Here is a 115343-nt window from a genome sequence, read left to right as displayed (position 1 = left end):
CCATAAGCCAAATTAAAAATTGGTTTAACCAGAAGGCTTAGTGGAACCCCCTTACTGTATTCATCAATTAAATAGTCAAGATAATGCATAAATATCTGACTGCGTTTTAATTTGGGGGATTCAGGATAAAGTACCTGATGAATCTCAGTGAGATAATAAGGATTATCACAAGCCAATCTCCCCAGCATGACTCCATCTACATAATCTAAATGAGTATTAATTTCTTTAATATTTAAGATATTACCATTAATAACTATTGGAATATGAGGCATTTCGCTTTTTAAGCGATACACAAAATCATAATTAACGGGTGGAATTGTTCTATTCTGCTTGGGATTTAAACCACTTAGCCAGGCTTTACGTGCATGAACAATCAATTTATCACATCCAGCATCCACTAATTGATGGGCAAAGAAGCTAAAAAATTCAAAGCTGTCTTGATTATCTATGCCAATTCTGGTTTTTGCCGTAACCGGAATAGTTACTGCTGTTTTAATCGCCTGGATGCATTGAACCACATGTTCTGGTTCCTTCATCAAACAAGCACCAAAACGTCCGGATTGAACTTTATCGCTAGGGCATCCAAGATTTAAGTTAATCTCATCATATCCTGCCTCTTCAGCGATAATCGCACACTTGGCTAAAGCTTCAGGATCAGAACCTCCCAATTGAATAGCCAATGGGTGTTCTACCTCGTTAAAATGTAACGCGCGTTTAGGATTATTATGTATGGCTCCCGTCGTTTGCATTTCGGTATACAAAAGAGCCTGAGGCGCAAGTAGGCGCATCAACACTCGAAAATGGCTATAGGTCCAATCTATCATTGGAGCAATTGATAATTTAGATAATTTAGATAATTCAGTATTCAAAACAATATATTTAAATCAGGATAAAGACAGCATTATATCCTGATGCCAAGGTTTTGTACAAAAATAACTGACACTCAGCCTGTTTGTCCTCTAATGAATGATGAAACAGAATATCTTAATCAATTGTTGGATATCACCGCAGATTTATTGGAGTAAACGAGAACACCTCTTTCATTTTTCTACTTCATTAAAGTCCATCTATTATTAATAGAGAGGTTATCACGATAAAAGTAGAGTGCCGCATCATGCTTACTACTATCCATGCTATTATTAATAGTACATTTTGTTCTTTTTGTTTTCAGCTTTAATAGGTGGTTCATACGACCCGAGGAATATCGGCAATGAATAATAGAATGACAGCCACTTTTATTATCTTCTTTTTTTTATCTGTGGTTGGCTTTGCCTACTCAAAAAATGCACATTACAACCAATTTGATGCTCAAAGAGCGGTTATAAAAATTGATGAGATTGGTCAGCAATTATCAGTAAGAACCTTTAGCTATGAAGAGTTATACGGTACAGTTAAATTAATAAAAAGTCTTCAAGAACAAGCAACTGAGTGCGTCAACAATGGCAAAATTCAATTACAAAACATTGATGATTTATTAAAAAATAATGCAATATCCTCGGAACTTACCAAAGATCAGGATATACGATACCAATATTTGATTAATAAACGAACTATTAACGCCAAAATAACTGCAGAATGTGTGTTCTTTAATTACAGGTCGCAGGAGATATTAAACGAGATTAATGCCAGGATGTCTCACACTCATTTATCAACCTTGTTGACAAGGACTGCTCCTATATGGAGTTTACTGGATCGACAATTGTTTTTCAGTGTTCATATCAATAAGGATATTTTTTATCGCTACAGTGGTATCGATAAATTGAGTAACGCCGACTTAATCATGTTAGCTCTTATATTAATAGCAGGCATCACGTGTACTTTTTTCCTTCACCGAAAACCGACTGCGAACAAGACTCCTAAAAATTCAGTTATTAAATATTCGATTATCAAGACGTTCAGTGAAGATCTTCCTTTCCTTGCTCCTATCTTTTTTGCCGCTCTTTATTTGCATTGGGTACTATTCAATGTAAATCCTACTCCCGGAATTACTTTATTGTTCGATGGATTATTAGCCTATTTGCTTATTATTACTCTAATAAGGCTCTGTCTCACCCTAATGACTCAGTATAGTCCGGCGCTCACCGAAAATTTAGCAAGAGACATCTTGAAACGCTTTACAGTCCTTTTGACTCTATTATTATTAGGTTATATAAGTGTAATCTTCTTAAAAGGTCAATGGCTTCCCCCACCACTGCTCCATTTTCGTTTTACAGTATTCATCACCATGCTTAATCTCGCTACATGGTGGCTAAGCTGGCTTATTTTTCAAATACCTTTTTTTAAAAGAAAGCACTCACTTCCTTTACTCACAATTTCAAAAATTTTATTAGCAGAAGTATTTATATTTACTATTATAATGGCCTGGTTTGGCTATAATGATTTTGCAATTTATTTTATCCCCAATATGCTTGCATCCGTCCTAGTTATAGCAATAGTAGTGAAAGGAACACATCTACTTAGTTCTATATATTACGTTTTAGATGATCCTAACAGTTCTTTTTCTAAAAAAATGCATGCCTGGATGGGACTAAGTTCCAGAAAAAAATTAATTGAGCTTTTAGCCATACGTTTCATTTTAAGTGCCGGCCTGATTGTTTTTTCAATGTTTATCCTTATGAAAATATGGGGTGTTTCGCAGTATTATATTGATCAGTGGAAAGGAGTGTATCTTAGCGGTTTTTCCATTTACGACTTTAATATCTGGCCTCAGCGAATTGTAAGAGGGATTCTTATATTTTGCCTTATTGTTATGATTGGTAGAGGCCTATCCACTTATGTAGGAAAAAGCAGATCTTTTAAAGGAGAAACATACAGGCAAGATACAATTGCAACTCTGGTCACTTATACGATATTCGCTTTTGCTGTCTTTATCGCTTTATTAATAGCAGGAATTGACTTTAGTAGTCTTGCATTAATTGCAGGGGCTTTATCTATAGGTATTGGTTTTGGTTTACAGCATCTCGCCAGTGATTTAGTCAGTGGAATTATTTTGTTAATACGTAAACCAGTAGCTCCAGGTGATCTGGTTGTTATTGATGATACAGAAGGATACATCAAAAAAATTCGCTTATTATCTACGCAAATAACCACTTTATCTCATGCTGACGTTATTATTCCTAATTCAAATTTGATTAATAAATCATTTACTAACTATACCTTTCATAATAATAAAATTTGTCGTATGGGGAGCCAAATTATTTTAGATAGCAACACCGATCTTGAGTTGGCCAAGCAGCTTTTAATCGATGTTGCGAATAATAATCCCCACATAATGAAAGAGCCGCCATATAATCCTACTGTAGGATTTAGTTTAACCCCTGCTCATAATAATTTATTTGTTCTTATTGATTTATGGTATTTTATTAAAAATGTGGATTTGAAAGAGACTATTTCAAGTGACATTAATTTTGCTATTATCACCGCTCTTAAAGAGCATGGCATGTGCCCAGGACAAAAATCAGAGCATGGTGAAAGTCTCTCACACCTCCCTGATAAATAACGATGTTTGGTTTTTGCCAACAAACTCGGGTTATCAGACGTCTAAAGCCTCCTGGCTGGTTACATTCATCGCCTGAATCAGTAATTGTAATCTGGTGCGCCCCTGAAAAAAATTAATATCTAATTTATAAGCTGCGTGAATGTATTTAGCCCGATGATTTGGCCATAACTTTAAATCTATATTAAAGGCAATCGCATCGACGGGCTCTCCTCCTTTCGAAGAAATTAATGTCATTTTTAAGTGATTTTGCCCAACCAGCCGTTGGTCCAGAATTTCAAAAACATTATCAAAAACGGGCTCGGCAAACTGTTGTCCCCAAGGTCCTGCCTGTTGAATAAGCTGCGCCGTTTCCAAATTAAACTCTTCTGGCTCTAAGGGACCATCTGTGAGTAACTCCCCTTCGCATTGAGATAACTCAAGATGTTTATCCACTTCAGCAACTAAAGCTTTACGAAACGTATCAAGAGAGTGGATGTTGATACTTAAACCGGCAGCCATGGCATGGCCACCGAATTTAGTAATTAACCCTGGATGATCTTTATCTACGGCCGCCAAAACATCCCTGATATTTAAATCGGGAACCGAACGTGCAGATCCTTTCAATTCGTGATCGTTAACCAAGGCAAAAGCAACTACGGGACGATGATATCGCTCTTTCATTCGCCCAGCTAAAATACCAATAACTCCTTGATGCCATGTTTTATCATAAAGACAGAGTGCTATTGGTAAATGATTCGTTTTATAATCGACATTAAGCGATAATTTATCTAAAGCAAGCATAGCCTGCTCCTTCATTTCCATTTCTATTTGTTTTCTTTCCTGGTTTAGCTCGTCTAATTGCTTGCAGTAGTTTCTTGCCTGTTCTCTGTCTACACTAATTAAACATTCAATACCTAAGGCCATATCATCCAATCTTCCGGCAGCATTTAACCTTGGTGCTATAGCAAATCCCAGATCAGACTCTCTTAAGCGAGAACACTCTCTACCGGCTATTTCAATAAGGGCTTTAATGCCTTCACGGCAAAGGCCCTGGCGTATTCGAGCCATTCCTTGATTCACCAGAATTCTATTATTTTGATCAAACCCCACTACATCAGCCACAGTTCCCAAGGCAACCAGATCCAAGAAACTCGCCATGTTAGGTTCAGCTATGTTCATTTCGCCAAACCAATTGGAATTGATAAGATGCCTGCGTAATGCAAGCATGACATAAAAAATCACCCCAACACCCGCTATAGACTTACTGGGGAAAGCACAACCCTGCTGATTAGGATTAATAATGGCACAAGCACTAGGGACTGTTTCAGCGGGTAAGTGATGGTCTGTTATTAATACATCAATACCTAATTGATTTGCAGTTTCTACCCCTTCAAAACTAGCGATCCCATTATCCACGGTAATAATTAAATGAGGCTGCCATTTACTGGCTACCTCAACAATAGCTGGAGTCAAACCATAGCCATATTCAAAACGGTTAGGAACTAAATACTCAACAAACTTTGCCCCCATCGCGCGCAAAGCCGTAATACCAACGGCCGTAGAGGTAGCGCCATCTGCATCAAAATCGCCAATAATAAGGATACGCTGCTGCTCCCGAAGCGCTGTTTCAAGACGAAGACAGGCTTTATCAATGTCTTTAAGCGTATTAAAAGGAAGCAATGTTTGTAATTGTTTATCCAGCTGAGCCCCGTCCGTTATGCCTCTGGCAGCATATATACGCTTTAATACATCCGGCACATCGGGCAAATTTATAGAATTTGTAATGAGCTGGCGTTGTTTAATGAGCATGAGTCAGATTTCTCCAAAGACGAGTAAGCCAGTTAAGATCTTTAAGGGCATAAGCGGAGTTATTCCAATACCAACAAACTGGCATTTTTTTCAATTCTTCTTGATGTTGTTTACTCAAAATATCCACATCACTTAACAATAAAATGGAATATTGTTTAAGCTGCACTGAGGGGTTATAAAGCGTAACATTCTCGGAACAAATTTGTGCAACGGAAAAAAACTGCTCATCAGCACATACAGGAATCTTTTTTTTATCCGCTAAAACCGCCCCACCCCATAGCCAGACCCCATTCAATAGCGATTTATTAGGGTGAGATGCAAAAAACATTTGACCTTCAGTAAAAAATTTTTGCCAATACATGCTCGAGTCCAGTTGGGCTAACTCAGGCATAAGTGAATGATTTATCAATTGATGTACCGGCTTGGCCTTTATAGGTGGTTTATTAATAGCATGCAATAACCATGTTTCTGCATCGTGGTAATAAAGACGGATATGCTCCTCAGCCAGATAGTCGGAATACAACTGAAACCAGTACTTTAATGTCCCTTCGTCAAGTTGAAGATCTTTATCAGCTGCCACTATCATGGCGTCATTATGCGTGGCCATCCAATTCATCGGACTTAAAATAAGCCATTCCCCATCAAGACCATGGACACGTCTTAATACATCTGCCAAAGGGGGATCAGCTGCACCATAGCCAAGACAGCTCAAAAAATTCAGTATCGGCTTCCCCTGTGAGACCAATGATTTGGAGTGTTCAGGAATGAAATCGCACGCCGAGTTAATAATAACATCCATGCTATACAGCCTTAAGCAATCCGTCTCGTTTGAATAGAGCTTTCAAATTTCTTAGCGCCTGTCTCATTCGGTCTTTATTTTCGATAAGCCCAAACCGTACATACCCATCGCCTTGTTGGCCAAAACCTATTCCAGGAGACACAGCAACCTGGGCTTCTTTTAATAAATACTTGCTAAACTCTAATGACCCCATGGGAAGATAATGTGGAGGAATAGGTGCCCAAACGAACATTGTGGCTTTAGGTTTCGTTACGTTCCAACCTATTTCATTTAATCCATCGCATAAGATATTACGCCGTTTCTCGTAAAGCTCTCTAATTTCTTTAACGCAGTCATCTGAACCTTCCAGTGCTGCAATTGCAGCAACCTGAATTGGAGTAAAGGTACCATAATCCAAATAGGATTTAATTCGGGTAAGAGCGGCTACTAATTCTTCATTACCACAAGCAAAGCCTACACGCCAACCGGGCATGTTGTAAGATTTAGACATAGAATAGGTTTCAATAGCAACATCTATAGCCCCGGGAACCTGTAATATGGAAGGCGCTTTATAACCATCAAAAACAATATCAGCATATGCCAGATCATGAATGATCCAGATTTTATGACGTTTAGCCAAAGCCACAACTTGTTCAAAAAAAGAAAGGTCAACACAATGAGTACTTGGATTCGCCGGGAAATTAATCACTAAGGCTTTGGGTTTTGGCCAGCTTTGGGTAATTGCGTCCTCAACAGCAGCTAAAAACTGAGTTTCGTCGATTAAAGGAACTTGCTTTACATTAGCACCAGCAATAATAAAACCATAAGTATGAATAGGATAAGCCGGATCAGGCACCAATACCGTATCACCAGGCCCACTTATTGCTAAAGCCAAATGAGCAAGCCCCTCTTTAGAACCGATAGTTGCCAGTATTTGTGTTTCACTGTTTAAATGAACATCATAGTTACGCTGATACCATGTGGCCATGGCACGGCGTAATCGAGGTATCCCTTTGGACATTGAGTATCGATGAGTATCAGGTCTTTGGGCCGCCTCTATAAGCTTATTGACTATATGTGGAGGCGTAGGCTGATCGGGATTCCCCATGCCAAAATCAATGATGTCTTCTCCACGCGCCCTCGCCTCTGTTTTAAGTTGGTTTAAGGTATTAAATACATAAGGGGGCAAGCGTTTGATGCGTGGAAATTGACTCATAATATTTACCTCTGTGATATACTGTTAGCCACTATAACTTAATGAAATTTCTAAAACCATGCATATCAATTTGGAAGCAGCAGAACAGCATGCGGTTCAGGCATACAGCGATAAGAAGATTCAGATTAATTCCATCATATACGAAAATAGTTTAATTGTTTCTAAAGAAGAAATCATTACTGATTTATCAATTAGTGATATTCAAAATATTGACGAGTCTTATCTTAACTTATTGCTAAAATTAAAACCAGAACTCGTTATCATTGGCCATGAAAATACAGGTAAATATCCTCCTATGGCTATTATTAGTCAATTATCTCAACAGCAAATAGGTATTGAATGCATGTCTATTGGCGCTGCGTGTAGAACTTATAACGTATTACTCGGTGAGCATCGAACAGTTATCGCTGGTTTTATTTTTAAAAAATAAAGAAAAACAACAAAATAAGAGTAGCATCCTTAACGTGTTTGATAAAAATCAACAGGGCTTTTGCAAAAATCGCTGCCATTGGGGGAAGAGCCCTCACTTTATTCTGGATGACGGTTGAATACGTCATCTCGAACAATGTGACAGTTCTCCTGACAAGAGCGCGGTACCAACATATGAAGCCCCCTCACTTCGTCGAGATAAGGTGGAAAGAGCTGGCTCTTTAAAGCTGCCTTCTAGCCTCTAATACATTGGGTATTTGCTCTAACTTTGCCAGTAACCGAGATAAACTATTTAATCCATCTATTTCAACGGTTAAATTGATGTATGTCATATTTTCATGCTTGTTACTATTAGTCTGTAACGCGTAAACATGTGCTTTTTCGTTAGACAGCAAGGAAGTAACATCTTTTAATAATTCCGCTCGATCAAAAGCCTTAATCAAGACGTCAACCACATAATTTTCCCGTGTAGAACTACCCCAGTTTACTTGTAAAAACCGTTGTTTCTGCTTTTCGCTGGCATGAAGAATATTGGGACAATCTTGTCTATGCACTGAAACCCCGCGCCCAATCGTAATATAGCCAATTACCTCGTCTCCTGGTACAGGTTGACAGCATCTGGCCATAAAAGTAAGTAAATTACCCACTCCTTCAATTTTTAAATCGCTACCGGTGACTTCAGGTTGTTTTTGCTGAGGTTTAACAAATTTCAGAATATTCTGCTCGGAGGTTTCCGGGGGAGCAAGACGATTAACCACCTGCCCCATTTTAATATCACCGCGCCCTAAACTTGCGTACAGATCATCTGTTTTTTTGAAATGCAACAAGATAGCAACATCATTTAATTTATCTGATTTTATTCCCAAAGATTTTAATTCTTTTTCTAGTAACTCACGACCATCTTGAACATTTTTGTCGTAATCCTGCATCTTAAACCAATGCAATACTTTAGCTTTGGCCCTGGCTGTTTTTAAATAATTCAAATGGGGATTAATCCAATCGCGAGAGGGTTTAATTTCTTTACCTGTCAGCACCTCGACTTTGTCGCCCGTTTTTAACTGATAAGTTAGGGGGACAATGGTTCCATTTATTTTAGCCCCACGACATCGATGCCCTAAATCACTATGAACATGATAAGCAAAATCCAGAGGAGTCACCCCTTGTTGCATATCGAGCACATCTCCATCTGGAGTAAAGACATAAACTCTATCTTCAAGAAACTCTGTAGCGATACTCTCGGCAACGCCCTTGTTAGCAGCCATTTCCTGATGCCAAGCCAATACGTCACGCAACCATTCAATTTTACGTTCATGACTTTCTTTTTGTTGGGCCGAGCCTTCTTTATATTTCCAGTGCGCGGCAACGCCCATTTCAGCCAAATCATGCATGTGGAACGTTCTGATTTGTACTTCAAACACACGTCCTTCCGGCCCTTCTACAGCCGTATGCAATGATTGATATCCATTGGGTTTTGGATTAAAGATGTAATCATCAAACTCTGCGGGGATTTGCTTCCATAAAGTATGAACCATTCCCAATACTTCATAGCATTGAATTTCAGTATCTACCAATACCCGCACCGCAGTTGCATCATAGATTTCATCAAGCGATACATTTTTACGCTGCATTTTTTTAGCAATGCTATGAATATGTTTTGATCGGCCATAAACAGCAAAATGGTGGGCACCGATGGTCTTAATTTGATTATTCAGTTGATCGACAATCTTATTAACAAAATTATCTCTATCCAATCGTTTAGCTTTAAGCCCCTTGGCTATGGCTTTGTACTCATCTGGATGTAAGTAACGAAAAGCCAGATCCTCCATTTCCCACTTAATAGCACCAATTCCTAACCTGTTAGCCAACGGGGCATAAATTTCCATGGCTTCTGTAGCCAGCTGTTTCCGTATCGTTTCAGGTAAATGACCTGCTGTTCTTAAAATACACAAACGCTCTGCTAATTTAATTAATACCACACGAACATCATCAACCATGGCCAAGAGCATTTTGCGAATATTATCAATTTGATGTTTATTTTGGGGGTATTTATTTAATACCTGAAAATTGTTCATGGCACTCATTTTTTCTATGCCTTTGACCAATTTGGCGATATTGTGTCCCAGCTGCTCTTCTACATCGTCAATAGATAGACCGGCATAATGAACATTTTCAAAGATGATTGAGGCGGCTATAGTTTCTTGATCCACTTCGAGATCAGCGAGCAAGTCAGCCATAGACAGACCTTGTTGTAAACAAGTTTGTCCCGTTTCTGTTGCATGCTCTTGTCCCGCTAATTGACTTAAGGTGCAGGCATTACGAATAAGCTCAAGATTTTCTAAGTATCCTTTTGAGCCAAGCTGGTGTAGCCACATCTCTAGATCAATACTGCCATCAGAAGACAATGGAGTGGTATCTTTTACTCTAACCATGAGTTTTATCCTTTTTCAAACAAGGCTATAGATTCAACATGCGCTGTATGGGGAAACATATCCATAACCCCAGCCTTTACCAAAACATAACCTTTTTGATTTACTAATATATCTGTATCTCTGGCTAATGTTACTGGATTACAAGATACATATACAATCCGTTCGGGATTAAGTGAATCAATCTGCTTTACAATTTCCAGAGCACCCGATCGGGGAGGGTCAATTAATACTTTATTAAAAGATTGTTGGACCAGATTATTAACTTCCGTGATGTCGTCTAAATTAGAAGCATAAAAATCTACATTCTCCAGATGATTCGCTTTTGCATTCATGTAAGCTCTTTCAACCATGGTTTTACTGCCTTCAACACCAACAACTTTAGAGCAAAATTGAGCCATGGGAAGTGAAAAATTACCTAACCCACAAAATAAGTCTAGCACTATATCTGAACTTTTTAAGTCCATAAGCTGTAAAGCCAGTTTTACCATAGAACGATTCAGCTCCGCATTCACCTGAGTAAAGTCAGTTGGGTGAAATTGAAAGGTAATTTTATAATCAGGTAAATTATAAGTTAAATACTCACCTGAGTTAGGTGGATAAAAACAATAAACACTATCGGGACCACTTGGCTGAAGAAATATTTTATATTGATATTGCTCAGCAAATTGTTGAATTTTCAATTCATCATTGGCAGTTAATGGCGTTAAATTACGAAAAATAAGTCCTATTTCATTATCGCCAGCGGCAACTTCTATCTGGGCAATACAATGCTTATCTTCCATTGCATCTATTAAATGCCTTAAAGGGATTATATCTGCGTCAAGTTTGGCATTCAAAACGGGACATTGAGTAATTTCGGTAATATATCGAGGATTATTTCGCTCTCGAAATCCAACCATGGCGGTTTGTTTTTTTTCTACAAAGCGAACGCTTAAACGTGCTTTGTTTCTGTAATGCCAATAAGTACTGGTTAACGGAGGTAAAACTTCCTGGGGTTCAGTATGACCAAAGCGAGATAACAAATCTAAAAGCTGATCTTGCTTAAAATGAATTTGTTTGTCTTCACTCATATGTTGCAGGGAGCACCCTCCACACATCTGATAATGAGGACATCGTGGCTCCACCCGCAATGAAGAAGGCTCAATAACGGATAATAATCGCCCCTCATCAAAATCTTTTTTTACACGAGTATATTGAAATTCAACGGTTTCCTCAGGCAAGGCTCCCTGGATAAAGGTTGCTTTTCCGTTGATGCGTGCCACCCCTTTCCCATCATGACTTAAATTAACAATTTGGCACTTTTGAGGAGCAGGATCTGGCCTTGATTTAACTCTTTTCATTGAAATATTCTCATAAAACTATCACATTATACAAATTTAACTCATTTTTACTTTGCTATCTGCATTCAAATGCATATAATGGAAAAAAAATCAACATTGTAATCAATGAGATGCAAATTGTTAAAGAATATCACATAAGCCTCACTTTTGTCATGACTAGTTGATTTTAAGCATAGATAAAGGTGGCTTTTTGATTAAATAAAGGTCATTTTTTATTTTAGAATAGGTACTAAATAGAGTGACTTTGAATTTGTGCAAACAAATACGCCATTAAGAACAAAAAAAATATAAATGCTGTATAATGTAGAGAAATAAATATAAAAAAGTGCATTCATTAATTTATGCGGCAGGATGCGTAATTTGACTAAATTGAACTCCCGTTACTATTGTTTATAAGGACGGTGCAGAAAAAAACCGGAATAATTATGAAACCAGGATCCTCCCCCAAATTACAAAAAAATAAAAAAACGAGTTGTTTTCTTATTGGTGAAGATTATTTACTCATAAAATGCGCTGAGATATTGATTCACAATCAATATACAATTATTGGAATAACTTCTCCTTTTTCAAAAGTCAGAGAATGGGCTGTTGAGAATAATATTCCTGCATTTAAATCTATGGACGAGGCAGAGTCCATTTTAAACGAAGAAGAAATTGACTATTTATTTAGTATTGTAAACAGTAAGATTATTCCGAATAAGTTAATAGATAAAGCAAAAAAATTAGCAATAAACTATCACCACAGCCCATTGCCTAAATATGCAGGAGTTAATGCTACAAGTTGGGCCATACTAAATGGCGAAAAGAGCCATGGAGTGACCTGGCATGTTATTAGCGAAGTAATCGATGGTGGTGATATATTAAAACAAACAGTCTTTGAAATTGATGAACATGAAACCGCGCTCACCTTAAATCATAAATGCTACCAACATGCTTTAACCTTATTTAACAAGTTAATTACAGATATCAATAACGATACCTTAAAAAGATCCAAACAAGATACCAGCCAACGTTCTTATTATGGTTTAAATTCCAAAACTATAGGCAACGGCTTAATTGACTGGAATAGACCTGCTGAGGATATTGAGCGGCAATTTCGCGCCCTGTATATGGGAGTCTACGACAATTCACTTGGGGTCCTAAAGATTAAATTACATGATTCCAATTATATTGTTTCTGAACTAAAAATATGCACTGAAACCTCAAAAAACGCTCCTGGCACGATTAATGAAATTAATCCATCGTTTTGGCGAGTAGCCACTACAACAAAAGATATTATTTTATTAAAAATCAATACATTGTATGGAGTTGAGTGCTCTTTTGAAGAGTTAATTAATACTCATCATATTAAAGCAGGAAGCTCCCTTCAATTTATGAATCCTTCGGACTTCGATCAATTCAAATCAATAAGTGAGGATGTGAGCAAAAATGAGCAATTTTGGATAAACAAGCTGACAAGTTTTGAACCTGCAGAAGTGCCTTTTATTAATCAATTCACGTCTCATGAGGCCGGCACTTACGAATTAGTTAGTACCTATTCTATTAATAATGACGAATCAGGAATCGGGACAGATGATTTTGAGAAAACATTACTGACCTTATGGTTAATATATCTTTATCGCCTTGGTAACAAAAAAAATTTAGGGGTGGCTTTAAGCTACTCAAACATGAATCATTTGAATAAATTTGGACATTTTTTTTCGGCTGAAGTGCCATTTTTTGTTCAATTTGAAGATGATTTTAGTTTCGCTCAAGCATTTACGCTGGTTTGCAAACAACTTGAAATAATTAAAAGTAAGAATACGTTTTTAAAAGATATTTTCTATAGATATCAATCTCTTGCTGGCCTTTCGCCCTTTATTCCAATCTCTATTATCATTGAAGAAAATACAAACACCAAAGCCGACGAGTTAATTTCTGATTCTATTTGCATCTTAAAAATATCATTGTCAAACCAACGATTGGAATGGTATGTAAAAAAATTTTCATCCCACTCCAATAATAATCTCTTGAACTTCATTGCTAATAGCGCCCAACATTTTGCTGTACTAATGAATGCTATTACCAAAGATAGAAATAGCCCGATAAAGGCCTTACCTCTGCTGCCCCCCCAGGAAAGACAGAAGTTACTAGTGGACTGGAACAATACAAAAATAACTTATCCCAAAGAAAAAAATATTGGCTTACTGTTGGATGAGTCCTCTTATCAATATGCCGATGAAGTCGCAATTCAATTCGAGCATTCCTGTTTAACATACAGTGAATTAAACGATAAAGTGAACAGTCTGGTTGATTATTTTTCTGAAATTAAGGTGAAACACCAAGAAGCGATCATCGTATTTATGCCACGAAGCCTAGAATGGATAATTTCTATGTTAGCCATTATTAAATATGGTGCGATATATGTACCGGTCGTGAGTAATACCCCAATAAAACGTCTAGAACTCATTATTAGCGATTCAAAAGCGAAAATTGTATTAAGTAATAAAAGCCTTATCGATAAATTTAAAGAGTCATCTCTTGCTCATGCCCAATTAACTAATGTTCGCCAGTTAATGAAAAAATTACCTCAGCGTGTGACAGGCAACCTAATCCCTAATTTTTCTTCCGCCGATATTGCATACATATTATACACATCGGGAACTACGGGCGTTCCTAAAGGCGTGATAATTAAACATTACAGCGTAATCAATTTAATTCATGAACAAATTAGAAAACTAAATATTAATTCTAAAAGTAATGTATTACAGTTCGCATCAATTGGATTTGATGCATCTATTTGGGAGGTATTTTCCACGTTGATAGTCGGCGGGAAATTATGCATTCCTTCTGAAAAAACAGTATTACTTGGAGAAAGTCTTGCCGAGACAATTAATGCATTTAATATTACTCTTGCCACTCTACCTCCATCTATTCTTCAAACAATTTCAGTCTCTAAAATAAATAAATTAGAAACCATAGTGACCGCGGGTGAGTCATGCTCAAGAGAATTAGCTGATTTATGGGTCAATCAAGTATGCTTAATCAATGCGTACGGTCCAACAGAAACCACCGTATGCGCCACAATGGGGATTGTTGATCAAACGGATGATATCAATATAGGAAGGCCCATTGCCAATACTCAAACCTATATTTTGGATGATAATCTGAACCTTGTTCCAGAAGGAGTTATAGGTGAACTCTATATAGGCGGCGATGCTTTAGCTGTTGGTTATCTAAATCAACCCAAATTAACGCATCAATACTTTATTGCAAATCCGTTTTCCGACAATGAAGAAGATAAGTTATATAGAACAAGAGATTTAGTGCGCTGGTTACCGGAAGGGACTATTGAGTATATTGGGCGCGTAGACAATCAGATAAAAATTCGTGGGCTTAGAATTGAACCAGAAGCAATTGAAGCACAAATTCTGCACCATGCAGATATCACTCAGTGTGTTGTTTCTCTACAACATAATGATAAATTAGAAAAATTTATTGTAGCTTACTTCGTATCGGAAAAGAAAATAGATCTGCACGAGTTAAGGGAGTCTCTGCGTGAACACTTGCCTCATTATATGATCCCTAATTTTTTTGTTAAGATGAACTCTTTACCACTGACAATTAATGGTAAAATTGACCGCAAATCTTTACCAGTTCCCGATTTAAAATGCAATATTCATGCCCATGATTATGTTCCTCCCAGAACGGCAATAGAGAAAAAGTTATGTCAACTATGGGCTGACTTACTTGGGGTAGAGAAAGTTGGTATCCATAATGATTTTTTCACTATTGGTGGAAACTCACTATTGCTTAGTCAACTGATCATCATGCTGCGCGATCATTTTAATTTTGAAATGCATTTTTCAGTGATTCTTAAAAATCCAACTATTGAAGCGATTGCCGAGCTGGTTTCTAAAAAATTTAACGATGTTATTGATGAGGATTATAATAATAGATTCTTAAATGATACTATTCTTATCAAAGAAATTAAGCCACTTAATAATAGGTCCATCAACAGAATATCTACAAGTGTATTACTAACCGGGGCTACCGGATTTCTGGGTTCTCACTTATTGAAGGAACTCTACCTTAATAAAAACTTACAAATATATTGCCTTATTAGAGCAAAATCAGATTTAGATGCAAAAGGACTGATTGATAAGACTATTGAACGATATGGTTTTGATTTTTCTGTAGATGAACGCATTATTCCATTAGCAGGAGATTTGTCCGCTCCTCAACTGGGTCTTAAAGAAGATGTATTTATTTCATTGGCAAAAGAGCTGGATGAAATTTATCACAATGGAGCATTTGTTCATCATTTATACACATATGAAATGCTGAAATCAACGAATGTGGAAAGTACTGTAGAATTATTAAAGCTTGCAGGCCAGTTCAAAAATAAAAAAATTCATTATATATCTACACTTTCAGCTTTAAGTCAATTTACCGATCCAACAGGTTATATTATTGAGAACTTTATTCCCTTTGAAGCACAGGATCCTCCAGGTAATGGCTATAACCAGACTAAATGGGTTTCAGAAAAATTGTTATCTGCGGCAACTCATAGAGGATATTCCGTTAATATTTATCGCCCGGGTTGGATATTAGGTAGTACCCTAGAAGGGAATATTTCCATTAATAACAATCACTTTTTGTCGCTCATTGAAGGATGCGTTCAAATGAATTGTGCGCCAAATTGGGATATTGAGTTCAACATTCTCCCTGTTGACTTCTTAAGCAGAATGATTGTGAAAATATCTTCCATAAGCGATTTTAATAACAAAGTATTCAATTTTTCTAATACAAATCGAGTGAGTTGGGTTAACATAATCAAATTCTTAAACTCTTCTGGACACAATATAAAATTAATTGATAAAGAAGACTGGCATCACTCATTACAAGAAATAGGACGAGACAATAGTCTTTTTAACCTATTACCTTTATATAGAGGATTAGGAAGTAATATGGAAGGAAGTTTTAATCAAAGTAAATTTTCATACGATGAAAACGTACGAGTTGCTCTTAATATTTTTAATGAGTCTTACCCCATAATTAATCAAGATACATTATCTAAATTTTTGTATTTTTTGAAAAAATAATTATATGACTCACGGAATATACATGAATAAAAGCTCGAGTAACGAACAAAACAGTATTGAAAATTTATTATTATCAGTTCTTCTTGAGCGGGGCTCTGATATTGTCATTATGACTAAAAAAAATAGAATCTTGGAATTTAATACCAATGCAGAGCTTTACTTTAAACAGCCCCGATCTAAGATTTTAAACAAAAGCTATTCGTTCTTATGCACAGAATCCGGCAAAGAAAATATCTTATCTTTGGCGTTAAAAGACAAATCAAAAATATATATCGGCTCAGATCACATCGAATGGAATATAATAAACATCAATAATTCACTTATGAATAGTGATGAATATATCGTTATAGGAAAAGGATTTAACAATAAAGGCATTCCTACTGACGATCATACGCTACAAGAATATTTAAATATTTGGTCTAATTACATTCCAGGAAACATCTATTGGAAAGGTATAGATGGCGTTTATCTAGGGTGTAACGATGTCTTTTTAAAATCATTTGGTTTTAATTCAAAAAACAGGCTTGTAGGTAAAACAGACTATGACTTATGGGGGGATAATGCTCGCAACCTAATTGAGCATGATAAGATTGTTGTTGAATCAAGACGCCCTCACTGCTTTGAAGAGACCATATCGTTACCATCTGGAATAAAACAATATTTTACCGTTCTAAAAGCTCCATTGATTAATGATACTGGGAATTTGATTGGAATTATCAACAATGCCTTATCAATCAATGAAATCAAAAATGCCTTGATTAAAATTACACTAGAAAAAGAAAAAATCGAAACAGAAAATAAAACGATTTCCCAATATTTACAAGATATTATTTCAGCTGTTCCAGGAAGCATTTACTGGAAAAATAAGGAAGGTATCTATCTTGGTTGTAATGATTTTATGGCTAAAACAGCTGGATTATCTACTAGCGATATCATTGGAAAATCTGACTACGAACTCTGGCCAAGCCAAGCCTCAAAATTATGTGAAAACGATAAACGGGTTATGGATTTAGGCCAATCCATCAGGATGGAAGAAGAAGTAACTCTTTCCAATGGAAAAAAGAGATTTTTTATCGTAGATAAAATGCCCCTACGTGATCCCAACGGAAAGTTAAACGGGATTATCGGTAATTCAATGGAGATTACCGATCTTAAAGAAATCCAGGCCGCATTGGAGTCTGCTAACAACGCAAAAACTGAATTTATTGCCAATATGAGCCATGATATTCGAACTCCTTTAACCGGCGTTGTGGGCATGTCTAAATTACTTGAAGATAAAGTAGAGGATCCAAATCAAAAGCAATATGCCCAATGGCTTGGAGAAAGTGGAGCTCAACTTCTTAATATGTTGAACGTGATATTAGATACTGTTTCAGCAGAAAACGTAAATGAGACTGATTTACATGAAGAACCTTTTAACTTGAATCAAGTCATATTGGATATTCTACAGCTAGAACGTCCATCCACATTAACAAAAGGAATTAATTTAAAAACTCATGTGGATGAGACCATCCCCCCTTGTTTGGTTAGCGATCATACTAAAATTCATCGCATTTTATTAAATTTACTGGGTAATGCGATTAAGTTTACTCAAGTGGGTCAAATTGAAATTGACGTAAAGCTCTTAAAAAAAAGCAAAACACACGTTTCGCTTCATTTTAGCGTTACTGATACCGGCATCGGTATTCCCTATGATCTTCAAGATAAAGTATTTGATAAATTTTTCCGGGTGACACCATCCTATAAAGGGGTCTATACAGGGCATGGTCTTGGTCTTCACATCGCCCAATCTTATGCCAATTTATTAGGCGGAAAAATCAAGTTAACCAGTACACCAGGAGCAGGAACGACCTTTTATTTTGACTTGTTACTAAAAATAGGCGATGGCTTACCCCATGAAGTGCCATCCAATGATAAGATGTTAGATGAGATTCAACCACCCTCTTCATCTACTGATCCCATCCCTACTGCAACTGAATTACCTGCCAATGCCCCCAGATTATTACTTGTTGAAGACAATCACATCGCTCTGCTGACACTTGAAAATATTGCAACTCAAGCTGGTTGCCGATTTAGCAGTGCTATTGATGGAGAAAGCGCTCTTAATTTAGCCAAAACAGAATCATTTGATTTAATTATTACGGATCTGGGGCTTCCTGGCATATCAGGTATTGATTTCACTCATCAATTACGCGAATTTGAAAAAGAGCAGCATAAAAAACCTATTCCTATTATTGGACTAACTGCTCACGCAGAGAATAAAATAAAAAAAGAATGTTTACAATCTGGAATGAATGCGGCATTTACCAAACCAATGAATCCAGAAATTTTGGAAAAAATTAAATTGACTTATCTTTCATCTATTAACTTTTCATCAATAAAAACTAAATCTGCTAAAACAGCTAATTCAAAAAAGCTTGGTGCAGATTTACCAGATTCTGAAGAAGAACTCTTTAAACTGGAAGCTTTTCCATTATTAAATGCTAAAAGCGCACTTGCTAATATGGGGAATAATGCAGTTTTGCTTAATAATATTTTAAAGTCCATGGTTGAACAAGAAATCCCTAATGATATTATGGAACTAGAAAATGCTCATCGTTCAAATGATTGGGAGACTATCGAAAAGCTCGCCCATCGCATGAAAGGGGGACTGGTTTATTGTGGCACGACTAAGCTGGTGCATGCCTGCCAATATCTCGAACGATATCGTAAAGCCGGACATGTCAAATTTCTTGAACCGCTCTACCAGCAGTTATGTGTCGTCATTGAAGAAACTAAAAATGCAATCAATGAATGGCTCACACGGTAATTCAGGCGCCCCATTTCATTAACTAAATCCGGGGTGCAGGATAAGTTCCCAGCACCCTCTGAGTTTAAATTAAAAACCAAGCTGAAGTTCATTTTCCCAAGATGAGTCGCAGGTGTCAGCTAACACAGCAAGAGGATAGGTCAAAAACATGCTGGCCGCAGCGAGTAACATCGCAATTGAAGCAAGTGCCAAAGTAAATGTTGTAATCACTGGTAAAACCGGGACCACAAAGGTCAAAATCCCGCATACTGCAGCTGCCGCAACAACATTTTCAAGACCTTCTGCCCCTCTGCCATTGCCTTCACGGGCTATTGCCATAAATGTATTGGTGTAGGGTGATACAGCAAATTTAGTGCATCCCCAAAAAAAAGAACCATATCCTCGACTTAATGATTGAGTTGCTGACATTAATTTCTCCTGATGATTATATTTGAAAAAACAGCTTAGTTTCCTGTGAGTCCCTAGATCAATGAATCCTATGATTGGAGTGATTCTCGGAGTGATTTTTCATATTAAAATAATTCCGCAGCAGTGTACTGCGTTATTATTAAGGGAATATTAAGGGAGCCCTTTACTATCGTGAGTAACATCCCTCCATTGAGGATAGGCTCCCAACTGCTCAAATTAGGTGCCAGCGGAGTATGGCTTTATGAATTCCATCGCTTATTAGCCCTGATATTTAAATAATTTAACTGCAAAACATGCGATCACTTCGTTCGTTATTTGTGTATAATAGGTTATGCCGTTTTATGAAACCAATATATTATGCAAAATAAAAACTGTTTTTTTCAACAACCACTGCAAAGCAGAGAAATCCCTAATCGGGCTAAAAATTCTACTGATTTAAGCCTCCAAAAGGCGAAACTAAATCATACTTTTGATGAAGATAAAGAAGATAAGTACAGCGATTTACTCTGTAGGGCGCTTTGGGGAGTTTCCTATCAACAGATTCATAAATCCCCCATATTAGGTTTTTCACTGCCTAGCCCGGAACCTATAAAGTACGTAATACCACGAACTTTTTATACCTTAAGTAGCGAACGGTGTTTAGACGCACCCGGATTATCTAATAACTATTATTATCAACCTATCAATTGGGCTACTGAAACACAGATTTACATTGGATTAGAATCAAAACTATATTCCTATAATGTCATTAAGCGCAAGGCACAGCAAATTGAAGTTGGTTCTATTGAGGACTCAACAATTACCGCTTTAGCTTATAACTCTTCACTATCAGTATTAGCAAGAGCGGGTTCAGATTCCAGCATTCAATTCATCGATCCTCTTATAAATACTCAAATCGGATTAAATCAGGAAACTTCTACGACTACCAATATAGTTTCTGATATGAGTAATGGTTTTTATATGATTGGACAAACCAGTGGTGCTCTTGTTCATTATGATTTACGCGATCATAAAAAAAAGGCTCCATTAGTGAACTTTCCCAACGCTATGCTTATCGGCCTGGCTTTTAATCATTATAACCTGGCGATTAGTACGGACACTTGCGTACAAATTTATGACTCACGTCGAATGAAAGCGCCTCGATTAAAATTTGAAGGGCATAATCCACCATCAAAGGCATTAGCCTTTTCACCCAATACAACTCACAGAATTGTGACTGGAGGTGGGGCAAAAGATAAAAACTTAATCGTATGGAATACGGATACAGGAAAAATTATTGCTCAAAAAAAGATAGATAATCAAATATGTGGTGTTCATTGGTTAGATCGTCAAGGTATTTTTGTAGCGGAAGGTTATAGCGGTAATCGTGTATCCTGTTGGTCGATTGAAGGCACTAAACTGTCTATAGATGACAGTAGTACCCTCCATACCGATAAAGTTCTATTTTCCGCTCAGCATCCGGTACAAAAAGAGCAGTTAATAACCGCTGCCAGTGGAAATGATGAAAAATTTCGTTTCTGGACGGTAAAAAACGTTAAGAAATCCGTCGAAGTATCTGATGAAATCTCAACTACTTACCTAACTATGCCAGTAATTCGTTAAAAAAGGGATATAAAGCTGTTTTATTACCAAAGGTCACATGAAATATAAGTAAGTGTGCACGAGGCATGCATATTTCGTCATTGCGAGACTTGGCGAAGCAATTGACTGATGCTTCGCTGAAAATCGGTGCTGGGCTGCTTCACTATATTCGCAATGACGACTTTTTTTATCTGACTATCAAAGAGAGAAAATGGTATTCCTATGGAGCAACGCGTAATCCACGCTACAATATTGAGCCATAGACTTATTACCTGAGTAAGCTGAACACTGCGAGTCCCTGGGTTTTAAACCACTCATTATCCCCTCCTAGTGCAAAGGGCTTTAGTCCTGGAATAGCTTGAATGTTTGGATAGCCTGTTGTGACAAAATAGCGTTGGCCAATAAAATGAAATTCTTTTGTATCGCGCGCGGGGCTAACCAAAATACGCCCATCAGGTACTAGTTTAATCAATTGTTTAATAAAATCGACAATATCAATTTCACTCTCAATGCCGTTTCGAACGCCTAACAGGTAAGGAACAAAAGCGGTATCGAAAATTTGTTTTTCCTTATGAGCTATCAGTTGATGCACCTCACCAGCATAAAACTTTATATTTTTATCCAATTCAAAATCCTCTTCTCCCTTGGATTGAATTGCATGACGAACTAGTGACAGCATGTAATAAATATAAGTGCGTCTCAATGATTTGGGTTTCAGAGCCCAACATAAAATATTCTTTAGCGCTCCGGAGGGTAAAGTAAGGAGTGGTGGATACCAACAGGTAAGTGCTGCCAATAATTCTCCAATTGAAGGATAAGATTGACCTTGAGAACCATACTCTCGATAATGATAATATTTCTTAAATGCTTTTATCCAGGCAATGGTGACGGGATCTTTATCATAGACCGTAACTGATTTTGCTCCTGCATGAGCAAACAGGAAAGCACTATTCCCATAACCAGGAATGACTAAAACGTTTTTTCCCTCTATATCAGCCTTGATATCATATCGCCCTTTCTTATCTCCAGATAAAACCAATGATAAATATCGTTCTGCACCCATTGGATAGATTAATACCTCCTGGTTATCAGAAACTCGGGTTACGCGTTGTTCTGATATCCATTTCGTTTCCTGCTTGCTTAATAAAGTATTACTAATAGCCATAACTGATTTACCCTAACATTCAACTCATCAGATATTAAACATCACCTCGCAACCTGGCAAGAAAAGTGAAATGGAGTTACATTAAAATAAAAAATTATCGTGCCAAAATATTGTATTGTTGTCCAACCTTATTGGGCTATTCCTTCCCTTTAACCCCATTCCAATCGTTAGCCTATATACTGATAAGTTATTTAAACTATATCCACATAGACACATAAACCAGTATAACCCCAAAAAATAACCCAATACGACAGATGACTTGTAATAAATAGTCTATAATTGCTCTTATAATGGACTTAATGATCAAAATAAGGAGCTTCCCTGGTATCAGATACTGAACTTAAGGAATCTCATAATGGGTGTTGTAGATAATAAAAATATCCAGACATTAACCGAACTTATTGAATTACGAGCGATAGACTCTTCTGATAAAACCGCTTTTACATTTATTGAGCCTCAGACAGACTCCATACAAACTTTGACTTATAAGGAACTAAGAGATAAGGCAATAGCAGTTGCAGCAGAATTGCAAAAACAGAAGATCACCCCGGGGGATCGAGTTTTACTTGTATATCCTCCAGGATTAGATTTAATTATTGCGATGTTTGGGTGTATGTTTGCAGGGGGAATATGCATATTAACCTATCCACCAGCAACTGATAAGATGGTACAAAAGATACAGCATATTATTACTGATGCCAAGCCAGATTGGGCATTATGTACTCGTAATTTTGCAAATCAATTCAGGCAATTAAAACGAGCCAAATCAGCATTTAAAATTCCCTTAATGAAACATCTTGGTAAACGAATACTGAAGCGAGCTTACACATTATCGCATTGGGATGTGGAACATTTAAAATGGATAACAACGGATCAATTACGTTCCAAAAACACTTATAAGCCTGAAAAAATCGAATCAAAACAGAACGTGTTATTTCAATACAGTTCTGGTTCAACAAGCAAGCCCAAAGGAATTGTATTAACCCATCAAAATTTAGTGCATAACATAGAAACAATTTATAAAGAAATGTGTGGTAATCGTTCGGACCATATCTGTTGTTTTTGGTTGCCACCTTACCACGATATGGGGCTAATTTGCGGAATCTTTACCCCTATTTTTGGAGGTATGCCTAGTATTCTGCTCTCTCCGATTGATTTTCTGAAAAGACCGTTAACCTGGCTAGAAATTATTACTAAATATCGGGTAACCATTACCGGTGGACCTAATTTTTCTTATGATTATTGTGTTAATAAAATTACTGAAGATCAGAAAAATTCATTGAACTTAAGTTCATTACAGATGGCATTTTGTGGAGCAGAACCAATACATACAGCAACGTTTGATCGTTTTTATAACTACTTTGTAGGGTGTGGTTTTAAACGGGAAAGCTTTGGTCCCTGTTATGGTTTGGCTGAGTCCTCTGTATTTGTTTGTGGTGCAGGAATTAATCATGATTATTCGATTGGTTCTTTTTCCAATACTTTATTAAAGCAAGGGAAGGTTAAAGAAGTTTCCGCTACTGAGCAAGACAGTAAATCATTAGTTAGCGTAGGCCTACCAGTTTTTAATGTAAAAATAGTAGACCCCGATGCCCGTCAGGTTTTGGCAGCGGACAAGATAGGGGAAATCTGGGTAGGATGGAATGAAAGTACAGCGCAAGGCTATTGGCATCAGCCCGAGTTAACCCATGATGTATTTCAGGCAAAGCTTGTAGATGATGATGCTGACGCCTATTACTTACGTACGGGAGATTTAGGATTTATCTATAATAATCAATTATTTATATGTGGTCGAATCAAGGATGTGATTATTATTCATGGCGTAAATTTTTATCCGCAGGATATTGAAGTAACCGTATCAGGTGCCCATCCTTCAATAAGGTATGGGTGTGTTGCTGCATTTAATATTGAGGTTGATGAAGAGGAAAAATTAGCTATCGTTTGCGAAGTAAATGAGGGTACAGATTATGATGCCGTTATTCATGCTATTAATTTAGCAATTGCCAAGGAGCATCAAATACCAGTGCATACGATCGCTTTGATCAAAGCCAAGTCATTACCGAAAACAACCAGTGGGAAAATCCAGCGAAGCTTAAGTCGGGAGTTGCTACTGAAACGAGAACTGTCGCTGGTTAAGCTATGGGATGTAACCCAGTTATTAACACCAAAGACTGATATTTCAGTAAATGGGGCTGCCCCGCTGCCAATTAATCTAAAAGATTTTCTTATTAATAAGGTAGCAGCTCAGACTCAATTAAAACCCGAAGCAATTGATGGGGATAGGCCATTAACCGAGTATGGGATTGACTCTATTGGTATTGTTGCATTGGTTGACGAAATGGAACAGTTACTGGGCAAAAAAATTGAAATAGGTTTATTCTGGGATTATCCAACGATCAATATGATAACTGAGTATTTTTCAAAAGAGCCGGGTGCATTGGTAACCGCTAAAGCGATTAATCCTTATGCTCATGGCGTAGGGAACAAGGGAATATTTAAAAAAGCAGGCAAAACAGGAATTTTATTAATACATGGATTTAGCGGCACACCCGGTGAAATGCTGGATTTTGGGAATTATTTATGGAAAGCAAATATTACTGTTGCCATACCTCAACTTTCTGGCCACTGTGCTTCAGAGAAAGACTTTAAATGCTCTAATCGCCATGATTGGTATCTTTCAGTACTAAACGCTTACAATTTGCTTCTGGAGCATTGTGATCAAATCTATGTTTCCGGCTTATCTGTGGGCGGTTTATTGGGCTTGCGGCTGGCAGCGGAACAACAGAAAAAATTAGCGGGCGTTATCTTGTTAAGCCCGCTATTTTTTTATGATGGATGGAATATGTCAAAACTCAAAGCCAATCTTTTAATGCCCATGGTTATTCATACACCCTTAAGATTTTTGGCTTCATTTAAAGAAAAATCACCTTATGGAATTAAGGATGAGCAAGCCAGGCAGGCAATCGAAGTGGTAATGCAGAGTCAATCTGGGGATTTTTCAGAACAAGTAGGAATTATGAAAATATCTGGAGTCAGCTTAAAAGAGGTTAATAGACTAATACGTGATACTACTCGGTTATTACCTAAAGTCCATTGTCCCGCCCTGATTATTCACTCCTTGGAGGATGATATGGCCAGTACCCGAAATGCAGATTTTGTGCAACGCAAAATTGGTTCTCGAGAAATTGAACTATGCTTCTTAGAAGATTGTTATCACGTGATTACTTTAGACAAGAAGAAAAAAGAAGTCGCCGAGAGAGTTCTGCTTTTTCTTAAAAGCAATAACTAACCACCATTCAGTGAATAAGGTAAAACAGTAATGATATTTTTAGTGGATTTTGATGGGACCATTTCAATTAATGACACGATTGATGTAATGCTCGAGTTATTTGCATCAAAAGAGTATTTAGCGATTGAGATGCGATGGAAAAATAATGAAATCAGCTCAATGGAGTGTATGAAACGTCAATTTGAGTTAATTAGAGCGGAAGAAGCAGCACTAATTAACTATATGGATAGTATTGATATTGATTTGTCTTTTATTGATTTTTGCCACTATGCACTGAAATTGGGAGCAATTGCCATAGCGAGTGATGGTATTGATTATCCAATTCGTAAGATTCTAGAAAAGCACCAAATTAACAATATTCCTGTTTTTGCTAATAAAATAAAAATAATAGAGGGAGGTGCCTCCATTTCTTTTCCTTATGCGTCGAACTGCATTAAGCAATCAGGTTGTTGCAAATGTTCTGTCAGTCGAAATTTGTGTATAACGCAAAAGAAAAAAATTGTATTGATTGGCAATGGGCAATCAGACATGTGCCTTGCCGAGCGTGCTGATGTTGTATTTGCCAAAGATTCCTTAAAAGATTTTTGCATTAGTAAGGGCATTCCATTCAATGGATTTAACAGTTTTATGGACATTGTTGTATTAATGAAAAAATGGAAGAAACCCGAGCATTCATGGGCATTAAACAGTTCAGACGTGGAACAGAATAAATATTAATTAACTAGTATGGGGTAAACGACATGGATATTCCTTCTCTTTTAAAAAAAGACAGTCAATATTGTTCTTATGGAGACACGGTACATTACGCGAATCCTCCCAAGTTTTTTGCTGATTGCAATGGAAGTTATCTTTATGATAGTGATGGAACTCCCTATCTTGATTTGCAGATGTGGTATTCAGCAGTTAATTTTGGCTATAAAAACCAACAACTGAGTGATGTATTAAAAAGGCAAATTGATCGTTTACCGCAATTGGCATGTCAATACCTTCATCCGGAGAAAATTGAACTCGCCGAGGCTTTATGTAAAAACATTGAGGAACGGACTGGTCAAAAGGGGCGAATTCACTTTAATGTTGGTGGCTCTCAAGCAATTGAGGATGCGCTAAAATTGGTACGTAATGAAACGAAAAAGAATTTAATGTTTGCCTTTATGGGCGGATATCATGGCAGAACTTTAGGGGCATCCAGTATTACCTCCAGTTATCGATATCGCAGACGCTATGGGCATTTCTCTGATCGAGCTTTTTTCCAGCCTTTTCCTTATTGTTTTCGCTGTCCTTATGAGATGAAAAGAGAGAAATGCGGTTTGTATTGTGTCAATCAGTTTAAAAAACTGTTTGATACTGAATACAACTCGGTATGGGATGATAAAGCTGGTGAAGCAGAATACGGTGCTTTTTTCATTGAGTTTATTCAGGGAACCGGAGGATATGTCATCCCTCCTCCAGGCTATTTTCAAGAATTGGCAAAGACATTAAAAGAGCACAACATTTTACTTGTTGCTGATGAAATACAAATGGGATTTTATCGCACTGGAAAATTTTGGTCATTCGAACATTTTGGAGTAACTCCAGACATTATTGTTTTTGGTAAAGCATTAACTAATGGGCTAAATCCCATCTCTGGTATCTGGGCTAAAGAAGATTTAATTTCACCACAGAAATTTCCTCCTGGTTCTACTCATTCTACCTATTCATCTAATCCACTAGGGACTGCAGTAGGATTAGAAGTTATGAAGTTATTAGCAGATGGTAAAATTGAAAAGAACGTCAATGAACAAGGAGCCTATTTTCTAGAACAAATTAAAGAACTGAAGACACGCTGGAAGATGATTGGAGATGTAGACGGGCTTGGTATGGCATTGCGTATTGAGCTTTGTGAAGAAGATGGCCACACTCCGAACAGAAAATTGGCAGATGCCATTTTTAATGAAGGTTTAAAAGGGGATTTAGAAGTTGATAATAAAAAATATGGATTAGTTCTGGATATAGGGGGATATTACAAAAATGTATTTACCCTAGCCCCTTCATTGATGATTACACGAGATGAAATCGATTTGGGTATTAAGCTTTTGGAGGTTTTACTCAAACGTTGTGGTGCTGCTTAAAACATAAGAGCCTGTACTTATCAGTTTTGCACACTTGCCTACGCCCTAGTGGACATGCCACGGGGCGCCGGAGTAGAACAAGAATTGGTCTTCAGAGCTCTGTATAAGACTCAGAAAATAGCACAGGGGATTCTTATTCTTTAGGTAGTGAACCTATAAACTCAGTCACTTGTTTGGGATTAAGCTCATAAGTCTGGCCTCTGGTTAAAAACCTTGGCATGGAAAGCATTCCATAGCGAATTCTAATTAAACGACTTACCTCAACGCCTTGAGACTCCCAAAGGCGTCTTACTTCGCGATTTCGACCTTCATTCAAAGTAACATGATACCATGAATTAGATCCTTCACCGCCGCGAAACTCTATACGAGTGAATTTAGCCATTCCATCATCCAAAGCTACTCCCTTCTCCAAATTACGTAAAGCATCCGGACTTACTTGTCCATGCACTCTCACGGCATATTCTCTTTCCAGGCCATACTTAGGATGCATTAATTGGTTAGCCAACTCACCATTAGTAGTAAAAATAAGCAGTCCTGAGGTATTAACGTCCAATCGCCCCACCTGCACCCATCGTCCCTGTTTTAAATGGGGTAAATTATCAAATACAGTCTTATCGAATTTTGGATCATGGCGGCTTGAAATTTCTCCAACAGGCTTATGATAAAGCAAAATTCTTGTATTTTGCTTTATCTTTAGCGGATTGGAAATTAATTTCCCTTTCACCGTAATTTTATCAAGTGGTCCTGCTGAATCGCCCAGTTTTACGGGCTTACCATTAACTTGAACCCAACCATTCTCTATCCATCGCTCCATTTCACGACGAGAACCCAGGCCTGCCTGACTTAATATTTTTTGTAACCTTTCGCTGCTCATTCAGTAATACACTCTTCATTAGTTTGGTTTGCATTATGCACGGTCAATGTTTCCAAAACTTCGGGTAAGGATGGAAGTTCGTTTAAATAGTTTAGATTAAAATAATTCAAAAATTCTTTAGTTGTAGTATAAACAGCTGGTTTTCCGGGAACGTTTTTATAACCGGCAATTCGAATCCACTCTCTTTCCATTAGAGTCTTCATTATCTGGCTGTTGACTGCTACCCCGCGTATTTCTTCGATATCAGCACGGGTAACAGGTTGCTTATAAGCAATTATTGCCAAAGTTTCAAGTAATGCGCGTGAGTATTTGGCAGGTTTTTCAATTTGCATACGAGATACCCAAGAACTATATTCAGTTTTGGTCTGCACGTGGTAACCGCTTGCAACTTGAATTAACTCAAATGCTCGTGATGAATAATCAGCCTGCAAGTGAGCCATTACTTTTTTTAAATCCGCTATTGTTGGCCTTTGATTTTCTTCAAAAACTTCCTGCATCTTTTCTAGAGAAACAGGTTCATTAGAGCTTAAAAGTATGGCTTCAACTATATTTTTAAATTCATTTTCATCCATATCATGCCGCCTGCAAGTGGATAGGAGAAAATGCCTGAGCTTGCGTTATAATCAATAAAGATTGCCTTGCTAATTCAAGAATAGCCAATAATGAAACGACTAACCCCATGCGCCCCTCTTCAAGGGTAAATAATTGATTAAATTCTAAAACTTTATGCTGTTGTAATTGAAGCAAAACTTGACTCATTCGCTCACGAACTGACATGATTTCCTTGGCCACCTGATGATGAGTCAGATGCTCCTCTCGCTGCAATAATGATTTCATCGCCTCAATTAACTCAGCTAACTCAACCTCAGGATGGATTTTTATCGTTTCCAGCTCATCAGGCATTACTTGAATTAAAAACGTGTCTCGCTCTTTCCTTGGGAGGCCATCAAGCAGCTCAGCAGCGTGTTTTATTTGTTCATAAGCCTGCAATCTCCTCACTAATGTCATTCGTGGATCTTCATCTTCCTCATCTTCACTAGTTGCAGAGACAGGCAATAATAATCTGGATTTAATTTCTGCTAACATAGCCGCCATCAGCAAGTAATCAGCTGCAAGTTCTAAACGACGACACTCCATAAGCTGGATGTATTGAAGGTATTGTTTGGTAATACTCACGATAGGGATATTAAGTATGTCTATATTTTGTTTTCGGATCAGATATAAAAGTAAATCCAGAGGCCCACTGAAAGAGTCCAGTAGCACCTCTAAAGCATCTGGAGGAATAAATAAGTCATCAGGGACCTGAGTAAGCTCTTTACCGTCTACTATAGCGCGTATCTCAGGCTTAATTGATAACTCGGTACTCATATCAGTAATCCAAACCCATTACTTCTCTTACTGTATTTAACGTTTTATTAGCTTCCTCTCTGGCAGCTTCGCTTCCTTCACTAACGATACGCTTCACTGAACCTAAATCGGATTCATAACCAACAATGGATTCCTGAATGGGCGCAAGTTCTTGATTAATGGCGTCAATGACTGGTCTTTTACAATCAATACAACCAATCCCTGCAGAACGACACCCTTTTTGTACCCAATCCTTAACCTCATTATTAGAATAGATCTTATGGAACTGCCATACAGGACATTTTTCTGGATCACCAGGATCAGTTCGTTTAACTCGTGCCGGATCAGTTGGCATGGTCAACACTTTCTTTTCTACCTGTTCAGGCTTCTCTCTTAACATAATGGTATTATTATAAGACTTGGACATTTTCTGTCCATCAGTTCCTGGCATTTTTGCGTTTTCTGTTAGCATGGGATGAGGTTCAGGCAATATAATTTTGCCGCTTCCTTCCAAATAGCCTAATAATCTTTCTTTATCCCCTATCGATAAATTGGATTGATCTTCTAAAAGGGCCTGTGCTGTTTTTATAGACTCATGAACACCATTTTCTTGAAACTGTCGTCGCAATTCTTTATAAATTTTTCCATTTTTTTTGCCCATTTTACTTATCGCTTCTATAGCTAATTCTTCAAAATTAGCTTCCTTACCATAAATATGATTAAAGCGACGGGCTACTTCACGTATTAACTCGATGTGAGCTACCTGATCTTCGCCTACTGGAACATAGTCCGCGTGATACAATAAAACATCAGCACTTTGCAGCAAGGGATAACCTAAAAAGCCATAGGTTGATAAGTCTTTCTCTTTTAACTTTTCCTGTTGATCTTTATAGCTAGGTACTCGCTCTAGCCATCCTAAAGGCGTAATCATTGATAAAAGTAAATGTAATTCCGCATGTTCAGGGACCCAGGATTGAATAAAGATTGTTGATAATCCAGGATTAACACCACAGGCCAGCCAGTCAATGACCATATCCCAAACATGGTTTTTTATAAAGCTGGGATCTTCATATTGCGTCGTTAAACCATGCCAATCGGCCGCAAAAAAGAAACAATCATATTGATGTTGTAATTTAATCCAGTTTTTTAATACACCATGATAATGTCCAAGATGTAACCGTCCACTGACACGCATTCCAGAAACAACTCGTTTATTGGAAGTAAATAATGCTGACATCAATATCCTCTGCTAGTTAATAATTAAAACAATAATTTCTCTAAAAATCCGTAAAAAATTTTACATCCCTTGATATACATTTAATCGAGCTGACATTATCTAAAAGGTTCGGGATCGCCCTTCCCCTCTCTTAAAATCACGGGATAGTCGCCTGTTAAATCAACGACTGTAGTAGGTTCATGCCCACAATTGCCGCCATCAATAATAAGATCAGTTTGAGCCCCTAAAAGGTCCTTAATGGCCTCAGGTTCACTTAAAGGTGCTTTTGCACCTGGAAGAATCAAAGTGGTACTCATCAAGGGAGCTTCCAAACACTCCAACAAAGATAGGGTTATCGTATTGTCTGGTACTCTAAGTCCCAAGGTTCTTCTCTTCGGATGAAGCATTAAACGAGGCACTTCATGCGTTGCATTGAGAATAAAAGTATAGGAGCCTGGCGTAAAAGCCTTCAAAAGCCTAAATATAGAATTCGATACCTTGGCGTACGTTCCGAGCTGAGATAAATCACGGCAAACCAAAGTCATATTGTGATTTTTATCCAATTGCCTTAAACGCCTGATGCGCTCAAGAGCTGATTTATTCCCAAGACTACAGCCTAATGCATAACCAGAATCGGTTGGATAAACAATTAATCCGCCCTCTTCAATAATGGAAACCGCTTTTCTCAGCAATCGAGCTTGAGGATTATCAGGATGTAATGCGAAAAACTGACTCATAAAGTCCCCTGTTAAATGTTCCAATCATGCCAAATAGGCTTACAGTTTACTGGTAGTTGTTGCTGTCGTCCAAGGTTTATGCGAGATAATGCGTCACTATGAAAATCTGAGCCTGAAGAGGCTAACAAATTAAACCGTATACTTGTTGCGGCCATTTCTTGAATTTGTGTCACTGTCATTTCGCCTGAAACCACTTCAATACCTTCCCCACCAGCCTCTTTAAATTCTTTGATTAACTCATGCAATTTAGAACGCGTCAATCCGTATTTGAGCGGATGAGCAATAACTGCCTTACCCCCTGCGTCAACTATTCCCTTGACTGCTTCTTGAATAGTAATCCATGGCGTAGGAATATAGGCATTTTTGCCTCTGCCCAGAAATTGTTTAAAAGCAGATTTCATATCCCGTGTTTTGCCTTCGTTAATTAAGACACGGGCAAAATGAGGGCGTCCAACTCTATTATGCCCCGCCAACTCACAGGCTTTATCATAAGCATCCATTATACCAACCAAAGATAGCGATTGACCAATTGCTACGGCTCGCTCTATTCTACTTTGATTTTGCTGTTGAATTAAATCATTTAATTCAGAAGAATGATTGATTTGATATCCCAATACATGAATATCATATTTCTTCCAACGAGCACTCAGCTCTATCCCATTAATTATTTTAATTTGAGTCGTTGAAGCAGCTTGATTTAATGCGCTGTAACCAGCAACAGTATCGTGGTCAGTTAGAGACAGGCATAGTAACTGTTGATTTTGAGCTTTTTGTATTAATTCCTCAGGGCTTAACGCCCCATCGGAAAAATTACTATGACAATGAAGATCAATCATAAATAATGAATTACTTAAATCAAAAGATTATAGCATGTATCTCGGGTAAATTAGTGAAATATTGCTTTATTTAATAGTATTAAACTTGCAGAAGAGGCAGCTTTTGAACTATTCTTTAAGTATGGTCATTTTAATTATATAAATACTCTTGAGCAGTACACTAAATAGTAGCATCATAAAACTACCACATCTTAGTACGCAGGAAATAGCTAATCTGTGTGGTGTTTTGCACAGTAACTTTAAATTATTAGAAGAACATTTCAATTTGACTATCAAAATCAAACAGAACACAGTGATTCTGTCTGGTTCCTCTGAACAGTCATTCAAAGCAGTAAAACAAATACTTAATTTATTATATCCGTTGTCCAAAAAACCTATAGATACTCAAACTATCCGTGTTTTACTCCATGAGGATTACCAAACCGCGATGACTCATCATATTAAATTATCTCGCAAATCCATTTCAGCCCGAAATAATAAACAAGCTGCATTTTTGGATGCCATTGACAAATTCGGGATCACCTTTGCGGTTGGCCCTGCAGGAACCGGAAAAACCTATCTTGCTGTTTCTAAGGCTATAGAAAGTTTTGAAAAAGGAGAGGTACAAAGACTCATTTTTGTAAGGCCAGCCGTGGAGGCAGGTGAAAAATTAGGCTTTCTACCAGGCGACCTGGTCGAAAAAGTGCTTCCTTATTTAAGACCCATATATGATGCTTTATATGAAATGATAGGCTTTAAAGAAACACAAAAAATGATTCAAAGTGACATCATCGAAGTATTACCACTGGCATTCATGCGTGGCCGTACTCTAAATGAATCATTTATCATTCTCGATGAGGCCCAGAACACCACCGTTATGCAAATGAAAATGTTTTTAACTCGAATGGGGTTTGGCTCTAAAACAGTCATAACCGGCGATATCACGCAGGTTGACTTACCTAAAGGCGTTGATTCAGGCCTCGCCCATGCCATTAATTTATTTAAAAAAATTCCGGAGATAAGCATTCATACATTCACTAGTCGTGAAGTCGTCAGACATCCTCTGGTATCGAAAATTGTGGACTGCTATGACAACGAGTATACAGGAAAAAAGAAATGACTTATTACATCGACATCCAAAATGCCACTGAAAAGCCATTGCCTTTAACAGAGAGTGAATTATCCAGTCTGGCTGAACTCGCACTAAAAGATCATCAAAATGATGCAGAGTTAACAATACGTATTGTTAACTCTGAAGAAATGATCCACTTAAATCATACTTATAGAAAACAAAACAAAACAACTAATGTTCTGGCTTTTCCCAGCTCTTTGCCTGATAACATAGAACTTGAGTGTCCGCTTTTAGGGGATATTATTATTTGCCCCGACGTGTTACTTGCTGAAAGCCAGCAACTTAATAAATCACTTAAAGAACATTGGTCTTTAATTGTAATTCATGGAGTACTGCATTTACTGGGCTATGATCACATTAAGGATGATGAGGCCATTGAGATGCAGTCACTTGAAGTGAAACTATTAACTGAAATAGGTTATTCTAATCCTTATGACTTAGAGGTACATGAACTTGAATAAAGAGGAAGAAGGTGGTTCGTGGTTCGTCCGATTGAAGCAGTTTTTGCAAGGAGAGCCACAAAATCAGGAAGAACTAGTGAGTTTATTAAGAGACGCTCAGATCAGATCTCTGATTAATTCAGAAACCCTGGCCATGATAGAAGGGGCTATCTTATTCTCCAAAATGCGGGTGCGTGACATCATGCTTCCCAAAAATCAAATGGTTTCCATTAACGTCGATGATGAGTATAACGAAATTATAAAAGTGGTTACTCGCACCGGACATTCACGATTTCCCGTAATTGGTGAAAGTTCCGATGAAGTAATTGGCGTCCTACATGCTAAAGACTTATTACGCTATCAGCCAGGAAATGCTGACTCTTTTGATTTGCTGGATATTTGTCGACAGGTAACATTTGTTCCAGAAAGTAGACGTCTTGATAGTTTACTCAGTGAGTTTCGTTGTAATCGCAATCATATGGCTATAGTGGTTGATGAATATGGTGAAGTATCCGGCTTTGTCACTATAGAAGACATCATTGAGCAAATTATTGGTGATATTGAAGATGAGTTTGATATCGATGAGGATGCTTACATTAAAACCCACCATGATCATCATTACATCATTAAAGCCCATACCCCTATTGAAGAATTTAATGAGCAGATGCATACTGATTTCAGCGATGAAACTTATGATACGATTGGCGGTATAGTAATGAATAGTTTTGGTTATTTACCCAAGCGGGGAGATACAATTACTATCAACCATTTGGAATTTAAAATAATTAATGCAGACGCAAGAAGAATTAAATTATTAGAGTGTATCGATAAGCGCCCTGCTGGTACCTCAAATATGAATGCTGAAGGATAACTAATTAATGAATAGTAATATTCTCATCATCGATGATGATACTGAACTGACTGATCTATTAACTCAATACCTAGAACCCGAAGGGTTCAATGTGGTTTGTGTTCATGATGGTGAGAATGGTGTTAAAAAGGCTTTAAATCAAGTATTTGATGCAATTGTACTTGACGTAATGCTCCCTAAATTAAATGGATTTGAAGTATTAAAAGCGATACGAGAACACCTAGAAACCCCTGTGCTGATGCTGACTGCTCGGGGAGATGATATAGATCGCATCGTAGGGCTGGAAATTGGTGCGGATGATTATTTACCCAAGCCCTGCAATCCTCGTGAATTGGTCGCACGCTTACGAGCCATTTTAAGACGAACCTTAAAAATCCCAATATCAAGACCCATCATAGAACAACATAACATCGTTGTAGATTGCTCTAAGCGCCACGTCACCATGGCAGGCAAGTTTCTCGAATTGACTAATGCTGAATTTAATATATTGGAAATGTTAATTAAATCGCCTGGGCAAGCATTTTCAAAAGAAGAACTTACAGAATATGCTCTAGGCAGAAAATACACCGCCTATGATAGAAGTATTGACGTTCATATTAGTAATTTAAGAAATAAATTAGGTGACAATCCGCAGGGCGAACCCATAGTAAAAACCGTCCGGGGGTTTGGATATATGTTTAATGCGTAGTTTGTATTGGAAAATATTCGTCTCATTTTGGTTAGCCACAATCTTAATTATTTTTACTACGGCCTGGGTAACCAGTCAAATCGCTCAAAAGTCATCTCAACCGGCCCGAGAGCAAGTGTTTATGGACAGTTATGCTAATGCTGCTGTTGCGACATTTGAATCAGGCCGACGCTTGGCTTTATTGAAATGGCTTAATCAGATTGGTCTCTCCCGCCACATGTCCATTTACTTACTATCAAGTACTGGAGAAATTGTTGGGGCGCAAGCGCCACCTGACAATGTAAAAGCCGTAGCTGAAAATCTCATTAAAGATCAACTAAGTGAAGGTATTTTTAAATCGGGAAAGTTAATAGTCAGCCATGAAATTTTGTCTACTTCAGGTAAATTTTATAGACTTGCTGCAGTAAGTGAAAAACCCATTTCCTATTTTATTGAGATTCCGTGGGCAGGACTTACGATACGATTGACCCTTGCCATCTTTATCAGTGGTCTTATTTGCTATTTATTATCGCTTTACCTAACCCAGCCTCTTCGCTCTTTAGGCATGGCGGCAAAATCTATTGCCACTGGAAAACTCTATACTCGAGTTGGTCATTTTAGAGGGCATAAAAAAGATGAAATAGCAGAACTGAGCAATGATTTTGATCGCATGGCGGAACAATTAGAAACTTTAGTCAGTTCCAAAGAGCGTTTGTTACAAGATATTTCTCATGAGTTACGTTCCCCAATAGCTCGCCTTAACATTGCTATTGAGCTGGGTAAAAATAAAACAAAACATCTGGCTGATAGCGAATTCAGTCGCATGGAGCTCGAGAGCTCAAGGTTGAATGCTTTAATTGGTGAAATTTTAGATTTTGCCCGTTTAGATAAGTCAACCACAGATCTGCAATTAACTCAGACAGACCTCCCTGAGCTTTTATCAGAGATTATCCAGGATGCCAATTATGAATTTGAGAATGAGTCCATTCGCATCGTAGCCGGAACAATAGAACCTTGCCAACTATTTATTGATAAACGCCTGATTCATAGGGCGGTAGAAAATATTGTCCGCAATGCGCTTCATTATTCTTCTGGTGATCAACAGGTAACGATTTCCTTGCGCTACAGTGACAATAAAGAGCATATCTACATTGACGTTAAAGATCATGGTCCCGGTGTTCCAGAGGAGCAACTGGAAAAAATATTTAATCCTTTTTATCGGGTGGATACGTCACGAACAAAGAAAACAGGTGGCTATGGTCTAGGACTCGCGATTGCCTCTCGAGCAGTTGCCTTACATCATGGTGAAATTATCGCTAAAAATAATGATGAGGGGGGGTTATTAGTTCGCATTATTCTTCCGATAAATCTTGCTCCTGAACATAATTTATAAGCCTACAGAAAAAAAACTATTTTCTGCACAGACCTCCTACTTCCCGCGACGTGTTCGCTCATCCATGAATACAGTACCAGACTGGATCCTGCGGACAAGCCCCAGGACATAGACGTACAAAAGATCGATGCAACAAGGCCGCTAAGAATGTCAAATGTAGATACAGCTATTCCACGACCTGTCCGTAAGAACTAGAAGTCTTTTTCTGGGAAAATTTTCTGGATTTAGCGAACATGTCGCCGTAACCTAATATTTCACTGGATTTTAGTCGTAATTTTATGTAATATGTACAAAAAAAATATCAACATGGGATTATTCTTTAGTGAGTACAACATCGAAGTTGGGTAAAGTAAGTAGTTTCTTCTTTTTTTCTGGATTTGTTTTCGGAAAAATTCAGAATCTTCCAATTCCTGTTGTCTCCGCTGCGTTTAACATCATTTCTCTTGTGTTTTATATGGTGGGATATGGTGTATGGTTTATCGCCAGTCATTTTTATCCTGAATATACTAAAAAAGAAGAAGAGTGGTACGGTTTTGCCCAATTTAAAGAACAATACCTATTTGCAGCCACACTCGGTCTCCTTGCAACAGCCTTAAGTATAGCCGGTTTTTTTGTACCGGTACTTCTTATTCCCGCAGCCTGGATGTTTGTTGCCAGTAATTTCATGTGGGCCTCGGGTGAATATCATAAACTTAAGCATCCCCCTACCTATGATGAAAAATACTCTCATACGTATCAAGAGGCTTACACGTCCTATGCTGCTACTATGACGAGTATGAGTATCATAGCTGCGTTAAGTACCACGGTTATCTTTATATTTCCTCCGGCGACTATACCGGTGCTTATATTATCAACCATTATTGCTGTTGGTTTAAGCGCTTTCGCCATTGAAAATTGGCTGAATTATACATTCGGCGATCACAAACCCACCCCATTAATAAAAACCAGTCATAGCCAAATGAATCACTCATTAGGACCTAGAGTCTCCAATGAAGAAACTTGTTCACCGGCTCCTTATCACGGCGATGACTTGTTAAAGTCATCGGAAGACAGTCAATCGCTCCAATTGGAAAATGAAGACACATCTCTTTGCATCCAGACTTGCTCAATGCCTTAATAATTTAGTATATTCTGTGGCTACTCAAGAGGTGTATCATGAATAAAATAACTGAGCAAATGATCAGTGAGGCATATAAAGCATTACCCAATGCTTACGCACCCTATTCCCAATTTAAAGTTGCATCGTGTATCTGTACTGATAAAAACAATCTATATACCGGGGTCAATGTTGAAAACGGCTCTTATGGCCTGACTAACTGCGCTGAATCATCAGCTATTTGCAATATGGTTCTGGCTGGAGAACAACGCATTAAAAGTATTGTTATTTTGGCTGATAATCATTTACCGTGTTCTCCTTGCGGAGCATGCAGACAAAGAATTCACGAATTTTCAACAGCCGATACCGTAGTCCATTTATGCAATGAAAACACTATCTTTCAAAGTTTAACTATTGATAAACTCTTGCCCCTGGCTTTTGATTTTAACCCTTAATTGGATGATTATATGACTAATCCTGCAACAAAAAATTCCTATCCCCATTTAGCGGCAGATTATATTAAAAAGTTACTTCCATCATTTAAACCGACTGTGGGAATCGTTTTAGGCTCCGGATTAGGTAAATTTGCTGAAGAATTAGAAGACGCTGTATCAATCAGTTATGAAGATCTTCCAGGATTTCCTAAAATTACAGTGCACGGTCATGGCGGAAAATTAATCCTGGGTTATTGGAAAGGAGTGGCTGTAGTTTGCCTGCAAGGTCGAGCCCATACCTATGAAGGACTTGAAAACTATGACACGGTTAAAACCTATGTAAGAACATTAAAGGTACTAGGATGTGGCTATTTTATAGCAACGAATGCTTCTGGATCATTGAGAGAAGATGTTGGACCAGGGGAATTAATGCTTATTACCGATCACATTAATTTACAACCCAGTAATCCGCTTATCGGCCCAAATGATGATGAGTTTGGACCTAGATTTTACCCCTTAGACAACGCATACGATAAAACCATGCGTACCGATTTATTAGCCACTGCTCAAAAAAATTCAATTAAATTAAATGAAGGTGTTTATATTTCTGTATTAGGTCCACATTATGAAACCGCCGCGGAAATAAAAGCGTTTAAGATCTTGGGTGCTGATGCTGTAGGAATGTCTACTGTTCCAGAAGTTTTAGTAGCTAATCATTGCGGTATGAAAGTTGCGGTCATTGCCATGATAACGAATTATGCAACTGGTCTTTCCAAAACGAGCCATAGTCATGAGGCGGTAGTCAATATGGCCTCCAGCGCAGCTGAAAAACTTAATCTTTTGATTAAGCAGTATATCCTGGAATTAGCGTGACTCTGGAAACCCATTTAAATAGGGCTTTTGAACATCTAATATCAGATGATGTCAACTCAGCCATTTCCATAGATCAATTAATTGAATCTATGGATCTGACTCTGCTTAAAGAAAATCCTTCAGATGAAGAGCTGAATCACATCAAGCAATTAGCTCAAGGCTATCCGATTGCAGCTTTGTGTGTTTATGCTCATCATCTCAACCAGTTTTATCTACCAGCAGGATTTAATTTTGCTACAGTAGTTAATTTCCCGCAGGGAAATAATAAACTGGATGCTTGCATCAACGAGATAGACCAGGCTTTTAAACTGAGAGTCAAAGAAATTGATTACGTGCTCCCCTATCAAATGTATCTAGCAGGTAATAAACATGAAGCATTAAATCAATGCGATGCTATAGCTAAATCCTGCAAAAAATACGGACTTACCTTAAAAATAATTATTGAAACAGGTGCTTTCCCTGATATTCAAAGTATTTACCAACTGAGTAACGAACTAATAAAAATTGGATGTGATTTTCTAAAAACCTCTACTGGAAAAATCGCCCACGGAGCTTCATTATCAGCTGCATTTGCCATTTTAAGCGCCATTAAAGATTCTGGAAAAAAGTGTGGCATCAAAATTTCTGGGGGAATTAAAACACCGCAACAAGCTCTAAGCTATGCCTCTTTAGCCGAATTAATCATAAATAAAAAGATTAGCAAAGATTGGTTTCGTCTCGGTGCCAGCAGTCTTTTAGACGAGCTATTAACTGGTAATTGAAACAACTCTTAACAATTAATTTGTCTTTTCGAGTGTTAACCGCAATCAGACCTACTCTTGCTTCACTCGCAAAGGCGTAGATAAGATTACTTAAAAATAAAGGCAATTTAAGGGGAGTAGCCCCCAGCCTCAGGTTCAGGACTATCCCCCTGATCTTTTTGGGTTATTTTTGTGAGTTTATCTTTTTGTTGCAAAAAGCTAAGTATGCTTACAACATCCTTAATAAGATAGGTAATTCGCTCGCAAGTCCTATCCAGTAATTCATCAAAAGTATCTTTTAATTTGGGGTTCTTAAGAATAGATTGAGTAGCCTCTTCTGATGACTGAATTCTTTTGGTCCTTATACCTTGTTCAAAAAGTGATGTAATGACACAGGTAACCATGGCACAGATGGTATCGTTAAAAAATGATTGAGGGCCGTTACGGGGTTCCCAATGAGTTAAATGAGGCTCACCCGCTGTTTTAACATAGGCATTCATATGAGCGCCCTCTTTCTCTCTATTATTTATAAATAGACCTTCAATCATTTGAGCCCTGCCTCTAACTCCTATTGCAGCTGAGACATTTACATCTTCAAACTTTTGCTCAATATTATTTTTTTTAATATTATTTTTTTTAAGTGCCTGGTTAACAATATCTTTGATTAGTTCCTCTCTAATTTTATGTCCACCCACACCACTTAAATCAACCGGTCCAACTTTCACTAACACCACACCATTTTCCATCTCTACAGAAACTGGTATGTTTTTAAGTTTTTCACTGTCTTTCGGTACTTGTAGATCTTCGGGATAAATAGTCACATTGTATTTTTCCGACTTACAAAGAACTATGTTTTCATCTATGTTTTCATCTATGTTTTCATCTATGTTTTCATCTATGTTTTCATCTATGTTTTCATCTATATTTTCATCTATGTTTTCATCTATATTTTCATCTATGTTTTCATCTATGTTTTCATCTATATTTTCATCTATATTTTCATCTATATTTTCATCTATATTTTCATCTATCTTTACATTTATAGCCTCATCAATTATTCTCTTTAACTCGGTCATTTCCCTCACGCTGATTTTTATTCGATCGGCAATATGCATACCATGACCTTGATCTGGATCTAAAAAATTCTCGTCTAAGGTAACCGTCTCTTCAACGATGTCCCAATCATCTTCATCGCTCATGTAAAGCTCCAAAAAAGACATACAGAACAATTATAACACACATGGCTCTAATTTAACGCTACGCGGCAGAAATTTAACTTTGATTACTCGATTAACGAAGTACCAAAATAATTTAATGCCTGGTCAAGTTCGCAAATAATGATTAAATATTCACGGAATCTCAGCTAGAATAGCGCTGAACATTTTATTAATAATTCCTGGGGTTAAATTACTATGAGAAACAAAACTGTATTTAAATCCATTTTAGTGCTGCTATTGGGGCTTTTTTTAGCGGGTTGCAATAAAGACCTACCTCCTGGTGAATACGATGCTAACGAAATTGGTAAAATTAAAAAAGTAATTCCCGGTACTATAATCTCCAAACGTCCAGTGAATTTACATAGGCAAAACGCTGATGGGACTAATCCTCGTTCAAAGGGCGCTGACAACAGCTTTATGGAGGGGGGCTATAATCAAACTCATGGCGTTGAATATGTCATTAAACTCGCCTCAGGAGGCATTATTTCCGTCGTCCAATCTGAGGATTTAAAGCTTAAAAACAAACAGAAAATTTTAGTGATCTATGGCCGACATACACGAGTTGTAGCCGATAATGGTAGTGATGTGTATTGATTTTTATTAAAAACCGTTCACGATCCACGTCATCCAGAGGAGTTTACGACGAAGGATCTCCTGAATGTGGCACAATATTTAAGTAAAATGCTAATGCCACATTCAGGAGATCCTTCGCTTCGCTCTGGATGACGTGGATCGTGAACGGTTACAGCGTAGTATTCATTAGATAGCTAAAGTATCATCTTCAAGCACTATCCAACAAAGCCACTCCCACGGCGAGCCACATGAGCAAACCGTAATAAACACTGACCAAAAACGCTTTGAAACAGTCTTGAGGAACTCTTTTATTAATTAATTTTTGCTGATAAATCAATATCAATGCTGCTGCAAACCAACAACCATAAAATCCTACACGCGCATGACTCGCTAAAGCCCAATACAACCATAAGCCATGAAGGAAGACAAGCAACAAGCCAATAATTAATCGATCGTAACTAGCAAAATAAATTGCCGTAGACTTCACCCCTATTTTTAAATCGTCTTCTCTATCAGTCATTGCATACATCGTGTCATAGGCTAGTATCCAGGCAAAATTAATGAGAAATAAAATAAAAAATCCATTATTCAACGATGCCCCGGAGGCACTATAAGCCATGGGTATTCCCATAGAAAAAGCCAAGCCCAGCACCATTTGTGGCGCTTTTAAAAAACGTTTACAAAAGGGATAAAGCAAAGTAATAAGTAAAGCAATAACTGCCAAATAAAAACAAGTTGATGGCAAGTTAATTGCAACTTCTAAAGCGCCAAGCAACAGCATAATGAGTAAAACAAAAGCCTCGGGCAGACTGACCTCACCTGAAGTTAAGGGGCGTAATTTTGTTCGAGCAACATGCTTATCGATGTGTCGATCCGCTATATCATTAAAAACACAGCCTGCGGCACGCATTAATACCGTACCAATAAAGAATAAAAAGAGTAATTTGAAAGGGGGAAAACCCTCATTAGCAATCCATAAAGCCCATGCTGTTGGATACCAAAGTAAAAGAGTACCCGCAGGTCTATTAAATCGTAACAGTCGCCAATACGCACTCCATTTTATCACGATATACTCTCTAATTCGGGTAATAAAAGCTCAGCCAGGTAAAAAGACTCCAAATGATCCAAAGAAAACTCTGCTAATCTAACCCAGATAATCCCATTAATGGTTTTCATATTTTTTTTGACCCAGTGAAACTCAATGCATTGCTCGTCCACAGGATAGCTCACCATAGTCACTCGATGCACTCGATTACTGTCAAAGATTAGGTTTCGTATTGATTCTTTTTCCAGGCGTTTAAAAAACTTGGGATCCACATGATAACATTTTTGAGGAATTACCGTTCTGGCATACCAACAATCTATCTCCTGATGTTTCATCATGATTTCCCGTTGAAAGATCAGTTCATCTTTAATTTGGAGAAGATAAGTATCCCACCAGGTCGGTTTTGTCCATTGCTGCGAAATAAGTTCTAATTGAGTACTGCCTTTTAGCGCCCGTAATTTATCAGTTAGGGAATATTGATGTACCCGCCAATCTTTTAACGCTTCAGGATGTTCCGTTTCAGCAGTAAAGACCGGCTGATTATTTATATACATAGGTTATATTTTATTATAAATACGATTCGTAGGAATATTACAAAATAAGCCATGTAGGAACAAGAGATTTACTATTATTCTGCTCAAACAAGCAGCCAGTATTCACGAAGCATCATATAGAACTTTTATTTTCGTTCTACATACCGTCTCCTACCTCGCGTCACTTTGTCGACAGCCCTATCAATCTTTTGATTTAATCTTGATTCGCCCAAGCTTATTTAGAACGATGACCACCCGTTCTTTGGTATAGGAATTAAATAAAACGAACTGACCATTGCTTATAGCACTCACAGGATTATTAGATAACATTATTTTGTTAAGAGCTCCTGCCCCAGTCCAGGTTATATTCCAGCGTGGATGATGCCAACGCCATTGATAAAGAGGAGCTGAGGTATTTTTTTTATTATTGTATTGAGCAAGAATCATTCCCTTTGACCAGTTCAATGAGGTATCAACAGGGGCAAGATATACCGGATGGCCAAGAGTAATGGCTTGAATTTTAGCATACTGTATCGCTGTCCTAATTTCATCAATTAGAGTTTGTCGTTCATTTTTATAGGTTAAAAAAGATGCAGAAGAAATGCTTAATAAAGAGAGGCCCGCAAGAAAAATCAAGGTAATCAACACTTCAATTAACGTAAATCCTTTTATTTTCATCATGAGACACTTAATACATTATCTACGACAGCAATCCTTTAAGTGTATTGAGATCGTGAAAAACCTTCTTTTTATAGGAGGGATTATCAAGTAAATATTCAGGGGCAAAACTCTGTACTATAGGATAGCTTGAATTCAAGTCCGCAAATAAATCATCGTTAACATTTAGACCTAAAGCGAATACAGCGCGTGGTGTATTCTTTTCAATCTGAGTTAGCCACTTTTTGTTATCGGCTAAATCCTGCGTCAAAATTTTAATTATTAATAATTCATCTTTTTCTACATTAATAGAAGCCATCATACGATTAAAAAGAGCTTGAGCTTTATTACTTAAATCTGAAGAAACAAGAACTACTAATTTGAGCAGATTACTTTCAACTGTGCTTGATTTATCCGGCAGCTTTAAAGAACTCTCTTTATTTATCCATGGGACAATTCCTAACTGGTTAAGATAATAAAGAGTTAAATTACTAAACATATTGATATTCTAACGAAAAAAAGAAGTATAACCCGAAATGACAATCCAGTCAGCCATTCAATAACTCTATAAAAAATGAACGTATTAAAATTTGGCAGTACAAAGAACCACTTGAAAGATTTAAATGTTGTTTGGATTTTAACCCAGCGGCATACGCCGCCGGATTATACGCTATTCGGAGACAGTGGCTTATTGTTTCCATGAGTCACGATAAATCCTCTTTTGTTTTTTAATGAATTTCACATTAAAAATCAATTGGTTAAATTGAAACCCCTTGATTTTAAGCCCCCTACAAGGGTTGTTCATTCATTAAAATAACGTTAACCTTTGTAACTAAGTCGAAAATTAACAATGAATCGATACTGTTATTCTCGAACTTACTTAACCAAGAATGGCTATATAGCTGTCATTAAGAATGCACCCAAGGAGAGGATAAATGATAGGGAAATTAAATAAAATAACAAAAACAATTACTCTTTCAGCCACTACACTATCAATTTTTATATACAGTTGTTCCCTTCAAGCAGCTACCCAACTGGGGCAAGGCATCTACTACGATGAAGGTCAGATTGCCAAACTTGCTCAGCAATATCCAGGCCGTGTTTCTAAAGATGCAGGCTATCCCCTAATTGATAATTACTCTACACTAAAATCAGCATTTCGCGGCAGTCAATTCGGGTTAATAAATAAGCCTATTACCAGTGGTCTATGGTGGACACCACTTCTAGCAGTGGATAAAAATGTAAGCCAAATACAGGATCGCGATTACTTATCTCCTCTAATGATAACTCCTAATCCCTTGACTATAGGAGTAAGTGATAGTGGGATCAGTTTGGGAATACCTCTGCAAAAAGCGAATATTGACAATGTTCACATCGATCGAGGTTATGACAATACTCTGGATGTAACCGTTTCTACAGGTGATTTAAGCGGTACAGCACCGTTAGTTGCAGATTACTCTGACTGGATGGTTAAAGTACAGTGGGCGCAAAATAACTCGCCATTACTTGCCGCAACTCTTGTTGAAGGCTCCCCTTTCATTTTTATAGAAAAGAAAAATAAGCAGACTTTTTCGTATCTTCGGTTTAATAATTCACAAGATGTAAAATTAATTAGTCAAACATCTGGATTAAGTCTCTTTAAAACCAAAAATGCTTCTTCAGCAGATTATCGTTATTATGCTTTATTTTCCAACCCGATAACCACTGTCAGTTCCTGGAAAACAAGTACGGGAGCAGTGATTACTCCTGTAAATCAGGGGGGTAGCGGAACTATTGTTCCCAGCACTCAAATTAATATGAGTGACTCAAACCCCTATTTCTCAGTTGCCATTATCCCTGCAACTACTGATTCAGCAGCCGTTGCGCTTGCCAATCAAATGCAAGCCTATGCTTATAATTTTATAAAAACTACCAATATCAGCTATCAATATGATAAAACAAATTCACAGGTAATAAGCAATTTTAATTTTAATACCCAAACAGTATATGCAAATCCTTCGTTAAAAACGCAATCCCTAGTCATGCTCTATCCTTGGCAAATAAAAAATATGAGTAGTACAGATAAAGCAAATTGTTTCTTTCAGGATGAATGTGCGGGTAATGCCGGGATAATACAAACTTTAAAAGGCACCATGCATTTATTTACTGTTCCGGTAACTTCACAAGCCAATACCGCTTCTTTCTCCATCCAAATTCCTTTTAATGGGGTACTGCCTGTTCTGCCCAATCTACTCACTCCAGCCCAGCTCAGTAAAATTGGAAACTATTCATTTAGTATCCCCCCTGATCCGCATTTAGATGCAAAAAACCCATGGACAGATACCTATGCTACGGGCAAACTACTTAGTCGTGAAGCGCAGCTGATTAAAATTGCCCATGCGTTAATGGGGTCTCCAGCAAATCCAGATCCTAAATATCAGGCTATTCGTGACAGTTTATTTGTGAAACTTAAAGCACAGATAACCAGCTTTTTAACAGGATTGAATTATACTGACCCCTGTCCGGGAGGAGCCGCAGACTGCCAAAGACCGGAGGGAGCATGGTTTTATGCCTATAATAGTAAATGGCATAGTTTAATGGGCTTTCCAAGCGGCTTTTTTACTGCAACAACCCTGACGGACCACGCTTTTCATTGGGGCTACTTAATTGATGGTGCGGCTACTGTTGCTCAATTTGATAAAACATGGGCCCAACAGTATGGCGCTCTGGTTAATTTAGTCATTAGAGATATCTGGAATTATAAATACGGTAACGAAGCGGCCAATGATCCTCTGAAATTCCCTCATTTTCGCAGCTTTGACCCCTATTCCGGTCTATCCTCCGCTTTAGGCATGCCTTACAGCTTTGACAATACTAATGAGGAAGACAGTGCTGAATTCATGAATTTGGCTCAAGCAATTATTTTATGGGGTTTGAATACAGAAGGTGTAATTTTTCAGGGAGACGACACATCTCCGCAATCCCTATTAGAAACTGGTCTATACCTTTATACAACTGAGAGTGAGGGTTTAAATCATTATCATTTTAATCAAAACCCTGGCGCTGGAATTTTCCCCGCGGGATGGTCTAATGCAAGTACAGGACAAACTTACTTATCTATAGGTAATGTATGGGGAGGAAAAATGGATCGCTCCACTTACTTCTGCGCAGGCCAACCTTGTTATTATCAAGATCTAGCCTCTAATACATTGCCCATTAGTGCCGGTTCGTTATATTTGGGATATGATCCCAATTTTGTATTAAATGTTTATAATCTTGATGCTAAAAATCCTTGTTCGGGAGATCCTGCTAACACTGCCTACTGTGGTACTTTATTGAAATATTTAGCTTTAGGTGCTCCAGATAAAGCTTTAAATTATTATACTAATTATTTTGATTTACAAGGGAATATACCGGATCCTGGCGAATCGCTCCCGAGTATTTATTATTGGATTCAAAATTTACAAAATTTGGGCAATTTGAATAAAGAAATTAAAGCAGACTCTCCCGCTTATGCCGTTTTTGGTTCTAATAATAAAATTTATGTAGCCGCCTATAATAATGAGCAGCAAACACGTCAGGTTAATTTTTACAAAGATGGCAATTTAATCTGTACATTAGAAAATATCCTTCCGGGGGAAATTAAAGGCAGTTACTGCGGTAGTACACCACCACCGCCATCAACTCAGTTTTCTTATATGATCTATGTAGGATATCCCTTTAAACCAGTACAGATAAACAACACGGTGACTTGTCCAGACCCGATCACCAAAAATCCCAGTTGTCTGGTTAAAGGGATTACAGGAAACTCGACAATGCTCATTACCGGAAGTAATAGCAATGTGTGTACTTTAGCTATTTCATCATCAGGGGCGGTCACCCCGGTTTCAGATAAGTCAAAAGGCTGTAATATCAATTCAAAACCGGCAACACCAACTGAAGCTGGAATTATAAATCTGCCGGGGGGCTTTTAGCTGTAGCACTTTTCACTAAGAAACGTCATTTCGAATGAAATGACGTTTTTCTCCCCTAAATATTCAGTAAATTCAAATAAAACATCAATTAATTTATTAAAAACTTAAATCACAGATATACTAAAAAGAAGAAGCAGTAAATGTTGGGAGGTGTATGGACAAATTATTTCGTAAAAGCAGTATATTACGTTTAAATAATCCAGAAAAGCTTAACAATCTTTTTCGAATTATTTCTCCTCGCAATTGGATTATTTTATTTGCCGTGATTTTGCTGCTTATTATGCTCACCTGCTGGTCTATTTGGGGCAGTATTAATACAGTCGTAGCCGGTAATGGTATTTTAATTAATAGCGGACAAAATATTTATGATGCCATTGCTGAATATCAAGGCAGAATAGTAACTCTTGACGTAAACGTAGGAGACCGGGTCAGAAAAGGACAACAATTGGCTACGCTTAAACTCCCATTATTGGAAGTGGAGCTTGAAAACAAACAACAGACATTAAGTACCTTGCAAAAGCAGAGAGCTAATTTACGCCAATTTATTCTCAAAGACTTCAAAATGGAGCAACAGAATAATGAAGTTTTGCAGCAAAATTGGGCAAAAGATTTAAGCAATGCCAATACTCACCTGGATTATTTAAAAAAAGCTCTGGATGAACGGGAAAAATTAGTAGACAAAGTGATATCACGTCAAGAATTGGCAGAGCTTAAAAGCAGTTACTTTAAAGAATTGCAAAACCGCGATGAAATCAGAAAAAAGATGATGGAAAATCTTATAGAATCGAAACGTCGCTCTGAAACAAATCAGCAACGTATGGTTGAAATTAATAACAGAATATTACAGGCACAGCTGGAGTTATCGTTAATCCAAAAAAAGCTGAAGATAAACAGCATCATCATAAGCCCTGTTGATGGAGAAATAATTAATGTAATCGGAAAGGCCGGCGAAATAGTTCAGGCCGGAACTAAAATTATGGATATTGAACCTTATTCAGAGTTCGTAGATGCAGCGATTTATGTTCCTGCCGGAATGGGAAAAATTATTGAGCCTGGAATGATGGCTCACGTAGTACCCAATTCGGTTAAGAAACAAGTGTACGGTAGTATTATAGGTAAAGTAGCAGCTGTTTCACGTTTTCCCAGTAGCCAGCAAAGCATGATGGCCGTTTTGGCCAACGAGAAATTAGTAGATAATTTTACTAAAGATGGACCACAACTTTATATTCGTATTGATTTGATAGAAGCAGACACTCCAAGTCACTATAAATGGACCACTTCACAAGGCCCTAATATGGTTGTAACTAATGGCACCTTGTGTACTGCAAATATCATTACTAAAACCCAAGCACCAATTACCTTGGTTATTCCAGAGATAAAGCAATTTTTAGGGATTGATTAATAATTATGTTTAATCAAATAAAAAGAACTCCGACAATATTGCAAATGGAGGCCGTCGAATGTGGTGCAGTGGCGCTGGCTATTGTTCTAGCATTTTATGGACGCTGGATTTCTCAAGATGTGTTACGGAACGATTGTGGCGTTTCACGGGATGGAAGCAGAGCTGATAATATATTCAGGGCAGCAGAAAAACATGGAATGGTAGTTAGCGCGTACACTACTGAGCCGGAAGAAATAACCGAATATCAATTTCCAGCAATTATTCATTGGGAATTTAATCATTTTGTTGTTTTAGAGGGCGTTAGCAAACATCATGTTTATATTAATGATCCCGCATACGGTAAACGTATTTTAAGTTGGAACGAATTTGATGAAGGATTTACCGGAATTATCCTGGAATTAAAGCCAGGCCCTCAGTTCTCCAAAACCGGCCATAAACCGAGAATATTACCTAACTTACTTAATCGGTTACGCCAATCTAAAGAGGCTGTAGGATTTATTATCCTTGCCACTCTTTTTTTAGCAATTCCGGGTATTGCTATTCCTGGCTTAACTAAGGTTTTTATTGATGATGTACTCATCCAGCAAATAAGCAATTGGCAAAAACCCGTTCTATTAGGCTTAATTATCGCTGCTTGTTTTCAGGGGCTATTGACCTGGTATCAGCGAATTATCTTAAGTCGTTTAGAGACCAAAATGGCCTTAGTAAGCGGAGCTCATTTTTTCTGGCATTTACTGCGCTTGCCCATGTCATTTTTTAATCAGCGTTATCTTGGCGATATCCTCAACCGTCTACAATCCAGTGACTCTGTTGCTCACCTATTATCACAACAATTTGGTACGAATGCGGTTAATTTAATATTGGCCATAATTTATTTCTTTATCCTCTGTTTATTAAGTATTCCATTAACTGTCCTGGTACTCATAGCCACTACCATTAATGTACTGGTTTTGCTTCTTATTTCCCAACGCCGCTCCAGTGAAAGCCAGCGAGAAACTAAAGCCAAGAATAATTTAATGAGTGCAGCCATTAGTGGTTTACAAATGATTGAAACCTATAAGGCCTCTGGATCGGAGGATGACTTCTTTCGTAAGTTTAGCGGTATGCATGCTAATTATCTGGAAACGGAACAACAATTAGGATGGACAAGAGATTCTATAGCCGTATTACCTACTGCATTAAAATTAGTGACCAATGCTGCTATTTTAAGTTTGGGCGCCTGGCTAGCCATAAAAGGACAAATGACCATCGGAACAGTGATTGCTTTTCAGCTGCTTTATCAGAATTTTAGCTATCCCATTAACATGCTCGTCACTCTGTCAGGAACAATTCAGGAAATATCTGCCGATTTATTTAATTTAGAAGATATTACTTCTCATCGATTAGCGGAGCGTTATCAAGTAACTGAGAATAATAACGATAAAAATCATAAATTGATTGGCCATATAACTTTTGAAAAAGTAACTTTTGGATACAGCCCACTGGCAGCCCCCCTATTAACCGATTTTTCGCTCGAAATTAAACCTGGGAAAAAAGTGGCCTTAGTTGGAAGCTCGGGAAGTGGTAAATCAACGATTGGTAAGCTGTTGCAAAGTTATTATGAACCTTGGTCAGGCAAAATAATAATTGATGGTACAGAACTAAAAAATATTCCTAATGCAGTCAAAGTGAATTCAATTGCCAGCGTGGATCAGGATATTAATTTATTTAATGCGACTCTTAAAGATAATTTAACTTTATGGGATAACACGATAAGCGATGAAGAAATACTTAATGCCGCAAAAGCCGTATTAATGCATCAAACAATTGCTGGAGAGCGGGAAAATGGCTATGAAAGCATTATTAGTGAAGGAGGATCCAACTTTAGTGGTGGACAACGTCAACGATTAGAGATTGCTCGTGCCATACTTAAAAAACCCACTATTCTGATTTTAGATGAAGCAACTTCGGCTTTGGATTCTCAAATGGAATTAATCATTGATACTCATTTAAGGCAATTGGGCTGTTCTGTGTTAGTTATTTCTCATCGTTTAAGTACAATTCGTGATGCAGATGAAATTATTGTTCTTGAAGGAGGTCGTGTGGTTGAACGGGGGACCCACCAACAACTGGTGGACTGTCGTGGAGCTTATTATGAATTATTGTCAAGTGAGGCATAGTGATGGATGATTACTCAGCATTCGAGCCCCCTGTTTCCCGAGAGTTTGATTTGCACGAATTAAATCATCATTTCCAAATCAGCAGCGGAGTTGTGGATGTGTTTCTTGTTCATAAACGAGGGAAAGATCGAGGTCGACGGCATTTTTTGGGGCAATGGAATTCAGGAAATTTATTAATTGGCTTAAAAGGTGCTGCGAATATTAATAATATTCAGTTGATTGCTTCATGCTCCACCACTGCAAAACTTCTTCCCCTAAACTGGGATGATCTTGCTTTACCTCAGCAACTAGAGGCGATAAATAAATGGAAGGATCTTTTAATTAGAACCCTAATCTCGTATCCGATTCAATACTCCAAAGAACTTTTTATAGATAAAAATCCTACACCAGAAAAAATACGTGAGGAAATTTTCAAGTTTTATGAGCATATCAAACCATTGCTGATTCAAGCTATAAAACTAGCTCAAAAACATGAAATGCAACACTTGGAGCAGAGAAAAAAAGATGAGAATAATTTTCTCAGACGGGCTTACCTGCAAATGCTTTCTACATTACAACGGCATAATCCAGTTGAATTAATTGATAAGAAAGACTCCCTGACTTTTTGTGTTCAAAATGCAGCACAATTTTTTAATCTGCAGCTACCCCATAATATTCAATTTAAAACCATACAGGATATTTCCCAACTAACCGGAATGCAGATTCGTGAAGTAGAACTAAAGAATTACTGGTGGCTTGGAGTTACTAATCCTTTACTCTTAAGAAAAAAAGAAGACGACGGTTTTTGTCTGGGTCTTCCCAAATTAGAACAAGGTTTAACACTATTTGATCCCCACAATGAAATAAAGAAAACAGTAACCAAAAATGATGTCGATTTATTTTCACCTACTGCATGGCAGCTTTATTGCCCGCTACCACAAAAAAAACTGAAAATACGAGAAGTAATTGCTTTTGCTTTTAAAGGATGTAAGGCTGATATAGGACGATTGTTATTAGTGGGCTCGTTGGCTGCCCTATTGAGTTTGGTCTCACCATGGTTTACTGGAATATTATTTGAGCAGGTTGTTCCGTCCGGAAGCATTAGTCAATTAAAACAAATCACCTGGGCTTTATTAACTGCCGCCTTTGCAGCCAGTTTATTTGAACTTGTCCGTGCTATTACTGTACTTCGCATTGGCAGTCGACTAAACCTGAATATGGAAATTGCAATTTGGGACAGGCTTATTCGATTACCGGTGAGTTTTTTCCGAAAATTTAGCTCTGGAGACCTGGTGCAGCGAGCTATGGCCGCAAGCCGAGTACGTCATATTATGGCAGGTGTTGTAATTAATTCGCTTTTAAGCGGGGTTTTCTCATTATTTAGTTTTGCTTTATTATTTTATTATGACATGAAGTTAGCTTTAACGGCGATGGGCATCATAACAATTATATCCATTTATACGTTATTGATCAGCATCAAACAACTGTCACTGTACCAATATATGGTCTCCCTTACTGGGGAGCTCTCTGGTTTAATGGTTCAACTTTTGGCGGGTATTAGTAAAATTCAGACATCTGGCAGAGAAAAAACCGCATTTTCACTATGGGCCATTAAAAACAGTCAAATAAAAAAGGCAGATTATAGAGCAAATTGGTATAGCTCATTATTATCCAGCTTAAATGCTTTATGTTTGCCCTTGCTCACCGTAATTATCTTTGCTCAATTTATCAATCAAGAGCCCTCGTTAAATTTAGGGGTTTTCTTAGCCTTTAATGCAGCATTGGGACAATTTACCGCGGGGGTACTCGGTTTAATCGATTCAATCAGTACCGTTATTAACAGCATTCCCTTAATGAAGCGAACCCTCCCTATTATTGAAAGCTTGCCGGAAATTCATACAGGTAAACGTAACCCCGGGGTATTACTTGGTAAGTTGGAAGCGGATCAATTAAGGTTTTCCTATTCTTCAAAAGAACACGCGGTAATTCAAGACGTTTCTTTTGTTGTTGAACCAGGACAATATGTGGCCATTACAGGCCCTTCTGGCTCAGGTAAATCTACGTTACTTCGTCTTTTATTAGGATTCGAGAAATTGGATCACGGTAATATCTTTTTTGATGATCACGATATGAAACAATTGAATATACGTCGTGTTCGTGAGCAATGCGGGGTAGTATTGCAAAGCAGTTTTTTAATGCCTGGCACGCTTTTTGAAAACATTGTCGGCTCCGCACCGTTAAGCCAGGAGGATGCCTGGCATGCGGCAGAAATGGCCGGACTGGCTGAAGACATCAGAAAAATGCCCATGGGCATGCATACGATCATTTCAGAGCGCGGCGGGTCGTTATCAGGAGGACAACGACAACGAGTACTCATAGCCAGAGCCTTAGCCAAAAAACCTAAAATTATATTTTTCGACGAGGCAACCAGCTCTCTAGACAATAATGCCCAATCCATCGTTATTGAAAGCCTGGAACAACTAAAAACAACCCGGGTAGTTATAGCACATCGGTTATCTACGATAGAAAAGGCCGATTTAATCCTGGTGATGAATCAAGGGAAAATAATTCAAACCGGAACTTATAGTGAATTAATGAAAGATGAAGGCCTGTTTCAAATAATGGCAAACAGACAATTATTTAAATCGTAAGCGTCCACACAGTGGCGTCGATTTAAGGATGTGTAGTCATGATTAGATGAAGTCGTAATTCCGGGATTAAGGCTATATTCCCGTATTACGCTGCGCTAATACGGGCTATATAAAGCTTAAATTGACCATTGCGCGAAGACTTATAACTTATAAAGTACTCATGGAACACTGAATCCCATACTGCACTCTTCCTGGCTTCCGTCACTAAAATCATCATAATATACACCATCAATAACGGTTTGCATGGGTTCGTTCTGGGCGCGCAAACAAGTTAGTAATCTAGAAATTGAAACAGGTTCACTGCTATTAAATAATTTCAAGACTCTTAAACTCTGTTGTAACGATAAATCCCAATTTCCATAATATTCGGCTTTAAATAAATCAATATTACTATAAAGTAAACTCTGTAAATCCTGAAGCGAACTGTATACGTCTGGATTTGAATTTTCTTTAAGCTCTTTTAATAAATTAGTAAAGATATGCAGAACAATATTAATTTGACCACTCATATGAGTTAAATGGTCCAAACAACGAAGCGGTGAATGCAGAGTTAACGAATGCCTCGCTGCCTCCAGCCTCCTTTTATCGGTTTTATTTTGCGCAAACTCTAGAGGTATTTTTAAAAAAACTGGATATATGGCCACTAGAAGAGAGTGATTTTCTTCACTGATAACTGGCTGCTCCTGGGGTATTGCATTACCAAAAAATGTTACCGGATTAGTAGGCTCAGCCTCAGCTGGACTTTCAACAACCGTTTGAGAGTTAAAGTAAAGTTGTCTTAATTCTAAAGCTTGATTCATAAGAGCTGTTCTGTTTGGAAGCTTGGATTGAACAATTAGATTATTGACGATTTCAAACCAATGTTTATCTCTTCTATAACAACAATAAGCGAGCAGATCACCTAAAGAATTAAATGTAGAATACATTTCCTCTTGGTTTTCGCATCTCTGCTCTCCTTTTTTTTCGTAACGCACATCCAAGTAACTTTTTGTCGCGTCCTCTCCGTTTTGAATAATTCGAACACGGCTTTCATCATCAACATTAAACGAGGAAGATGAAATGTTATCCACATTAACGACTATCGATTGAGATGCATATTTCCTCAATTTCATCCGGTCCTGTTCCCATGCGCTGGCAGGATCCTTAACTCCAGTTAATAAACCGTATAGCCAATTAACGAAAAAATTCTCTCTATAAACACGTTCAATTCGATCTATTGCTGTTCTTTCCGTACCATTATCAAATTGTACTGCCAAAACCTTAAGATTATTACCAAACTCAGATTCCAGTAACGTTGAATGATCCTCAGGAAAAGCCTCAGTAGGAAAGTTGCTTAAGATACCGCCATCGTTATGTTCCTCTCCATCAATGACAGTTCCTCTATAAACAACAGGGAAACTGGCAGAGGTTTTAACGGCTTCACTGACCTCAAATAAAGGCGATTTTTCTAAAGAGAAATATCTTGTTTGTCTTAATCTTTTATTGGTTGCAGTGACTATAAGTTTGTCTCCTATACCACAACCAGGACATTGTTTTTTTAAAGCATCTAGCGTAGTGAAGCTAATTTTACCTTCTGGATAAGGAACTTTATATTTAGCAACAATTTGCTTTATTTTAAGAGCAATTGCATAATCAAGAGCAGTTTTTAAAGAGTGCGGATCTGAAAGACCATTTCTGTCTATATCATAAAAAACCAAATGTTCCTGTCTGAAATGCTTAAATAAATCAGTTATTTCTTCAGCAGTGTACCCCAAATAACACAGCAAAGACATGATCGCGCCAGCAGAACTTCCAGCAAAATTTACAGGACGTATATTGGCTTCACAAAGCGCTTTCCATACGCCGATATGAGCAAATATTTTCCCGCCGCCGCCGCATAGTACCAGATTGCTTATTTCAGGTCGTTTTTCTTTTACTAATATTTCTTTCGTTGGTTCACGTTGGTATATTTTAATGGTTTCATTTTCATAAAGTATCGAGGGATCGCCCACTCTAACTATAGGGCTTTTAACTATTGGTTGCTCCTCTTGCTCAATCAATAATGAAGAACACCAACGCCATAATTTAATATACCACGGCTTATGATCTCTAAATTTTTGAATGGCTCTATAATCATGCATTTCTTGATGACGAGCCTCTTGGTTTATCACCTCTATTGATTGAGGATGAGGACTCTTACATAATGGTCCATAATTGATACTGTTTAAATCAGTTTTCATTAACTGATCGACCAAGGCGTCAGTTATAAAAACTCTTTTGGTATTACCTAATGGTTCTTGCTGAGGATCATCTGCCGCTTTATATTTAGTTCCGGTTCGAGGAGCTAAAAATTGATTAAACCCGATTAAACTGCCGTGCTGGCCATGGCAGATTTCAATCCCTGTTAATTGGTAGTTGAGGGACAAATTCAAATCAGTTATTTTCCATTGTTCCGAAAATCTATCTTCAAACCAACTGATTAATCTACCCCACCAACTCAAAGCAACTTCAGCAGTAAATCCGCGATATTCATTGACATGGACGTTACTCAAATAAACAGTCTTTTTTTCTTCCTGATGATCGTCAAGCAACCACTTACGAAAAAGAGCTCTTTTATGGTCACTTAATCGAGTATAATCAAACATTACTCGCTCTTCATCAAATAAATAACTACCTAGCGTAACTCTATTATCCGGAGACAAATTATTGATTCTAAGACGACCAAGATAAGTAGTCAGAATTATTTTTTTTAAAAGATCTAAATTTTTAGGATATCTTGTGTCAGATTCTAGCAGCTGACTTATCACATGTTGTGGGGTCATCGCTTCATCCTTAAGTATATAGATTCCATTAGGTGGAGATCCAAGTAAGGCATGCCTTTACTCGGATAATTACTTACTGCATCAAATAGAAGTAACATAAAAATACCCGGAATAAAATAGGTTAAATGTAATACATATTAAATAATAATATTCTAGATTACTTGCTTTAATCTAAACCAATATCTTTCAATATTTCGGAAACAACCATGGCAGGATTTGAGGCTTGGGTGATTGGACGTCCAACAACCAGGTAATCACTCCCCTCATTTATCGCTTGCAATGGGGTCATAACGCGTGTTTGGTCGTCCCTTGAGTTATTAGATAATCTTATTCCTGGCGTTACTGTTAAAAATTTATTTCCACATTTTTGTTTAATTGTTTGTACTTCATGGGCGGAACTAACCACCCCGTCCAGTCCAGCATCTCTCGAAAGCGACGCCAAAAGCTTAACTTGGTCTATTATAGCATAATTAATTCCTATTTTGGATAATTCTTTTTCAGAAAAGCTGGTTAAAACGGTAACTGCTATAAGTAAAGGCCTATCTTTTCCATAAACTTCTATAGCTTCTCTTGCGGTTTGCATCATCTTAAAACCGCCAAGTGCATGAACATTGATCATCCACACACCCAGATCTGCACAGGCTTTACACGCTTGTGCTACAGTATTGGGAATATCGTGAAATTTTAAATCCAAAAAAATTTTAAATTGTCTGCTAACCAGCAGTTTTATAAAATTCGCACCAAATAGAGTAAACATTTCACTGCCCACTTTTAAAGCACAACTAGTGGGATCCAGTTTATCTACCAGATTTAAGGCATCATCCTGATTGTCAAAGTCCAAAGCAACAATGAGCTTCGAAACCATTATATTGCTGCCTCAGCTTCTGCCATTAATAATGCCTTTTTCACAGCAGAAACAACCTTCTCTTGTTCTTGCTCAGCCAGATAGGGATGCATGGGTAAACTGATGACATGACGACTGGCTTTTTCTGAATGAGGAAAATCACCGGTTTTATAATTCAGATAACTCATTGCTTTTTGCTGATGCATTGCCACAGGATAGTGTACTGCTGTTGGAATTCCGGCAGCCTGCATTTCCTTTTGAAAAGATTCTCTGTCATTTACTTCAATAGTATATTGAGCATAGACACTGGTATTATGAGGCATGATATAAGGAGTTTTTACCAATGAAGAAAGCATTTGATCATAGCGCTTCGCTACCTGTTGTCTCATTTTTATTTCATCCGGGAAAATCTTCATTTTCTCAATTAAGACAGCGGCTTGAATTGTATCCATTCGGCCATTAATACCCACGCGACTATGGCAATAGCGGGCATTTTGCCCATGAATTCTAATTTCAACCAATTTTTGGGCTAGGGCATCATCATTAGTAAAACAAGCTCCTGAATCACCATAACCTCCCAGAGGCTTGGAGGGGAAAAAACTGGTACAACCAATAGTCGATAAAGCGCAGGAATATTTACCTTTATAAGTAGCACCAAAACTTTGGGCTGCATCTTCAATAACAGGAATACCATGTTTCTCGGCAATGGCATTAATAACATCATGCTCAGCGCATTGACCATATAAGCCCACTGGTATAATTGCTTTTGTTTTCTTAGTAATAGCTGCTTCCAGTTGTTCGGGGTCTATATTATAGGTCAGGGGATCAATATCAACAAAAACAGGTATTGCATGACAAAGACTAATCACCTCAGCGGTTGCAAAGAAACTAAAAGGACTAGTAATAACCTCATCCCCAGGCTGAATACCTAATGCCATTAAAGCCATTAATAAGGCATCCGTTCCACTAGAGTTGACAATAGCATGTTTGACTCCCACGAAAGACGCCAATTGCCTTTCAAGCTCAGCAATTTCTGGGCCCATAATATATTGTCCGTGATCCAGTACTTTCTTAATGCTATTGAGAATGTTTTTTTCTATTAAAGAATATTGTGTTTTTAAGTCAATAAATTGCATCATAATCTCATAAAATAGTATATAAATGTTCCATTTTTAATCTAGTCCCCTTCCAAACCATGAATGGGTTTCATTCTGCCCCACTGCTTACAACTAGGACAGTGCCAATGTAAATGTTTACCACCAAAGCCACAATGGCCACATCTATAAATAGGCTTATTGTCTAAAAATTTACTGGTAATATCATAAAGCATTTGAAGTTTTTCCCGAACTTTTCCGTGAGCTGATTCAAGATGCCAATAAATTAGTCGATTTAAACCTCGAATTGAAGGATGTTTGCTTAAGTTATCGGCTACAAAATCTATAGCCGCATCCATACTTTTACTTTGACGTAAATACTCAGCAATAACGAAAATTACAGAGGCTCTAGGATGTTCCGCTAGAGTTTGCTCAAGATAATGAATACAATCAGACATCAAATCCAGTTCTTTATGGCAAAAAACCAAAGGCTCAATTATTTCTGATAAAAACTCGGCATCTTGCTCAGGAACTCGCTTTAAAGAACGAATTGCTTGTTTATATCGCCCTTCTTTCATTTCTATGCTTGCATTCATTAAACTGGCTCTGACGGATCCAGTATCCACATTCATTGCTTGTTTAATACAATAAATGGCTCTATCAATAGCATTAACTTTAAGTGCCTGACTGGCCATTTCACAATAATAGTGAGCAGCCTGATTATGAAGACTGGTGCCAGTAGAAATTTCCAGTTTTTTTATAACATCTAATGCTTTTTCCCAGGCTTTTTCTTGCTGATAGATTGCTAATAAACCATGTAAACTACTAGTTTCTTTACTTCCACCAAGCTCTACAACTTCTAAAAAAATTCGCTCCGCCCGATCAAAAACCCCGGCGCCCATATAATCTTGCCCCAAGGCCATCAATGCTTCTTTTCTCTGCAGAATACTCAATTGGGGCCTGGCAATTAAATTCTGATGAATGCGAATGGCCCTATCTACTTCTCCGCGACGTCTAAACAAACTACCCAATGCAAGATGTGTTTCAACAGTATCGCTATCCACCTCAAGCAATTTAATAAAGATATCAACTGCCTTATCAGATTGTTCATTTAATAAATAATTAAGTCCGACAACATATTCACGTGATAAACGGTTATAAACATTAGGATCTTTATCTGAATTGCTTCGATTTGCCATCCACCATCCTGACCAAGCGGCGGCAGGCAACAATAGTGGCCATAAATCAATCATTTATTAATTTCCCTCTCTGCATATTGGGTTCCTACATAATAAAAGAATTAATGCTGATCCTGCAAAGGAATTGAGCGTAAATTTTTGATTTCTCTTTCCGTAAGTTTTAACTGACCTTTCATTTTACGATATTCAATTTTCAAACGCCAATATCGGCCTATGAAAAGTATAAACCCTATAAAAATGCCAATTCCAAGCATAATGGTCATGAGAACAGATATAGGCATGGATAATGTTTTAAAATAAAAATTAACTTGTACTGATGAAGCATTTAAAGCAGCAAAACTAACGCCAATGATAATAAGCACTATATATAAGACCAACATCAATATGCGCATTTAGTATTCCTTCCATCTTTAAACTAATGAATCATCATAACATGATCATTCTAAATAAGTCAGATACATCAACCCTTAAATAAAGTCTAATAATAATTTTTCTTAACTGGCCTGTTAATATCCCCCCCTAAGAGTGATGTTTCCATTGCTCTTCATAAATCATCCAATTTAGAAAGAGTTGCAATGAATTTTTGTAACGTCTCAATAAGTCCAGAAAACGTCATCCCGAACAACGTGAGGGACCTCCTGAAAAGTGGCGCTGTGCCTTGAGTCTGGAGATCCCTCACGTTGTTCGGGATGACGTAATTTCTCGAATTTATTGAGACGCTACGAATTCTTAAACGATGGTCATTCTACAAATTCTATTCATACGAATAAAAAAAGCGTAGATCACTCTACGCTTTTTAAATTCCTAGCTGTAAATAGGTTATTCGCCTTCTTTACTAGCCATTTTTTCTTTCAACAAATCACCTAGAGTTGTTGATGTACCTTCTGCTCTTGAGTATTTCTTGATTGCATCCGCTTCATCTTGAGCATCTTTCGCTTTAACTGAAAGAGTTATTGAACGATTTTTTCGATCAACATTCATGATTTTGGCTTCAATCTCATCACCTTCTTTAACTAAGGTGGTAGCATCATCAACGCGCTCATCGGATAACTCACTAGCACGAATAGTACCAGTAATATCATCTGCTAATGCAACAGTAACTGTTTTTGCGTCTACAGCAGTTACTTTACCTTTAACTATTGCGCCTTTAGTGTACTCATCAACAAAACTTGTAAAGTTATCCCCTTCAAGTTGTTTTAACCCTAAAGAAATACGCTCACGCTCTGGGTCTATTGCTAAAATAACAGCTTCTAACTCTTGACCTTTCTTAAATTGTTTCACAGCTTCTTCGCCAGCAACAGTCCAGGAAATATCAGACAAGTGAACAAGTCCGTCAATTTCACCATCAAGACCAATGAAGATTCCAAAATCAGTAATAGAACGTATTTTACCGCTGACTTTTTGGCCTTTATTGTGTACTGATGCAAATTGTTGCCATGGATTGCCAACACATTGTTTCATACCTAAAGAGATACGGCGTCTGTCTTCATCAATTTCAAGAACCATAACGTCGACTAAGTCACCCATAGATACTACTTTACTTGGATGAACGTTTTTATTAGTCCAATCCATTTCAGACATGTGAACCAGACCTTCCACACCTTCTTCAATTTCTACAAAGCAACCATAATCTGTAATATTAGTTACTTTGCCTTGTAATCTCTTACCTATAGGGTATCTTTCAACCAAATCAACCCAAGGATCGTTTCCTAATTGTTTCATACCTAAAGAAACACGGTTTCTTTCGCTATCGAAACTTAATACTTTTACTTTTACATCTTGGCCAACTGATAATAGTTCACTAGGATGCTTCACACGCTTCCAGGAGATATCAGTGATGTGTAATAGGCCGTCAATACCACCTAAATCAATAAACGCACCGTAATCGGTAAGGTTTTTAACAATACCGTGAAGCTCTTGGCCATCATGCAAGGACTCAAGTAGTGCTTGTCTATCAGCACTGCTTTCTTCTTCAACAACTGCACGACGTGATACAACAATATTGTTGCGCTTCAGATCCATTTTGATTACTTTAAACTCAAGTTCTTTACCTTCAAGGTAAGATGGATCTCTTACAGGTCTTACATCAACTAATGAGCCAGGTAAAAATGCGCGTATGGTACCAATTTCAACTGTAAAGCCACCTTTAACTTTACCAGAAATAAGACCAGTAACTGTTTCATTATTTTCATGTGACTTGGATAATTTGCGCCATGCTTCCTGACGCTTGGCTTTTTCTCTTGAAAGCAGCGTTTCGCCGTGGCCATCTTCAACTGAATCTAATGCCACTTCGACAGTATCACCTAGGCTAATTTCCAGGCTGCCATCTTTATCATAGAATTCTTCTACGGGAACAATACCTTCTGATTTTAAGCCGGCATTTAAAGTGACGAAATCATCATCAATACCGATAACTTTAGCAGAAATAATGGCACCAGGATAAAATTGAGCGCCGATAATACTTTGCTCAAATAGTTCTTTGAAACTTTCAGACATGTTAGTAAACTCTTTAGTAAAAAAATGAAAGAATGAGTCCCACTCACCTTTCCCCCAACAAAATAACTATAAATCTTTCAAGCGTTCATCCAATAATTTTAATACAATATTGAACACTTGTACAATTGATAGTCCGGTTGTATCAATCTGTACTGCATCTTGAGCTGGTTTTAGTGGTGCATGTGTTCGTGCAGTATCCCTTGTATCACGTTTAGCCAGTTCTTCTACAACCTGCGCGAGGCTAACATTAATTTCTTTTTCTTTCAACTGTAAAAAACGTCTATTTGCTCTTTCTTCTTCATTTGCATATAAAAAAATCTTTAAAAATGCATTTGGAAACACCACTGTTCCCATATCACGGCCATCAGTAACCAAGCCGGGCAATTTGGCAAAGCCCCGTTGACGTTCTAATAAGGCCTGTCTTACCTCAGGAATTACCGCAATTTTTGATGCATCTTGCCCGCATTGCTCACTACGAATTTGTTGAGTAATGTCTGTATTATCAAGCACAACCCTGGAACCATTATCTTCGGTCGATTCAAAACGTAAATTTAAAGAAAAAGCTAAATGAGTTAGTTTATCGATTTCATTAGCTTCCACTCCATTTTTTCGTGCTGCATAAGCTAAGACGCGATAAATTGCGCCGCTATCAAGCATATTCCAATGAAGATGTTTGGCTAGTAAGTTACATATAGTTCCTTTACCGGTCCCACTGGGCCCATCCAAAGTAATGACGGGTACATTTTTTTCATGCATTATCAATTAATTCCTCTATTTGAAAATGAAGTTCATTTGCAGTAGTTACAAAAGCAGGAAAGGATGTGGTAACGTTAGCACAATTCTTGATGGTTATAGGTTCACTGGATACGGCACCGGCAATAGCAAAAGACATAGCGATGCGATGATCCCCCCTACTGTCAACTACTCCTCCGTGCATTACACCGCCCTTAATCGAAATTCCATCTTCAAAGCCTTCTGCTTCTATTCCTAATTGCAGTAAACCGTCGACCATAGCACCTATGCGATCACTTTCTTTTAAACGAAGCTCTTTAGCACCTTTAAGGGTTGTTTGACCTTTGGCACACGCAGCGGCGATAAAAACAATGGGAAACTCATCAATTGCCAGGGGCACCATTGAAGAAGGTATGTCCACTCCTTTTAAGGATGAATAATTAACTTGTAAATCAGCAACCTGTTCCTCACCATAGTAGCGCTGATTTAAAATCGTAATATCAGCGCCCATTTCTTTTAATATATGAATAATCCCTGTGCGTGTTGGATTAATGCCAACATTGCGTATTAAAACACTGGAGCCTGGGATAATGGTAGCAGCAACAATAAAAAATGCGGCTGAGGATATATCTCCTGGTACATTTATATTGGTTCCCTGGCATTCACCATCAGCATTGATTTCTATTGATTGTCCCGATTGATGTACGGGATAAGAAAATGTTTTTAACATCAGCTCAGTGTGATCGCGACTTATGCCTGTCTCTGTTATTCTGGTTTGCCCCTTTGCATAAAGCCCAGCTAATAAAATACATGACTTAACCTGTGCGCTGGCTTCAGGCATTACGTAATTTATGGCACTTAGTTCTTTGCCACCTTTGATGATAATAGGCGGCTTTCCCTCATGAGTAGAAATATCTGCTCCCATTTGGGTTAATGGTTTACTTACTCTCAACATGGGCCTCTTTAATAGGCTTTCATCCCCAGTAAGTTCACTGTCGAATGGTTGAGCAGAGAGCAAACCGGCAAGCAAACGCATACTGGTTCCAGAGTTCCCACAATCAATAATTTGGTTAGGTTTTTTTAAGCCATATTTACCGACTCCATGGATCACCACCTGGTGATTGATCGGCCCTTCTATTTCTACACCCATCGTTTTAAATGCCGCAAGAGTAGCCATACAATCATCACCATCAAGAAAACCCGTGATAACTGTAGTCCCTTTTGCCAAAGCACCAAATATTATTGAGCGATGAGAAATGGATTTATCACCGGGAACTGTAATATCACCGGCTATAGAGTGAACCGGATGACTCACTAAATTAAGTATTCTCACTAACTGTTTTCCTTCGCGAATTGAGTCATAAAATTAATTAAGGCATCAACCCCAGCCATTGGCATCGCATTATAAAGACTAGCACGCAGCCCCCCAACATATCGATGTCCTTTTAACGCATAAAGCCCCTGTTTTTCAGCTAATGTGATGAACTTATTTTCTAAAGTAGAATTTTTTAGTGAAAAACAAACATTCATAAGAGAACGAGCATCTTTTGCGACATGGGTCAGATAAAAATCGGTTGAATCAAGATATTGATATAACTTGGCTGCTTTTAAACAATTTTGACGAAATAAAGCATCGACACCACCCTGAGCTTTAATCCAATCAAACATTTTATCAGCTAAATAACAATTAAATACCGGGGAAGTAGCATAAAGAGAATGATGTTCTGCCTGTAGTTTATAATCTAACATAGTAGGCACAGGCGGTTCTGGCAATTTGGCCAATAAATCCTCACGAACAATCACAATAGTTAGCCCAGCATTAGCAATGTTTTTTTGAGCGCCGGCAAATATTAATCCATATTGCTTAACGTCTATTGGCTCACTCAATAAGCAGGAAGTCATATCAGCAATCAGAGGCAGATCGGAGGTTTTAGGCACATAAGGAAATCTAACGCCGTTGACTGTTTCATTGGGGGTATAATAAATGTATTTAGTATTGTCTCTTACTACCCAATTCCCCTGCTCAGGGATTGATTTAAAACCATCTTTATCTTCATTTACCAGACTATAGGCTTTTTTCAGGCGTTCTGCCTCCTGAAATGCCATCTGGGACCAAATGCCGGTAATGAGGTAACCCGCCTCTTCCTGAGGAGATAAAAAATTCATGGGAATCATAGCGAACTGCATTCGTGCTGCGCCACCCAAAAATAAAACATGATAGTTTTCTGGTATGGTTAATAATGCTCTAAGCGATTGCTCTGCATGCTTTAAAAGCCCGGTAAATTCAGGTGTTCGGTGGCCCAACTCGAGAATGGACACGCCCATATCTTGCCAATTGAGCAGTTCCTCCTGAGCCTCTTTAAGGATAGGCTCAGGAAGCATTGCAGGACCTGCACCAAAATTATAAATCCTGGTTTTCATCATTATGATCTTCACTTTCTGTTGAGTTTACTTCTTCTGAATTTTCAGAATCATCTAACTCCTCAGATTCTTCACCCAGATCTTCAATTTTCTGCATTCCAACGACATGTTCACCAGGACTGACGTTAATCAGACGAACCCCTTGAGTGTTTCTACCAATAATAGACAACTCATTAACCTTAAATCGAACTAAAGTGCCTTTATCAGTGATTAACATGGCTTCATCACTATCAGTGACTTGTAATGATCGAACCACTTTACCATTACGCTCTGTCACCTGAATGGAGATTACCCCTTGGCCACCCCGTCCTGAAACACGATACTCATCTATCTCGGTTCGTTTACCATACCCATTTTCGGTAGCAGTAAGAATAGTTCCATTGGGATGAACCACAACCAGAGATTTCACGGCCTGACCGTCTTCTATTCTGATTCCACGCACCCCACGAGCCGTCCGTCCCATAGGTCGTACCTTGTTTTCATCAAAACGAATCACTTTTCCAGCATCAGTAAATAACATGATGTCTCTGGTACCATCAGTAATATCAACACCGACTAAACTATCATCCTCATCCAAATCTACTGCAATAATTCCATTGGAACGAGGTCTGCTAAAGGCATTTAAAGAGACTTTCTTAACTGTTCCTTTCTTGGTAGCCATGAATACATAATATTCTTCTTTATATTCACGTACAGGAAGCATGGCATTAATTTCCTCACCTTCTGCGAGAGGAAGTATGTTGATGATCGGCCGTCCCCGAGAAATACGGCTGGCTAAAGGAAGTTGATAGGCTTTCAACCAATACAATTTTCCATGATTCGAGAAACAAAGTAAGGTATCATGAGTACTGGCAATAACTAAACGCTCTACAAAATCCTCATCTTTAACATGGGTTGCTGATTTACCTTTACCGCCGCGGCGCTGAGCCTGATAAGCAGTAATTGGTTGATATTTCACATAACCCTGATGAGATAAAGTAACCACCACATCTTCTTCAGTAATCAAATCTTCAATGGTTAAATCTTCTTGTGAGGCAGTAATTTCAGTGCGTCGCTCATCGCCAAACTGTGTTTTTATCTCTAATAATTCATCACGAATCACTTGCATGAGTCGCTCAGGAGAAGCAAGTATATCCAATAACTCTTTTATAAGACGCAGCAACTCTTCAAACTCATTAAGAATTTTATCTTGTTCCAGAGCCGTTAAGCGATGAAGTCTCAATTCCAGAATGGCCTGGGCCTGAGCTGCAGACAATCGATATCCGGCATCCCCAAGACCAAACTCAGGAGTTAAATCATCCGGTCTGGAAGCATTGCTTCCCGCTTGGTCTAACATCCCTTTAACCAAGCCAGGTTGCCATAACCTAGCTAACAAGGCCTCTTTTGCATCCTGAGGTGTTGGAGATTGTTTAATCAGTTCAATCATCTCATCAATATTAGCCAGAGCAATTCCCAACCCCTCTAACAAATGAGCACGGCCCCGGGCTTTTTTCAATTCAAATATAGTTCGTCTGGTCACTACTTCACGTCGATGTTTAATGAAGTACTCCAGAATTTGCTTCAAATTCAGAGTACGGGGCTGACCATCCACCAGCGCAACCATATTAATCCCAAATACATTTTGCATTTGGGTGTGGGCATACAAATTATTTAAAATAACATCGGCCACTTCATTACGCTTTAATTCGATGACTACCCGCATACCTTGTTTATCAGATTCATCTCTCAGCCCGGAAATACCTTCAATTTTCTTATCTCGAACCAATTCTGCAATACGCTCAACCAAACGCGCTTTATTAACCTGATAAGGTAATTCATGAATAATAATAGCTTGTCGGCCAGACTGTTCATCCGTCTCGATTTCAGTTCGGGCACGAATGACCACCCGCCCTTTTCCAGTGCGGTAACCTTGAATAATTCCAGCTCTGCCATTGATAATAGCGGCTGTAGGAAAATCTGGCCCTGGAATAATTTCCATTAGATCGTCAAGACTGGTCTCAGGCTCATCCACCAGAGCAATACATGCATTAATAACTTCGGTGAGATTATGTGGCGGAATGTTGGTTGCCATACCTACGGCAATACCCGAAGAACCATTAACTAATAAATTAGGGACTCGGGAGGGTAAAACAACAGGAGCAAATTCTGTTTCATCATAGTTAGGACTAAAATCAACGGTTTCTTTATCTAAATCCGCTAATAAAGCATGGGCCACTTTGGACATTCTTACTTCAGTGTATCGCATGGCTGCCGGAGCATCTCCATCGACAGAACCAAAGTTTCCTTGACCATCAACCAAAAGATAGCGTAATGAAAAAGGCTGTGCCATACGAACTATGGTATCGTACACTGCCGTATCACCATGAGGATGGTATTTACCGATGACGTCCCCCACCACACGTGCAGATTTTTTATAAGGTTTATTCCAATCATTACCTAATTCACTCATCGCAAAAAGAACTCGCCTGTGTACGGGCTTTAATCCATCGCGAACATCAGGTAATGCTCTACCTACGATAACACTCATAGCGTAGTCTAAATAGGATTGCTTTAACTCGTCTTCAATATTAACTGGCAAGACTTCTTTGGCTAAGTAAACCATGATTTGGACGTATCCTTATTCAATGATTAAGATAAATTATGGGTAAGAGGATACCATACAGACCGGTGTAAATGCATCATCTTAAGTACCTGAAACCTCCTGAATGTTATTTATCAGGCCTATAGCAAGCTACTCAGACATTTATTTAATAAATCCATACTTAATTGAGCGCGATTTAATTGCGTTTTTTTGAAACAGGATGGACTTTGCCATGCATACGTCATCCCAAACGCAGTGAGGAATCTCCTGAGTATGGCATTGTACTCTAACGGCACGAGATCCTTCGCTATGCTCAGGATGATGGGTTTTTCTGTGAAAACCGTCTTTTTTATTGAATAAATTAGTAAAAGTGATTACTTAATCTGACTATGCTATTTTTATATTGATACTCAGATATTAATGATCATCAATAAGGATTTCATGAGTTTGATTTCATTAAAATAATCACTAAAAGGGACAAAAAAATAATTATGCTGAAACAACTAATAACAATCGCCTGCGTTATTTTTAGCATGGTTCTCCTCATAATGTATGTGTTTCAGCGCCATTTAATTTACTTCCCTGATGTACATCATCCTCGTTTAAAAAAATACCAGGCCGATGATATGACCATAGTGTCCTTGCAGACGCAAGACAATATAGCGTTAAACTCTTGGTATAAACCCGCGATTAACAATCAACCTACTGTACTTTATCTGCACGGAAATGCAGGACACATTGGATATCGCATGCCTTTGGCCCGTCAATTTATTAATGCGGGGCTTGGGGTATTTTTATTGGAATATCGAGGATATGGCGGTAATAAAGGACGCCCAAGTGAAACAGGTTTATATGAAGATGGCCGTACTGCTCTGCGTTTTTTAGAACAGCAAGGCGTTAAGCCAGAACAAACGGTATTATATGGTGAATCATTAGGTACAGGAGTAGCAACAGAACTGGCGAAGCATCACCAGGTTTGCGCTGTAATCTTACAATCCCCCTTTACTTCTTTGGCGAATTTATCTCGTTATCATTATCCATGGTTATTCATTCAACCATGGGATCAGTTTAATTCCTTAAATCGCATTACAGCAATTAATGCCCCTCTACTTGTTCTTCATGGAAAGCAAGACCAAATTGTACCTTATACGGAAGGTTTAACCATTTATAACACGGCAAAAGAACCTAAAAAAATGCTGTCTTTTGAACAAAAAGGTCACAATAACTTATGGGAAAGCCCGGACTTTTCTAATGGAATTATTCAGTTTATCCGCGCCCATTGTTTTCATTGAATAAAATTGTTATTAATGGAACGCTATAAAATTAAACTGTTATTTTAATGGCTTAATTATCTGACAAATACACAATTCCCGGTTTCTTAAATATTTAACTTACCAGAATGAATTGAGGGAGTTTATAAAATATAAAATCAGTCTCAATCTCTGTTTTCAAGGAGTTATCATGTCTGCATCGGAAGCTGTTCTTAAAAAATCCACCTTTTATGATGAGATTATGAAGATAATCAGTAATCCCCCAGTATATCTCCAAGAAATAGAAGCATGGCTCGACGTGAAACTTCGGCATGCTTCGACGGGAGTACGCCTGGATCAAGTGACCGATTTAATACATTTAGTCAGCATCCTGAAAACAAAACAATGTTCTAACTATGTCTTTGCTCTTCAAGTTTATACAGCAGAACGAACGTCTGCTGAATCCCAAAAGTCCTTAATCACGGCAATAATGATGATGCCCGGTCAGGACGATAAGATTTGTGAACTCATTTGCTATTTGGCTCAGGAAAACGCACTGGAACGATACACTCGAATAAGCCACCTTCCCCCCATTAGATTTTATCAAGACAATGGGCGCTCTAATGAATGTCGCTATGATGAATATAAAGAATGGTACTTACTTTTTGAATTGTTTAGTCTATGCAAAATAGCCCCGCACAAAGCTATTCCGTTAATAGCTCGTTGGCTAACCGCTAATACTCCCTCGACTCAAGATATCCATGCTTTTCTCAAGCTTCTGAAAATTATGGATGAGATGGAAGTGTTACATTATGAAATTATAGAAACGATAACCCCTTATCTAAAAAACCAGGCCAGCATAGAAAAGATCAACTTATTTTTACTAAAGCTCCAACGCAATAATTTACTCAACTCTGAAGTTTTTGAGCATGCCCTACCTTTATTGAAACATCTTTCTGCACTCGATACGTTTTTCACTTTTTATGAAGATGAATTAAAAAGCCCTCCGTCTCGAAGCAGTATACTGCAACGATTACGCCCTTATTGTCAGATGCTTCTACCTGCAAAAAAAAGTTATGATGATCACGTAGAAGCAAATACCCCTTTACATCAGGCTGTTCTTGAAGGTAATGCAAGAAATCTGGAACTTACCTTGAGTTTTGCCAATAGAAAACTCCTCGCGCATACATCCTATGAAAATACGGCCCTGGTATTAGCTTGTAAAATAGCGAATAAATCAGCAGCCAAGCGTATTTTAGCAAAGATGCAGGAGTTTGAATGTGATGTTAATCAAGCAGATCATCATGGAATGACAGCCCTTCACTGGGCTAAATTCTATCATTTTGATGATTTAGTCAGTGATCTCATGAGAGCAGGTGCAAATGATAAGCTAAAAACGAAAAGTGGTGAGAACTGTGACTATTTTTACAACCATCGATTTAAGCTCAATGACTTTAAAATCGAGGGCCCTGAAATTATAGAAGATGCATTCAAATTGAAGAATGCCGCGCTCACTGATCTATGCTTTCATATGGATAAAATTGCCTTAAATTTAAAATTAGCATCGCAGATTGAGATAGATGACCTCTATGCAAGCAGTGATACTGCTCAATACCGCTCCGCTAATAGATTCCAATTATTCTTTAAAACACTCCGTTCCAGATTAATAAATTGGTTAGAAGAACAACAGCGCTTAAGCCATCAATCCAATCCAGCCTCCGCAAGCCTTGGCTTGGTATAGGAATGCTTGTCTTTAATTTAATGATGCTGCCAGAGATATAAATGAACGTCGGGCCCCTGGCCCGACATGGGGTTGAAAAAAATAATTTATAATAATTCTTCAGGAGTTTTGATATTTTCCTGTTAATCCTTAAAATTCTAAACCATAATATGTAATTATCCGAAGTTTAGATTTTTCTAAGTTCGTTTTAAGTGCCAATAATTGATACGGCCCTTAAAGAGTAAGTTAACGTTTAAATTGACTATAAGTAACCATTTTTATATAGTTCTGCGCAATCCCACTACTATGAATACTTATAGTACGAAAATAATCAGGAGACACAATGAGCAAAAAGACAGCTAAACTTAGCATTGAAGGGCAAGAATCGCTCGATTTACCAATCTATACCCCTACTTTAGGTAATGACGTGATTGATATTACCCAACTTGGTGCGCGTGGTGTCTTTACTTTTGATCAAGGTTTTTTATCAACAGCTTCCTGTGAATCTAAAATTACTTATATCGATGGAGATAAAGGCGTATTGTTATATAGAGGGTATCCTATAGAACAATTGGCTGAGAAAAAAGATTTTCTTGATGTGAGCTATCTGTTGCTTAATGGTGAATTACCCAATGCAGAAGAAAAGAAACAATTCGTTGGATTAATCAATAACCATACTATGGTGCATCAACAAATGTATCAATTCCTCAACGGATTTCGTCGTGATGCACATCCAATGGCTATTATGGTAGGTATCGTTGGTGCTTTATCTGCTTTTTACCATGATTCCATGGATTTAAATAATGAACAAGATCGCTTTATTTCCGCGATTCGTTTGGTTGCTAAAATGCCTACTCTAGCCGCTATGAGTTATAAATACTCCACTGGCTTACCGTACATGTACCCAAAAAATAAAATGTCTTATGCTGAAAACTTCCTCCATATGATGTTTGGTGTTCCTTCTGAAGATACAACACCGGATCCCGTATTAGTTAGAGCAATGGATACTATATTTATTCTTCACGCGGATCATGAGCAAAATGCGTCTACATCGACAGTTCGCCTGGCAGGTTCAACAGGAGCAAATCCCTTTGCCTGTATTTCAGCGGGAATTGGCGCATTATGGGGACCAGCTCATGGTGGTGCAAATGAAGCATGTTTAAACATGCTAAAAGAAATAGGTGATGTAAGTCGCATAGAACACTATATTAAACGTGCTAAAGATAAAGATGATCCATTCCGCTTAATGGGCTTTGGACACCGCGTTTACAAAAGTTATGATCCCAGAGCCAAGGTCATGCGTCAAACGTGTTATGATGTTTTGGAAGCGGTAGGCGCTAAGGATGAACCTTTATTCAAGCTTGCAATGGAGTTAGAGCGCATTGCACTTGAAGATGATTATTTCATTCAGAAAAAGCTTTATCCCAATGTCGATTTTTATTCAGGCCTCACCTTAAGCGCTATAGGAATCCCGACGAACATGTTTACTGTCGTATTTGCTTTGGCTCGAACAGTTGGTTGGATGAGTCACTGGATGGAAATGGTAGCCAGTAAATCAAGAATCGGCAGACCACGTCAGCTGTATACAGGTGAAAAAAATAGAGACGTCACCTAGTCTTATGGGTATGGGTTTATAGCCGTTTCCTGTCTCCTTCGCAGAAAAGACGATATACACTGCTTATTTCGTCGTTGCGAGCTTTAGAGAAGCAATCCAGAACAATACTTTGTTGATAACTTGAAACTGGATTGCTTCACTTTTGAACGCTTATCAAATAACAGAGCATCCAGGTTACGCTCTCTATTTACTTATTACACTGCTTAAAGCCCTCTTCCAACCCTTATACTCTTCGTTAATTTGCTCTATTGCTCTTTGGGGTTGGAATGCTTGCTCCATATCCCATACATTTTTTAAAGCAGCAAATGAATCAAAAACGCCATATCCTAAAGCCGCCAAAATTGCGGCACCTCTTGCAGTGGTTTCTATATCCTTGGGTTTTTGCACAAGAAGTTGACACTGATCCGCTAAAAATTGAAGGAACCATTGATTAGCAGCCATCCCCCCGTCTACCCTTAACAAGGCCAAATCCAGATTGCTGTCTTCTCTCATACAAGTTAGGACTTCTCTTGTTTGATAACAGACCCCCTCTAAAGCGGCTCTGGCAAAATGAGCTCTATTGGTGGCGCGGGATAATCCAAAAACTGCAGCCCCGGATGTTGATGACCAATGAGGTGCCCCCAATCCTGTAAATGCTGAAACCAAATAGACTCCTTCATTAGTCTTAAGACTTTTTGCCAAGGTTTCAGTTTCACTGGAACTAGAGATCAATTTCATCTCATCACGCAGCCATTTAACTGTAGTGCCTGCATGATAGATACTGCCTTCTAAACCATAAGCAGTAGTCCCTTTTATTTTATAGGCAACAGTCGTTAGAAGCTTATGTTTTGAGATTACAGGCGTATTGCCGGTATTGAGTAATAAAAATCCGCCTGTTCCGAAAGTTGCTTTAACCATGCCATCATCAAAACATCCTTGGCCAACCAAGGCCGCTTGTTGATCACCTGCAACTCCGGTTATAGGAAGTTCAAATCCTAACCACTCCTTGTTAATAGACCCAAAATTACCGTCACTGGCATATACTTGTGGCAATACTGATTCAGGAATTTTAAACAGCTGAAGTAAATCTTTATCCCATTGCTCTTTTCTAATATTAAATAGCATGGTTCTCGATGCATTGGTTATATCAGTTGCATGTTTCAGACCTTTTGTCATTCGCCACACTAAAAAACTATCAATAGTCCCGAAAGCGAGTTCACCTCTTGATGCCAGTTCCTGTGCGTGAAGATTGTTATTTAACAGCCAATTTAATTTACTTGCTGAAAAGTAGGGATCAGGAATCAAACCAGTTTTTTCCTGAATCAGGGGAGTATGTTCATATAAAGACCGACAATATGCTTCAGTGCGCCTATCTTGCCACACAATAGCAGGCGCCAGACATTCCCCGGTTTTTTTATTCCAGATTACGGTGGTTTCTCTTTGATTGGTAATACCACAAGATAAAATTTGCTTTCTTTCAACTTGGGATACAACATCCCTTACCGCATTTAATGTTTTTTCCCATATTTCTTCAGGATCATGCTCAACCCACCCCAATTGAGGATAATATTGAGTCAGTGGGTATTGACTACTAGCGACTAAGTGGCCTTGAACGGTATATAGCATGGCGCGAGTGCTGCTCGTTCCCTGATCAATAGCAAGTAAATAATTCATTAGTCACAATTCCTTTTTGATAAACCTAAAATAGTAAGCCCTGTCGTCACCTCGAGCGTTAGTCACAAAACCTCTTCTAATGTGAAAAAACAGGCGACCATCGTTAAGAGCTCTCATGCCATTAACTTAAGAACGTCATCCAGAGCGAAGCGAAGGATCTCCAGAATATGGCTCATGCCTATTTCAGAAGATCCCTCGTCGCAAACTCCTCGGGATGACGAAAAATGACTTCAGCCAATGCCAAAGGGGATAAGCCCGCATCATCAACAACCCAGCCTTTAGTCTACACTGAATTAAATTGCGTGATTCTGTTGAGTGTATACTTTATTATTATATTTTAATTATTATGTATTTAATTCTACACTTTTTTTTCGGAGACCAAAACATGGATCAAGTTTTTGATGTTGCAGTTATTGGCGGCGGCATCAATGGTTGTGGATGTGCTGCAGATGCAGCTTTAAGGGGATTATCTGTAGTACTCTTCGAGCAAGATGACCTGGCATCTAAAACTTCGTCAAGCAGCACTAAATTAATTCATGGCGGATTAAGATATCTGGAAAACTATGAATTTGGTCTGGTAAAAAAAGCACTGGAAGAAAGACAAACATTATTAAATCTGGCACCTCACTTAGTCCATCCTCAATCATTTATTTTACCTTATCAAAAACACATGCGCCCCGCGTGGCTGTTACGATTGGGGTTATTCTTTTATGATCATTTAAGTCGCAAAAATCATTTACCCAAGTGTAAATCCATCAAAAAAAACAGCAAAAATAGTTATTTCACCCCTCTAGTAGACAAACTCAAACGCGGTTTTTTATTTTATGATGCAGCAACAGATGATGCCCGCCTAACGATTATTAATGCCATACAGGCAAAAAAACATGGGGCAAGCATTCGACCTAATTCAACCGTAATTAAAGCCGAGGTGGTAAACCATTTATGGCAATTGACCATTCAATCTAAAGAAGGGCATATTTATAGAGTGTTTGCCAAGTCAATAATTAATGCTGCAGGTCCCTGGGTAGAGTCCATAGCAAAATTGACTCACATACCCGTTAACCATCAAATAACATTGGTTAAGGGAAGTCATATTATTGTGCCTAAAATTTACGAAGGCAAACATGCTTATTTTTTACAAAACAATGATAAGCGTGTAGTTTTTGTTATTCCTTATCATGGATTTAGTATGATAGGAACAACGGATACCCTTTTTAAAGGGGATCTGAAAGATCAAATACATATTAGTAAGGAAGAAACGGAGTACCTGATCGCGTTAGTTAATTCATATTTTAAAATCAAATTAAGTGCCAATGATGTCCTGTTTTCATGGAGTGGCGTTAGACCTTTATTAGCAACTAACGGCAAAGAATTAAAGGCTTTAAGTCGCGATTATAGTTATGAATTTAGTACGAATCCGGCTCCCATTGTGACAATTTTTGGTGGAAAAATTACCACCTATCGTCAATTAGCAGAAGAAACAGTAAATCAGCTGGTCCCTCTTTTTCCACAAATACATCCGTCACAAACAAAATATATCCCTCTTCCCGGTGCTACTTTTGGAACAATGAGTTTTGATCAATATGTAATTTATGCACGAAAAAAATACGATTGGCTGGATAACGAACTGCTTAATCGTTATCTCTACAGTTATGGCAGCAATACCGAACTCTTTCTTTCAAAATGTACGAATATTGAATCTATGGGTAAACGATATGGCTCATCCCTCTATCAAGTAGAATTAGATTATCTAATCTCTGAGGAATGGGCCAAATACCCTGATGATGTATTGCAGAGACGAACAAAACTGGGATTCACCATGGATAATGCCAGCAAAAAAGAGCTGGAAGAGTACCTGGCGAGTATTAATCCTTATCCTGTTCAATCTGAGCCCGTATATCACTAACATCAGCATCTAAAGCTTGCTGTGCCAATTCTTTTAAGGTGGATTCTGGCATGCTGCCAGCATCCGAATAAATTACTATGCCTTCTTTAAAGACCATAAGATGCGGTATGGAACGAATCTCAAAAAAATCAGCCAATTCTTGCTGTTCTTCAATATTTACTTTAACAAATCTTATCATAGGAAATTGATCAGAGACTTTTTCGTAAACTTTTGCAAATTGTTTACAAGGGGCACACCACTCAGCCCAATAATCAATAAACACTATTTCATTTTCGTTAATAAACGATTCAAATGCATCACTACTTAAAGTTTGGCTCGGCATGTTTCTTCCCTTGCATCAAGTACTGTTACGATATTGTCAAAAATTTCATCCACATTACCCGTCCCCACCACACTATGAAATTGTGGAGCTCCTTTGGAACTTTCTTTAGCCCATTGTTTATAATATTTTATCAAAGGTGCCGTTTGATTATGATATACCTCCAGTCTTTTTCGCACGGTTTCTTCTTTATCATCTTCGCGCTGAATCAGAGGCTCTCCTGTAACATCATCACATCCAGCAGTTTTTGGTGGATGATTCATAATATGATAAACCCGTCCTGAAGGCTGATGAATTCGACGACCACTGATTCGTTGAATGATTTCATCATCATCGACTTTTATCTCAATTACATGATCTAAATAAATTCCTGCTTGCTTAAGCGCCTCGGCCTGAATTAAGGTTCTTGGAAACCCATCAAACAGAAAACCATTTTCGCAATCGTCTTTTTTTAAGCGTTCTTTAACTAAACCAATGATGATGTCATCAGAAACCAAGCCACCTGACTCCATAATTTTTTTAGCACTTAAGCCTAATGGTGAACCTTGTGCGATAGCGGCCCGCAACATATCTCCAGTGGAAATTTGCGGAATTTTATAACGTTCAATCAAACGCAAAGCCTGGGTTCCTTTCCCCGCGCCCGGTCCGCCTAAAAGCATTAATCGCATCAAAAAACTCCTCTTTGATAATCCTAAATTTAGTCTTCCAAGTATACTACTACTTCTTCAATTTATAAATTTTTTAGTCAATATTTAACATAATGACCACATATATTAATTACTTGTTACTACCATGAATGCGACTTCATCGTATTTTTACACGAATTTAATTGCATGGCATATAATTGTGATTTTGCTTTAACTTTATGGGCTACGGAAATCAACCAGGGTTTCTTTAAGTAAGTTTTACGTTGGTACCCACCTATTCCTTCATGATATGCCAGGTAAAGAGAGTATGCATCTGCTCTGGAAATTCTGGCTTTTTTATTCGCCTCATTAGCATACCAACCAATAAAATCAACTCCATCACCAAAATCATCACGAGATGACCAGAACCAACCATTAGTTCGTTTATACTGGTTCCATGTGGAATGTAATGCCTGGGTATATCCATAAGCACTCGATGGTCTTTTCCATGGAATAATTTTTAATAATTTGGTGCGTGGCGGTTTAGCTCTGGCATCAAACTTTGATTCTTGATGAATAATAGACATTTGGACCGGGACAGGTATTTTCCAGCGTTTTTCTACATCTTTAGCATCTCGATACCAACTGGGGTATTGCTTAAAGATAGTACATATATTATTAACATCCGAGGGCGGTCTGCTCACACAAGCCGTAAGGAAAACAGCGGATAAAAGTAAGGCTAATAATTTAAAGTTCATGATTTTATTATATTAAATTGTGGTGTGCTTAAGCAACACGATAAGCCCGAAAAACGCATAGTAACAAATTTACTCTTTACAATCCATGCCATTTGCTTTTGCTTACTTCAGTCTCCGTGCTAGAATTCATTCGAGTTTAATTAAGGCAAATAATCCTCATGACCATACTTGTATTTGATATAGAAACCATCCCCGACGTAGAGTCGGGCCGTAAGTTATTTGATTTGGATGGTTTGTCAGATGAAGAGACAGCTTTGGCTATGTTTGCTTTAAGAAGAGCCAAAGTGGGTAACGATTTCCTCCCACATTATTTACAAAAAATTTGCGCCATTTCTGTAGTAATGAGTCATGGTTCACAAGTAAAAGTATGGTCTCTCGGGGATGAAGATTCTAATGAAAAAGAATTAATCACCCGTTTTTTTGCAGGAATTGAGAAACACACCCCTACTCTGGTCAGTTGGAATGGTAGTGGTTTTGATTTACCTGTTTTGCATTACCGCTCACTATTACATTCAGTTCCTGCCCCAACTTACTGGGAAGCTGGCGAGAATCAGCAAGCCTTTCGTTGGAACAATTACCTAAGCCGATTTCATTATCGTCATATTGATCTAATGGATGTAATTGCGGGTTATCAAAACAAAGCTTTTGCTCCTCTGGATGATATTTCCAGCATGTTTGGTTTTCCCGGAAAAATGGGAATGAGTGGTTCGAAAGTTTGGGATCAATACAGTGCCGGCCAAATCAAAAACATACGTGATTACTGTGAAACCGACGTTCTTAATACTTATTGTGTGTATTTACGCTTTGAGTTAACCCGTGGGGTCATTAATACAGATGAATACAATAATGCAATAGAACGCCTGAAATGTTATTTAAGCGCTGAAAAAGAAAAAGAACACCTGAACGAGTTTTTAAATCGTATGGCCTAATCATTAAAAGGCTCTATGACCTGAAAACGTTACCTTGGCTTTTTCGTCTTCTATGCTGCTAAACGCGCTTTTGTATTCCTCACTGTTAAGATAAATTAAGGTTTTTTTATAACAGGTTTCCCCTAGTTCCTTATAAGCGTCTATACCTACCGCATTGGCCTTATTGGCCATCTGTGTCCAAGACCATATAGTTATCCACCATTCTATAATTGGTTTATATATCTCAACCCAAGCCAAAACTGCCTCAGGAACGTGCTCCATATCAAAGTAACTGCTTAGTAAAATAAGAGTCTGCTCTTGAGACAAGTTTCCTTCAAGTGCAAAATAGACCAGATCCCAGATCAAATCATTACTACTTGAATACTCCCAATCAATCATGTGCAGTTTTATTTTAATATTGTGCTCCTCACCCTCAAAAGACAATATAAAATTAAGGGGGGTTGCATCATTATGACAGGGTCGCATTTCGATGTGATAGGCGCTAAAAAGTTTCTTTAATTCCCCCATTTGCGCTTCGATAAAGCCTATATCCCCAGAAAAAGGAAATTTTTTATCTTTTAATACCTGCAATAACTCTTCATTACGTTCAAAAATAGTGACTTTATTTGGAAAAGGTTTAGAACAATGAAGACGACGCATTATAGCGGCTATAGAATGCAGAATATCCTTTCTTGCCAATGCCTCTTCATCTAATTTCACCCCGTCAACAAAGCGAGTTAACTGTAAGCCATCTACTGGATCAAAATAGGGGACAGGAACATTAATCTCTAATTTCTCCGCCTGAAGCGCGTTATGTGCCTCGTCTTCTCTGGCTATAAAAGCAGAAGAGCCTTCACCTGGAATGCGTAATACCCACTCTTCATGCATTGATCTAATTCCGACTTTATACGTAGTATTCGTCATTCCTCCAGCCAATAATTTTAATCTTAGTACATCAAGACCCACTGTATTAAAACAAGGTATACGTCGAATTGTAGGGAGCAAGTCCAGATAGCGCCTGGTGAGAGTAACCAATGTGTTCCAATCTTTACTAACACGTGCCGCACGACCTAAGGACTGGGTATCTAATAAACTTAGAATGTACGTGATTAAATAATCGTGGGACTCAGGATTAATACTGTTTTTACCAAAAAAATCCAATTTCGACTTCATAAGATCCTTAAGTGTCCTGGCGGGATACGATTTTTATAGTATATAAAAATGAACTCTATACTAACAACCATTAAATAATGATTAATGCATGCAAATCACTCAATCTGCTTGTTTTTCTCTATCGTAAAATAGATAGGAAACGTTATATACTATATAACGTTATTTTCTGATTATGATATCAAGGCTAAAGTTATGTCTGATCCACTTATTCCTATATCGCGCAGACAGGCCCTGACTTTTGCTTGCTTCCTGGTTTTATATGAGTTTCTAACCTATATTGCCAATGACATGATCATGCCCGGCATGATTAATGTAGTAAAATCTTTTAATGCACCTGAGTCTACTGTTGCGACTTCCCTTACCGTTTATATTCTTGGTGGCGCCAGTCTGCAGCTAATACTCGGTCCCATCTCCGACACGTACGGTAGACGACCATCGATGTTGTTGGGAGCCTGTCTCTTCTTTATTTTTACCTTATTAATTGCTTGCTCTCATTCAATGGATCAGTTTCTCATTGCCCGATTTTTCCAGGGAATGGGATTATGTTTTATTGGGGTTATCGGGTACGCAACCATTCAAGAAATATTTGATGAAATGAATGCCATTCGGCTTATAGCGATTATGGCTAATGCTGCTATTTTAGCACCTTTGCTTGGACCACTTTTAGGTGCCATTATTATCCATTACACTTCCTGGCGTTTTATATTTGTCATGATAGCCTTCTTTGCACTTATTGCTCTTTGGGGGTTATGGCGTTATATGCCTGAGCCTATAGGTCATGTTAAAAGAAATGGCGAAATAACTCCTAAAGTCCCATTCTCTGCAAAATCAATATTTAAGAACTATAAAGAACTATGTACTAATACAACTTTTTGCTTTAGTACCATAGCTGCAGGCATTATCGGCATTCCTTGTATCGCTTGGATTGCGCTGGCCCCTATAATACTGATTACTGAAGCTAAATTAACTGTTATTCAATATGGTCTTTGGCAGCTACCCATATTTGGGGCAACGATTATCGGAAATTGGTTTCTGCATCGATTAACTTACAAATATAAAATTAAACAGATTATATTTCTTGGTTGCATTATTATGGCGATAGGAATCATATTAATAGCCCTTCTACCCTATTTGTATGGTAATGATTATCACTATTTACTACCGGGAATTATTATTTATTTTTTTTCACTCAGCATAATTAATGCGCCATTGAACAGGTTTTGTCTGTTCATCACCTCGGTTAGCAAGGGAACCGCGTCTGCGCTAGTGAGTTTGAGTGTGATGATTATTGGCGCCATAGGCATAGAAATAGCAAGCGTCTTCTATCAGCAGCATAATAATTTGTACTTTGGTATTTTCTGCAATGCCGTCGGCGCCCTATTTTTAATATTTATCAGTTTGACTTTTATGTCTGAAAAGGAGAAACAGACGCATATTGAAAACCTATAAGCACCGCAATTGATAGCCATCATCCGGCTTCGGATATTAGTTATGCGGAGAGGGTATTTCAGAATATAAGGCTACCTTATTTTTTCCATTTTTCTTAACGTAATATAATGCTTTATCTGCGGCCTCAATTAATTCTTCAGGACTTTTACCATCAGATGGATAAGTACTAACCCCTATAGAAATAGTAATTGGACCAACCTCTTGCGCCCCATACTTTATGTGTAACATGGTAACGGCTTGCCTAATACTTTCAGCGCGACGTAAGGCTACTTCTACGTCCGCATTATAAAACATAATAATGAACTCCTCCCCACCATATCTGGCAGCAATATCCCCTAATCGGATGTCATTTTGGAATATTTTTCCGAGCTCTTTTAAGACGGCATCTCCGGCATCATGACCATAGGTATCATTAATTTTCTTAAAATGATCCAAATCCATCATCAAAATTGCGATCGACGATTTTGAACGTTCTGCCTGGTGAATTTGCTTAAAGAGGAAATCGTCCAAATAACGGCGATTATACAGACCAGTCAAAGGATCACGAATCGATTGATAACGAAGGTTTTCTCTTAAGCGAACATTAGCCAAAGCCAAAGCCGTTAGTTCTGCAAAGGCATTGATTAAAAGTCTTTGATTTTCATCGAATAAAAATTCCTGATTACTCCTCTCTTTTGTCTCCATATACAATAGCCCGTAAATATCATTCTGAGCCATTAGGGGTAGACAAAGAAAAGAGGAGCTTTGTTCATCAAAACTTTTAATGTGAGGACATATTAGCTCATTATGTAATAATCCAACATGATGTCTTCGACCCAGTTTAATAGCCCAACATTGGTCAGGAGTAAAAATAGTTTCTTGCGGATTTGGATTTCCCCAACTCGTTGCAACTTCCAAATAATTTTTTGATGGATGCATCACATACAAATACCCACTCGCGAAATCGAGAAGTCGCTGCAAATAGTTTGATACCACACTAGTTAATTCATCTTGTGAGACACAAGCAAGCATAATATCACTCATATCTACAAGCAGTGTTATTTGATTGTTTTTATTCTGTAATTCCGTCATTCCCTTGGCAAGGCTTTCATAGGATTTTTGAAGAACCATATAATCTTGTATTCGTTTTGTTATATTCCGAACTGTCTGTACTGTTCCTATCATTTCATTTTCATCATTTTGAATGAAACAGGAACTCATTTCATAAGTATTAGTCTCATTATCAATATCAAACTCTACATTTTTTATTTCTTCAGTGCCATTGAGGGAATTTTTCCAAGTTTGGATCAGTTTTTTTTGAGCGGGTGTACCCTCTGAAAAAACATCGTCAAGTCTCACACCAATAGCAATAGTTTTCCCAGAAAGACGTTTAAATTCACGCTGATATGCGTCATTAAAAATAATGAACTTTTCATCTACATCAAATGCCGCAATCATATCACTCGTGCTTTCAATAATTTTTCGCAACCGATTTTGAAAATTCTTATTATTATGTTCAATCCTCTTTCGCATTGACAACTCAGTATTGGCCAGAACAAAAGCTAAAATTAAAAAAATGACGCTAATTAAGCTACCTATAATTAAAATACCATTAGTATTTTTAGCGTTCTTTAAAGCAAATTCATTTCTTTCATTTAATAATACATATTCAATTGATTTAATTTCATGTCCTAAATCTTTGACCCGAGTTGATGCACTTTGACTTTTATTGAATAAATTATTACTTTGATCTACTCCTGACTTATTAGCCTGCTTCAACTGGATTAGTTGATCCAATAAATCCAGTCTTCGACTGATTAATTCAATCAACTGAAATACGCGCTTATTTTGTCCTGCATTATCCTTAGTCAGATTTACAAGTTTCTTTAAATCCAGTTTTAAATTAGACTTAATCTGATTGATGTCACTTAAATAGTGCTCATCACCTGTAGCTATGTATCCACGTTGCTGAGACTCAATCTCTAAGAACTTATATAAGGAGGAATTGGTTTTTTGAATCACTTGATAGGTATGCGCCACCCATTTATTAGCAGCAATTAATTTATTTACCTGGTGATAGGAAACAATACTTAAAGTTAAAAGACAAATAAGTCCTATAACAAATATTAAATTAAGCATTGATCTGCTCAATCTCATGTTTTGAAAAAATAATTTCCTGTTACTTTCTTCTCTATTTTTACTCATATTAAGTACATATCCGCGCTTGAATATGTTTAGAATATGTTTTAATTATAGAGCTGAATTGAGAAAACAGGCTAAATTTGGAAAAAATGAACCGTCTTTATAGAGCCTGTTTCTCGTTTCCCAATCCAGTTTATTAATGACGGTGACTTGGATGAGACTCTTTAAGTAAAAAAGTAGCAATCAACAAACTTCCCAAGAAACACAAAGGCATGACTAATAGAGCCGTCTGATAACTTGATATACTATAGACGTGGATGCCATTAACCAAGCGTGATGAATCGTCTGTATGATTCAATATATAGCCCACTAAAGGCTGAAAAATTGCTCCGCCAATTAAAACAGACAAATTATTGAAACCAGAGGCGGTTCCAACTAATTCAGCAGAGTTATTTTCCTTAACTACGGCAAAACTTACTGTCTGTCCTCCTGCTCCCAAACCTAATACAAATAAAATGAAATGTGCCCAGCCATAAGACAGTTGGGATGAATAAAGTAAAATCAAGGTAGCAACCAAACCTAAAACCGCGCTTATAATTAAAGCAATGCGACGGCTTTCTATTTTGTCACTAAACCAGCCTAATAAAGGGCTACCTATCCCTATACCAAGCCAAATCATACTGCATAACCCGGATGCAGCCACCACGCTGATTTGAAATTTTTCCTGAAGATAAGGAACGCCCCAAAGAGCAGCGAATACCGCTATAGGTGTCCAAATAGCGAAGGCATAACCACCTATAATCCAGGTATGAGCATGTTTACATACGGCAACAAGCCTTTTCCACTCTTCTCTCAAATAATGATCAGGGATAGTTTGATTTTGCTGATGTGGATAATCACGAATATATACCCAAAAAAAACCAGCTAAAATAAAGCCGACGGCAGATAAAATAAAACTGGCGTTACGCCATCCTACGTGAGCAATGAGGGATGCCAAAGGAACCTCTCCAAACATGGCCCCTACTGAACTCATTAATTGTGCTACTCCGGCAAGAATGGCGAAATAATAAGGAGGAAACCAACGCGAAATCAGTACCAAAACCCCTATAAAAGAAAAAGCCGATCCTATTCCGATCAGAAATCTGCCCATAGACGCAGTAAATACGCTGTCTGTTGAGGCAAAAAAGGCAGAGCCTAACGCGCACAAAATAATAGCAAAAGTCATTAACTTACGGGGGCCATAACGGTCATACAAAACTCCCGCAGGTAACTGAGCAGGTGCGTAAGCATAAAAATAAAAAGCCGAAATAAAACCAAAGCCTTCACCGGTGACGTGAAATGTTTTCATCATTGACTCGGCCATAACACTCGGCGCGACTTGTAATATAAACTCATATAGATAAAAAGAGGCCGCTAAGAAAAATATGACATAAGCAGCAGTCAGATTAGTCTCACCCAAGTCCTTTGTTTTTTTTGTGTAATGTGCGCTCAATTCAGAATCACTCTAATTAGGAATGGCTCATTAAAGCCTATGGCCATTTAGTTTGTCAATATGATTTTATAGGATAAATCGCTCCTAGAATAGCGGGACGTTTGGCGCCGGTAATTGCAGTTAAGTTAACCGGGATTTGATTCATGGTTTGAGAAGCTAACCAGGCAAACATCATCGCTTCTAAATAGTCGGGGCTTACACCGATGTCCGCGATACTATTTACGGCAATACCCGGTAATAAATCCGCCAACATTTTGCGTAAATAGAGATTATGGGTTCCTCCCCCACATAAATATAATTGTTTTATCGTCTCTTTTCTTAAAATTGTTGTAGCAATTGAATGCGCTGTTAAAGCCAATAAAGTAGCTTGCACATCCACAGCTTTATATTCTTTTTTTAAATAGGACTTTAACCACAATAATGAAAAATATTCTTTACCAATACTTTTTGGGGGAACTAAACCAAAAAAAGGATCTGACAATAATTGATCGAGTAAAGGACGGATTATTTCGCCCTGCATGGCCCATAAACCATCGGCATCAAAGGATTTTCCCTGATGCTCAGTGATCCACGCATCCATTAGACAATTACCAGGACCTATATCCCATCCTTCTGTTCTCTGTCCTGAAGCAATAAAACTAACATTAGAGATACCGCCAATATTAAGTACAGCCAGATTAATGTCTGGTTTATTAAATAATTCCTGATGATATAAGGGCGCAAAGGGCGCTCCTTGCCCCCCATTCACTAAATCTCTTGTTCTAAAATCTGCGACTACAGTAATACCTGTTAGCGAAGAAATAGTATGGCCACAACCTAATTGTAATGTATAAGGAATACTGACACTTGTATCATGACATAAGGTCTGTCCATGACTACCTATAGCCATTATATCATTAGGAGATATATTCGCTTCCTGCAGTAAATTATTCACTGCCCCAGCAAACTCTCTTCCAATAAGTGTATTTAATTGACAAACTGAAGCAAGACTTAAATTATTGCTACTAATTACATGATCGATGTTTTTTTTGACTTCATCACTGTATTTCACAGTAATACCGTATTTCAAAGTGTTTGTTGGCATTTCTACAAGGGCAGCATCAATACCGTCCATGCTGGTTCCAGACATTAAACCTATATATAAAGCCATAGATTACTCTAAAAATTGAATGAGACTTACATAGTACTAAATCTGACGAACGCAGGCAAAATAACGATGCTTTTTCTTGAAAGTAATCAGGTAAGAAATTTTTTAAATTCCATACCTGATTCATTTGGACTTTTAAAAGCCCTACCAGAAAACAAACTGACAGAGCTCTTTAAAAATTGCTAGCTATTTTACTTAGCAGCTGCAGCTTTCTTTTCTTTCTCTTTGGCAATCACTGCTTCAGCTACACTGGTTGGGCAAGGAGCATAGTGAGAGAATTCCATTGAGAATTGACCACGACCAGAAGTAAGGGTACGCAATGTACTGATGTAACCAAACATTTCTGAAAGAGGAACATCGGCTTTAATGCGGACGCCAGCTGCACTGGGTTCTTGGCCAGAGATCATGCCACGACGACGGTTCAAGTCACCGATCACATTACCTACATCTTCTTCCGTACTATAAACGTCTACCTTCATGATTGGTTCAAGCAATTGTGGACCAGCTTTTGGCATCGATTGACGAAATGCACCTTTTGCCGCAATTTCAAACGCAATTGCTGAAGAGTCAACGGCATGATAAGCACCATCGGTGAGGTCAATTACCACATCCAATACTGGGAAACCTGCCAACGTACCGGTATTCATCATTGAGCGAAAACCTTTTTCAATTGCAGGGAAGAATTCTTTAGGAACGTTTCCACCCACAACAGAAGTGATGAAAGTGAATCCAGTGTTTGGCTCTCCTGGTGATATAGTGTAGTCAATTTTACCGTATTGACCAGCACCACCTGATTGTTTCTTGTGGGTATAGCTGTCTTGAATCGATTTGGTTATGGTTTCGCGGTAAGCTACCTGTGGTTGGCCTACTATTAACTCAACATCGTACGTACGTTTCAGAATATCCACTTTAATATCAAGATGTAATTCACCCATACCACGGAGAATGGTTTCACCTGAATCTTCATCAGTTTCCACTCTAAAGGTTGGATCTTCTGCAACCATTTTACCGATAGCAATACTCATTTTTTCGGTTGAGCCTTTATCTTTTGGCGAGACAGCAATAGAGATAACTGGCTCAGGGAAAACCATCGCTTCAAGAGTACACTCGTGATTAGGATCGCAAAGAGTGTGACCGGTTCGAACGTTTTTCATACCTACGATGGCTATAATATCGCCAGCTTCAGCACTTTGTAATTCATTACGCTCATTTGCCTGCATCTCAACCATACGACCGACCCGTTCAGTTTTACCAGTAAAGGAGTTAAGAATAGTATCCCCTTTATTTAGTCTTCCTGAATAGATACGTACGAATGTTAAAGCTCCAAAACGGTCATCCATGATTTTAAATGCCAAGGCGCGGAACGGTTCATCAGGAGAAACGATAGCGAATTGGCCGTTTGGCTCACCTTCAGCATTGGTCAAAGGTTGTGGGTTAACTTCATGAGGAGCAGGTAAATAGTCAACCACTGCATCCAGTAATAGTTGCATCCCTTTGTTTTTAAAGGCCGAACCGCAATAAGTTGGGAAGAATGCTAATTCAAGCGTACCTTTACGGATACAACGCTTAATGTCTTCTATTGAAGGCTCTTCGCCATCCAAATAAGCCATCAGCAAATCATCATCCATTTCAAGTGCCGTTTCAATTAATTGCGCACGATACGTTTCAACGTCGTCAACCATATCAGCTGGTACATCAGTAACATTGTAATTTTCTGGTTGACCACTTTCGTCCCAAACATACGCTTTACGGGTTAATAGATCGACAACACCTACGAAGCTGTCTTCAAAGCCGATCGGCAAAGTCATAATTAAAGGATTTGCACCCAATACTTTCTTGATTTGCTCAGTTACTCTCAAGAAGTTCGCGCCAATACGATCCAGTTTGTTTACGAAAATCAAACGAGATACTTTTGAATTGTTCGCATAGCGCCAGTTAGTTTCTGACTGAGGCTCAACACCGCCAGAACCACAGAATACCCCGATGCCGCCATCGAGTACCTTCAGTGAACGGTATACTTCTACAGTGAAGTCTACGTGTCCTGGGGTGTCGATAACGTTGAAACGAGTACCTTTCCAGAAGCAACTTACTGCTGCTGACTGAATGGTAATACCGCGTTCCGCTTCCTGTTCCATGAAATCGGTTGTTGATTCACCTTCGTGAACCTCACCCATTCTGTGAATTCTACCGGTAAGCTTGAGAATACGTTCGGTAGTAGTGGTTTTTCCGGCATCTACGTGGGCGAAGATACCAATGTTTCTATAAAGGTTTAAATCAGTCATAGCGCTCTTATAATTTTAATGGATTAAAAATTGTCGTGTATTATATAGCATTTTATTTGGATTAGCAGCAAAATTTATTGGTTTAATAGTTATAGGCCACGTATATTTTTTTATACTCAAGCAAAACGCATGTAAGTGATGGGATGTAACAGAAACAATACCGCCAAAGTTGGATGTTATCAATTGGTACTGTGCTTAGCTACGCCCTTTTTTCAGCGGTAATAACTGACATCGATTGCTGCTTCAGTAGTTCGTATAGATTAAATGATCAGATTTTATTATGTTTTGGGTTATTGATACTCAATTTTTTGTGCTGTTCCCCTGCGCTCGCCTTTTCCACTCATATGTTTATAAAGAAGCACCCCATGAAAGCTGCCAGTGAAGCTTATGTTGAACTATATAAAAATCTGGATCAAACCAAATGGGCGGAAGAATCCAAATTAATTGTTCAGCATATTAGCAAAAAAGCCAAAATAAAGTACATTTATTTTCCTGATTTAATGCAATATGTCGCGCAGGAACGCCAGCGATTAGCAACCATGCTCGGTACTGAGAAGCACACCATGGTTTGGAATTAAATGATTTCCATCAAGATCCTGTTGGCTGGCCCTGGCGCGCCTTGACTACGCCCAATATTGACGATTATATAAATTGGTTCAAAACAAATAGTTATGTAGTTAAAAAAAATCAGAGCATTAATTTTCAAGGGACTTTCTTTGGTAAGGAAGAGCCTATTTCTATTAATACAGCATCTACTAGTTTAACTCCTTCAGGAATCTTGACATAATTTGTTGAACAATTATTGGGTGTTTAGACCATTTGCGCGTGTTTTTATGCGCTATAGTATAAGCAACATATATAATATAGAGAGTACCATGGTAGACATCATCAATCTTAATAAAAAAAGAAAGGCTAAAATTCGTTTGGAAAAAGAAAAAAAGGCCACTGAAAATCGCATTAAATTCGGAAGAACAAAAAAAGAAAAGCTGTTAGAGAAACAAGATATCGAGCGTAATAAACGACATCTAGATGGTCATAAGCTGGAAAAAGAAGAAAACAAATAGAAAATACATGAGTCATCGGTGGGTAGAAAAGTATCCCATTAACGGTATAACCATCAAGTAAAATTTTAAGACTAACCTATTAATTCATTACAATAATCCGTTGAATTCTCGAGACTATTCTGGCCAAAAATTATGTGACGCTCCTAATATAAAGTTAGTGAATATTCTAAAATGACACCGATAAATCTTATTTAAGCGCATCGATGTCATTTTATATAACTAAAGCTTCAGATCTTTAAAGAATTCGATACACTCTGTTTTTTGAACGTAACAATCAGATTGGCATCTTTTGACTTTATATCTATTGAGTTAGGATCATAACCTTTGGGCAATTTAAACGACTGATTGTAATTGCTTTGTGAATAACTATAGCTTTTGCTGCCATTCTCGCTATGTGATGTTTTCTGCATGAGTTGAGTGTTAATAATCAATACCCCATCTTTAACAGAAACATCGACTTTACTATCGTTGCCTTGAGGCTGTTTTATCTTGTATATAAGCTCGTTGTTGCGTTCTTCCATTTGAATTTCTTGCGAAGAATTTAGCGGTCTTTTTGAATTCATAAGGTCAAATTGTCCGCCATTGATTTGTGCAAACTGACTCCTCATTAATCTACTCATAGCCTGCTGCATAGTCTCGATTTGGTTAAATACATCATCATTAGATTGAAAAAATGGATTGTCATTAAATGAAAATGCCACCGGATTCGCATTACTTTGTACCTTATTAGTGTCTTTGGCATTAACCACTGAGATCAGGGCGGTAAGCACGAGCGAACAAGATAAAAATAGAATGAGTTCTTTTCTCATAGTATTCTCCTTTTTTATCAACATACTATCTAATTAAAAAAAATCAGAGACAGAGATATGAGGTACAGGCCCTGTCTCCGTGTATCAACGAGTTAAAAAATACTTACATGGCCTCAGCTATTTGGTTGTCATTATAATTTCGCAGATAATTAGAACAGTTTTTGTTGAAAAGCATTCTCTTTTTATAGTGTTTCTCTAATAATTGTTCGAGTGCTAAAAAGCTATTTCGAATAGCAATAAATAAATTGGGATCCTGCTTTTTACTGACTAACTCTTTTCCAGGAAGGGTTATGTCAATACAGACGCTATACAGTTTGTCTTTATGCGTATTATTTTTAGCCAAATCAACGACCACCCTGCATTTATTGATTTTACTGTAGGCTTTTTTCAGCTTATTAAAATGCCTATCGATATGGAAATTGATTGCCGGAGTAGATGAAATACTTCTGATTGTTTTTTGAACTGTTGACATAGTTTAAATCCTCTTAATTCTAATTTTTATTAAAAGCAAAAAATATAAACAAAAATTAAGTTATTTTATTTCTAGTTACCAAAGTTCATTACAAGTATTATTTCCCTATTAATTCCTCCATAAAAATAACGGTATTTTTCAGTTAAGGTCAAAAAGTTAATTTTCAAGAGTGCCCAACCAATTATTGGCATCATTATGATTATTCTTGCACCGATTGCAGCAGGACTAATTCAAATGGCGAACTCCCTTAATTCTCTGACTTCAGAGCGATGCACCAGTAATGTTTCCGTATAAAATTTTAGGTATTAGTCTTGAATTTTATAGAAGAGCCCTTATCTAGATAGTCAGCCAAAAACATATTCTAAGGAGACAGCATGAATACATTAAGAAGAACTATGCCCATGTACCGTGATATGGGCCAGTTAATTGATGATTTTTTTTACCTTCAAAAACAAGATGACTCATCCTACATTGAAACAAGCTCTTGGTCACCTTTGGTGGACATTAAAGAAGAGAAGAACTGCTTTTTAGTTATTGCAGATATTCCTGGAGTAAAAAAAGAGGACATTAGTATTTCTTTAGAGCAGCACGTCTTAACCTTAAAAGGTGAGCGCCAGTTTGAAAAAACAGAACAACATCAAGGTTATACTCGAAGAGAACGCACTCAAGGGCGATTTTATCGTCGTTTTAGCCTTCCTCAAACTGCGGATGATGCAAAAATCACAGCTCATTATGCTCATGGAGTTCTTGAAATCAGAATTCCTAAAAAAGAAGTTGCCGCTGAGAAAAAAATCGAAATTACCGTTGAAGAATAATCTATTAAGGCCTCTTTATGAGGCCTTAATATTAAAATTTTTTAGAAGGAGTTAATGATATTTTTTATTTTTGAAATAAAGAGGATTCAGCCATATCATCAAACTGAACTAACCTATTATTTATCAGGCATTGAATTACCATTTTGATTAGCTCTAAAAAAGAACATGATAATATATTGAACAAAATAGAATTATTGACTGTTCCTCCATTAAAAACTCCAGACCCAGATTAAATGAGAAAAGTTATGACAGAAAATAAAAAAACGATTAATCAATATGAATACCCCAATTTCATAGAAAGTGCGCTTGCCATTCATGGTTCAGTCACGCCTAGGGTATGGAAAAAGGTTTTGGCTGCATCTGGTTATGCGTGTTTCATTTCTTTACTTAGTATTTTTATTCCCTCTTTGTCTCTTCCTATAAGCCCCTTTGAATATGCTGGGGTAATTATGGGGTTAATTTTAGTTTTTCGTGTTAATGCGGGCTATGATCGTTGGTGGGAAGCAAGAAAACTTTGGGGTACAGTGGTTAATTGCAGTAGAAACTTAGCAATCATTCTCACCAGTTACATTGAATCCTCAGATAGTGAGGAGATAGATAAAAGCTTGAGTCTTATCGCGGCAATGCCCTATCTTATGAAAAATACGCTTAGGGGATTTACTTCGACAGATGAGGTGAAACATCTGTTAGGTAATAATACATATGCTCAATTACAGCAGTGGCAACATAAACCGAATTTCATCTCGTCAAAGCTCGCAGAAGTATTGGCGCAAATGCAAATAAATGGCAAATTAAATCAGTTTTCTTTTTTGAAAGCAGAAGAGCTTCGTGAAACAATTCTCGATTGTCAAGGCGCGTGCGAGAGAATACTAAAAACTCCCATGCCTTTTGTGATGGCAATTAAATCACGACGATTTATTCTTTTATTTTTAATGATACTTCCTGTCGCTCTAGTTAATTATTCTGTATACATCAGTCCAATGATTGTAACACTGGTGGCCTATGCTCTATTTTCATTAGATCAAATCGGGGTCGAGCTACAAAATCCATTCTCAATTGACAATTTGAGTCATCTACCTCTCAATGATATTTGTAATACCATTGAGAATAACCTAATGGAAATTAAAAATAATTTGAGTCATCTACCACCCAATGATATTTATAATACCAATGAGAATAGCCTAGGGGAAAGTATCATTGCTAATGAAACTATTGAATTGGAGCAAGCGTAGGCTGGGCTGAAAAGCCCGGCATTCACCAGCAATAGAAACTTCACCTCCAAGAAAAGCAAGTGTAGCCCGTTTGCTGGCAACGGGATCCGTCTCAATCCAGCAATTCAATAAGTTCCTGTTTGCTAGCAAACAGGCTACCTGCTAGAGTTGAAAGATAGACCGTACCTATATTGGTACCCAAATTAATTCCATGTAATACAATGAATTATATATTTATGTATTAATGAGAAATTACCATTAGTATCTAAACCTGGGGTTCTTAACCGCTTAGCCCTTCTCTTAAAAAAATCACAATGAATGACCGCATTTATAGAAAAAAGGGGATTTTAGCAAATTTAGCAATTTTCCCTAAACTTTGTATAATAAAATATCAAATCAGAATATTTCGCAGGTGAATCTTAAAATGGAAAAGATCATTAATCTTAATAAAAAAAGAAAGGCAGATAGCGATACTGCAAATTGATAGTGATTAGCGCCGGCTAGATGAGCACAAGTTAGAATAAAAGGGAGCGAGCAAGAATAAGTTGGGATTTTGGTACGCTGTACTCTTTCTTGATGTTCACCCACTTTTACTAGAACCTGTGTGTAAAGAAATGCTAATTAGCATCCAATTTTAGCCGAAAGATCTCACCATTCAATTCAATCGTATCTCCTGCAACCATCTTTTTTCTTTTCTGTTTTTCTATTATGCCGTTTACCAATACAGTGCCAGCGGCTATCATATCCTTAGCTTCTGCTCCACTCGAGGCGATACCTTCAAATTTAAGAATTTTAAAGAGTTCAACATGATCTTTATTAATGAAAACATCTTTCATATTATTTATTACTCCAGTAATGATGAGTTTTCTCAATCTTTACTTTTTAAGGAAGCAAGATAAAGGGTTTCAATTTCAGTCCTTGCCCATGGTGTTTTACGCAAGAATTTAAGGCTTGATTTGATGCTGGGGTTGGAAGAAAAACAGTTAATCTTGACTCTCTCCGCCAAGCCTTCCCAACCATAAGAAGTCAACAAACTATTTAAGATAGTCTCTAGGGTAATGCCGTGCAGTGGATCATTAGAAGTTCTGTCCATCAACTATACCTTTTTTTGTTACACATTGGGATTTTAGTCTAGCCCCCGCTTACCTATACCAATCCAAATACTATTTATCATTGGTTACATTAATATACATAATTGTTCTTAGTGTAATCATGCGGCTTAATAATACTACTTCTGCAGTTGCTTAATCAAGCCGCTTGGGTTGTGGGCGAATTAAAATGTGAAGAGAGGAACTTTGAGTGTTAATCTGGGCTAGCTAGATATGAGTAGTCGAACTTTACATTAGAGTTACAATGGGTAAAAACACCCATTGGTTTTATTTGAATCACAATGTAGCATTTTAACATCCAAATGTTCGAATTATTGATAGGTGATCAAATGGGCAAAACTGTGACAGAAAAATTTAAAAGAATTAAAAGATTATTTAAGCAGAAGGCCTATGAAAGAGTAATAGATCATTGCGCGACATTTCTTCAACTACACCAGAGTGATTACAATTATGACGTGTGCCTTTATCTAGCCCAAAGCCACTTTGAGCTGAACGAGTTTGCTCAAGGTGCATCTGCGATAGAAGATGCAAAAAAAATAGTCAGAGACCAAGGCAAACTGGAACAAATTGCAGTGTGTGATGCGATTCTTAAGAAGGCATGGACAAGGCTGGTAATGAACGTAAAAAGTGGTTTATCAATCTTGGATTTGGAGTCGCTCTCCAGTGCGGAAAAAGCGCGGACAGCCATGAGAGAATCGAACTATGTCAAGGCATTAGAGCGGTTAAAAAATAATCATCAATGCATAAGGGCAACATTTTCTGCTCAAGTGGAACACATTATTCAGCTCATGAATTTCTTTTTGCAAACTTATGCAGATAAAAAGAAATATATAAAAGCCGAATACCTTGATGATAGCCCAGTAGTTAAGTCTACGAGACTTAAGATTGCAAATATGATGCTGTTATCAGGATTGACACAGAACGAATTTTTGTTTCCTGGCCCCGATAAACTCGAATTATTGGCGCAATTAGAAATTGAAGGGCATTGTAAAGACATCTATCTTGATGATGCTCAGCTTGTTTTAAGAATGATGTTCAAAACGATTCATGCTTTACCTCGTGATAAATGCAAAGAATTAGTTCATTTATTGCCGTGGGGTTCTAACTCCTGGTATTTCCTATACTTCATTGGCAGTTTAATGAACATTGGTAATTCAAAATTTTTCAACACCATTTTATCGTTAGGTATGAAAGTAAACAATAGTACCGAGGAAACCAGTAATGCAGTAAGTTATTTTTTGAGCCTTTGTTTCAGTAACTGTACGTTAAAAGTGGCATTATTAGATCAAGATTTTTGCGAAGATCTGCGTAAATTAGGAACATTTTTTGAGGCTATCCAAGAAAATCTCAGGGCTAATAGTGATGCTTTAAAGCCAGATCAATTACCCAAACTGGATGAATTACCCACATTAAAAAAATTAGTATGGTATTTTAAGCATCTGTATAATTTATATCGCTTAAAAGGGTTCTTGCCTAATGCCGTTACAGAGGGAACTCTGATGCATAAAAGTGATATAGAACTCGTTGATTCTCAACGTAATCCTATGGCCCTGTTATTAAAAATGGATTTGATGGGTTCAATACCTTGTGATTTAAAGTCCCAGTTGGCTTTTATAAGAAGGTTACAGCTCATAGGGGAGCTGTTCACGCGCAAGAATTGGGGTTTTTTCTTAAATACCATGGACTATTTTGATCCATTGGCCGTAATTAATATCAGAAATGCATTGGTACACATAGAACAAATTACGCGAAGTGAAGTAATTTTCCGGCTTGAAGCGGATACCAATCGTCTTCATCAATTACATATAGAACTGTCTCATTTAAAGTCTTATTTGCTGGAAGTTGTACTTAAGGCAAGAGATACTAATTTTAAACCTTTCCCTCCGCGGGAAAAGATGAATTCGATTATATTCTGGCTAAAAGATGTTACTGAATATTGGGAATCAGCCAAAACCTATTATGGAAAACAATTCACCCAGTTTAAATTCGAAGATGATCCCTCTCCTCTATACAAAGAAAACTTTATCCCTGGACAAGAAATATTAAAATCAAATGTCTCAATTATTAATTATCGTCATGAAGGGCGGATTAGAAAGCTGCTTGGAATGAGCGATGATTCTGATATTAATTTTGCGGTTTATATCCAATATTTAAGAAAAGTTTTTGCAGATCACCAGGAACTATTAACTGAGTTAGAGCTTGTCTTCCAAGGTAAGAAAGCATTAAACAAAGAGAAGCTATTCGACAAAGTATTCAACGTTTTATCGATGCAAGATTCAAATCTGCCTATTGTAAAAGGACTTATTGAAGCTGCAGAGCTTTACTCGAATGAACTCAGAAAGGAAAAAAGGGAGGCATTTGAAATACGCCATGCAAAATTTGAAGAAGAGCTTGCTAAACGGGATGAAGCAAGAAAAGACGCGGTAAAAAAGAAAATGCAAACCAATTATCCTTACATCACAGATTGTGCTGCTGAATTGGAAAGCGAATTAAACGGTAACCAACCTTCAGTATCCTCGTTAGTTGATACTCTTAAAAATCGTATTAAACTGTTGCAAACTCTGTTTAAAGATAACGGCACGGTTATCACTGCCGAGACTCAGGGCATAATAGCCATACAGAAACATTTGGCAAGCGATGTTAGTTTGTATTTTGCCACAAGTTATCTGGTAGGACAAATTGTTAGTCTCTTTAATAAACTGTACAGTTTAGGCGAACTTAAAGAAATACATCCTGAACTTAATCTCTTGCTAGTAGATTATGTGGGTTTAAGAAATGCTCTGGAGCATTCGGATCCGTTTATGGATTCAGAGCATGCTCATCAACTGCTGATGGATAATAAATTACCCGATGCAACTGCTTATATGATTTGTGAAATTGTTTGTTGTTATGGGGCACACATTGAAGCGTATTCGCCTAAAGCTCATGCAACTATATCAAAAGCGGGTGCTCCTACAGTTGATGCCGGGAAGGTAAAACAAGTTGAAGCCGTTGATATTGGTAAATTTATAAGCTCTTGTGACAAGCGAATGAAGGATTTCAGAGCTTCGCCTATTTACATTCGCCCCAGTGCGTCAGGTTTTTTCTCAGGAGCTGCTGTGTCACCAAGATCTTTGCTAAATTCAAGCGCAGTAATGCCTTTAGAAAATATTAACCCTACCCATGAACTGGGTCCCGATTATATGCTTATCTCACCGCAATTTTCATCGGCATCTAAACTTAATTGAGGTTTTTTTAAGCTTATTTTACCCTGCATCAGAAAGATTTAACCCCTCTGATGCAGGCCACTGTCTGGATTGATACTTACTAAAGGGTTAAATTACAGAAAAGGGGCAAATACGAACTTAGATTAATAATGAATCAATGTTTTTTTGCTGCAAAGTCACAGTGCACTTATATACCGTGCATTCTAAAAATTTGGTATTGATGGATCTAGTCCTGTCATGATACTAACTATCACTCTTGCCTGCATTGTTACTGGTTGGTTGCTCTACACTTGCATAGCCCCTTTTTTAAACTTCATGAGAAAATTGGAAAAGAGAATACCAATACCACAGGAATTGATGTTAATTCGATTATAAGGGCATACAGTTAGTACTAAGCCTGTAGCGGAGCTGAGTTTAACTTGATTAAATCTAAACAATAAATGGTCCTTTTCATCAGAATCTGAACTTCTAGTACTTATAGTGGTTAATAATCAAACGCTTCGCTTTTTTACCAAGCTCCCGGCAGGAAAGCATTATATGCAGTAAATGCGTATGCAGTTTAATAAAGCGCTCATAGAAAAACACTAAACTGATCTCAATCAAACCTAATTGAGCAAATAATGAGAAATCACAATACCCGTGAACAGTTCGATTCTTCTTTGCCGTTGTTTCTTAATCCTTTTAGTGAGAAGAATAATGTTTAATAAAACGGAATCCCCTGCCCACAATGCTACGGCACAATCCAGTCATCACGGAGTAGACTTAGACGCAATTTTGATGAAGTTATCTAATCCTGAACAAAAAGTATTAAAACAAATACAAAAACTTCTCGACGATCTAATGTTATCAAATAATCTTCCTTCTAAATTTGATTTAACCATAGAGGATTTTGGCTGGCCTAAAAATGATTATTTGGTTGAGATTAGCAGTGATGCTTTTAAAGCCCTTATTGCTTTGGTATTTAGCTCCCTTCCGTCTCTCCCCGTTTCGCTCACTCTTTCATTAGCTCATTGTCCTATTGGAGATAGTGGTGCAGAACAAATTGCAGAAATCATCACCTCTGCAAGGAACTGCGCTAATTTGACTATTGATTTGTTTAATTGTGGTATTGGAGTAAAGGGTTTTACCGCGATTGCTAATGCTTTGGCTTCCGGACAGTGTAGACTCTCACCTTTAACTCTTGAGCTTGGTCAACAACATTGGGATGGCGAAGATGAGCCTGGGTGGGATGATAATGTCGATGGCCAAATACAACTTGTTGAAGTAATTCGATCCCCACAGTGTCCCAAGGATCTGGTTATTAATTTTAATTATCTTACTGAAGAGTATGCTGAAAAAATCGTTACCGCAATGCGACTCAATACGACCTGCACCATAAAATTCCAAAATATAGATTCGCCTTATGTGAAGAACGTTGTATTCTTAAATGAGAGAAATCGTCTTCTTAAAAAATATCCAGCATATAAAGGAAAGATTATCTCATTTTGTCACGAACAAACAACAACCGATTCTACCCCTAAAGCATTTGGACTTTATCTTTCTGCCAAGAGCTCTGATTTTGATGAGCAGAACACACCCAGTGAAATAGTGCAATTTTTTCTCAATTCCTTATACTGCGCTCCTGGGGCAGATGGCACAGAGGTTTTAACTATCAGGGAAGACAGTGAAAATAAGCAAGATAAAATAGCTGATCTGCAATCCTTATACCTGGCTATTAAAAATAATACAGAATTTACGGCATTTATAAAGCCAAAGATATCAATTTGTAAGATTGAGATGCGAAATCTTATGTTGTTATTAACAACAACTGCCTTACGTAACCAATTGATAAAAAAATTAAAAATAGCAACTAATAGTGAAGTGTTATTAGATATAGGTCAATTTAATTTTCAATTATTGCTTACTCTTCATCATAAAAAATCAGGGATTTCACAAGAGGTGAAAGAACTTTGTACTGAATATGTTACCTGTGTTTTGACTGACGAAATTAATTGCACAACATTTGAGGATGGCATTGAAGTTGATCAAAAAAAACACTCCTATTTTGCTATGGCAGTAAAAACAGGAATAATTCCTGTTGCACGTCAATTGTATTCTAAGTTTACGAATCAACAGTTTTTTTATGATGAAGACGATTTTTATGGCGAGGAATTATATATCAGTGCCATAAAAAGCGAATCGGAAGAAATGATGGTATGGCTCAATGGAATTATGCCCGCAGAGAAAAAATTTATATGTCGAGAAACAATCGAGTCCATCGCGGGAAATTTAGAAAAAGAGAACCTGAGCAAAGGGCTGGTTATTTTAAAAAAATTAGTGGATGATTGTGAAAAAAACATGCTTGAAGAATTAATACGGCGGAAAAATGCTGACCAGTTGAGTTTTTTTCTTAGCAGAATGGAGGTCTGTAAGGCTACCTTGACTGAGTTTATGAGCATTGCCGCTAGTTCAAGTGCAAACAAAGCGGTATTAGAAGTACTTATTGATAGATTGGGCGAGAATTTTGATGTCAATATAATACCAGTAACTGATTTTCTTTATTTAACAAGCTTGAATACCCTCTCTGACGAACAAATTCATGATTTTTTAATCCACCATTATTCACTCTTTAGTAAAGAACAGGCACTGCAATTAATTAGACAAAAACATTGTCCTGAACAATTTATTCTGCAATTTATTGAACTGCATTTGAATAGTCTGACCTCGGAGCATTTAAGTTTTATTGCTCAAGACTATGAGTTATCCCTGGAACTAATAGAGGTGCTGCTTAAACTTTCCCCTGATCAATTAGTTAAAAATGATTTTATTCAATCGCTCTATTTAAAACTTCCAGAGAATCAAAAAATAAGATCGACCATTTTAAGTGAGGAAGTGTCAGAATTGATCCTAAAAGGTAATTCTATTGCTGCCCTCTCTTTACTTATGGCAGTAGGATTTAATCAAAACAAGATAGAAACCATTGCGATTAACAAACGATTAGATTTTATTAGCGTCCTTTTAATCGCAGCCTCATATCCTAATAGTCAAATTGGTAACGACAATTTGGTTGCTATGCTAAAACAAGTACTATCTCAAAATTATTTTCCCTTAAATGATAGGCATCTTGCATTAGCGCAAAAATTAAACAACAAAGACGTTTATGTTTTCCTTTCCAATGAATTTCATGGTGATAGAGTGCCTGTTCCCTCAAAACAACTTGATGCGGTTAAATTTTTTCAAGGGGCAATTCGTACCCATAATCGGATCGCAACTCTTTATTCAACCATGTTTAACAGCCCGGAAAATTCGTATTTGTTTTGGCTTTCTGATAAATCCAAAGAAAGAATGGATGGGGATAAGCTAGAAAAAAACATATGGAAATATATGGCATTCTATACCCGACATCATGCAGTAGAAATGGTAAATGGTCCTGTATTGTGTTTTCTATCACCCTATAGTTTTCAACATATTAAAGAAGCTAGAAATTTAGATAACATATTAAACTGCTCCTATCTTTTATCCGAAAAAGCACGTTCAGATATGGATATGCCAACTTTTTCGACGCTAATTCAGGATTATGATAGAAAGATACAGGATAATCAATTAGTTTGCACTGCCCCTTTTGAGCTATATAACGATAAGGGGCTACATTATGCAAAAATGCGCATCAATTTATCTAAATTACCGATGCCCTACCTGCAACATTGCATTATTAAAATGTTGGATTATGTCGCGCGCGATCATGCTTCGTTTAAAAAAATTGAAATTGCGCCTTCTATTTTTATGACTCTTTTGCGCCAAGCAAATGAAAACCGCACTGAGTCCTCTTATCAGTTCGATTATTATGCTCCTGCAGTTGAACCACAAACTTATATCTTAACCATACCCGGAGAAAATGAGATTTTCCATGGCTTTAAAGGATTTAAAGAAGCGCTTTGCCATTTTTTATCGGTGGTTAATGCGCTTCCAGACACTGGAGACAGTAAAATACTTAAAAGCAAAATACTCGAATATTTTGAGCAATTACATCAAGAGGATAAATTGAATGACCACCTGGATGGGATATTTAAGTATTTATTTAAATACATGGAAATTGATTTTCAACGTGGACTGCCCTTTTCATTGGATTATATTGAAACTGTCTTCATCCGAAATGGTGGAGAACTAAATTTCCAGCTGGTATTGGATCTTGTTCAAAATGGAAATATCAACCAATTCAAAAGAATGTTGGATGAATATCCTTATATATTAGGAAAGCCAATTGTTATTCATGCAATATTAAAATCTGTTCCCGCGTATTATTATCATCAAGTTGCGTCTGTCCTGGAAGAGAAATTCCCAGATGCTTACTTGGTATGCACAAAAAATATGATGGAATTATTTCATAAGAATACTCATGAAATGAGACAATATGTTAATGAAATTGCGAGGAATCAAAGTATTACTACGGATCACAGTTTACTCAAATTAATGCAATTATTGAAAACACATCTGTCAAAAAATCACGAATTGCGCCAATCTCTCATCAAAAGTCATCAAGAAGATGTAAATAATTTGCTCCTTGAGGTCAAAAAATTATATGCTAATATCAGGCATGTTGGCGGCAACTCCAAAATGAATGAACTGTTTACCAATCCACAGATTATGAGTTTACTAACGGGTAAGCATAACGCGGTTATTGCGGCAATTATCGCCCTTGAAATTGAGGCAGAAATTAAAAGCGAACCTTTCTGTGTCAACACCTTGGTAACTGGGACAACCAGCCAACAATCCATGAAATCAGTTACCATTACCTTGGGCAGTATTTTATTCCGGGCATTCAACCAGCCGCCTTTTTTTATGGAGTCCTGCCCCCTCAACTCTCATGATCCCAATATAACCTATCTTGAGATAGACAATCTGAGAAATTATGCGAAGCATAAAGTTATTTTTAATCATTTCTATAATGAGTTAGAAAAGGGGATGTTGGCCCTATGTAATACTTATGGTATTCCGCAAGAAAATGTGGATGATTGTATTGCAAACGCTGATGGATGTTATGCATCCTATTGTATTGATCGTTGGGAAGAATATGAGGATCAACTCACCCAAGTATTAGGCTTTATTGATCAAAGTTTTTGTGGGAATTTAAATATAGTAGATGAGGTCAATCATGGTTTAGCTTTATTGATGAAGTCCTTAGGTATTTCTAAAGTAACATCAAAATCCCGGCAATTACCTACTTTAGAGCAACTGGTTGAAACACTTCTATCCTCCACATTAATATTGCACCCTCATATAGCCCATCTTCTTTTTGATCCCACACATTTTGGTGTTGCATTAACCGGAGGAAAAAAAATTGATAAAATACAGTTGTTGGATGAAGAAATAAGCTTTCATCATCTCATAATGGCGTGTGTGAATAAAATAAGCCAAACGGGTGTTACTCCGGAAAACGCGATTATGGCGGAACAATTGGCGTTAAGAATGAAACAATTGCAGTTTTGGTGTAAAGAAAACCTACCGCAAGAAGTTGTTCCGACAATAGAAACACAAACCTCTCTTGTCCTCTAAGATTTGAGTGATATGCGTTCGGAAAAATAAACTGAGGCAGGGCTTAACAGCCCTGCCTTTAATCTAAAGAATTTTTCACTGGCTTCATTTTCTGAATAATGACCACTCAGACCAGTTGTCGTCATTTAGGCTAGTGCTTCTTCAGCATCTGAAAAAAGTTTCTGACCCTGTCGGAGACAACTGTTATCGTTGATATTGACATACTTATTTGATGCAACTTTTAATGCACCAGCAAAGGTGACATAATGGAATTGTGGCGCCTCGCTTAACCCAGCAGCGAGCACAATCTTTGCTATGTCGTCTCCCGTTTGTGGTCCAGATGGAAAATGTTTGGGGAAATTTGCTCTTAGTGATTTCTCATGCTCATCATAAACAGGAATAACTTAATCTTACCGCGATTTATTGGACACTCGTCTCTGAGAATCAAGCGACCCATTCGACTCAAATGGTGTGCGGTAGTCAATAGCAGAATGCATTCTATTTTTACTGTAATACACTTCCAAGTATTGAAATATACTATGTCTAGCCTGTTCACGGTTTGTATTCCTAAAAACTCAACCATATAAGAATCTCTAAAAGCATTTTTGGCTCCTCTCTAATGTGCTGGATACTCGACCAGGATTGAGAATAAGGCGCTCGTAAAGAGCCAACTTAAGCTGTCGTTCTAACTCCCGTTTTGTCCAACTCTCGTTGATACTTTTACGCAAATAAAACTCACGTTCTTCGATACTTTTGCATTGAGCAAGCAAGCGTAGGCTGGGCTGTAAAGCCCAGTGACCGATCTTGAGCATAACCTAGAAATTGATTACTAGCTCGAAAACAGAATATTAATTCAAGTATCAATCCATTCATCAAATCATTTGCTGGGCTTTACAGCCCAGCCTACGTTTGCTTTATATTCGAGATTAAAACCCATTTTATCAGCTGCTTCTTTAATCAAATCTGCTTAATTGCTCATTTGACACGTCCAAAATGTTCGAATCCATGATTATGAGTATAGATATTTTTAATAGTTTGAAGGTTGTCTATTCATTAATAAATTAGCGAACTAACTAAAACTCAGTGATTAATGTACTATAAAATCACTTTTCCTGGTTAAATGGACAAGGTTGTCTGCACTTAAAAGATTTGATGTTCTATCAGTTTGCACTTCACAATGATGGGGTATTGGGATGCCCTGAATCTTATTCTAGTATCTTAGTTAAAGTAAATCACAATTCCTCAAGCTAGTTCTTTTCTTAAATAAATTCTATCATGACCGTTTAAGTAATTTTTTATGGTTCCAAGGTGTTTATATCCTTTTTTGAGGTAAAATTGCTCGGCCTGAAAACTAAATGTATCTAATGTGGACACAACGATATTTCGCTTTAATGCCTCTGCCTCAACATGATTAAGTAATTTTGTGCCGAGACCTTTCTCTCTATAGTTTTCCTCAATCCATATCACGTCGACATAAATAGAACTTATGTAAGCATAGACAATAGCACCACCAATAATTTTACCACTTTCATCTTTTAGATAAACAGAGTACTGCTCCGGTATACCACCCATAAATGAATCATTGAAGCTCAAAATCCCCTGCCGAATAAATTTGTTTTGTTCTTCAAGCGTTTTGATATCTGTTACAAGTTCAAATCGATAAGACATGTATTAGTCCTCTTTTTCATTATTATTCTCCTATTAATGTGTTTTGGAGACAGTTAATGTTATTTATTGTGCTATTTTGATACAATGCTTTTTTTAAATAAATATATACTCTATGAATACACCCACTTCCGTTTCAGCCACCCAAGAACTAAGAGCACTGCTTGAGATCGATAATGCTAACAGGCGAGCGTCTTGGTATAATTGTCTAACAAATTGCCTACCCTATGCTATCTTCACTAGTGGTGAACCTGAGATCATCTTCAATCCCGCAGGCCTCACGTATTATAATCTTGAGCTTACTGGTATAGTTGAAGATCACAGTATCATAAAAAGCTATACTATTCCTGAGCTCATCGATGCCTTCTTAATCAACGAAGGGGTTGGCATAGTCATTGAGGCACGTAATCCAAAACAAGCTATCGATCTCAGCTATGGCGACATCCTAGGTTATCATCTCTATCGGACATTTGCTGAACCAGAAGAGCACCTATTCAATACAAATAAACCGCATGTTTCTATTATTCGAGAAGGGATAGATATCCTCATCAGTGACGTGCCGAAGCAGATCCTCCCCACTAACTCAATAGAATTACTTGAAGCAATCATGCAGCATTACGGTCTCAACGATCCCAAAGTCAAGCTCATCTATCTTCCAGAAACCGAACAGCATGAGTTAGTCTTTTCGATTGACAAGAATCAATTAGCACCCAGCAAAATACAAGCACTACTCCAAAAACTAGGTTGGTTTTTACCAAGGTATTATTCCTATTTGGTTTGTGACCTGAACAACGTTTCTCCTCTAGTTGAAACACACTAAAACCAAGTTAGTAGTTTGCGGGTTGGCTCCAGCCAATTGTTCTGAACAGTTTTTCCCTTATGTGTATTCTAGAATCTTAATCGCGTTGCAAATTTTATAACAATAAATTTTATGGCACTCATAGCCTTGGCAACATTAAATTGGAATAAAATCGGGGGGTTCGCCCCTGCCCACAAACAAAACACATTTAAAAAAAGTAGAATATGAGGCGGAAGGTGATCAGAAGGCATTAGCCATGTTGAAGAAAATTTCGCCCGTGGCTTGGCAACATATTCATTTTCATGGGCATTTTATTTTTTCGGGGGATAAGATCATTGATCTTGATGAAATAATAAATAAAATATTCTTGAATGGCGTAAAAAAGAAAACCGTGATCAAAAGTAGTCCGGAAATTTCGACGGTTCCGGGCTAGAACCCCTATCTACATAATTTTTTTGAACGGACATTTCTGTGCAGTGTCTTAAAACACCTTCAATCATGGCTGAAACTTCAGAGCTTGATACACTTTTAGTTGTGAGTGAATACAACAGGCATTTTTTTCAACATGCCAGTAAATCATCACGCCTCTTCCTCCATAGCGATTATGGTATTCTGAAATCAGATTTTGAAAGTAGGCTGAAAACTGCGTGGAATCACTGGCAACAGCTATTGGCATGCCGCCCCATATCTCTTCTAGCCTTATTTTAAATAATGCATTTGCTACTTTACTCTGTGCATTTTTTAAATTATCAGGGGATAAAAAATAGTTTTTAATATGTCGAAGCTGGTGGTCACTGACATGCGGATTTCCAGCGCACATATGTTTTAATCCAACATTTGTGCCCATCCCATAGATAGAAAGTAAGATCCTTTCTGAAATTTCATTTGGTTTTAAATAGGTTTTCTGGCCATAAGAAATAAAATCATGGGTAAACCGATTTTCCAAATCGACTTCTTTAAACATATCAATTAGATTGGTTCCTTTGATAATATCAACCACAATATAAAAGTCGGAACTATATTTTTGTGAAGGAGTATCGAGTGAAAGGGAAACTACTAAGATCATTATTTGTTGATGAACTGATTACCGCCCCTGGTGTTTTTGATGGACTTTCAGCAAAGCTAGCCACCCAAGAAGGTTTTAAAGCAATCTATGCTAGTGGAGGTGCAATAGCAAGAAGTACAGGTAGACCTGATATAGGGTTACTTTCACTAACTGAAGTAGCACAACGAATGCACGAAATAGCTAACGCCACTCATCTACCCGTGATTGCTGATGCTGATACGGGTTTTGGCAATGAATTAAATACTGTACGAACAGTTCAAGAGTTTGAACAAGCTGGAGTAGCCGCAATACACATTGAAGATCAAACCTTTCCTAAACGATGCGGACACCTATCGGGGAAAACCTTAATCTCTAAAGAAGAGATGGGTATTAAAATCCGTACGGCAATTAAAGCCCGCTCACAAACTGATTTTCTTATTATTGCTAGAACAGATGCAATAGCTGTAGAGGGCTTTTCTAAAGCAATTGAAAGATCGAGGTATTATCTAGATGCAGGAGCAGATATGATTTTCGTAGAAGCCCCTGAAACAATAGAACAGATTGAAAAAATTGCAACTGCTATTGCACAACCAAAAGTTATTAACATGTTTTATGGTGGCAAAACCCCTCTCGTATCCTCAGAAGAATTAAGACAAATGGGTTATAATATCGCCATTATCCCTTCTGATTTACAACGCGCTGCGATGAAAGCAATGCAGCAAACATTAAAAGCCCTCCAAATACATGGTAATAGCTCAAGTATTGCTAATACTCTTTTATCTTTTAAAGAACGTGAAGAGATTATAGAAACTGATAAATTTTTTAAATTCGTGACGACTCTGGAATCGACTTAAATTTAATCTATTAAATGTGAATTTAAAATTACTTGAGGGTAGATTTTGCATCAGGGCGCAAGTTCCGGAGCGCTAGGCCATGATGGAAAATTTTTTATCATGTTAATATGATATCGCGTACATTGTTTGTCTAAACTTGAAATCCCACTTTTTGGAGGTTCTTCAGCACGACCCCTAAAGAAATCGGAGTACATGAATCAACCATCAGCCGTGAGTTAAAACGTACCTTTGTACGTACAAGGCTTGGATCATGGCAATATAAACCTGACTATGCTCAAAACAACGCTAATCAGCGACATAAAAACAAAAATAAATTTATAAAATTTACTGATTATGGGGTTAAATTACAGAAACGGGGCTCAGTTCGCCTTTGCCCCGTTTCTGTAATTTAACCCAAAATTCAAGCTTTATGGAAAGCTGGTTAATCGGCTAATAGAATACGAAGACAATGTTTGTTACTCTGTAGATAGATATGAGCTGGTAGATAAAGGATAGATCATACAAACTGAAATTGAGATATTTAATGTTCGATTTTATGATGATCCTTTAGATTTGACTGATATGCTTAAAGAAGTAGTTTTCAGAGAAATTAAAACGATTAAAGCTTTTGATAGACTTAGCAATCCTGATGAAAGTGATTCTAGCCCTGTGGATGAATATAGGAAGTAATTCTAATAAATGTGTTGCATTAGCGAGTTGAATTCACGCTTAAAATCAATATATTAGGTCTGATTATCTCGTTTATCAGACTTAAGAAATTTGTCTGCTCCGCGGATTAATGCCTTCTTCTTCCCCGTCTTTTGTTTTACGATAAAATAAAATGTTCTGATAAAAAACTTATTATTTATCTGGAAATAATTTTTGAATATCCTTTTCAGTAATATTATCTTTAAGATAATTATTAATTTTTTTCCGGAATTCACTTCCATTACAATCATCTAGTTTTTCAGAAAATAGTTTTGCTATTTCAGGATAATGCACGAATATGTATGAATTTAAAAAGGAAGTTATTTTCTTTTTGTTTTTTCTCCTTTCATCCTTTAATTGCTTTTCAACGGCGCGTTGAAGTAAATCGTCAATAGTGGCGGTGTCGTCGTCTATAGATAAAATTTCATCAACTAACTTATCACACTGAATTCTGGTAGTTTTTATCTTTTTTAACTCAAGTTCAATAAACTCAGTTAATGTATACTCATATCCAGATAAATCATCAGTCGCAATTCTCGAATATAATTTCCCCATTGTAAACCCGAGCTTATTACGAAACTGATCGCTTAATGTGCCGACTCTATTCTCAAGTAAATCTTCATAGTGATCATTCCTTAATGGATAATTAACAGAGAGGACAGCAATCATGTGTGACTCAAAAAATTGAGTATTTGGTAAAAAAAAATAATTTTTAGGATCAGAGTTTTTTATTAATTTTATTAATTTTTGTGACAAACCTTCATATTGATTTTCTGTTATTAAGGTAAATCCATTTTTTTTCTTTGCAAAAGAATCAATTACTCTACTTAAATATCTTTCAAAAGAGCTAAGAACACAAATATTTATATGATCAACTTTACAACTTCGACCTTCACCTTTGAACAAATCACAACATTGGCTTAAAATCATTCCAAATCTTTTCTGGTCTGGTTTTATAATTCCAGGGAAATAAGAATCAAAATTATTTTTGAGATTACCGTCTAATAAAATAATGTCGCCTTGTCTAAGAACAGTAGGACTACTAACACTCCCGTATAAATAGTCAGGCAACATGATTGACTACTCAAATTTTGATAAAGTGTCGTCAAATTTTATTCGTTCTAATACTCTCTTATTAGTTTCATCACGTATTTTTTGAATTTTTTCTGCAGCTAGTTTTTTGATTAAATCATCAATAAACTCTGTTTTTTTTATCTTTTCAGCATCATTACCACTCATGATGACTCCATTTATTTCATATAATATATATATTGTACAATTATAGTATCAAAATCGCTCTTTTGGATATCATTATTAGTATAATAATTGGCAAACAGCATAAAATACCCTTCGCATGACTAAACTCAGTGCCATAAAAAGAGCAGATCTTCCCAACGTTGGTTCACGCCTATTGAGGGACAAAAAAATATGCAGTAAGAATCCAACAGATTTGAAAAAACTACACCCTAAAGTAACCCATTAATTCCATGTCTTTCAACTATATTGAGCAACTTTAAAATAGCTCCATGAGCATGGCGTTTTCCTTGCTCTAAGCCACGAATCATTGCTGGACTGACATTTAGATACTTTGCAAATACAGACTGGCTTAAACTCTGTTTCTTTCGTAACTGCTGAATTTCATCTCCAGTAAATTCATGTATTACCGGAAGATCATCTTCAGTTAAGTTTCTTAATGTTTTTTTATCAATAATTTCAGCATTATAAAGACCTTGCGCAAGGTCATTAATAGTATCTTGAATATTAGCCATTTGTGTTCACCTCACAAAGTTCACCTAGATTGATTAATTTACTAATCTGCTCATCAGTTAGAGCAAACATAATATCAGCCAAATGTTTTAGCTTTTTAAGTTCAGAAGTTGTCACATTTCCTTTATCATTTTTAGAAAATAAATGTAACCAATAGACTCCATTATCATTTTTAAAAGCGAGGATACTTCTTGAACCTCCACTTTTTCCGCGTCCCTCTTTTGTTGCAATTCTTAATTTATAAAGTCCCGCTCCTAAAGAAAATTTTAGCTGATCATCCCTATGTAGCTTAAAAAAATTGTTTAAAGTCTCAACTAAAATTTCATCTTGTAAATCAACTTTGTTTGCTTCATTGTTGAATTTTTTTATTTTTAAATGTCTCATGAAAACAGTCCGATTATGATACATGGTATTATAATACATAGTATTACATTTTTCCATATTTATGGATAAATTATTTAATAGCTGCGGTTACTCTGAGTATGAAAGAAGAAAAATTATTTTTCTTACTTATGAAGAATCTGCTAATCAATTAGGCGATAAAACGAGGATTTATTTATAATATATGGATAAATACATCTATCTAATGTAAAAGGCTAATTATAAGTGCAATTATAGATATCAATACTGAGATAAAAGCATAAATGTTCGCCCATTTTGCCTTCTTCTGAGCTTTTTCTGCTAAATCATTTGATTTTATTGCACACTCCAGCATTTTTTCGTTATCAATTTCCTCTTGCCTTTCTATTAATATCTGCCTTTTCCACTCCGCATATAATTCTTTTTTATTTAAAAGATTTCGTATTTCATCAGGACTCTTGCTTTGTATTTCAGTACGGTAATTTTGTCGTTCATCTATTGTTGGCATATTGATTTTCCTAATATTTTATTTTTTCATTTATAGTAATTTTAGCCTTTATTTAAAAAGAATTAATAGATTTTAGGGATTAATCATCTCTATCACTCGTTAAGGAAACGGGGGTTTTCTTGCCTCCCCTACCTTTCCAAAAAATGAAATTTATAATCTTTATAAAACATGCTTCTGATAAGTTAATAAATATGGTTTACTTATCTAAGTTAATTTATAATTGGCTTTAACGAGATAGTTAACTTAAGAAGAAAAGAATGCTAATTGGATATGCTCGAGTTTCTACTGATGATCAAAATTTAAACTTACAACATGATGCTTTAAAAAATGCTGGTTGTGAGCGAATTTTTGATGATCAAGTTACAGGAAGCAAAATTCAACGGCCTGGATTAGAAGCAGCGTTAGAATTTGCTCGCGAGGGTGATGCATTTGTTGTTTGGCGTTTAGATCGATTAAGTCGATCACTCAAAGATTTAATCGAAATGGTCGCTCTACTCGACTCAAAAAAAATTGGATTAAGAAGCCTTCATGAATCTATTGATACTTCCTCTAGTTCTGGGAAATTAATTTTTCATATTTTTGGTGCACTTGCAGAGTTTGAAAGAAATTTAATTCGAGAAAGAACCCACGCAGGTTTAGCTGCAGCTCGAGCTAGAGGAAAAAAAGGTGGTCGACCTAAAAAACTTTCTGCAGATAAAACACAATTGGCAATTCAACTATATGAAAGCAAAACTTATAGCATTACTAAAATTTGTGAATTGATTGGTGTATCAAAGCCCACACTATACAAATATATTACCGCTGCGGGTACCCAGTAGTTAATACAACTTTTAATTTAACTCTACCCGAGCAGAACGTGACGATGGTTAGCACGCAAATTGATTAATACATTAAGGTATTATTATGAGCTTAAATCTCCTAGAAAAACAAATGTTCGATGAGTTTATCCATAAGCTTGAAAATGATGGACAGTTACCCAACTCATTAGTTGCAGATATAAAAAAACTTCATTTAACCGATAAACTGGCAACAGGTGATGCTCTAAAAAAATTACTTGAAGAATTTCAACCTTACGAGACTTTTCCTAATGAAGATAAATCAACTTAAAATTTGTTCTTTTCGCGGAATAATAAATTTTGAAGCAGTAATTGATTCAAAAAGTATGGTTATTGACGGGCCAAATGGTACAGGTAAGAGTGGAATTATTGATGCAATTGATTTTCTTCTTACTGGCGATCTTCAAAGGCTACGAGGGGAAGGAACCAAAGGTTTGTCAGTAGATAATCATGGCAAACATATAGACAAAAATATCGAAGATGTATTTATTGAAGCAGAAATTGAAGACAATAAACAGACATATCGAATACGACGAGAATTAAAAGATAAAAAATTAAAACTTCTTAATGGATCCAAAGATTCTTTTACTAATCTGAAGAATAAATTTGAATCAGGTCAGTTCCTTCTTTCTAGAAGAGAGCTTCTTAAATTTATTGCCTGCACTGGTCAAAAGCGTTCAGAGGAAATCCAAGCTTTACTCGATACAAACGGAATAGAGAAAATCAGAAAGAATTTAACTTCCGTAGTCAGTGCTTTCGAAAAAAATGTTCAAGCACTAGAATCAACCATTACTTTAAATCAGAGCGAGATAAATGTACATTTAGAGACCGGCAACAATACAAATGAACAACACAATAAGATTAATGCACTCAGAAATAAACTGCAAAAACCTCCGATTGATAATTGGCATGATAAAACCAATATCATTGGTGATCTATCAATCGCGATCCTAAATGAGACCGGTATAACCAAACAAAGTAAATCTAGTTTTGAAAAAAAGATAGAGTTAATTTTACCGGAAAACAATCCCATTCCCAAATACAATGCTAAATCCAATATAAAACAGGAAATTGTTTCTGTGCTGAATGAAATAGAAACAATAAATGACTTTCACAGGGTAATAACTGGGCACGATTTGCTTTCGAAGGGGCTAGAGCTAATTGAAAATAACACCTGCCCACTTTGTGACACAGATTGGAACGGCAGAGACCTTGAACGTCATTTGAAAGAAAAAAAATCACTTACTGAGAAAGCAGTATGTTTAAAAAAAGAGTATGACCTTTTAGCTCAGCAATATATATCGTCTCTACAATATCTTACTTCAAATTGTAAAACGATTATTTCCTCCCTATCAACCGAAAAGGATATTAAATTAATTCAAATGGTCGATAGTATTATTGAAACAGTTCAGTCCAGAATTTCCACATTAGGTGAGATTACCGATTCAGTTTTAATTAAGAATAAAATTTATACCGAAGAATATCTTATAGATATACCCGATATTGCAACTGTTATTTCGGAATTAAATACGTTAAAAAATACACTTCCAGTCCAGACAGAAGAAGAGCAAGCTCTCAACACTCTTCATCAAGTAGCTGGTTTATTAAAAAATATTTCAACTACGAAAGAAAAGCTAAAAATAGGAAGGCTTCAGTATAACTTGGCGAACGCAATTAAAACTCATTTTTTGAACGCTAGGGAACAATTTTTTGATAGCATGTTTTCTGATATTGAGAGTGATTTTATCGCATATTATAAATTTCTTAACCAAGACGAAGATAAATTCACTGCAAAAATTATTGATAATGAAAAGTCTATAGATTTACAAGTCGATTTTTATGATCGCGGCCTCCATTCACCTCATGCAATGCATAGCGAAGGACATCAAGACAGCATGGGAATTTGTTTATTTTTAGCCTTAATGAAAAAACTAAAAGGAAATCAGTTTACGCTTGCCTTACTAGATGATGTGATGATGTCAATTGACACTGGGCATAGAAGAAGGTTATGCGAGTTATTAAAAAATGATTTTTCTACAACTCAATTCGTTATTACAACCCATGATCCTATTTGGGCTCGTCAATTAAAAGAATTTGAAATCGTAAGAAAAAAGAATACTTTCCATTTTCTTAATTGGAGTTTAGAAACTGGGCCAGTGTTTGAAGCAAAAGAACTATGGGAAATACTACGGGAAAAAGCACGTTTTGGTTATGTTCATGAAGCAGCAGCAGGATTAAGAAGAAATTTAGAACAAGAATTTCAAGAGATTTGCAGCAACTTGCATGCAAAGGTAACATTTAAAGCTTCACATTCTTGGGAGCTGGGTGAGCTAAAAGATGCGGCAATATCAACATTTAAAGAACTTTTGAACAAAGCAAAAGACGCTACAAACTCTTGGGGAAATCAGAATGCGATGGAAAAAATTAAACTTATTTCTGAAAACCTGGTGATGTGTATAAAGTTATCTCAAGTTGATTCTTGGCAGATAAATCCAGCAGTGCATTACAATCAATGGGGAATTTTTTCAAAAGAAGAGATAATTGCAACCATTGACGCAATGGAAAAATTAATTTTAGCATTTAGTTCCAGCGAAAATTCAAAATACTTTCTAACTTTTAAAGAGGGAGCACATCAGCCCATAGCTATTAGCTCTATTGATGGCGCAGATAACTTCACACTCATTAAAAAAAATGATTAATCTTTATTAAACAAACAGAATGACCTGCATAAGGCTTGGTGAGAACAATGAGTAGCTCATTAAAATGGATCGTTTTATGAACCATTGGAACATATCAATAGAGTGTAATCTAAGAGGTTTTATTATTTTTTTTTGGAATTACTCGGCTACATTTATCGCAATAAAAAGGTTTTCTAGCTTCTAGCCAAGAACGAGGGTGTTCATGTCTATAAATATAAGACGGAATAACAATCGATTTTGAATTATGAGTAATTGGATTGTGCGAGCAATCCTCAAATTTAAAGCGCTTAAGCAAATATATTTCTATCCATATACAGATAAAGTGATTTAGGTAAGATCGAAGATCTTTATCAGATAATTTTTCCAGGGGCATCCTTATTGTGAGAAGTGTTGGAATTCCACAGTGAATCAAAATGTTATGAATTTTAGTTTTAAGCATCTGGGAAGGAATATGCCTAACAATATAGACAACATATTCACCGCCAAAAGAGGAGTACCCAATTTGTTCTATAGCACGCCGTTTATCTGTATGAAAACAAATTTCATCACGCCAATCCATCTCTTTGATAAAAGCTCTTGCTTTTTCTAACCCAATTTTAAATGCGTGGGGAT

At 37.3% G+C, this 115343-nt stretch carries 92 protein-coding genes and 2 pseudogenes (1 of these 94 running past the window's edge); 43 read left to right on the top strand and 51 right to left on the bottom strand.

What is annotated here, in order from left to right; translation table 11 throughout:
* On the bottom strand, positions 1-869 hold the 5' portion of the coding sequence (gene dusA / locus LOX96_RS09305; protein ID WP_284498344.1) for a tRNA dihydrouridine(20/20a) synthase DusA. It extends 130 nt beyond the left edge of the window; 869 of the gene's 999 nt are visible here — the first part of the coding sequence; the start codon lies at positions 867-869; the stop codon falls past the left edge of the window.
* A gap of 341 nt (positions 870-1210) precedes the next feature.
* Here dusA and LOX96_RS09300 point away from each other — a divergent pair, with 341 nt between their 5' ends.
* A complete protein-coding gene (locus LOX96_RS09300; protein WP_250421192.1) occupies positions 1211-3499 on the top strand; it encodes a mechanosensitive ion channel family protein in 2289 nt (762 codons plus the stop codon).
* 33 nt (positions 3500-3532) lie between these two features.
* On the opposite strand, the gene recJ is transcribed toward LOX96_RS09300, so the two are convergent.
* From recJ to alaC, 3 genes are read right to left on the bottom strand one after another with little or no spacing between them, the layout of a single operon-like run.
* Positions 3533-5287 (bottom strand): single-stranded-DNA-specific exonuclease RecJ, encoded by a 1755-nt coding sequence (gene recJ, locus LOX96_RS09295; RefSeq protein ID WP_250421191.1) that lies wholly within the window; start codon positions 5285-5287, stop codon positions 3533-3535.
* Positions 5277-6086 (bottom strand): hypothetical protein, encoded by an 810-nt coding sequence (locus tag LOX96_RS09290; protein WP_250421190.1) that lies wholly within the window; start codon positions 6084-6086, stop codon positions 5277-5279. Before LOX96_RS09290 ends, recJ begins: the two co-directional genes overlap by 11 nt.
* Before the next feature lies 1 nt (position 6087).
* The gene (gene alaC / locus LOX96_RS09285; protein WP_250421189.1) at positions 6088-7281 is read right to left on the bottom strand and encodes an alanine transaminase; all 1194 of its coding nucleotides are present in this window, start codon (positions 7279-7281) and stop codon (positions 6088-6090) included.
* A gap of 58 nt (positions 7282-7339) precedes the next feature.
* Between alaC and LOX96_RS09280 the strand changes: the two genes are divergently transcribed.
* Positions 7340-7711: an Mth938-like domain-containing protein gene (locus LOX96_RS09280; protein ID WP_250421188.1), complete on the top strand. Its 372-nt coding sequence runs from the start codon at positions 7340-7342 to the stop codon at positions 7709-7711.
* Positions 7712-7931: 220 nt separating this feature from the next.
* On the opposite strand, the gene relA is transcribed toward LOX96_RS09280, so the two are convergent.
* Complete coding sequence (gene relA, locus LOX96_RS09275; RefSeq protein WP_250421187.1) at positions 7932-10139, bottom strand: GTP diphosphokinase; 2208 nt, start codon at positions 10137-10139, stop codon at positions 7932-7934.
* Positions 10140-10144: 5 nt separating this feature from the next.
* The gene (gene rlmD, locus LOX96_RS09270) at positions 10145-11479 is read right to left on the bottom strand and encodes a 23S rRNA (uracil(1939)-C(5))-methyltransferase RlmD (RefSeq protein ID WP_250421186.1); all 1335 of its coding nucleotides are present in this window, start codon (positions 11477-11479) and stop codon (positions 10145-10147) included.
* Between the two features lie 425 nt (positions 11480-11904).
* On the opposite strand from rlmD, the gene LOX96_RS09265 reads away from it, so the two are divergent.
* A complete protein-coding gene (locus LOX96_RS09265; protein ID WP_250421185.1) occupies positions 11905-16563 on the top strand; it encodes an amino acid adenylation domain-containing protein in 4659 nt (1552 codons plus the stop codon).
* Between the two features lie 109 nt (positions 16564-16672).
* Positions 16673-19372: a PAS domain-containing hybrid sensor histidine kinase/response regulator gene (locus LOX96_RS09260; protein ID WP_250421184.1), complete on the top strand. Its 2700-nt coding sequence runs from the start codon at positions 16673-16675 to the stop codon at positions 19370-19372.
* A 69-nt stretch (positions 19373-19441) separates the two neighbouring features.
* Here the strand turns inward: LOX96_RS09260 and LOX96_RS09255 are convergent, their stop codons facing one another.
* Positions 19442-19780: a hypothetical protein gene (locus LOX96_RS09255; RefSeq protein WP_250421183.1), complete on the bottom strand. Its 339-nt coding sequence runs from the start codon at positions 19778-19780 to the stop codon at positions 19442-19444.
* A 357-nt stretch (positions 19781-20137) separates the two neighbouring features.
* On the opposite strand from LOX96_RS09255, the gene LOX96_RS09250 reads away from it, so the two are divergent.
* Both LOX96_RS09250 and LOX96_RS09245 read left to right on the top strand, forming a co-directional pair.
* Positions 20138-21382, top strand: coding sequence for a WD40 repeat domain-containing protein (locus tag LOX96_RS09250; RefSeq protein ID WP_250421182.1), 1245 nt, complete (start codon positions 20138-20140; stop codon positions 21380-21382).
* A 65-nt stretch (positions 21383-21447) separates the two neighbouring features.
* Positions 21448-21624, top strand: coding sequence for a hypothetical protein (locus tag LOX96_RS09245; RefSeq protein WP_250421181.1), 177 nt, complete (start codon positions 21448-21450; stop codon positions 21622-21624).
* A gap of 5 nt (positions 21625-21629) precedes the next feature.
* Here the strand turns inward: LOX96_RS09245 and LOX96_RS09240 are convergent, their stop codons facing one another.
* Entirely contained in the window at positions 21630-22526 is an 897-nt protein-coding gene (locus LOX96_RS09240) for an ABC transporter permease (protein WP_250421180.1), read from the bottom strand.
* A gap of 355 nt (positions 22527-22881) precedes the next feature.
* On the opposite strand from LOX96_RS09240, the gene LOX96_RS09235 reads away from it, so the two are divergent.
* From LOX96_RS09235 to LOX96_RS09225, 3 genes are read left to right on the top strand one after another with little or no spacing between them, the layout of a single operon-like run.
* The gene (locus tag LOX96_RS09235) at positions 22882-25815 is read left to right on the top strand and encodes an alpha/beta fold hydrolase (protein WP_250421179.1); all 2934 of its coding nucleotides are present in this window, start codon (positions 22882-22884) and stop codon (positions 25813-25815) included.
* Positions 25816-25845: 30 nt separating this feature from the next.
* The gene (locus LOX96_RS09230; RefSeq protein ID WP_250421178.1) at positions 25846-26532 is read left to right on the top strand and encodes an MtnX-like HAD-IB family phosphatase; all 687 of its coding nucleotides are present in this window, start codon (positions 25846-25848) and stop codon (positions 26530-26532) included.
* Positions 26533-26555: 23 nt separating this feature from the next.
* Entirely contained in the window at positions 26556-27923 is a 1368-nt protein-coding gene (locus tag LOX96_RS09225) for an aspartate aminotransferase family protein (protein WP_250421177.1), read from the top strand.
* A gap of 133 nt (positions 27924-28056) precedes the next feature.
* On the opposite strand, the gene rluB is transcribed toward LOX96_RS09225, so the two are convergent.
* The 6 genes from rluB to LOX96_RS09195 form a co-directional block, all read right to left on the bottom strand.
* Positions 28057-28797 carry a 23S rRNA pseudouridine(2605) synthase RluB gene (rluB, locus tag LOX96_RS09220; protein WP_250421176.1) on the bottom strand — a complete coding sequence of 247 codons (741 nt, stop codon included), beginning with the start codon at positions 28795-28797 and terminating at the stop codon, positions 28057-28059.
* Entirely contained in the window at positions 28794-29369 is a 576-nt protein-coding gene (scpB, locus tag LOX96_RS09215; protein WP_250421175.1) for an SMC-Scp complex subunit ScpB, read from the bottom strand. Before scpB ends, rluB begins: the two co-directional genes overlap by 4 nt.
* A 1-nt stretch (position 29370) precedes the next feature.
* Positions 29371-30165, bottom strand: coding sequence for a segregation and condensation protein A (locus tag LOX96_RS09210; protein WP_250421174.1), 795 nt, complete (start codon positions 30163-30165; stop codon positions 29371-29373).
* A 1-nt stretch (position 30166) separates the two neighbouring features.
* Positions 30167-31381 carry a tryptophan--tRNA ligase gene (locus tag LOX96_RS09205; RefSeq protein WP_250421173.1) on the bottom strand — a complete coding sequence of 405 codons (1215 nt, stop codon included), beginning with the start codon at positions 31379-31381 and terminating at the stop codon, positions 30167-30169.
* Positions 31382-31476: 95 nt separating this feature from the next.
* Positions 31477-32097 (bottom strand): L-threonylcarbamoyladenylate synthase, encoded by a 621-nt coding sequence (locus LOX96_RS09200; protein ID WP_250421172.1) that lies wholly within the window; start codon positions 32095-32097, stop codon positions 31477-31479.
* An 11-nt stretch (positions 32098-32108) separates the two neighbouring features.
* Complete coding sequence (locus LOX96_RS09195; protein WP_250421171.1) at positions 32109-32933, bottom strand: PHP domain-containing protein; 825 nt, start codon at positions 32931-32933, stop codon at positions 32109-32111.
* A 148-nt stretch (positions 32934-33081) separates the two neighbouring features.
* Between LOX96_RS09195 and LOX96_RS09190 the strand changes: the two genes are divergently transcribed.
* The 9 genes from LOX96_RS09190 (at position 33082) to LOX96_RS09150 (ending at position 40579) form a co-directional block, all read left to right on the top strand.
* Positions 33082-34032 (top strand): PhoH family protein, encoded by a 951-nt coding sequence (locus LOX96_RS09190; protein ID WP_250456361.1) that lies wholly within the window; start codon positions 33082-33084, stop codon positions 34030-34032.
* A complete protein-coding gene (gene ybeY / locus LOX96_RS09185) occupies positions 34029-34505 on the top strand; it encodes an rRNA maturation RNase YbeY (RefSeq protein ID WP_250421170.1) in 477 nt (158 codons plus the stop codon). The genes LOX96_RS09190 and ybeY overlap by 4 nt, the downstream gene beginning before the upstream one ends.
* Positions 34492-35355, top strand: a complete 864-nt coding sequence (locus LOX96_RS09180) for a CorC family transporter (RefSeq protein WP_431606632.1) — start codon at positions 34492-34494, stop codon at positions 35353-35355. The genes ybeY and LOX96_RS09180 overlap by 14 nt, the downstream gene beginning before the upstream one ends.
* A gap of 7 nt (positions 35356-35362) precedes the next feature.
* Positions 35363-36043, top strand: coding sequence for a two-component system response regulator CpxR (gene cpxR / locus LOX96_RS09175; protein WP_250421169.1), 681 nt, complete (start codon positions 35363-35365; stop codon positions 36041-36043).
* On the top strand, positions 36036-37415 hold the full coding sequence (gene cpxA, locus LOX96_RS09170; RefSeq protein WP_250421168.1) for a two-component system sensor histidine kinase CpxA: 1380 nt from the start codon (positions 36036-36038) through the stop codon (positions 37413-37415). Before cpxR ends, cpxA begins: the two co-directional genes overlap by 8 nt.
* A gap of 322 nt (positions 37416-37737) precedes the next feature.
* Positions 37738-38532: a hypothetical protein gene (locus tag LOX96_RS09165; RefSeq protein WP_250421167.1), complete on the top strand. Its 795-nt coding sequence runs from the start codon at positions 37738-37740 to the stop codon at positions 38530-38532.
* A gap of 38 nt (positions 38533-38570) precedes the next feature.
* On the top strand, positions 38571-38966 hold the full coding sequence (gene cdd / locus LOX96_RS09160) for a cytidine deaminase (protein ID WP_250421166.1): 396 nt from the start codon (positions 38571-38573) through the stop codon (positions 38964-38966).
* A 12-nt stretch (positions 38967-38978) separates the two neighbouring features.
* Complete coding sequence (locus LOX96_RS09155) at positions 38979-39818, top strand: purine-nucleoside phosphorylase (protein ID WP_250421165.1); 840 nt, start codon at positions 38979-38981, stop codon at positions 39816-39818.
* On the top strand, positions 39815-40579 hold the full coding sequence (locus LOX96_RS09150) for a deoxyribose-phosphate aldolase (RefSeq protein WP_250421164.1): 765 nt from the start codon (positions 39815-39817) through the stop codon (positions 40577-40579). Before LOX96_RS09155 ends, LOX96_RS09150 begins: the two co-directional genes overlap by 4 nt.
* A gap of 107 nt (positions 40580-40686) precedes the next feature.
* On the opposite strand, the gene LOX96_RS09145 is transcribed toward LOX96_RS09150, so the two are convergent.
* Positions 40687-41757, bottom strand: coding sequence for a hypothetical protein (locus LOX96_RS09145; protein ID WP_250421163.1), 1071 nt, complete (start codon positions 41755-41757; stop codon positions 40687-40689).
* Positions 41758-41970: 213 nt separating this feature from the next.
* Between LOX96_RS09145 and LOX96_RS09140 the strand changes: the two genes are divergently transcribed.
* On the top strand, positions 41971-42369 hold the full coding sequence (locus LOX96_RS09140; protein ID WP_250421162.1) for a hypothetical protein: 399 nt from the start codon (positions 41971-41973) through the stop codon (positions 42367-42369).
* Between the two features lie 187 nt (positions 42370-42556).
* On the opposite strand, the gene ubiA is transcribed toward LOX96_RS09140, so the two are convergent.
* The 4 genes from ubiA to LOX96_RS09120 all read right to left on the bottom strand — a co-directional run bounded on the left by ubiA (position 42557) and on the right by LOX96_RS09120 (position 45082).
* On the bottom strand, positions 42557-43414 hold the full coding sequence (gene ubiA, locus LOX96_RS09135) for a 4-hydroxybenzoate octaprenyltransferase (RefSeq protein WP_250421161.1): 858 nt from the start codon (positions 43412-43414) through the stop codon (positions 42557-42559).
* Positions 43411-43947: a chorismate--pyruvate lyase family protein gene (locus tag LOX96_RS09130; RefSeq protein WP_250421160.1), complete on the bottom strand. Its 537-nt coding sequence runs from the start codon at positions 43945-43947 to the stop codon at positions 43411-43413. The genes ubiA and LOX96_RS09130 overlap by 4 nt, the downstream gene beginning before the upstream one ends.
* A gap of 180 nt (positions 43948-44127) precedes the next feature.
* Positions 44128-44607, bottom strand: coding sequence for a GspH/FimT family pseudopilin (locus LOX96_RS09125; protein WP_250421159.1), 480 nt, complete (start codon positions 44605-44607; stop codon positions 44128-44130).
* Between the two features lie 19 nt (positions 44608-44626).
* A complete protein-coding gene (locus LOX96_RS09120; protein ID WP_250421158.1) occupies positions 44627-45082 on the bottom strand; it encodes a DNA polymerase III subunit psi in 456 nt (151 codons plus the stop codon).
* Positions 45083-45518: 436 nt separating this feature from the next.
* On the opposite strand from LOX96_RS09120, the gene LOX96_RS09115 reads away from it, so the two are divergent.
* From LOX96_RS09115 to LOX96_RS09100, 4 genes are all read left to right on the top strand, one after another.
* A complete protein-coding gene (locus LOX96_RS09115; protein ID WP_250421157.1) occupies positions 45519-48536 on the top strand; it encodes a glycosyl hydrolase in 3018 nt (1005 codons plus the stop codon).
* A gap of 154 nt (positions 48537-48690) precedes the next feature.
* On the top strand, positions 48691-49938 hold the full coding sequence (locus LOX96_RS09110; protein WP_250421156.1) for an NHLP bacteriocin system secretion protein: 1248 nt from the start codon (positions 48691-48693) through the stop codon (positions 49936-49938).
* 5 nt (positions 49939-49943) lie between these two features.
* The gene (locus LOX96_RS09105) at positions 49944-52097 is read left to right on the top strand and encodes an NHLP family bacteriocin export ABC transporter peptidase/permease/ATPase subunit (RefSeq protein WP_250421155.1); all 2154 of its coding nucleotides are present in this window, start codon (positions 49944-49946) and stop codon (positions 52095-52097) included.
* Positions 52098-52099: 2 nt separating this feature from the next.
* The gene (locus LOX96_RS09100) at positions 52100-54727 is read left to right on the top strand and encodes an NHLP bacteriocin export ABC transporter permease/ATPase subunit (protein ID WP_250421154.1); all 2628 of its coding nucleotides are present in this window, start codon (positions 52100-52102) and stop codon (positions 54725-54727) included.
* A 158-nt stretch (positions 54728-54885) separates the two neighbouring features.
* Here the strand turns inward: LOX96_RS09100 and vpdC are convergent, their stop codons facing one another.
* The 10 genes from vpdC to gyrA all read right to left on the bottom strand — a co-directional run bounded on the left by vpdC (position 54886) and on the right by gyrA (position 68916).
* Complete coding sequence (gene vpdC, locus LOX96_RS09095) at positions 54886-57528, bottom strand: Dot/Icm T4SS effector VpdC (protein WP_250421153.1); 2643 nt, start codon at positions 57526-57528, stop codon at positions 54886-54888.
* 166 nt (positions 57529-57694) lie between these two features.
* Positions 57695-58393 carry an orotidine-5'-phosphate decarboxylase gene (pyrF, locus tag LOX96_RS09090; protein WP_250421152.1) on the bottom strand — a complete coding sequence of 233 codons (699 nt, stop codon included), beginning with the start codon at positions 58391-58393 and terminating at the stop codon, positions 57695-57697.
* Positions 58393-59508, bottom strand: coding sequence for a DegT/DnrJ/EryC1/StrS family aminotransferase (locus tag LOX96_RS09085; protein WP_250421231.1), 1116 nt, complete (start codon positions 59506-59508; stop codon positions 58393-58395). The genes pyrF and LOX96_RS09085 overlap by 1 nt, the downstream gene beginning before the upstream one ends.
* 41 nt (positions 59509-59549) lie before the next feature.
* Positions 59550-60719, bottom strand: a complete 1170-nt coding sequence (lapB, locus tag LOX96_RS09080) for a lipopolysaccharide assembly protein LapB (RefSeq protein ID WP_250421151.1) — start codon at positions 60717-60719, stop codon at positions 59550-59552.
* Positions 60720-60766: 47 nt separating this feature from the next.
* The gene (locus LOX96_RS09075) at positions 60767-61057 is read right to left on the bottom strand and encodes a LapA family protein (protein WP_250421150.1); all 291 of its coding nucleotides are present in this window, start codon (positions 61055-61057) and stop codon (positions 60767-60769) included.
* Between the two features lie 427 nt (positions 61058-61484).
* On the bottom strand, positions 61485-63161 hold the full coding sequence (rpsA, locus tag LOX96_RS09070) for a 30S ribosomal protein S1 (RefSeq protein ID WP_250421149.1): 1677 nt from the start codon (positions 63159-63161) through the stop codon (positions 61485-61487).
* A 66-nt stretch (positions 63162-63227) separates the two neighbouring features.
* Positions 63228-63917 (bottom strand): (d)CMP kinase, encoded by a 690-nt coding sequence (gene cmk / locus LOX96_RS09065; RefSeq protein WP_250421148.1) that lies wholly within the window; start codon positions 63915-63917, stop codon positions 63228-63230.
* Entirely contained in the window at positions 63910-65220 is a 1311-nt protein-coding gene (gene aroA / locus LOX96_RS09060) for a 3-phosphoshikimate 1-carboxyvinyltransferase (protein WP_250421230.1), read from the bottom strand. The genes cmk and aroA overlap by 8 nt, the downstream gene beginning before the upstream one ends.
* A gap of 5 nt (positions 65221-65225) precedes the next feature.
* Positions 65226-66314 carry a 3-phosphoserine/phosphohydroxythreonine transaminase gene (gene serC / locus LOX96_RS09055; protein ID WP_250421229.1) on the bottom strand — a complete coding sequence of 363 codons (1089 nt, stop codon included), beginning with the start codon at positions 66312-66314 and terminating at the stop codon, positions 65226-65228.
* Entirely contained in the window at positions 66295-68916 is a 2622-nt protein-coding gene (gene gyrA, locus LOX96_RS09050; RefSeq protein ID WP_250421147.1) for a DNA gyrase subunit A, read from the bottom strand. The genes serC and gyrA overlap by 20 nt, the downstream gene beginning before the upstream one ends.
* A gap of 470 nt (positions 68917-69386) precedes the next feature.
* Between gyrA and LOX96_RS09045 the strand changes: the two genes are divergently transcribed.
* From LOX96_RS09045 to gltA, 3 genes are all read left to right on the top strand, one after another.
* Positions 69387-70187 carry an alpha/beta hydrolase gene (locus LOX96_RS09045; RefSeq protein ID WP_250421146.1) on the top strand — a complete coding sequence of 267 codons (801 nt, stop codon included), beginning with the start codon at positions 69387-69389 and terminating at the stop codon, positions 70185-70187.
* A gap of 169 nt (positions 70188-70356) precedes the next feature.
* Positions 70357-71886, top strand: coding sequence for a Dot/Icm T4SS effector AnkQ/LegA10 (ankQ, locus tag LOX96_RS09040; RefSeq protein WP_250421145.1), 1530 nt, complete (start codon positions 70357-70359; stop codon positions 71884-71886).
* A 322-nt stretch (positions 71887-72208) separates the two neighbouring features.
* The gene (gltA, locus tag LOX96_RS09035) at positions 72209-73480 is read left to right on the top strand and encodes a citrate synthase (RefSeq protein ID WP_250421144.1); all 1272 of its coding nucleotides are present in this window, start codon (positions 72209-72211) and stop codon (positions 73478-73480) included.
* 183 nt (positions 73481-73663) lie between these two features.
* Here the strand turns inward: gltA and glpK are convergent, their stop codons facing one another.
* Positions 73664-75133 (bottom strand): glycerol kinase GlpK, encoded by a 1470-nt coding sequence (gene glpK, locus LOX96_RS09030; RefSeq protein WP_250421143.1) that lies wholly within the window; start codon positions 75131-75133, stop codon positions 73664-73666.
* Between the two features lie 385 nt (positions 75134-75518).
* Here glpK and glpD point away from each other — a divergent pair, with 385 nt between their 5' ends.
* The gene (gene glpD / locus LOX96_RS09025; RefSeq protein WP_250421142.1) at positions 75519-77039 is read left to right on the top strand and encodes a glycerol-3-phosphate dehydrogenase; all 1521 of its coding nucleotides are present in this window, start codon (positions 75519-75521) and stop codon (positions 77037-77039) included.
* Here glpD and LOX96_RS09020 read toward each other — a convergent pair.
* The 3 genes from LOX96_RS09020 to LOX96_RS09010 all read right to left on the bottom strand — a co-directional run bounded on the left by LOX96_RS09020 (position 76999) and on the right by LOX96_RS09010 (position 78742).
* Positions 76999-77361, bottom strand: coding sequence for a thioredoxin family protein (locus LOX96_RS09020; protein ID WP_250421141.1), 363 nt, complete (start codon positions 77359-77361; stop codon positions 76999-77001). The genes glpD and LOX96_RS09020 overlap by 41 nt on opposite strands.
* Complete coding sequence (gene adk / locus LOX96_RS09015) at positions 77343-78026, bottom strand: adenylate kinase (RefSeq protein WP_250421140.1); 684 nt, start codon at positions 78024-78026, stop codon at positions 77343-77345. Before adk ends, LOX96_RS09020 begins: the two co-directional genes overlap by 19 nt.
* A 119-nt stretch (positions 78027-78145) precedes the next feature.
* Positions 78146-78742 (bottom strand): transglycosylase SLT domain-containing protein, encoded by a 597-nt coding sequence (locus tag LOX96_RS09010; RefSeq protein WP_250421139.1) that lies wholly within the window; start codon positions 78740-78742, stop codon positions 78146-78148.
* A 158-nt stretch (positions 78743-78900) separates the two neighbouring features.
* Here LOX96_RS09010 and LOX96_RS09005 point away from each other — a divergent pair, with 158 nt between their 5' ends.
* Positions 78901-79671 (top strand): 3'-5' exonuclease, encoded by a 771-nt coding sequence (locus LOX96_RS09005; protein WP_250421138.1) that lies wholly within the window; start codon positions 78901-78903, stop codon positions 79669-79671.
* A 3-nt stretch (positions 79672-79674) separates the two neighbouring features.
* Here LOX96_RS09005 and LOX96_RS09000 read toward each other — a convergent pair whose 3' ends face one another.
* The gene (locus LOX96_RS09000; protein ID WP_250421137.1) at positions 79675-80823 is read right to left on the bottom strand and encodes a phosphotransferase family protein; all 1149 of its coding nucleotides are present in this window, start codon (positions 80821-80823) and stop codon (positions 79675-79677) included.
* Between the two features lie 192 nt (positions 80824-81015).
* On the opposite strand from LOX96_RS09000, the gene LOX96_RS08995 reads away from it, so the two are divergent.
* Positions 81016-82272: an MFS transporter gene (locus LOX96_RS08995; RefSeq protein WP_250421136.1), complete on the top strand. Its 1257-nt coding sequence runs from the start codon at positions 81016-81018 to the stop codon at positions 82270-82272.
* Positions 82273-82308: 36 nt separating this feature from the next.
* Here the strand turns inward: LOX96_RS08995 and LOX96_RS08990 are convergent, their stop codons facing one another.
* The 4 genes from LOX96_RS08990 to fusA all read right to left on the bottom strand — a co-directional run bounded on the left by LOX96_RS08990 (position 82309) and on the right by fusA (position 89314).
* Positions 82309-84390 (bottom strand): diguanylate cyclase, encoded by a 2082-nt coding sequence (locus LOX96_RS08990; protein ID WP_250421135.1) that lies wholly within the window; start codon positions 84388-84390, stop codon positions 82309-82311.
* Between the two features lie 199 nt (positions 84391-84589).
* On the bottom strand, positions 84590-85885 hold the full coding sequence (locus LOX96_RS08985) for an MFS transporter (RefSeq protein WP_250421134.1): 1296 nt from the start codon (positions 85883-85885) through the stop codon (positions 84590-84592).
* Positions 85886-85940: 55 nt separating this feature from the next.
* Entirely contained in the window at positions 85941-87035 is a 1095-nt protein-coding gene (locus LOX96_RS08980) for an anhydro-N-acetylmuramic acid kinase (RefSeq protein ID WP_250421133.1), read from the bottom strand.
* A 188-nt stretch (positions 87036-87223) separates the two neighbouring features.
* The gene (gene fusA / locus LOX96_RS08975) at positions 87224-89314 is read right to left on the bottom strand and encodes an elongation factor G (RefSeq protein ID WP_250421132.1); all 2091 of its coding nucleotides are present in this window, start codon (positions 89312-89314) and stop codon (positions 87224-87226) included.
* Positions 89315-89679: 365 nt separating this feature from the next.
* Here fusA and LOX96_RS08970 point away from each other — a divergent pair, with 365 nt between their 5' ends.
* From LOX96_RS08970 to LOX96_RS08960, 3 genes are all read left to right on the top strand, one after another.
* Positions 89680-89892: a hypothetical protein gene (locus LOX96_RS08970; protein WP_250421131.1), complete on the top strand. Its 213-nt coding sequence runs from the start codon at positions 89680-89682 to the stop codon at positions 89890-89892.
* A complete protein-coding gene (locus LOX96_RS08965; RefSeq protein WP_250421130.1) occupies positions 89883-90101 on the top strand; it encodes a hypothetical protein in 219 nt (72 codons plus the stop codon). Before LOX96_RS08970 ends, LOX96_RS08965 begins: the two co-directional genes overlap by 10 nt.
* 88 nt (positions 90102-90189) lie before the next feature.
* Positions 90190-90378, top strand: coding sequence for a DUF4169 family protein (locus LOX96_RS08960; RefSeq protein ID WP_250421129.1), 189 nt, complete (start codon positions 90190-90192; stop codon positions 90376-90378).
* Positions 90379-90605: 227 nt separating this feature from the next.
* Here the strand turns inward: LOX96_RS08960 and LOX96_RS08955 are convergent, their stop codons facing one another.
* Together LOX96_RS08955 and LOX96_RS08950 are read right to left on the bottom strand one after the other, a co-directional pair.
* Positions 90606-91187: an Hsp20 family protein gene (locus tag LOX96_RS08955; RefSeq protein WP_250421128.1), complete on the bottom strand. Its 582-nt coding sequence runs from the start codon at positions 91185-91187 to the stop codon at positions 90606-90608.
* Between the two features lie 103 nt (positions 91188-91290).
* Positions 91291-91659, bottom strand: coding sequence for an HPF/RaiA family ribosome-associated protein (locus tag LOX96_RS08950; protein WP_250421127.1), 369 nt, complete (start codon positions 91657-91659; stop codon positions 91291-91293).
* A 374-nt stretch (positions 91660-92033) separates the two neighbouring features.
* On the opposite strand from LOX96_RS08950, the gene LOX96_RS08945 reads away from it, so the two are divergent.
* Together LOX96_RS08945 and LOX96_RS08940 are read left to right on the top strand one after the other, a co-directional pair.
* Positions 92034-92474, top strand: coding sequence for an Hsp20/alpha crystallin family protein (locus tag LOX96_RS08945; protein ID WP_250421126.1), 441 nt, complete (start codon positions 92034-92036; stop codon positions 92472-92474).
* A 245-nt stretch (positions 92475-92719) separates the two neighbouring features.
* Positions 92720-93706: a bestrophin family protein gene (locus LOX96_RS08940; protein WP_250421125.1), complete on the top strand. Its 987-nt coding sequence runs from the start codon at positions 92720-92722 to the stop codon at positions 93704-93706.
* 596 nt (positions 93707-94302) lie between these two features.
* On the opposite strand, the gene LOX96_RS08935 is transcribed toward LOX96_RS08940, so the two are convergent.
* Both LOX96_RS08935 and LOX96_RS08930 read right to left on the bottom strand, forming a co-directional pair.
* Entirely contained in the window at positions 94303-94521 is a 219-nt protein-coding gene (locus tag LOX96_RS08935; protein WP_250421124.1) for an RNA-binding S4 domain-containing protein, read from the bottom strand.
* A gap of 32 nt (positions 94522-94553) precedes the next feature.
* Positions 94554-94778, bottom strand: a complete 225-nt coding sequence (locus LOX96_RS08930) for a VF530 family protein (RefSeq protein WP_250421123.1) — start codon at positions 94776-94778, stop codon at positions 94554-94556.
* 345 nt (positions 94779-95123) lie between these two features.
* Between LOX96_RS08930 and LOX96_RS08925 the strand changes: the two genes are divergently transcribed.
* Together LOX96_RS08925 and LOX96_RS08920 are read left to right on the top strand one after the other, a co-directional pair.
* Positions 95124-98021 (top strand): tetratricopeptide repeat protein, encoded by a 2898-nt coding sequence (locus LOX96_RS08925; protein ID WP_250421122.1) that lies wholly within the window; start codon positions 95124-95126, stop codon positions 98019-98021.
* Positions 98022-98696: 675 nt separating this feature from the next.
* Entirely contained in the window at positions 98697-103532 is a 4836-nt protein-coding gene (locus tag LOX96_RS08920; RefSeq protein WP_250421121.1) for a leucine-rich repeat domain-containing protein, read from the top strand.
* Between the two features lie 572 nt (positions 103533-104104).
* Here LOX96_RS08920 and LOX96_RS17700 read toward each other — a convergent pair.
* Both LOX96_RS17700 and LOX96_RS08915 read right to left on the bottom strand, forming a co-directional pair.
* The gene (locus LOX96_RS17700; protein ID WP_431606631.1) at positions 104105-104323 is read right to left on the bottom strand and encodes a DUF1016 N-terminal domain-containing protein; all 219 of its coding nucleotides are present in this window, start codon (positions 104321-104323) and stop codon (positions 104105-104107) included.
* Positions 104324-104753: 430 nt separating this feature from the next.
* The gene (locus tag LOX96_RS08915; RefSeq protein WP_250421120.1) at positions 104754-105179 is read right to left on the bottom strand and encodes a GNAT family N-acetyltransferase; all 426 of its coding nucleotides are present in this window, start codon (positions 105177-105179) and stop codon (positions 104754-104756) included.
* A gap of 112 nt (positions 105180-105291) precedes the next feature.
* On the opposite strand from LOX96_RS08915, the gene LOX96_RS08910 reads away from it, so the two are divergent.
* On the top strand, positions 105292-105996 hold the full coding sequence (locus LOX96_RS08910) for a hypothetical protein (protein WP_250421119.1): 705 nt from the start codon (positions 105292-105294) through the stop codon (positions 105994-105996).
* Between the two features lie 235 nt (positions 105997-106231).
* Positions 106232-106408 carry a hypothetical protein gene (locus tag LOX96_RS08905; protein WP_250421118.1) on the top strand — a complete coding sequence of 59 codons (177 nt, stop codon included), beginning with the start codon at positions 106232-106234 and terminating at the stop codon, positions 106406-106408.
* Between the two features lie 7 nt (positions 106409-106415).
* Here the strand turns inward: LOX96_RS08905 and LOX96_RS08900 are convergent.
* A pseudogene (locus LOX96_RS08900) lies at positions 106416-106939 on the bottom strand (Tn3 family transposase); the annotation flags it as partial.
* Positions 106940-107016: 77 nt separating this feature from the next.
* Between LOX96_RS08900 and LOX96_RS08895 the strand changes: the two are divergent.
* Both LOX96_RS08895 and LOX96_RS17695 read left to right on the top strand, forming a co-directional pair.
* Positions 107017-107874 (top strand): isocitrate lyase/PEP mutase family protein, encoded by an 858-nt coding sequence (locus LOX96_RS08895; RefSeq protein WP_250421116.1) that lies wholly within the window; start codon positions 107017-107019, stop codon positions 107872-107874.
* Positions 107875-108047: 173 nt separating this feature from the next.
* Positions 108048-108206: pseudogene (locus LOX96_RS17695) on the top strand (IS30 family transposase); the annotation flags it as partial.
* 508 nt (positions 108207-108714) lie between these two features.
* Here the strand turns inward: LOX96_RS17695 and LOX96_RS08890 are convergent.
* From LOX96_RS08890 to LOX96_RS08870, 5 genes are all read right to left on the bottom strand, one after another.
* Complete coding sequence (locus LOX96_RS08890; protein ID WP_250421115.1) at positions 108715-109635, bottom strand: hypothetical protein; 921 nt, start codon at positions 109633-109635, stop codon at positions 108715-108717.
* A 6-nt stretch (positions 109636-109641) separates the two neighbouring features.
* Positions 109642-109800, bottom strand: a complete 159-nt coding sequence (locus LOX96_RS08885) for a hypothetical protein (RefSeq protein WP_250421114.1) — start codon at positions 109798-109800, stop codon at positions 109642-109644.
* 227 nt (positions 109801-110027) lie between these two features.
* A complete protein-coding gene (locus LOX96_RS08880) occupies positions 110028-110330 on the bottom strand; it encodes a helix-turn-helix domain-containing protein (RefSeq protein ID WP_250421113.1) in 303 nt (100 codons plus the stop codon).
* Positions 110323-110712 (bottom strand): type II toxin-antitoxin system RelE/ParE family toxin, encoded by a 390-nt coding sequence (locus tag LOX96_RS08875; protein WP_250421112.1) that lies wholly within the window; start codon positions 110710-110712, stop codon positions 110323-110325. The genes LOX96_RS08880 and LOX96_RS08875 overlap by 8 nt, the downstream gene beginning before the upstream one ends.
* Positions 110713-110911: 199 nt before the next feature.
* Positions 110912-111196: a hypothetical protein gene (locus LOX96_RS08870; RefSeq protein ID WP_250421111.1), complete on the bottom strand. Its 285-nt coding sequence runs from the start codon at positions 111194-111196 to the stop codon at positions 110912-110914.
* 257 nt (positions 111197-111453) lie between these two features.
* Here LOX96_RS08870 and LOX96_RS08865 point away from each other — a divergent pair, with 257 nt between their 5' ends.
* The 3 genes from LOX96_RS08865 (at position 111454) to LOX96_RS08855 (ending at position 114731) form a co-directional block, all read left to right on the top strand.
* The gene (locus tag LOX96_RS08865) at positions 111454-112014 is read left to right on the top strand and encodes a recombinase family protein (RefSeq protein WP_250421110.1); all 561 of its coding nucleotides are present in this window, start codon (positions 111454-111456) and stop codon (positions 112012-112014) included.
* A gap of 85 nt (positions 112015-112099) precedes the next feature.
* Complete coding sequence (locus LOX96_RS08860; protein ID WP_250421109.1) at positions 112100-112303, top strand: hypothetical protein; 204 nt, start codon at positions 112100-112102, stop codon at positions 112301-112303.
* The gene (locus LOX96_RS08855) at positions 112284-114731 is read left to right on the top strand and encodes an AAA family ATPase (protein WP_250421108.1); all 2448 of its coding nucleotides are present in this window, start codon (positions 112284-112286) and stop codon (positions 114729-114731) included. The genes LOX96_RS08860 and LOX96_RS08855 overlap by 20 nt, the downstream gene beginning before the upstream one ends.
* Positions 114732-114840: 109 nt before the next feature.
* Here LOX96_RS08855 and LOX96_RS08850 read toward each other — a convergent pair.
* Positions 114841-115343: hypothetical protein (locus LOX96_RS08850; RefSeq protein WP_250456360.1), on the bottom strand; the 503-nt coding region annotated here is incomplete at its 5' end.

Source organism: Legionella maioricensis, assembly GCF_023618015.1.
In the GTDB taxonomy this organism is placed as follows: Bacteria; Pseudomonadota; Gammaproteobacteria; order Legionellales; family Legionellaceae; genus Legionella; species Legionella maioricensis.
The sequence above is the reverse complement of the archived record's forward strand: the minus strand, read 5'-3'. Positions and strand labels throughout refer to the sequence as shown.

What these genes read in the sequence shown, in the direction of transcription:
- LOX96_RS09195 (WP_250421171.1), bottom strand. Translation starts at nt 32,933, where the DNA reads ATGATTGATCTTCATTGTCATAGTAATTTTTCCGATGGGGCGTTAAGC.
- rluB (WP_250421176.1), bottom strand. Translation starts at nt 28,797, where the DNA reads ATGAGCAGCGAAAGGTTACAAAAAATATTAAGTCAGGCAGGCCTGGGT.
- LOX96_RS08880 (WP_250421113.1), bottom strand. Translation starts at nt 110,330, where the DNA reads ATGGCTAATATTCAAGATACTATTAATGACCTTGCGCAAGGTCTTTAT.
- LOX96_RS08920 (WP_250421121.1), top strand. Translation starts at nt 98,697, where the DNA reads ATGTTTAATAAAACGGAATCCCCTGCCCACAATGCTACGGCACAATCC.
- LOX96_RS09210 (WP_250421174.1), bottom strand. Translation starts at nt 30,165, where the DNA reads ATGAGTACCGAGTTATCAATTAAGCCTGAGATACGCGCTATAGTAGAC.
- LOX96_RS08960 (WP_250421129.1), top strand. Translation starts at nt 90,190, where the DNA reads ATGGTAGACATCATCAATCTTAATAAAAAAAGAAAGGCTAAAATTCGT.
- LOX96_RS09225 (WP_250421177.1), top strand. Translation starts at nt 26,556, where the DNA reads ATGGATATTCCTTCTCTTTTAAAAAAAGACAGTCAATATTGTTCTTAT.
- LOX96_RS09125 (WP_250421159.1), bottom strand. Translation starts at nt 44,607, where the DNA reads ATGATGAAAATAAAAGGATTTACGTTAATTGAAGTGTTGATTACCTTG.
- ybeY (WP_250421170.1), top strand. Translation starts at nt 34,029, where the DNA reads ATGACTTATTACATCGACATCCAAAATGCCACTGAAAAGCCATTGCCT.
- LOX96_RS08945 (WP_250421126.1), top strand. Translation starts at nt 92,034, where the DNA reads ATGAATACATTAAGAAGAACTATGCCCATGTACCGTGATATGGGCCAG.
- LOX96_RS09230 (WP_250421178.1), top strand. Translation starts at nt 25,846, where the DNA reads ATGATATTTTTAGTGGATTTTGATGGGACCATTTCAATTAATGACACG.
- cmk (WP_250421148.1), bottom strand. Translation starts at nt 63,917, where the DNA reads ATGCATGAAAAAAATGTACCCGTCATTACTTTGGATGGGCCCAGTGGG.
- LOX96_RS09265 (WP_250421185.1), top strand. Translation starts at nt 11,905, where the DNA reads ATGAAACCAGGATCCTCCCCCAAATTACAAAAAAATAAAAAAACGAGT.
- lapB (WP_250421151.1), bottom strand. Translation starts at nt 60,719, where the DNA reads ATGATTGATTTATGGCCACTATTGTTGCCTGCCGCCGCTTGGTCAGGA.
- LOX96_RS09110 (WP_250421156.1), top strand. Translation starts at nt 48,691, where the DNA reads ATGGACAAATTATTTCGTAAAAGCAGTATATTACGTTTAAATAATCCA.
- ankQ (WP_250421145.1), top strand. Translation starts at nt 70,357, where the DNA reads ATGTCTGCATCGGAAGCTGTTCTTAAAAAATCCACCTTTTATGATGAG.
- LOX96_RS09300 (WP_250421192.1), top strand. Translation starts at nt 1,211, where the DNA reads ATGAATAATAGAATGACAGCCACTTTTATTATCTTCTTTTTTTTATCT.
- cdd (WP_250421166.1), top strand. Translation starts at nt 38,571, where the DNA reads ATGAATAAAATAACTGAGCAAATGATCAGTGAGGCATATAAAGCATTA.
- LOX96_RS09200 (WP_250421172.1), bottom strand. Translation starts at nt 32,097, where the DNA reads ATGAGTCAGTTTTTCGCATTACATCCTGATAATCCTCAAGCTCGATTG.
- cpxR (WP_250421169.1), top strand. Translation starts at nt 35,363, where the DNA reads ATGAATAGTAATATTCTCATCATCGATGATGATACTGAACTGACTGAT.
- scpB (WP_250421175.1), bottom strand. Translation starts at nt 29,369, where the DNA reads ATGGATGAAAATGAATTTAAAAATATAGTTGAAGCCATACTTTTAAGC.
- LOX96_RS09120 (WP_250421158.1), bottom strand. Translation starts at nt 45,082, where the DNA reads ATGTTTAGTAATTTAACTCTTTATTATCTTAACCAGTTAGGAATTGTC.
- LOX96_RS08875 (WP_250421112.1), bottom strand. Translation starts at nt 110,712, where the DNA reads ATGAGACATTTAAAAATAAAAAAATTCAACAATGAAGCAAACAAAGTT.
- LOX96_RS08905 (WP_250421118.1), top strand. Translation starts at nt 106,232, where the DNA reads ATGTTGAAGAAAATTTCGCCCGTGGCTTGGCAACATATTCATTTTCAT.
- vpdC (WP_250421153.1), bottom strand. Translation starts at nt 57,528, where the DNA reads ATGACCCCACAACATGTGATAAGTCAGCTGCTAGAATCTGACACAAGA.
- gltA (WP_250421144.1), top strand. Translation starts at nt 72,209, where the DNA reads ATGAGCAAAAAGACAGCTAAACTTAGCATTGAAGGGCAAGAATCGCTC.
- rpsA (WP_250421149.1), bottom strand. Translation starts at nt 63,161, where the DNA reads ATGTCTGAAAGTTTCAAAGAACTATTTGAGCAAAGTATTATCGGCGCT.
- LOX96_RS09145 (WP_250421163.1), bottom strand. Translation starts at nt 41,757, where the DNA reads ATGAGCGATGAAGATGATTGGGACATCGTTGAAGAGACGGTTACCTTA.
- adk (WP_250421140.1), bottom strand. Translation starts at nt 78,026, where the DNA reads ATGCGATTAATGCTTTTAGGCGGACCGGGCGCGGGGAAAGGAACCCAG.
- LOX96_RS08950 (WP_250421127.1), bottom strand. Translation starts at nt 91,659, where the DNA reads ATGTCAACAGTTCAAAAAACAATCAGAAGTATTTCATCTACTCCGGCA.
- LOX96_RS09205 (WP_250421173.1), bottom strand. Translation starts at nt 31,381, where the DNA reads ATGTCAGCATTATTTACTTCCAATAAACGAGTTGTTTCTGGAATGCGT.
- LOX96_RS09240 (WP_250421180.1), bottom strand. Translation starts at nt 22,526, where the DNA reads ATGGCTATTAGTAATACTTTATTAAGCAAGCAGGAAACGAAATGGATA.
- LOX96_RS08990 (WP_250421135.1), bottom strand. Translation starts at nt 84,390, where the DNA reads ATGCTTAATTTAATATTTGTTATAGGACTTATTTGTCTTTTAACTTTA.
- rlmD (WP_250421186.1), bottom strand. Translation starts at nt 11,479, where the DNA reads ATGAAAAGAGTTAAATCAAGGCCAGATCCTGCTCCTCAAAAGTGCCAA.
- LOX96_RS08890 (WP_250421115.1), bottom strand. Translation starts at nt 109,635, where the DNA reads ATGTTGCCTGACTATTTATACGGGAGTGTTAGTAGTCCTACTGTTCTT.
- LOX96_RS09140 (WP_250421162.1), top strand. Translation starts at nt 41,971, where the DNA reads ATGAGAAACAAAACTGTATTTAAATCCATTTTAGTGCTGCTATTGGGG.
- LOX96_RS09075 (WP_250421150.1), bottom strand. Translation starts at nt 61,057, where the DNA reads ATGCGCATATTGATGTTGGTCTTATATATAGTGCTTATTATCATTGGC.
- LOX96_RS09045 (WP_250421146.1), top strand. Translation starts at nt 69,387, where the DNA reads ATGCTGAAACAACTAATAACAATCGCCTGCGTTATTTTTAGCATGGTT.
- LOX96_RS09280 (WP_250421188.1), top strand. Translation starts at nt 7,340, where the DNA reads ATGCATATCAATTTGGAAGCAGCAGAACAGCATGCGGTTCAGGCATAC.
- LOX96_RS08995 (WP_250421136.1), top strand. Translation starts at nt 81,016, where the DNA reads ATGTCTGATCCACTTATTCCTATATCGCGCAGACAGGCCCTGACTTTT.
- glpD (WP_250421142.1), top strand. Translation starts at nt 75,519, where the DNA reads ATGGATCAAGTTTTTGATGTTGCAGTTATTGGCGGCGGCATCAATGGT.
- LOX96_RS09155 (WP_250421165.1), top strand. Translation starts at nt 38,979, where the DNA reads ATGACTAATCCTGCAACAAAAAATTCCTATCCCCATTTAGCGGCAGAT.
- LOX96_RS08930 (WP_250421123.1), bottom strand. Translation starts at nt 94,778, where the DNA reads ATGGACAGAACTTCTAATGATCCACTGCACGGCATTACCCTAGAGACT.
- LOX96_RS08925 (WP_250421122.1), top strand. Translation starts at nt 95,124, where the DNA reads ATGGGCAAAACTGTGACAGAAAAATTTAAAAGAATTAAAAGATTATTT.
- LOX96_RS08955 (WP_250421128.1), bottom strand. Translation starts at nt 91,187, where the DNA reads ATGAGAAAAGAACTCATTCTATTTTTATCTTGTTCGCTCGTGCTTACC.
- gyrA (WP_250421147.1), bottom strand. Translation starts at nt 68,916, where the DNA reads ATGGTTTACTTAGCCAAAGAAGTCTTGCCAGTTAATATTGAAGACGAG.
- LOX96_RS09105 (WP_250421155.1), top strand. Translation starts at nt 49,944, where the DNA reads ATGTTTAATCAAATAAAAAGAACTCCGACAATATTGCAAATGGAGGCC.
- LOX96_RS08915 (WP_250421120.1), bottom strand. Translation starts at nt 105,179, where the DNA reads ATGTCTTATCGATTTGAACTTGTAACAGATATCAAAACGCTTGAAGAA.
- glpK (WP_250421143.1), bottom strand. Translation starts at nt 75,133, where the DNA reads ATGAATTATTTACTTGCTATTGATCAGGGAACGAGCAGCACTCGCGCC.
- LOX96_RS09290 (WP_250421190.1), bottom strand. Translation starts at nt 6,086, where the DNA reads ATGGATGTTATTATTAACTCGGCGTGCGATTTCATTCCTGAACACTCC.
- serC (WP_250421229.1), bottom strand. Translation starts at nt 66,314, where the DNA reads ATGAAAACCAGGATTTATAATTTTGGTGCAGGTCCTGCAATGCTTCCT.
- LOX96_RS08865 (WP_250421110.1), top strand. Translation starts at nt 111,454, where the DNA reads ATGCTAATTGGATATGCTCGAGTTTCTACTGATGATCAAAATTTAAAC.
- LOX96_RS09005 (WP_250421138.1), top strand. Translation starts at nt 78,901, where the DNA reads ATGACCATACTTGTATTTGATATAGAAACCATCCCCGACGTAGAGTCG.
- recJ (WP_250421191.1), bottom strand. Translation starts at nt 5,287, where the DNA reads ATGCTCATTAAACAACGCCAGCTCATTACAAATTCTATAAATTTGCCC.
- LOX96_RS09235 (WP_250421179.1), top strand. Translation starts at nt 22,882, where the DNA reads ATGGGTGTTGTAGATAATAAAAATATCCAGACATTAACCGAACTTATT.
- LOX96_RS08935 (WP_250421124.1), bottom strand. Translation starts at nt 94,521, where the DNA reads ATGAAAGATGTTTTCATTAATAAAGATCATGTTGAACTCTTTAAAATT.
- LOX96_RS08980 (WP_250421133.1), bottom strand. Translation starts at nt 87,035, where the DNA reads ATGGCTTTATATATAGGTTTAATGTCTGGAACCAGCATGGACGGTATT.
- LOX96_RS09245 (WP_250421181.1), top strand. Translation starts at nt 21,448, where the DNA reads ATGCATATTTCGTCATTGCGAGACTTGGCGAAGCAATTGACTGATGCT.
- LOX96_RS09085 (WP_250421231.1), bottom strand. Translation starts at nt 59,508, where the DNA reads ATGCAATTTATTGACTTAAAAACACAATATTCTTTAATAGAAAAAAAC.
- LOX96_RS17700 (WP_431606631.1), bottom strand. Translation starts at nt 104,323, where the DNA reads ATGCTCAAGATCGGTCACTGGGCTTTACAGCCCAGCCTACGCTTGCTT.
- LOX96_RS08970 (WP_250421131.1), top strand. Translation starts at nt 89,680, where the DNA reads ATGAAAGCTGCCAGTGAAGCTTATGTTGAACTATATAAAAATCTGGAT.
- LOX96_RS09010 (WP_250421139.1), bottom strand. Translation starts at nt 78,742, where the DNA reads ATGAACTTTAAATTATTAGCCTTACTTTTATCCGCTGTTTTCCTTACG.
- LOX96_RS09250 (WP_250421182.1), top strand. Translation starts at nt 20,138, where the DNA reads ATGCAAAATAAAAACTGTTTTTTTCAACAACCACTGCAAAGCAGAGAA.
- LOX96_RS09255 (WP_250421183.1), bottom strand. Translation starts at nt 19,780, where the DNA reads ATGTCAGCAACTCAATCATTAAGTCGAGGATATGGTTCTTTTTTTTGG.
- LOX96_RS09100 (WP_250421154.1), top strand. Translation starts at nt 52,100, where the DNA reads ATGGATGATTACTCAGCATTCGAGCCCCCTGTTTCCCGAGAGTTTGAT.
- alaC (WP_250421189.1), bottom strand. Translation starts at nt 7,281, where the DNA reads ATGAGTCAATTTCCACGCATCAAACGCTTGCCCCCTTATGTATTTAAT.
- LOX96_RS08885 (WP_250421114.1), bottom strand. Translation starts at nt 109,800, where the DNA reads ATGAGTGGTAATGATGCTGAAAAGATAAAAAAAACAGAGTTTATTGAT.
- fusA (WP_250421132.1), bottom strand. Translation starts at nt 89,314, where the DNA reads ATGACTGATTTAAACCTTTATAGAAACATTGGTATCTTCGCCCACGTA.
- LOX96_RS09115 (WP_250421157.1), top strand. Translation starts at nt 45,519, where the DNA reads ATGATAGGGAAATTAAATAAAATAACAAAAACAATTACTCTTTCAGCC.
- LOX96_RS08910 (WP_250421119.1), top strand. Translation starts at nt 105,292, where the DNA reads ATGAATACACCCACTTCCGTTTCAGCCACCCAAGAACTAAGAGCACTG.
- LOX96_RS09260 (WP_250421184.1), top strand. Translation starts at nt 16,673, where the DNA reads ATGACTAAAAAAAATAGAATCTTGGAATTTAATACCAATGCAGAGCTT.
- LOX96_RS08940 (WP_250421125.1), top strand. Translation starts at nt 92,720, where the DNA reads ATGACAGAAAATAAAAAAACGATTAATCAATATGAATACCCCAATTTC.
- LOX96_RS08855 (WP_250421108.1), top strand. Translation starts at nt 112,284, where the DNA reads ATGAAGATAAATCAACTTAAAATTTGTTCTTTTCGCGGAATAATAAAT.
- LOX96_RS08860 (WP_250421109.1), top strand. Translation starts at nt 112,100, where the DNA reads ATGAGCTTAAATCTCCTAGAAAAACAAATGTTCGATGAGTTTATCCAT.
- LOX96_RS09000 (WP_250421137.1), bottom strand. Translation starts at nt 80,823, where the DNA reads ATGAAGTCGAAATTGGATTTTTTTGGTAAAAACAGTATTAATCCTGAG.
- LOX96_RS09130 (WP_250421160.1), bottom strand. Translation starts at nt 43,947, where the DNA reads ATGTATATAAATAATCAGCCGGTCTTTACTGCTGAAACGGAACATCCT.
- pyrF (WP_250421152.1), bottom strand. Translation starts at nt 58,393, where the DNA reads ATGGTTTCGAAGCTCATTGTTGCTTTGGACTTTGACAATCAGGATGAT.
- LOX96_RS09020 (WP_250421141.1), bottom strand. Translation starts at nt 77,361, where the DNA reads ATGCCGAGCCAAACTTTAAGTAGTGATGCATTTGAATCGTTTATTAAC.
- LOX96_RS08870 (WP_250421111.1), bottom strand. Translation starts at nt 111,196, where the DNA reads ATGCCAACAATAGATGAACGACAAAATTACCGTACTGAAATACAAAGC.
- relA (WP_250421187.1), bottom strand. Translation starts at nt 10,139, where the DNA reads ATGGTTAGAGTAAAAGATACCACTCCATTGTCTTCTGATGGCAGTATT.
- LOX96_RS09180 (WP_431606632.1), top strand. Translation starts at nt 34,492, where the DNA reads ATGAACTTGAATAAAGAGGAAGAAGGTGGTTCGTGGTTCGTCCGATTG.
- cpxA (WP_250421168.1), top strand. Translation starts at nt 36,036, where the DNA reads ATGCGTAGTTTGTATTGGAAAATATTCGTCTCATTTTGGTTAGCCACA.